The following is a 110,457-nucleotide window of genomic DNA, read 5'->3' as shown; positions in this document are numbered from 1 at the left end:
GCCGCCACATTCGCCCACTTCGTGTGGCTCGTTGCCCCCCGAGGGGGCGCGAGTCGCCTTGGGGTGGCCCGGCGGCGACTCAGCGACCTGAGCGGCTACCAAGCAGCCACAGCACCCGCGTGGCGCACAGCCACTGCACCCCGATCAGCGCGCTGCCCACGCCGTGCCACAGCGCCAGGCTGGCGCCCGTGCTGCGGGCGGTCAGGATCTTGTGGGACACGCCATACTCCTGCACCAGCATGCACAGCATGGCCAGCAGGATGAAGGGCAGGCCCCGCCCGATGGGGCCCTGCCGATCGCTGCGCCCCAGGAGCAGCAGCGCCAGCCCGCAAGCCACCACCAGCCAGGCAATGGCCGTGAACAGCTTGGCGGCCGCCGGCCCCGCCACCGCCGGGTTGCCGAAATGGGCAAACAGGGTGGGCACGGCAATGAAGGCCAACGCGGCCGAACCGCCCCACCACAGGGCGGCCACCAGCGTCAGCAGGGGGTGGCGCCAGGCGCTCACTCGTAGCGCACGCCGATGATTTCGTAGCTCTTGAGGCCACCGGGCGCCTGCACGTCGGCCACGTCGCCCTCTTCCTTTCCGATCAGCGCGCGCGCGATCGGGCTGCTGATGTTGATCAGGCCCAGCTTCAGGTCGGCCTCGTCCTCGCCCACGATCTGGTATTTCACCTGCTCGCCGGTGTTCTGCTCTTCCAGCTCCACGGTCGAGCCGAACACCACGCGACCACCCGCGTCCAGCCCGGACGGATCGATGATCTGGGCGATCGACAGCTTGCCCTCGATCTCCGCAATGCGACCCTCGATAAAGCCTTGACGCTCCTTGGCCGCGTCGTAGTCGGCGTTCTCGCTCAAGTCGCCTTGTGCACGCGCCTCGGCAATGGCCTGGATCACGCCAGGACGTTCGATGGTCTTGAGCTTGTGCAGCTCCGCCTTGAGCATTTCGGCACCGCGCTTGGTCACGGGAATGGTGGCCATGGTTCTGATCTCCGTTGTGTCAAAAGAGAAACCGCCGCCAGTCGCCTGGCGGCGGTCTCGATTTTTCTTGTTCGCAGCTAGTTTAATGCAACTGCGCGTGCAGCTCCTGCACCGAATAGACGTCCAGCTGCTCCATGTGCTTCATGCCCTCCACCGCGGCTTCGGCGCCGAAAATGGTGGTGAAAGTGGTCACACGGGCCAACAGGGCCGAGGTGCGGATCTGGCGCGAATCGGCGATGGCGTTGCGGCGCTCCTCCACCGTGTTGATGACCAGCACGATATCGCCATTCTTGATCATGTCCACGATGTGCGGGCGGCCTTCGGTCACCTTGTTCACGGTGCCGCAAGGCACACCGGCCGCCGTGATGGCCGCGGCCGTGCCCTTGGTCGCCACCAGCTCGAAGCCCATGGCCGCCAGCTCGCGCGCGATGGCCACGGCGCGTGGCTTGTCGCTGTTCTTCACCGTCAGGAACACCTTGCCCGAGGGCGTGCCGTCGGCCTTGTGCGGGCGTGGCAGGTGGGTGCCAGCGCCCAGCTGGCTCTTGACGAAGGCTTCGCCAAAGGTCTTGCCCACGCCCATCACCTCGCCGGTGGACTTCATCTCGGGGCCGAGGATGGTGTCCACGCCCGGGAACTTGACGAAGGGGAACACCGCCTCCTTGACGCTGAAGTACGGCGGCGTGACCTCGTGGGTGATGCCTTGCGAGGCCAGGGTCTGGCCGACCATGCAGCGCGCCGCCACCTTGGCCAGCTGGATGCCGGTGGCCTTGGACACGAAGGGCACGGTGCGCGAGGCACGCGGGTTCACTTCCAGCACGTAGATCACGTCCTTGCCGTCGATCTGCTGGATGGCGAACTGCACGTTCATCAGGCCCACCACGTTGAGCGATGCGGCCATGGCCGCGCTCTGGCGCTTGATCTCGTTGATGGTCTCGGCACTCAGGCTGTAGGGTGGCAGCGAGCAGGCGGAGTCGCCGCTGTGCACGCCGGCCTGCTCGATGTGCTCCATCACGCCGCCGATGAAGGTCTTGCCCTCGGGGTCGCGCAGGCAGTCCACGTCACACTCGATGGCGTCGTTCAGGAAGCGATCCAGCAGCACCGGCGAGTCGTTGCTCACCTTGACCGCTTCGCGCATGTAGCGCTCCAGGTCGCGCTGCTCGTGCACGATTTCCATCGCCCGGCCGCCCAGCACGTAGCTGGGACGCACCACCAGCGGGTAGCCCAGGGAACTGGCCTTTTCCAGCGCCTCGGCTTCGGTGCGGGCGGTGGCGTTGGGCGGCTGCTTGAGGTTGAGTTCGCGCAGCAAGGCCGAGAAACGCTCGCGGTCCTCGGCGGCGTCGATCATGTCGGGGCTGGTGCCGATGATGGGCACGCCGTTGGCCTCCAGGCCCAGTGCCAGCTTGAGTGGCGTCTGGCCGCCGTACTGCACGATCACGCCGGCCGGCTTTTCCTTGTCGACGATCTCCAGCACGTCTTCCAGTGTCAGCGGCTCGAAGTACAGGCGGTCCGAGGTGTCGTAGTCGGTCGACACGGTCTCGGGGTTGCAGTTGACCATGATGGTTTCATAGCCGTCCTCGCGCATCGCGAGCGCTGCGTGAACGCAGCAGTAGTCGAACTCGATGCCCTGGCCGATGCGGTTCGGACCACCGCCCAGCACCATGATCTTCTTGTTGCTGGTGGGCTCGGCCTCGCACTCGCTGAACTCGGCTTCGTAGCTGGAGTACAGGTAGGCGGTGTTGGTGGCGAACTCGGCCGCGCAGGTGTCCACCCGCTTGTAGACCGGGCGCACGTTCAAGGCCTTGCGCGCGTTGCGCACGGCGGTGTCGGTGGTCTTGAGCAGCTTGGCCAGGCGGCGGTCGGAGAAGCCTTTTTGCTTCAAGCTGCGCAGCGTGCCGGCGTCCAGCGAAGCCAGCGCGTTGTCGCCCTTGGCGGCAGCGATCTTGTCGAGTTCGAGTTCGATCTTCACGATCTCCTCGATCTGCACCAGGAACCACTTGTCGATCTTGGTGATGTCGTGCACCTCGTCCAGCGACCAGCCGGCCGCGAAGGCGTCACCCACGTACCAGATGCGGTCGGGACCGGGCTCGCCGAGTTCGCGCTCCAGGATCTCGCGGTCCTGGGTCTTCTCGTTCATGCCGTCCACGCCCACTTCCAGGCCGCGCAGGGCCTTCTGGAAGGATTCCTGGAAAGTGCGGCCCATGGCCATGACCTCGCCGACCGACTTCATCTGGGTCGTCAGGCGCGAATCGGCGGCGGGAAACTTCTCGAAGGCAAAACGCGGGATCTTGGTCACCACGTAGTCGATCGAGGGCTCGAAGGAAGCCGGCGTGGCGCCGCCCGTGATCTCGTTGCGCAGCTCGTCCAGCGTGTAGCCGATGGCCAGCTTGGCCGCCACCTTGGCGATCGGAAAACCCGTGGCCTTGGAGGCCAGTGCCGAGGACCGCGACACGCGCGGGTTCATCTCGATGACGATCATGCGACCGTCCTTGGGGTTGACCGAGAACTGCACGTTGGAGCCGCCGGTGTCCACGCCAATTTCACGCAGCACCGCCAGCGAGGCGTTGCGCATGATCTGGTATTCCTTGTCGGTCAGCGTCTGGGCCGGCGCCACGGTGATGGAGTCGCCGGTGTGCACGCCCATGGGGTCCAGGTTCTCGATCGAGCAGACGATGATGCAGTTGTCCGCCTTGTCGCGCACCACTTCCATCTCGTACTCTTTCCAGCCGAGCAGCGATTCCTCGATCAGCAGCTCGTTGGTGGGCGAGGCTTCCAGGCCGCGCTTGCAGATGGTCTCGAACTCTTCCGGGTTGTAGGCGATGCCGCCACCGGTGCCGCCCAGCGTGAAGCTGGGGCGGATGACGGTCGGGAAGCCGACGTTCTTCTGGACCGCCCAGGCCTCGTCCATGCTGTGGGCGATGCCCGAGCGCGCCGAGCCGAGACCGATCTTGGTCATCGCGTCCTTGAACTTCAGGCGGTCCTCGGCCTTGTCGATGGCCTCGGGCGTGGCGCCGATCAGCTCGACCTTGTACTTGTCCAGCACGCCGTGGTGCCACAGGTCCAGTGCGCAGTTCAGCGCGGTCTGTCCGCCCATGGTGGGCAGGATGGCGTCGGGCCGTTCCTTGGCGATGATCTTCTCGACCGTCTGCCAGGTGATGGGCTCGATGTAGGTGACGTCGGCCGTGGCCGGGTCGGTCATGATCGTCGCGGGATTGCTGTTGATCAGGATGACCTTGTAACCCTCTTCGCGCAGCGCCTTGCAGGCCTGCACGCCGGAGTAGTCGAACTCGCAGGCCTGGCCAATGATGATGGGGCCGGCGCCGATGATGAGAATGCTTTTGAGATCGGAACGCTTAGGCATTTTTGTGCTGCTCCATCAGTGCCGTGAAGCGGTCAAACAGGTACGAGATGTCGTGCGGGCCGGGCGAGGCTTCCGGGTGACCCTGGAAGCAGAAGGCCGGCTTGTCGGTGCGGGCCAGACCCTGCAGCGTGTTGTCGAACAGGCTGATGTGGGTGGCGCGCAGGTTAGCGGGCAACGTTGTTTCGTCCACCGCGAAGCCGTGGTTCTGGCTGGTGATGCTGACGCGGCCGGTGTCGAGGTCCTTCACCGGGTGGTTGGCGCCGTGGTGGCCGAACTTCATCTTGAAGGTCTTGGCACCCGAGGCCAGGGCCATGATCTGGTGGCCCAGGCAGATGCCGAAGGTGGGGATGCCGGTCTCGATCAGGGTCTTGGCGGCTTCGATGGCGTAGTCGCAGGGTTCCGGGTCGCCCGGGCCGTTGGACAGGAAGATGCCGTCGGGCTGGTGCTTGAGCACCTCGGCGGCCGAGGTTTGCGCGGGCACCACGGTCACCTTGCAGCCACGTTCGGCCAGCATGCGCAGGATGTTCTTCTTGACACCGAAGTCGTAGGCCACCACGTGGAAACGCGGCGAGCTCTGGTTGCCGTAGCCCGAGCCCAGTTTCCACTCGGTTTCGGTCCAGGGGTAGGCCGTCGTGGACGACACCACCTTGGCCAGGTCCAGGCCGGCCATGCTGGGCGCGCCCTGGGCGGCCGCCACGGCCTTGTCGATCACGGCCTGGGTGACGGCTTCACCGGCGGCCAGCGCCAGAATGCAGCCGTTCTGCGCGCCTTGGGTGCGCAACAGGCGGGTCAGTTTGCGGGTGTCGATGTCGGCGATGGCCACGGTGTTCTCGCGCACCAGGTAGTCCGACAGCGTCATCGACAGGCGGAAGTTGGACGCCAGCAGCGGCAGGTTCTTGATGATCAGGCCAGCGGCGTGGACCTTGTTGGCTTCGATGTCTTCCAGGTTGACGCCGTAGTTGCCGATGTGCGGGTACGTGAGGGTCACGATCTGCCGGCAGTAGCTGGGGTCGGTGAGGATTTCCTGGTAGCCGGTGAGGGCGGTGTTGAACACCACCTCGCCGACGGTGGAGCCGGTGGCTCCGATCGAATGACCAACAAAGACCGTGCCGTCTGCAAGCGCGAGGATGGCGGGGGGCAGGACGGGAAACACGGGTAACTCCTTGGGAGGCGCACCCTCATTTGAGCCGCTCTCAGCCAGACGCGAGCCGGCTGAACAGCCGGCGGCAGTGGAGGAGTGAGGACTTCGCGAAGGGGATTCGCTGCGGGTGCGCGCAGGTTGCGGGTAAACCTTCGAATTATAGCCGCTCGCCCTCGGCCAAACCCCACTGGGCGGACCGCAGCGCTCAGAAAGCCGGCCGCACCAGGCGCAGTGGCAAGGGGGTGCGTTTGGTCACATCGTTGCGGGCTTCGCCCGTCACCAGGTTGACCGCCCAGCCGTGCAGAAAACCCATGCGGTTCGCGTTTTCCGCCGTGCGGCCCTGCTGGACGTTGTCGTAGCTGTAGGGATTGACCTTGCCGCCGGTGTTGATGTTGGCGGTGCCCGACCAGTGCCACTGCCGTGGCGCCTGCGGAAACAGCGCCGGGTCCAGCCCTTGCCCGGGCAGGGACTTGTCCACCAGCCGTTGCAGTTCGGTGGTGTGGGGCAGGCGCCAGCGCGCGCCCTCGGCCTTCCAGCGCGCCAGGGCGTGGGCCGCCGCCTGCGTGTGATCGAACAGCTGAGGCTGGCCGGTGCAGGTCTTGCCATTCCAGACCATGCCTTCGACGCAGCGCGGCCAGGCAAGCCTGGCCTTGAGGTCGATGATGTAGTCGCCATCCTCCGACACCGCAAAACGCGGCTCGGCCGGCGCAGCGGCCATGCTGGCCAGCGCCAGGCAGGCGGTCACGGCACACAGGACGCGGCGCCAGGTTTTCATGGCTGGGCGATGCTGGCGTAGAGACAGATGGCGGCGGCGGCGGCCACGTTGAGCGACTCCTCGCCTCCCGGCTGCGGAATGCGCACCGCCAGCGCGGCGCGTGCCGCCAGGGCCGGGGAAACGCCCTGCCCTTCGTGCCCCATGACCCAGGCACAGGGCATGGGTACACGGCAACGGTGCAGGTCCCGCCCGAGGTGGGAACTGGTCACGACCAGCGGCACCTGCAGGGCCTCCAGTGCCGCCCCGTCGGCCGATTCGACCAGCCGCAGCCCGAAGTGGGCGCCCATGCCGGCCCGCAACACCTTGGGCGACCACAGGGCCGCCGAGCCCTTGAGCGCGATCACCTGGCGGAAACCGAAGGCGCCCGCGCTGCGCAGGATGGAGCCGACGTTGCCGGCGTCCTGCACCCGGTCCAACACCACCGTGGGCGCATCGGGCAAGACCTCGGGCGCGGCCGGCCAGTCCAGCACAAAGCCCATGGCAGCGGGCGATTCGAGCGCGCTGATGTCGGCAAACAGGGCATCGGCCAGCACCACGTTGCGCGGGGCCGCGCTGCGCCATTCGGCGGGCGCGGTCGGCCACAGGCTCTCGCTGAAGACCGCCAGCGCCGGCCGCACGCCGCGCTGCAGCGCGGCACGGCAGAGGTGATCGCCCTCCAGCCAGACGCGTCCCAGGCGGCGGTAGGCCGCGTTGTCGCCGGCCAGGCGCTTGAGCTCCTTGACCAGGGCGTTGTCGCGCGAGGCGATGTGGACGGCTTCGTTCATGTCGACATCTTGAAGGATTGGGCCACCGGCGCAAAGCTCCTGCGGTGCTGCGGGCAGGGCCCGTGCTGGCGCAAGGCGGCCAGGTGCTCGGCCGTGCCATAGCCCTTGTGGCCGTCGAAGCCGTAGGCCGGAAACTCGGTGTGGTAGCGGTCGCACCAGCGGTCGCGGGTGACCTTGGCCAGGATGGAGGCGGCGGAAATCGCGGCCACCTTGCTGTCGCCCTTGACGATGGCCTCGGCCAGCATGGGCAGCGGCGGCAGGCGGTTGCCGTCGACCAGCACCTTGGCCGGCGCCAGGCGCAGGCCCTCGACGGCGCGGCGCATGGCCAGCATCGTGGCCTGCAGGATGTTGAGGCGATCGATCTCCTCGACCGAGGCCTCGGCCACCGAGCAGCACAAGGCCTTGGCGCGGATTTCATCGAACAGGCGCTCGCGCCGGGCCGGGCTGAGCTTCTTGGAGTCCGCCAGGCCGACGATGGGATTGAGGTCGTCGAGGATGACCGCGGCGGCCACCACCGGGCCGGCCAGCGGACCCCGGCCCGCCTCGTCGACGCCCGCCACGAGGCCGGGCACGTCCCAGGGCAGTGGCGCCTGTTCAGCCTTCAAGAACTTGTTGGATCGCATCGGTGGCCAGTTGGGCGGTGTCGCGCTGCAGCGTGTGGTGCAAGGCCGTGAAACGTTGTTGCAGAGCCGTGATTTTCTCAGGTGCGGCCAGCCAGTCCAGCACGTCCTGCGCCAACCGCTCGGCGGTGGCGTCGGCCTGCAGGCGCTCGGGCACGACAAAGTCCCCGCACAGGATGTTGGGCAGGCCCACCCAAGGCTGCAGGCGCTTGCCCTTCATGATCTGCCAGCTGAGCCAGGGCATGTGGTAAGCGATCACCATGGGCCGCTTGAACAACGCGGCCTCCAGCGTGGCGGTGCCGCTGGCGATCAGGGTCACGTCACAGGCGGCCAGGACCGCATGCGACTGGCCGTCGATGATGCTGAGCACGCCGCCGGCCGCGGGGTCAAAACCCTCGGCGCGGGCCGCGGCCTCGACCTCGGATCGCAGCGCGGGCAAGGTGGGCAGCACCAGCCGCAGGCCGGGCACACGGGCCACCATCAAGCGCGCGGCGGCAAAAAAGCGCCGGGCCAGGTGGCGGATTTCGGACGCGCGGCTGCCGGGCAGCAAGGCGACCACCGGCGCGTCCAGGGGCAGGCCCAGCCGCACGCGCGCGGCGGCCTGGTCGGGCACCAGCGGCACCATGTTGGCGATGGGGTGGCCCACGTAGGTGGCGGGCACGCCGTGGGCGGCCAGCAGCTCGGGCTCGAAAGGGAAGATGCACAAGACGTGATCGGCCGCGCGCCGCAGTTTGTCGACCTTCTTGGCCCGCCAGGCCCAGAAGGAGGGGCTGACGAAATGCACGGTCTTGATGCCGGCCTCGCGCAGGCGCAGCTCCAGATCAAAATTGAAATCAGGGGCATCGACCCCGATGAACACGTCGGGCCGCCGGGTCAGCAGGCGGTCGCCCAGCTCGCGGCGCATGGCCAGCAGCTCGCGCAGGTGGGGCAGGACCTCGACGTACCCACGCACGGCGAGTTTGTGTTGCGGCCACCAGGCCTCGAAGCCGCGCTGCGCCATGGCCGGGCCACCGATACCCTGCGCCAACAGGCCGGGCCAGCGCCGGTGCAGGCCATCCAGCAGCAGGCCCGCCAGCAGGTCGCCCGAGCTTTCGCCCGCCACCATGGCAAAACGCCGCGCCGGGTCCGCGGGCACGGGCGCCGCTGGTGGGATGGGAGGCACGGTCAGCGCACGATGCCGCGTTGCGGCGTCGTGGCGGCCAGGAAATCCAGCATCAGGGCCACGTCGGCCGTGGCTTCGGGATGGCTGGCCGCAAGCTCACCGATGCGGCCACGGGCCTGTTCGAGCGTGAGGCCTTCGCGGTAGAGCGCCTTGTGCATGGCCTTGACGGCGGCGATGCGGTCGGGCGAAAAACCGCGCCGGCGCAGTCCCTCGAAATTCATCGAGCGCGCACCGGCCGGATGCCCTTCGCTCATCACAAAGGGCGGCTGATCGGCCAGCAGCACCGAGCCCATGCCGGTCATGCCGTGGGCGCCGATGCGCACGAACTGGTGCACGCAGGTGTAGGCGCCCAGGATCACCCAGTCGTCCACCACCACGTGGCCGGCGATCTGCGCGTTGTTGGCAAAGATGGTGTGGCTGCCCACCACGCAGTCGTGCGCCAGGTGGGTGTAGGCCATCATCCAGTTGTCGTCACCCAGACGCGTGACACCGCCGCCCTGCACCGTGCCGATGTGGTAGGTGCTGAACTCGCGGATGGTGTTGCGGTCACCGATGATGAGCTCGCAGGGCTCGTCCTTGTACTTCTTGTCCTGGTTCACCGCGCCCAGCGAGGTGAACTGGAAAATGCGATTGTCCTTGCCGATGGTGGTGTGACCCTCGATCACCGCATGTGGGCCGATGCGGGTGCCAGCGCCCACCTTCACGTGGGGGCCGATCACCGTGTAGGGGCCAACCGAGACCGAGCTGTCGAGTTCGGCGCCAGGGTCGACGATCGCGGTGGGATGGATCAGCGCAGCCGTGCCGGTCATGGCCACGCCCTCAGGCAATGGTGCGCATGGTGCACATCAGCTCGGCCTCGCAGGCCACGTCGGCGCCCACGCGGGTGACGCCCTTGAACTTGAAGATGCCGGCCTTCATGCGTTCCAGGCTGACGTCCATGATGAGCTGGTCACCTGGTTCGACCGGGCGCTTGAAGCGCGCGCCGTCGATGCCGGCGAAGTAGTAGACGGTCTTGTCGTCGGGCGTGACACCCAGGGTATCGAAGGCCAGCAGGGCCGCGGTCTGGGCCATGGCCTCCAGCATCAGCACGCCCGGCATCACCGGACGGTGCGGAAAGTGGCCGGTGAAGAACGGTTCGTTGATGGTGACGTTCTTGAGCGCCTGGATGGTCTTGCCCTTCTCGATGGACAACACGCGGTCGACCAGGAGGATGGGGTAGCGGTGGGGCAGTTGCTTGAGGATCTGGTGGATGTCCATCATGGTCGTTCTGATTTTTCGAGTGTCTTGATGCGTTCGCGCAGGCGGTGCAGTTGCCTGAGCGTGGCGGCGTTCTTTTCCCAGGACGCATTGTCGTCCAAGGGAAACACGCCGCTGTACTGGCCCGGCTGGTGGATGGAGCGCATCACCACCGAGGCGGCCGAAATGTGCACGTGGTCGGCCAGGCTCAGGTGGCCCAGCACGACAGCACCGCCGCCCACGGTGCAGTGGCGGCCGATGCGGGCGCTGCCGGCCACGCCGGCACAGCCGGCCATCGCCGTGTGGGCGCCGATGTGGACGTTGTGGCCGATCTGGACCAGGTTGTCGAGCTTGACGCCGTCCTCGATCACGGTGTCGTCCAGCGCACCACGGTCGACACAACTGTTGGCCCCGATTTCCACGTCATCGCCGATGAGCACCGCGCCCAGCTGCTCGATCTTGATCCACTGGCCTTCATGCTGGGCGAAGCCAAAACCGTCGGCGCCGATGACCACGCCGGGATGCAGGATGCAGCGGCGGCCGATGACACAGCCACGGCCGACCGTGACATGGGCACCGATGCGGGTGCCCTCGCCGATGCGCGCGCCCGCCTCCACCACCACAAAAGGTCCGATGGCGACGTTGGCACCCAGCACAGCCGTGGGGTCTATCCAGGCGCTGGGATGCACGGCCGCCACGGGCAGCGGGTCCTGGGTGGCCCGCCACCACTGGGTCAGTCGGGCGAAATACAGGTAAGGGTTGTCGCTGACGATGCAGGGTCCGCGCGCGGACGCCCGTTCGGCGAGGGCGGGCGACACGATCAGCGCGCCGGCCTGGGTGGTCTCGATCTGGCTGGCGTAACGCACATGGGCCACAAAGGCAATGGCGTGGCCTGCCGCGGTGTCGAGCGGGGCGAGGCGTTCGATGAACGTCTCGCCCGAGCCGATGAGTTCACCTCCGAGCGCCGCGACGATGGCGTCGAGTCGGGCGCCGAGGGTCATGACGGCGTCACTTGGTGGCGTTGTTCAACCCGGTGATCACTTTTTCGGTGATGTCGTGTTTGGGGTTGATGTAGACCGCTTCCTGGATCACGAGGTCGTATTTTTCGGCTTCGGCCACCTGCTTGATCACGCGGTTGGCGCGCTCCAGCACGGCTTGCAGCTCTTCGTTCTTGCGCACGTTGAGGTCTTCCTGGAATTCGCGGCGCTTGCGCTGGAATTCGCGGTCCTGGTCGACCAGTTGGCGCTGGCGGGTCCCACGCTGGGCTTCAGACAAGGTCGGCGCATCGCGCTCGAAGCGCTCGGACGCGGTCTTGAGCTGGGTGCCCATGCCCTCGATTTCCTTCTCGCGCTTGGAGAACTCGGCCTCCAGCTTGACCTGGGCGGCCTTGGCGATGGTGGCCTCGCGGAAGATGCGGTCGGTGTTGACGAAGCCGATGCGGAAATCCTGCGCCAGCGCCGACAGCGCCACCAGGCCGGAAGCCGCGGCAAAACCAACTGCGCGCAGCAGGGAGCGGGAGGAGTGTTTCATCAAAACGAGGTACCGATCTGGAACTGAATGGCCTGCATTTTATCGCCAGCCTTCTTGCGAATGGGCTTGGCCAGGGCGAAGCGCAGGGGACCAATGGGTGAAATCCAGCTCACGCCGATGCCGGCCGAGGCCCGCAGATCGCTCAGCGAGAGCTTCTGGTCGTCGGTGTAGACGTTGCCCACGTCGACAAAACCGAACAGGCGCAGGGTGCGGTCGTTGCCAGCCCCCGGGAAGGGCATCAGCAGCTCGGTGTTGAGCACGACGCTCTTGGAGCCGCCGATGTAGACCGTCTTGGAAGCGTCGTCCACCAAAGTGCTGGTGCCGCCCAGGGTGCCCTGGTCGAAGCCGCGCACGGAGCCGAGGCCGCCGCCGTAGAAGTTCTTGAAGAGCGGGAAAGGCCGTCCGCCCAGACCCTTGCCCCAGCCCACTTCGCCGTTCACCGCCAGGGTGAACTGGCGGTTCAGCGGCCAGTATTGCTGGATCTGGTAGTTGGCCTTGACGTAGCGGGTGTCGCCCGCCAGGCCCAGCTCGGAGTTGAAACGCTGGTAGCGGCCATCGGTGGGCACCAGCGCGCTGTCGCGCTTGTCGCGGGTCCAGCCGATGGTGAAAGGCACCGAGGTGCTGCTGGTGCCGAACACGTCGGCGTATTCCTGGTAGGCCACGGGCAGTTGGGTGCCGGCCTTGATGCGGGTGGACTCGACACCGACACCGAAGTAGACCGTGTCGGTCTCGGTGAAGGGCACGCCGAAACGCACGCTGGCGCCGGGCGTGACCAGGCTGTAATCACCGCCCTGGGCCAGCAAGGGCCGGGTGGTCTTGTAGTAGATGTCCAGGCTGCGCGAGACCCCGTCCTGCGTGAAGTAGGGATCGACGCTGCTCAGCACGATCTGGCGGTTGTAGCTGCTGGTGTTGACGTTCAGGCCCAAGTAGTTGCCGGAACCGAACACGTTTTCCTGCTGGATGCCGGCCAGCAGGGCCAGCTTCTCGGACTGCGAGTAGCCAAAACCCACGGACACGTTGCCGGTCGGCTTCTCGACCACCTTGATGTTGAGGTCGACCTGGTCCGGCGCGTTGGGCACCTCCTGGGTGTCGATGCGCACCTCGGTGAAGAAGCCCAGGCGGTCGACGCGGTCACGCGAGAGCTTGATGCGGTCGCTGTCGTACCAGGCCGATTCGAACTGGCGGAACTCGCGCCGGATCACCTCGTCGCGGGTGCGCAGGTTGCCTTCGATGTTGATGCGGCGCACATAGGCGCGGCGCGACGGATCGGCTTGCAGCACGAAGGCCACGCGGCCGTTGTCGCGGTCGATGTCGGGCACGGCGTCGACACGGGCGAAGGCGTAGCCGAATTCACCGAAATGGTCGGTGAAGGCCTTGATGGTGTCGGCGACGTGCACCGAGTTGTAGGGCTCGCCCGCATCGAAGCGGATCAGCTTGCGGAACTCGTCTTCCCGGCCCAGGTAGTCGCCGGCCAGCCGCAGCGAGGACACGACAAATCGCTTGCCTTCGCTGACGTTGATGGTGATGGTGATCTCGCTCTTGTCGGGCGAGATGGCCACCTGGGTGGAGTCGATGCGGAACTCGAGGTAGCCGCGCGACAGGTAGTAGGAGCGCAGCGACTCGATGTCGGCGTTGAGCTTGGCGCGGGTGTAGCGGTCGGACTTGGTGTACCAGCTCATCCAGCCGCCGGTGTCGAGGTCGAACAGGCCGCGCAGGGTCGACTCGCTGTAGGCCTGGTTGCCCACGATGCGGATGTCCTTGATCTTGGCGATGTCGCCCTCGACCACGCTGAAGTTGACGTTGACGCGGTTGCGCTCCATCGGCGTGACGGTGGTCACCACCTGCACGGCATAGAGGCTCTTGTTGATGTACTGGCGCTTGAGCTCCTGCTCGGCGCGGTCGGCCAGGCCACGGTCAAACGGTCGGCCCTCGGACAGGCCCACCTCGCGCATGGCCTTGCGCAGGGTCTCGTTGTCGAACTCACTGATGCCGCTGAAGGAAACGTCGGCCACCGACGGGCGCTCCTCGACGATCACCACCAGCTCGTCACCGCTGACCTGCAGGCGCACGTCGGAGAACAGGCCCAGGCCAAACAGGGCCCGGATGGCGCTGGCACCCTTGTCGTCGTTGTAGGTCTCGCCGATGCGAAAGGGCAAGGAACCGAACACCGTACCGGGTTCGACCCGCTGCAGGCCTTCGACACGGATGTCACGCAGCACAAAGGGGTCGACCGCCCAGGCCGGCAAGACCGCCAGCAAAGAGGACACGAGCGCACCGTGCGCGAGGCCGCGCAGGCCCTGTTTGAGTTGTTTCATGTATTGACTGGCATCAGCCCAGTATTCGGGCCACATCATTGAACAAGGCAAGCGACATGAGCATGATCAGCACCGCCACGCCGCCACGCTGCAAGCGTTCCATCCAGGCGTCGGAGACGGCGCGCCCGGACACCCCCTCCCAAAGATAATACATCAGGTGCCCACCGTCCAAGACGGGCAGCGGCAGCAGGTTCAGCACGCCGAGACTGACACTGATCAGGGCCATGAAGGTCAGGTAGGCGGTGAGGCCCATGCTGGCGGACTTGCCGGCGTAGTCGGCGATGGTGATGGGGCCGCTGATGTGGCGCAGCGAGGCCTCGCCGATCAGCATGCGCCCCATCATCTTGAGAGTCAGCCAGGACACCTCACCGGTGCGGACAAAGGCGTGCGTGATGCCATCCCAGGGGCCTTCGCTGACCTCGACCATGGCCGGCGGCGCGCCCACCAGGGCACCGATGCGGCCAATCCAGGCGCCGTCCACCTGCTCGGGGCGTGGCGCGACCACCAGATCGATGCGCCCGCCGTCACGCTCAACCACCCAGCGTTGTGCCGATGCCCGGCCACTGCCGTCCACCGCGGCGCGGATGCGGGCCCGCAGCGTCTGAGCATCGACGATGGGCTGGCCATCCACCGACGACACCCGGTCGCCTTCGCGCAGGCCGGCCTGCCGCGCGGCGCCGTCGGGCAAGACGCCGCCGATCACCGGCGCCGACCAGGGCGAGACGATGCCGATGCGCTGGAACATGGCCGCATCGGCTTCGCGCTGCGGCAGTTGGGCCAGGGGCAGCACGACGCGGCGCAGGGAACCGTTCTCGCCCTCGCCGACCCACAAGGCCATGTCCTCGCCGTCCAGCGCGGCCTGGGTCAGCTGCCAGCGCAGCTCGTCGAACGAACGCACGTCCGCGGGCTCGCCATCGGCCACCGCGGCCTGTCGCACCCATTCGCCGGCGCGCAGGCCCGCCGCCTCGGCCAGCGAGGCCGGGGGCGGGGTGGACAGGATGGGGCGCGGCGCCTCCACCCCCATCCAGGCCACCAGGGCGTACAGCAGCACGGCCAGGCCCAGGTTGGCCAGCGGGCCGGCGGCCACGATGGCGGCGCGCGAACGCAGCGGCTGGGTGTTGAAGGCCAGGTGGCGTTCGGCCGCGTCGACCGGCGCCTCGCGCTCGTCGAGCATGCGCACGTAACCGCCCAGCGGCACGGCACACAAGACAAATTCGGTGTCCTGCCCCGGCCGCTGGCGACGCGGGCGCCAGCGCAGCAGCGGTTTGCCGAAGCCGACCGAAAACCGCAGCACCTTGACGCCACAGGCCACCGCCACGCGGTAGTGCCCGTACTCGTGCACCGCGATCAGCAGCGCGAGGGCAAGCACAAAGGCCAGCACCGTGAGAATCATGGGGTCTCCGAAAAGGACATCAGGCCGGCAGGCGCGAGGCCACCTGCTCGGCGACGGCACGTGCCTGTTGGTCCAAGGCCAGCAGATCGGCCAGGGACTGGGGTTCAGAGAAGCTCAGGGCCGACAAAGTTTCCAGGTTGACCGCATGGATCTGGTCAAAACGCACCCGCCGGTCCAGAAAGGCGGCCACGGCGACCTCGTTGGCGGCGTTGAGCACCGCCGTGGTGCCCGGCGCGGCCCGCAGGCTGTCCCAGGCCAGGGCCAGGCCGGGAAACCGGGCGGCGTCCGGGGCCTCGAAGGTCATGGCGGCCAGGCGCCGGAAATCCAGCCGCTCGGCGCCGCTCTCGATGCGCTCCGGCCACGACAGGCCGTAGGCGATGGGCACCCGCATGTCGGGCGTGCCGAGCTGGGCCACCACCGAGGCGTCGCGGTACTGCACCATGGAATGCACCACGCTTTGCGGGTGGATCACCACCTCGATCTGCTCGGGTGCGACATTGAACAGGTAGCGTGCCTCGATCACCTCGAGGGCCTTGTTCATCATGGTGGCCGAGTCGACCGAAATCTTGCGCCCCATCACCCAGTTGGGGTGGGCCACGGCTTGTTCCGGCGTGACCGCGTGCAGCGTGGCCGGGTCGCGGGTGCGGAAGGGCCCGCCCGACGCGGTCAGGATGATGCGGTCGATGCGCTGGGCCCAGGTGGCGGGGTCGTCGGGCAGGGACTGGAAGATGGCCGAGTGTTCGCTGTCGATGGGCAGCAGCGTGGCCCCGCCCTCGCGCACCGCGGCCATGAAGGCCTCACCGCCGACAACCAGCGCTTCCTTGTTGGCCAGCAGCAGGCGCTTGCCGGCACGCGCGGCGGCCAGGCAGGGCGCCAGGCCCGCCGCACCGACGATGGCGGCCATCACCGCATCGACCTCGTCGTGGGCGGACACCCATTCGAGGTCGGCCGGCGTGGACAGCACGCGGGTGGCCGAGCCATGGGTCTTGAGGCGCTGGGCCAGATCGGCCGCGCGGGCGCCCTCCACCATCACCGCGTAGCGGGGCTGGAAACGCAGGCATTGCTGCAGCAGTTCCTCCACGCGCGAAGCGGCGGTGAGGGCAAAGATCTCGAACCGCTCGGGATGGCGGGCCACCACGTCGAGCGTGCTGGTGCCGATGGAGCCGGTGGAACCAAGAATGGCCAGGCGCTGTTTCATCAGGTCAATAGGGTGTAGAACATCATGGCCAGGGGCAAGGTGGGCAGCAGGGCATCGACGCGGTCGAGCACGCCGCCGTGGCCGGGCAGCAGCCCGCTGCTGTCCTTGGCGCCCACGCTGCGCTTGATCAGCGACTCGACCAGGTCGCCGACCACGCTCATGGCCGCCATGCCCAGCGCCACCAGCACCAGCAGGAGCGTGCCGCCGTTGGCCAGGTGGCTGTAGAAGCTGCGCACCGGTGCCGCCCAGTGGCCATCGGCCCAGGCCCAGACCAGCGCCAGGATGAGCACACCGGCCATGCCGCCCATCACGCCCTCCCAGCTCTTGCCGGGGCTGATGGCCGGCGCCAGCTTGCGCGCCACCAGCCGGGTGCCGAAGGCGCGGCCGGCGAAGTAGGCAAAGATGTCGGCCACCCACACCAGCACCAGCACCGACAACAGGAAGTTGATGCCGATCACACGCGCCTGGGCCACGGCCAGCCAGGTCAGCCACAGGGCCAGCACGCCACCGGCCAGGCGCAGTGGCGCGGGCACCTGCGGCCAGCCCGCGACACCGGCGCGCAGCAGCCAGGCGCCCACGACCACCCAGGCCACTCCGGCGGGCAGCCACACGCGCAGGGACGGCTGGTCCAGCAGGCCGCCCAGCCAGCTGGCCACACACAGCAGCAGTGTGAACGCGCCCAGCGCGAGCGAAGCGGTCATGCCCAGGCGGTTGAGCCGACCCCATTCCCAGCCGCCGGCGGCGATGAACGCCAGCATGAGGGCGTTGAAGGCCCAGGCCTCGCGGTAGAACAGGGCCGGCAGCAGAAAGGCCAGCAGCACCAGGGCGGTGATGACGCGTTGCTTGAGCATGGAGGCGCGTCCCGCGGGGAACGTCAGGTGGAGGTGGCGACGGAGGCGCCAGGGTCTGCGGACACACCGCCGACCTGGGCCGAGGTTTTGCCGAAGCGGCGCTCGCGGCCGGCAAAGGCGGTGATGGCTTCGTCCAGGTGGGGAGCGTCGAAGTCCGGCCACAGGACGTCGCTGAAATGCAGTTCCGAATAGGCCAACTGCCAGAGCAGGAAGTTGCTCACCCGCAGTTCGCCGCCGGTACGGATCAGCAGGTCGGGATCGGGCACGTGGGCCAGCGACAGTTCGGCGGCCAGGCCCTCGGGCGTGATCGGCAGGCCCTTGGCCGCCGCCCGGTCGGCCGCCTGGGCGATGTCCCAGCGGCCGCCGTAGTTGAAGCAGACGTTGAGCACCAGCCGGCGGTTGTCCGCGGTCTGCGCCTCGGCCTGATCGAAGCCCTGGCAGACCTTGTCGGACAGGCCGCGCCGGTCGCCGACGAAGTGCAATTGAACGCCGTTCTGCTTGAGGGTCGGCACCTCGCGGCCCATGGCGCCGGCCATGAGGTCCATCAGGCCCGACACCTCGTCGGCCGGGCGTGCCCAGTTCTCGGACGAGAAGGCAAACACGGTCAGCACCGCCACGCCCCGGTCCATGCACAGGCGTATGCAGCGGCGCAAGGCCTCCAGGCCCTGGCGGTGACCGGCCACACGCGGCATGAAACGCTTGTTAGCCCAACGGCCGTTGCCATCCATGACGATGGCGATGTGGTGAGGCACCATGGAGAAAGGGTCGGCGTTCGGACGGAGGGTCACACGGCCAGGATGTCCTGCTCCTTGCCCGCGACCAGGTGGTCGATTTCGACAATGCGCTTGTCGGTCGCCTTCTGGATGTCGGCTTCGGCGCGTTTCTGGTCGTCTTCCGAAGCCAGCTTGTCCTTGACCAGCTTCTTGACGGCTTCGTTGGCGTCACGGCGCAGGTTGCGCACCGCGATCTTGGCGTTTTCGCCTTCGCTGCGCACCACCTTGGTGAGTTCCTTGCGGCGCTCCTCGCTCATGGGCGGCATGGGCACGCGGATCAGGTCGCCCTGGCTGGACGGGTTCAGGCCCAGGTCCGACTCGCGGATGGCCTTTTCGATCTTGGCGCCCATGCCTTTTTCCCACGGCGCCACGCCGATGGTGCGGGCATCGATCAGGGTCAGGTTGGCCACCTGCGAGAGCGGCACCATGGAGCCGTAGTAGTCCACGTGCACGGTGTCGAGCAACTGCGGGTTGGCACGCCCGGTGCGCACGCGGCTCAAGGCGTTCTTGAACGCCTCGATGGACTGTTGCATCTTGTGGTCGGTGTTTTTCTTGATCTCGTCAATCGTCATGGCTGGTCCTCAACGGTTTCTTCTCAACCCGCAATTCTCACACGTGCACCAGGGTGCCCTCGTCTTCACCCAACACCACCCGGCGCAGCGCGCCGTGCTTGAAGATGCTGAACACCTTGACCGGCAGCTTCTGGTCTCGGCACAGCGCGAAGGCGGTGGCGTCCATCACCTGCAGGTTCTTGCCCATGGCCTCGTCGAAGCTGATGGAGGTGTAGCGGGTGGCCGACGGGTCCTTGTTGGGGTCGGCGGAATACACACCATCCACCTTGGTCGCCTTGAGCACGATCTCGGCCCCGATCTCGGCGCCACGCAGGGCGGCCGCGGTATCGGTGGTGAAAAACGGGTTGCCGGTGCCGGCGGCAAAAATCACGACCTTGCCCTCTTCCAGGTACTGCAGCGCCTTGGGCCGCACATAGGGCTCCACCACCTGCTCGATGGAAATGGCGGACATCACACGCGCCACCAGACCCGCCTTGTCCATGGTATCGGCCAGGGCCAGCGAATTCATCACCGTGGCCAGCATGCCCATGTAGTCGGCCGTCGCGCGGTCCATGCCGACCGAGCCCCCCGCGACACCGCGGAAGATGTTGCCGCCGCCGATCACGACCGCGACTTCCACCCCCAGGCGGGTCACCTCAGCGATCTCTTCGACCATGCGCACGATGGTGGCCCGGTTGATGCCGAAGGCATCGTCGCCCATCAGGGCTTCACCCGACAATTTCAAGAGAATTCGCTTGTATGCTGGCATGTACGACCTTTGGCTTTCAAGAATATTGGAATCCGGCGGTGTCTTGGGAGTGTATCGCCGCCGCCTGCCGGCAGCTTGGGCGAACACCCCTTTGAGCACGCGAAAAAAAGGCGGGCCCCGTCAGCGACGGTCCCGCCTTTTCGGGGCGTGGATCAGGCGCCCTTGGCAGCCGCCACCTGGGCAGCCACTTCGGCCGCGAAGTCGTCGACCTTCTTCTCGATGCCCTCACCCACCACGTACAGGGTGAAGCCCTTGACGGTGGTGTTGGTGGACTTGAGGTACTGGCCCACGGTCTGCTTGCCGTCGGCGGCCTTCACGAAGACCTGGTCCAGCAGCGAGACTTCCTTGAGGTACTTCTGCACCGAACCTTCGATCATCTTGGCGGCGATGTCGGCCGGCTTGCCGGACTCGGCCGCCTTGGCGGTGGCCACCGAACGCTCTTTTTCGATCAGGTCGGTCGGCACGTCGGCGCTGGACAGCGAGACCGGCTTCATGGCGGCGATGTGCATGGCGGTGTCCTTGGCGGCGGTTTCATCGCCGTCGAACTCCACCACCACGCCGATGCGGGTGCCGTGCAGGTAGCTGGCCAGCTTGGCGCCACCGTTGTACTGCTTGAAGCGGCGGAAGCTCATGTTCTCGCCGATCTTGCCGATCAGGCCCTTGCGCACGTCTTCCAGCGTGGGACCGAAGCTGTCCTGCGCGTAAGGCAGGGCGCCCAGGGCCTCGACGGAAGCGGGGTTGTGCTCGGCCACCAGCTTGGCGGCGGCATTGGCCAGGGCCAGGAAGCTGTCGTTCTTGGTGACGAAGTCGGTTTCGCAGTTGACTTCGATCAGCGCGCCGGTGTTGCCATTGATGAAGCTGGCGACCACGCCTTCGGCGGTCACGCGGCTGGCGGCCTTGCCGGCCTTGGTGCCCAGCTTGACGCGCAGCAGCTCTTCGGCCTTGACCAGGTCGCCTTCGGCTTCGGTCAGGGCTTTCTTGCACTCCATCATGGGAGCGTCGGTCTTGGCGCGCAGTTCAGCGACCATGCTTGCGGTAATTGCCATCTTGTTTTCTCCAGCGGCCACACGGGCCTTGACATGTTCAGGGGATATGGATGCGGCGAGGGGCTACGAAAAAGGGGCCACAAGAGCCCCTTTTCAGCCGGCTTGCGCAGCTCAGGCGGAAGCTTCTTCCTTGACTTCCACGAACTCGTCGCCGCCAGTGGCCACGGCCTTGACAACGTCGTTCACCGCGTTGGCGCGGCCTTCGAGGATGGCGTCAGCGATGCCGCGGGCGTACAGCGCCACGGCCTTGGCCGAGTCGTCGTTGCCAGGGATCACGTAGTCGATGCCGACCGGCGAGTGGTTGGTGTCGACCACGCCCACCAGCGGAATGCCCAGCTTCTGTGCTTCCTGGATGGCGATCTTGTGGAAACCGACGTCGATCACGAAGATCGCGTCCGGCAGGGCGTTCATGTCCTGGATGCCGCCGATGTCTTTTTCCAGCTTTTCCATTTCGCGGGCGAACATGAGCTGTTCTTTCTTGCTCATGTTGTCCAGGCCGGCTTCCTTCTGGGCCTGCATTTCCTTCAGGCGCTTGATGGAGGTCTTGACCGTCTTGAAGTTGGTCAGCATGCCGCCCAGCCAACGCTGGTCGACGAAGGGCACGCCGGCGCGGCGGGCTTCCTGGGCCACGATGTCACGCGACTGGCGCTTGGTGCCCACCATCAGGATGGTGCCGCGGTTGGCGGACAGCTGACGCACGAACTTGGCGGCCTCCTCGAACAGGGGCAGCGTCTTTTCGAGGTTGACAATGTGAATCTTGTTGCGGTGACCGAAGATGTACGGAGCCATCTTGGGGTTCCAGAAGCGGGTTTGGTGACCGAAGTGGACACCGGCTTCCAGCATTTCGCGCATAGAAATGGACATGGGATACTTTCTTTCCAAAGGTTGGGACTGAAGCCGCCCCCGATCTCCGTCCCGCACGCAGGAAGCGAAGACACCCGGTTGGAGCGGCTTGCGATTGTTTTGACCATCTGGGCAAAAAATGCCTCGACGGAGAACCTGCCCCCTGGCAGCAAAACCCAAGGATTGTAGCAGCATCGGGCGCCCCATTGCTGCAACGCAACACTTCCCTCCCCAGCGCCGAAACCGGCCCTGGCCTCGCACACAATCGGCGCATGAGCGACACCCGGTTACCCCACGACATCATCGCCGCCCGCCTGGCCATGGCCACCGGCACCCACACCGCCCGGTCGCTGCTGGACGCCTCGCTGGCGGTCGCCCACAACCCGGCGTGCCAGCACGCCTGGGTGCTGGCACCCGACGCTGCCAACACCCACGCCCAGTTGCAGGAACTGGCCCGCCAGCACGGCCCCACCCTGTCCCACACCCCGCTGGCCGGCCTGGCGGTGTCGGTCAAGGACCTGTTCGACGTGCGCGGCCAGGTCACCACCGCCGGCTCCCGCCTGTTCGGGCCGGACGGCATCGCCCGGCCCGCCGCCAGCGAGGACGCCACGGCCGTGGCCCGGCTGCGGGCGGCCGGCGCGGTGCTGGCCGGGCGCACCACCATGAGCGAGTTCGCGTTTTCCGGCGTGGGCGTCAACCCCCACCACGGCACGCCCGCCAACCCCTGCGACACCACCACGCCGCGCATCCCAGGCGGCTCATCCTCGGGGGGCGCCGTCAGCGTGGCCACAGGCGCCGCCTGGGCCGCGCTGGGCAGCGACACCGGCGGCTCCATCCGCATCCCCGCCGCGCTGTGTGGCATCGTCGGCTTCAAGAGCACGGCGCGCCTGGTGCCCACCGATGGTGCCTTTCCGCTGTCCACCACCCTGGACACCGTGTCGGCCATGACACGCAGCGTGCGCGATGCCGTGCTGCTGCACGAGGTGCTGGCGGCGCGCCGCGTGACACGCGGCGGTGGCGACCTGCGGGCCTGCCGCCTGGCCGTGCCGCGCGACCTGGTGCTGGACGGCCTGGACGCCACGGTCGCGCGGGCCTTCGAGCGCAGCGTGAGCCACCTGTCGGCCGCCGGTGCACGCATCGACACCATCTCCCTGCCCGAACTGACCGAGGCGGCCCAGATGCAGGCCCGTGGCAGTTTTTCGGCCGCCGAAGCCCACGCCCTGCACCGCCCCTGGCTGGAAGACCACGCCGCGCTCTACGATCCGCGCGTGCTGTTGCGCATACGGGGCGGCGGCCAGATGCAGGCAGCCGACTACATCGACCTGCTGCGCGCGCGGCAGGACTGGATCGCCCGGGTCGAACGCCGCATCGCCCCGTTTGACGCACTGCTCTCGCCCACCGTGCCCCTGGTGGCGCCAACCATCGCCACGGTGGCACCGGGTGCGGAACGCGACGCGGCGTTTTTTGCCCTCAACGGCCAGTTGCTTCGCAACCCGGCCCTGGTCAACCTGCTGGACGGCTGCGCCCTGTCCCTGCCCTGCCACGATGCCGACGAACTGCCGGTCGGGCTGATGCTCTGGCACGGCGCCGGGCGCGACGACGGCGTCCTGCACGTGGCGCAGCTGGTGGAAGCGGTCCTTTCGAGAACCTCATGAAAATTGCCGTCATCGGCGCCGGCATCATCGGCGTCACCACCGCTTACGAACTCAGCGCCGACGGCCACGAGGTGACCGTGTTCGAACGGCGCTCGGCGGCGGCCGAGGAAACCAGCTTCGCCAACGCCGGCATCGTCGCCCCGGGTTACGTCACACCCTGGGCCGCGCCCGGCATGCCGGCCAAGGTGATGCGCCACCTGTTCAGCGCCCACGGCCCGGTCAAGCTGGCCTGGCCGCTGTCGGCGCGCGACATCGCCTGGATGTGGCGCTGGTGGCGCGCCTGCACACCCGACACCTACCTCGCCACCCGTCAGCAGCTGCAACAGCTGGCCTTCTACAGCCGCGAGCGCCTGCACCAACTGACCCACGACCTGCAACTGCAGTACGACCGCAGCGACGGCTTCCTGGTGCTGCTGCGCGACGCTCAGGACAACGCCATGGTGCAACCGGGCCTGCAGCTGCTGCGTGAACTCGGCGTGCCCTTCAACGAGGTGCCGGCCCACGTGGCCCGCGCGGTGGAGCCGGCGCTCAACAACGACACCGCGCTGTTTGGCGCGGTGCATGTGCCCGGCGACGAGGTCGGCAACTGCCGGCAATTCGCGCTGCAGCTCAAGGACGAGGCCCAGCGCCTGGGTTGCCGCTTCGAGTTCAACACCGAGGTCGCCCGGCTGGAGATGGCGCCAACCCGGGTGTGGACGCGCACGCGTGACGGCTCGCCCCCCCAGGCGCAGGCATTCGATGCCGTGGTCCTGTGCGCCGGCGTGCACAGCGCCGAGCTGGCGCGCCCGCTGGGCGTGTCGATCCCGCTCACCGCTGTCTACGGCCACTCAGTCAGCGTGGCGGTGCGCGAAGACATGGACGCACCGGTCTCGGGCGTGATGGACGAACGCTACAAGGTCGCCATCTCGCGCCTGGGCCAGCGCGTGCGTGTGGCCGGTGGCGCCGAGATCGGTGGCCGGGTGGACCGCCACGGCAAACACGCCTTCAGCACCCTGCACAAGGTGCTCAACGACTGGTTTCCCGGTGCCGCGCGCTACAGCCGCACCGGCGGCCAGATGCAGACCTGGAAAGGCGCGCGCCCCATGCTGCCCGAAGGCCCGCCCTTGGTGGGCGCCAGCCTCGTGCCCGGCCTGTGGCTCAACCTGGGCCACGGCTCCAGCGGCTGGGCCCTCAGCGGTGGCAGCGCCCGCGCGCTGGCCGACACGCTGGCCGGCCGCAGCCCGGCCATCGACGTGGCCGCCCTGTCGCCACAGCGCCTGGCCCGCTGACATCGGCCAACCCGCCATGCTCCAACGCATCACCCCCGACCGCCACTGGCCGCTGCACAACGCGGCGCTGACCCGCCAGATCGAACACGCCGGCCTGGCCACGCTGCCCGCCCACACGCTGATGGCGCGGGCCGGCGTGGCGGTGGCCCGCCTGGCACGTGCGTTGTACCCCCACGCCCACCACGTCTGGATCGCGTGTGGACCGGGCAACAACGGCGGCGACGGTCTGGTGGCGGCCCGCGAGTTGGCCCCGTGGGCCGCGGCCAGTGGTGCCCGGGTCGCGGTGAGTTGGCAGGGCGACCTCGCCAGGCTTCCGCCGGATGCCGCCTGGGCGCTGCAGGCAGCACGCGATGCGGGCGTGTGTTTTGTGGACGGTCCGCCACCCGACACCGACCTGGCCATCGATGCCCTGTTCGGCCTGGGCGGCCAGACGCGCGACACCACCGAAGCCACACCGCTGGACGGCTGGCTGCGCTGGCTGAGGCACACGCCCCAGCCGGTGCTGTGTGTGGACCTGCCCAGCGGCCTGGCGCCCGACAGCGGCGCCTGGCCCGGGCACACGGTCCTGCCCGCCGGCCCGCGCCACACCCTGAGCCTGTTGACCCTCAAGCCTGGCCTGTTCACCGCATCGGGCCGGGACGCCGCGGGCGAGGTGTGGCTGGACGATCTGGGCTGTGGCGCCACGGTGGCGCCCAGCGCCTGGCTGGGCGGCAGGGCGCCATCGGCACCGCGCCTGCCCCATGGCAGCCACAAAGGCAGCCGCGGCGACGTGGTCGTTGTCGGCGGCCAGGACATGGCACACAACGGTGCAGGCATGACCGGGGCCGCGGTGCTGGCCGCGCGCGCCAGCCTGCTGGGGGGAGCCGGCCGGGTCTACCTCGTGCCGCTGGGGGCCGGCGGCCCCGACTCGCTGCGCTGGGACCCTCAAACACCCGAACTGATGCTGCGCCGCCCGGCGCTGCTCACCCCCGAGACGCTCTCGGCCGCCAGCGTGGTCTGTGGCTGTGGCGGTGGCCAGTTGGTGGCCGAGGTGCTGCCGCTGGTCATCGCCCACAGCCGCAGCCTGGTGCTGGACGCCGACGCCCTCAACCACCTGGCGCTGTCCGGTACGCTGCGCGAGGCCGTGCGCGTACGCGCGGCAACGGGCCGGGTCACGGTGATCACGCCCCACCCGCTGGAAGCCGCCCGGCTGCTGGGCAGCACCACCGCCCAGGTGCAGGCGCAGCGGCTGCGGGCCGCGCAGACCCTGGCCGATGAACTGCAGTGCGTCTGTGTCTTGAAGGGCTCGGGCAGCGTCATCGCCGCACCGGGCCAGGTGCCGGTGATCAACCCCACCGGCAACGCCCGCCTGGCGACCGCGGGCACCGGCGACGTGCTCGCCGGCTTGCTCGGCGCCGCCCTGGCCGCAGCGACCGATACAGCCGAGATCCCAGACCGGGTGCGCGCGGCGGTGCACCAACACGGCCACCTGGCCGACCACTGGGACGAAGCACGCGATGGCAGTCTGACGGCCGACCGGCTGGCCAGCCGCCTGCACCGTCTTTGATGGCGGGCCCGCGCCGTCCGGCGCCCAACATGCGTCACACGGGGCGGAGCGGCCCATCCGGGGACGCCGCCACAGGCCGCACGGGGATGTTCCCGTTCAGCCTATCCAGATCAGGCCGATCTGCATCAGCACGATCAGCACCAGCAAGGACAGGTCGACCCCACCGATGGTGGGCAGGACGCGCCGTATCGGCGCCACCAGCGGATCGATGAGCCGCGCCAGCAAATACTGCACCGATGCCTGGGGCTGCACCCAGGACAGGATGGCGTAGACAAAGGCCAGCAGCATGATCAGCTGGAAACCGCAGCGCAGCAACATCTTGCCCGCCAGCAGGGGCAGCCACACCAGCCAGGTGGCACCACCGAAGGCGCCCAAGCCCTGCGCGACGAGTGCATAACACAAGGCGTACAGCGCCACCAGGACCAGGGCGGCCAGCAAGCTGCCAAAGTCGAGGTTGTGCTGGGCCCAGCGGCGCGGCAACACACGGCGCAGCGGCATGACCAGCCAGTTGGTCAGGGCCATCACAAAGGGGCCGGGTTGCTGCGTCATGCGCACACGCTGGGTGTTCATCCACGCGCGCAGCAGCGCGGCCGCCACCAGTGCAAAAAACACCGTGTCGAGCAGAAAGAACAGGACCGTCATGTCAGCGTGGGCCTTTGCGCGAGGAGGGTGCGCCGCCACGGCCGCCGCGGGCGGCCTTCTTGCCCGGTACGCGCGCCGTACCCTTGGGCGCGTGGGCCCGTGTCTGTGCGCCACCCCCGCCCAACTGGGGCGGTTTGCGCGGCTCGCCCGATTTGCCGCCCTTGCCGCCTTTGCGGGCACCGCCACCTGCCGCCGGGCCATCGCCGCCGGTCTTGTCGCGCATGGCACGCAACAGCAGGTCGTCGTCCTCGCTCACCAGGCGGAAATCGATGCGGCGGCCGTCCAGGTCGACCCGGCTGACCTGCACCCGCACACGAGAACCCAGGTGGTAGCGGATGCCGGTGCGCTCGCCGCGCAGTTCCTGCCGCGCCTCGTCGAAACGGAAGTACTCGCCGCCCAGTTCGGTGATGTGGACCAGCCCCTCGACGTACATCGCGTCCAGCGTGACGAACAGGCCAAAGCCGGTGACGGCCGAGACCACGCCGCTGAACTCCTCGCCGAGGTGCTCGCGCATGTACTTGCACTTGAGCCAGGCCTCGACGTCGCGGCTGGCCTCGTCGGCACGGCGTTCGTTGGCGCTGCAGTGCAGGCCGGCGGCCTGCCAGGCCAGCGTGTCGGCCGAGGGCTTGGCGCGTGGCTTGTCGGTGGGCGGCGCGGCACGCGCGGCCAGGCGCTTGCTGAGCTTGGCGTGGGCTTCGCCCGGCGTGGGCAGCGCCGGCAACTGGTAGCGCTTGCCGCCCAGGATGGCCTTGATCACGCGATGCACCAGCAGATCGGGGTAGCGGCGGATGGGACTGGTGAAGTGGGTGTAGGCCTCGAAGGCCAGACCGAAGTGCCCACTGTTGCTGGGCGTGTAGATGGCCTGCTGCATGGAACGCAGCAGCATGGTGTGGATCTGCTGCGCCTCGGGCCGCTCCTTGGTGGCGTTCGCGATGTGCTGGAACTCGCCCGGCGACGGGTTGTCGCTCAGCGTGTGGGGCACACCCATGGCCTTGAGGTAGTTGCGCAGGGTTTCCTGCTTTTCAGGCGTGGGGCCTTCGTGCACACGGAACAGCCCGGGTTGTTTGCCCTGGGCGATGAACTCGGCGGAGCAGACGTTGGCGGCCAGCATGGCCTCCTCGATCAGCTTGTGGGCGTCGTTGCGGGTGCGGGGCACGATCTTCTCGATGCGGCCCGACTCGTCGCAGACGATCTGGGTTTCGGTGGTCTCGAAGTCCACCGCGCCACGCGCGTTGCGGGCCTGCAGCAGCGCACGATAGACATCGTGCAGGTGCACCAGTTGCGGCACCAGCGCCTTGCGTGCCTGCGCCTCGGGGCCTCGGGTGTTCTGCAGGATGGCGGCCACCTCGGTGTAGGTGAAGCGCGCGTGGCTGTGCATCACCGCCGGGAAGAACTGGTAGGCATGGATCTCGCCCTTGGCGTTGATCAGCATGTCGCAGACCATGCACAGGCGGTCGACGTCGGGGTTGAGCGAGCACAGGCCGTTGGACAGCTTCTCGGGCAACATGGGAATGACCCGGCGCGGGAAGTAGACGCTCGTGGCGCGGTCGTAGGCATCGACGTCGATGGCACCGCCGGTCTGAACGTAGTGGCTCACATCGGCGATGGCCACCAGCAGGCGCCAGCCCTTGCCGCGGCCGACCTTGGCCGGCTCGCAATAGACCGCGTCATCAAAGTCCCGCGCGTCCTCGCCATCGATGGTGACCAAGGGCACATCGGTCAGGTCGATGCGGTCCTTCTTGTCGCTGGCGCGCACCTTGTCGGGCAGCGCCCGGGCCGCCGCCATGGCGGCGTCCGAGAACTGGTGCGGCACGCCGTATTTGCGCACCGCGATCTCGATTTCCATGCCGGGGTCGTCGATCTCGCCCAGCACCTCCTTGACGCGACCCACGGGCTGGCCATACAGGGCCGGCGGCTCGGTCAGCTCGACCACCACCACCTGCCCGGGCTTGGCCGACCCGGTCGCGCCCTTGGGGATCAGCACGTCCTGGCCGTAACGCTTGTCCTCGGGAGCCACCAGCCAGATGCCGCTTTCCTGCAGCAGGCGCCCGATCAGGGGTGAGGGCGAACGTTCGATGATTTCGGTGACACGGCCCTCGGGGCGGCCCTTGCGGTCGTAGCGCACGACTCGCACCTTGACGCGGTCCTTGTGCAGCACCGCGCGCATTTCGTTGGAGGGGAGATAGATGTCGGGCTGCCCGTCGTCACGGGCCACGAAGCCGTGGCCGTCGCGGTGGCCCGATACGGTGCCTTCGATTTCGGCGAGCAAATGGTTTTGATTTTTTTCGTTCACGTATTTGGAGACTCGTTTTTATTGGTGTTATACTAGTCGTTTCCTGAGATGCCCAGGTGGCGGAATTGGTAGACGCACTAGTTTCAGGTACTAGCGCCGAGAGGCGTGGAGGTTCGAGTCCTCTCTTGGGCACCATCATAAAGTTGAAAGGTCTGCAAACTTCGGGTTGCAGGCCTTTTTTCTTTTTGGGCCGTCCAACACGCCCGCCCAGAGCCAAACCAGGCACAGACATCCCCCTGTCGGCCCATCAAATTCAACGCATCCAATCCGAAACCACTCAAAAGCCGGTGTATACTGCTGGCTTCCTGAGATGCCCAGGTGGCGGAATTGGTAGACGCACTAGTTTCAGGTACTAGCGCTGCGAGGCGTGGAGGTTCGAGTCCTCTCTTGGGCACCAAAAATACAAAAGGCCTGCGATGTCACCATCGCAGGCCTTTTTCATGGGCCTTGCGGTCCATGCCTCATACGGCTTCGCATTCAAGCGCAGAACGAGGCGGGAAGCCAAAGACAGTGCTGTAGCACGGCGAGGCGAACCAACAAAGTTATGCGCTTGAAGGCGACACCGTATCAAATGGGCAAGGCGATCAGGTCGTGCCCTTCGGCCGCCACGATACGCGCCTTGGTGAACTCACCCACCTTCAGCGTCTTGCTGATCTTCTCGGGCGGCAGCAGGCGCACCGTGCCATCGATCTCGGGTGCGTCGGCGTAGCTGCGGCCCACACCACCCTTTTTGCCCAGGCCAGGCGCGGCATCCACCAGCACCTGCATGGTGGCCCCCACACGGCGCTGCAGGCGCTGCGTCGACACGGTTTCGGCCACCGCCATGAAACGCGCCCGACGCTCTTCACGCAAGGCGTCGGGCACGGGGTGGGCCAGCTCGTTGGCGGCGGCACCGGTCACCGGCGAATAGGCAAAACAGCCCGCGCGGTCGATCTGGGCCTCGCGCACAAAGTCCAGCAGGTGGGCAAATTCTTCTTCGGTCTCGCCGGGGAAGCCGGCGATGAAGGTGCTGCGCACCACCAGTTCGGGACAGACGTCGCGCCAGGCCTGGATACGCTCGAGGTTGCGCTCGCCGCTGGCGGGTCGCTTCATGCGGCGCAGCACGTCGGGGTGGCTGTGCTGCAAGGGCACGTCCAGGTAAGGCAGCACCAGGCCCTCGGCCATCAGCGGCAACACCTCGTCCACATGGGGATAGGGATAGACGTAATGCAGGCGCACCCAGGCGCCAAAGCCCTTGGCCAGTTCGCCCAGTTCGCGCACCAGATCGAACATGCGGGTCTTGACCGGCTTGCCATCCCAGAAACCGGTGCGGTATTTCACGTCGACGCCGTAGGCCGAGGTGTCCTGGCTCACCACCAGCAATTCCTTCACGCCGGCCTCGAACAGCTTGCGGGCTTCGGTCAGCACATCGCCGATGGGCCGGCTCACCAGGTCGCCGCGCATGGACGGGATGATGCAGAAGGTGCAGCGGTGGTTGCAGCCCTCGCTGATCTTGAGGTAGGCGTAGTGGCGTGGCGTGAGCTTGATGCCCTGGGCCGGCACGAGGTCGACAAAGGGATCGTGCGGCTTGGGCAGGTGCTTGTGCACCGCCTCCATCACCTCGTGGGTGGCGTGTGGACCGGTGACGGCCAGCACCGACGGGTGGATGTTCTGCACCATGTTGCCGCCGCCCTCGCCCTGGCGCGCGCCCAGGCAGCCGGTGACGATGACCCGGCCGTTCTCGGCCAGGGCTTCGCCGATGGTGTCCAGGCTTTCCTTGACCGCATCGTCAATGAAGCCGCAGGTGTTGACGATCACCAGATCGGCGCCGTCAAAGGTCTTGCTGGTCTGGTAGCCCTCGGCGCTGAGCTGGGTGAGGATGAGTTCGGAATCGGTCAGGGCCTTGGGACAACCCAGGGACACAAAACCCACCTTGGGGGCGGCCGCCACGGGCGGGGAAACGGAGATTGGGGCATTCATGCCCCAATTGTCTCAGGTTGCCCGATCAGACAGAAAGAGAAAGCCCCCGCTCAGCGCTTGAGCCCCATGGCCGCCAGCATCTGCTCGCTGTTGCGCTGCAACTGCTCCTGCATCTGCACGAAGGCGTTCTTGGACTGCTCCATGTAGGTGCCCATCATGCCCTGCATCATGGGCGACTGCACGTTGACGAACTGCTGCAGCAGTTCGGGCGTCAGCACCTTGGACTGCTCGGTCATCTTCTTCTGCAGGTCCATGAATATCTGGACGTTCTTCTCCAGGTAGGAGCCCATGAAGTCCTGCATCGCGTGGCCATAGAAGCGGATGATGTTGGCGAGCACCTGCTCGGTGAAGATGGGCACGCCCGCCGTCTCTTCCTCCAGAATGACCTGCAGCAGGATGCTGCGGGTGAGGTCCTCGTTGGTCTTGGCGTCGCGCACCACGAAGCGCTCGTCGTCCATCACCAGCTGCTTGATCTCGGCCAGCGTGATGTAGGAGGAGGTGTCGGTGTCGTAGAGGCGCCGGTTGGGGTACTTCTTGATCACCCGAACACCGTTCGGGCGGGCGGCCTGGGGTTCGGCCTTGGATTTCTGCACTGAGTCGGCTCCTGGTTGGGACATGGCATCACCGGAGGGCCCGCGAAGTCCGGCCGGGCTGGGAAACGCCATTGTTGGCATGCATTCTAAAAACCGCATCTGGCACGCACGCCATGGGTTTACCCTGAAGACGCCACGGGCACAAGGCCCACGCCGCCATTTCACGCCCGCCGGGGCCCCTTCAAGGCAAAACGGGACGAAAAAAAACCCCGGACATGCCGAGGTTGTTTTCCGAAAGGTTTGGTAGGCGCGATTGGATTCGAACCAACGACCCCCACCATGTCAAGGTGGTGCTCTAACCAACTGAGCTACGCGCCTGCAAACGATTCGCAGCCTCGCAGTATAGCAGCTTTATTCTGCTTTCTTCAAGACCCCGTCATTTTCTACGCACCACACGCACACCCGCCACATCGCCGACCGCCGCCATCACGCGCGACACGCGCAACGCGTCGGTGACCTCCACCGTGAAGGTCATCCACGCCACGCCCTTGACCGACTGGGTCTGCACGCCGATCACGTTCATCTTCTCGCGGGCGAACACGTCCGAAATGTCGCGCAGCAGGCCCTGGCGGTCCAGCGCTTCCACGGCCACGTCCACCGGGTAGACCGCCGGCTCGCCGCCGGGCGCCCCGCCCCACTGCACGTCGATCACGCGGTCGGGGTGCTTGCGCACCAGGTGCGCGAAGTCGGCACAGTCGGCACGGTGAATGCTGACCCCCTTGCCGCGCGTGACAAAGCCGCCGATGTCGTCGGGCGGTGCGGGCTTGCAACACTTGGCGAGCTGCGTCATCAACGAGTCCACCCCCACCACCAGCACACCGCCGCTGTGCGACTTCTGGGCCCGGCGGTTCTTGCGGAACAGCAGCAGTTCATCGGGCTCGGGCTGGGGCTCGGGCGGCTTGAGCTGCATCTCCACCGCCCGCAGCGACAGCTCGTCCTTGCCCACCTGCTCGAACAGGTGGGCCGCCGAATCCAGCCCCATGGCCGCGGCGAGATCGTCGAACTTGAGCGCGGTCTTGCCTTCGCGCTGCAGCAGCTTCTCGACCGCCTCGCGACCCCGCGCCACGGTCTCCTCCATGGCGAGCGCGTTGAACCAGGCCCGCACCTTGCTCTTGGCCCGGTGGCTGACCAGGTAGCCCAGCTCGGCATTGAGCCAGTCGCGCGACGGCCCGCCCTCCTTGGCGGCCACGATCTCGACGGTCTGGCCGCTCTGCAGCTGGGTATTGAGCGTGACCATGGCACCGTCGACCCGCGCGCCCCGGCAGCGGTGGCCCAGGTTGGTGTGCACGGTGTAGGCGAAGTCCACCGGCGTGGCGCCACGTGGCAGCTCGACGATGGCGGCGTCGGGCGTGAGCACGTAGATGCGGTCGTCGAACAGCCCTTCGGCGGCGCCGCTGAGGTCGCGCTCCCAGGCCAGCAGCTGGCGCAGCACGGCGATCTTGGCGTCGTACTCCGAGCTGGCCGACACGCCCGCGTAGCCCTTGGCCCCGGCCTCCTTGTAGGCCCAGTGGGCGGCCACGCCGTGCTCGGCGTGGTCGTGCATGGCCTGGGTGCGGATCTGGATTTCAAAGGCCTTGCCATGGCTGTCGCGCACCACCGTGTGCAGCGACTGGTAGCCGTTGGGCTTGGGCTTGCCGATGTAGTCGTCGAATTCCTCGGGCACCGGGCTGAAGTGCGCATGCACATAGGCCAGCGCGGTGTAGCAGTCGCTCACCGTCGGCACCACCACGCGCAAGGCACGGATGTCGAACACCTGCTCGAAATCCAGCGACTTGCCACGCATCTTCTTGACGATGCTGTAGATGTGCTTGGGTCGGCCCTGCACCGAGGCGTGGATGCCCTGCGCCAGCAGATCGTCCTGCAGCATCTGACGCACGCGTTCCACATGGCCTTCGCGCTCGGTGCGTTTTTCGTCCAGCAGCTTGGCGATGGCCTTGTAGGTGTGGGGCTCCAGGAAACGGAAGGCCAGGTCTTCCAGCTCCCACTTGATCTGCCAGATGCCCAGCCGGTTGGCCAGCGGCGCGAACACGTGCAGGGCCTCGGACGCGATGGCCGGCTCAGGCACCTGTTTGCACAAGGCGAAGTGGCGCAGCGTCTGCAGCCGCGAAGCCAGGCGCAGCATCACCACCCGCAGGTCGCGCGAAAAGGCCAGCAGCATCTTGCGCACGTTTTCGGTCTGGCTGGCGGCCAGTTCGGACACCGGCGCCTTGCCCGACACCCCAGGCTGTGCCGCCTGCGCCACACGTGCCTGGCGCTGCAGCTGCACCAGCTTGGTGGTTTCCATGGCCAGCGCGGCGTGGCTCTCGCCAAAGGCCTTGGCGATGACTTCCTGCGGGCGGTTCAGGTAGGGGCTGGCATAGACCAGGTAGACCGCCGCGCGCATGGCTTCGGAACCTCCGATGCCGGCCAGCACGTCGGACACCGCGTCCGCGTGGGCGAGGATGTTCTCGCCCGTGTCAAGCTGCTCGAAGGCGATCAGCGGCTCGGCAAAGGCGCGCGCGCGCTGCAGCGTGTGCGCTTCGTCGGGCAGGCTGCCGGCGGTCGCCGCAACGATGGCCGAGGGCAAGGGCAGGTCACTGCCCAGGGAAGTCTTCATGGCATGTCGAGCAAAAAGCGGCGCACCGTCTCCACTTGATCGGGTGCCACCAGCGTGGGCGCGTGGCCCACGCCGTCAAAGGTCACGAGCCGCGCGCAGGGACCGCGCATGCCCATGTCGCGGGCGGTCTCGGCGCTCAACAGGTCCGAGGTGGCGCCCCGCAGCAGCAGGGTGGGCAGGCGCAGGTTGTCGTACAGTCCCCACAGCGCCGCTTCACCGGCCGCTGCAGCGGCGCGCCCCTGCGCCTCGTCCAGCCCCATCAAGGCCCGGTAGGGCACGGCGATCGCTGGATCGTAGTGCAGCCGCCAACGGTCGCCATCGCAGCGCAGCATGGGCAGGTTCAGGGCCCGCCATTGCTCGGGCGTGTGGGGTCCGAAGCCCAGGGAAATGCTGCCCAGGTAGTCGATGGCCGCCTCGGCGCTGTCGAACACCGGGTCCAGCCCCAGGTAGGTGCCGATGCGCTGCAGGGCCTCCCAGCGCACGGCCGGGCCGACGTCATTGAGCACCAGGCGCCGCAAGCCCATGGCGGCTTGCGCGGCCAGGCCCAGACCGATCAGGCCGCCCATGCTGGTGCCCACCCAGTCGATGGTGGACACGCCCTCCTGCGCACGCACATGCTGCAGCAGCGTGGCGATGTCCGCCCCGTATTGGGGAATCTGGTAGCCCATGGGGTCGGCCAGCCAGTCGCTGTGTCCCCGGCCTGCCACGTCCACGCTCAGCACCCTCACCCGCCCGGCCAGCGCGCGCGCCAGGGTGTCGAAATCGCGGCCCTGGCGGCTCAGTCCGTGCACACACACCACGGCATGGCTGGCATCCAACGTGCTTGCCCCCGCCCAGTCCCAATAGGCCAGGCGTCGTGCCCCGCCGCCTGCCGCGGCCAGCGTCGGCATTTCAAGATATTTCAACGTCGGTTCGGACATGGCGGCAAAGTGCGGCGGAGATAATCAAGTTGGTGCAACGCAGCACCCGCCAAATCCGCGGACCTGCGCTTGTGTTGTGATTCGATCGTAATGGAATTGGAGAACCCGAATGATTGCCAACAAGACCGCCCTCGTCACCGGCTCCACCAGCGGCATCGGCCTGGGCATGGCCAAGGCCCTGGCGCGCCAAGGCGCCAACATCGTGCTCAACGGATTTGGTGACGTGGAGGCCGCGCAACGCGAGGTGGCCGCGCTGGGCGTGCGGGTGTCCTACCATGGCGCCGACATGAGCAAGCCGACCGAGATCGAGGCCATGATGGCCGCCGCCGCGGCCGAGTTCGGCCAGGTCGACATCCTGGTCAACAACGCCGGCATCCAACACGTGGCACCCATCCAGAACTTCCCGGTCGAACGATGGGACGCCGTCATCGCGATCAATCTGACCAGTGCCTTTCACACCACCCGCCTGGCCCTGCCCGCGATGCAGAAGGCCAATTGGGGCCGCATCATCAACGTGGCCTCGGTGCACGGACTGGTGGGGTCGGCCGAAAAATCGGCCTACGTCGCGGCCAAACATGGCATCGTGGGCCTGACCAAGGTCACGGCGCTGGAGAACGCCACAACCGGCGTTACCTGCAACGCGATCTGCCCCGGCTGGGTGCTCACCCCGCTGGTGCAGAAGCAGGTGGACGCCAAGGCCGCCGCACAAGGCATCTCCAACGAAGCCGCCACCCGGCAGCTGCTGGGCGAGAAGGAGCCGTCGCTGCAGTTCACGACGCCCGAGGAACTGGGCGAACTGGCGGTGTTCTTCTGCTCGCCCGCGGCCAACAACGTGCGCGGCGTCGCCTGGAACATGGACGGCGGCTGGACGGCGCAGTAACCAAGTCCCCCCGCGCCGCGCCCTGGGGCGCGTCACCCCCCAAGGGGCGGCACTGGCCGTCCGGCAGAGCCGGCCCGGCGGTGCCCCCGGCTCGTCCCTTGCCCGGCCAGGTCACTTCAACTGAATGGACCCTGACACCGTCACGCTGACGGTGGCCTTGCCGGCCTCCACCGGCACCGCCATGTCGGCCGAGGCCGACTTGGCCTCCATCGCCATCATCCGCGGCTGGGGCACCATGGGCGGCTGGCCACCGTCGCTCACGCTCACCTCGCGCAGCGTGTAGCCCGAAAATCCGAAACCGCGCGCGACCTCGTCGGCCTTGCGCTTGAAGGCGTCGATGCCCAACGCCTGGGCATCGGCCTCCAGCTTGCGCTGCGCCTCGCGACTCAGGCCCATCGCCACCTGGGCCACCACCATCGTCTGCACCTTGCCCGCCGTGGCCGTGATGCGCGCGAAATCCGTGCCCTCCAGCACCAGCTCGGCACTGCCCTGCCAGCCATTGACCTGTCCGTCCCGGCCATAACGCGGTGACAGGCCCATGTGGCCGGTGCGCACGTCCAGCGCGCCGGAACGCGCCTGTGCGCGGGCCACGGCCAGGGCCTGGTCCAGCGCCACCTTCAGTTGGGTCTGAACGGTGTTCGCGTCCGCCGCTTCGCGCCGGGTGCTCAGGCGCAGGGTCAACAAATCCTGCGCGGCCTCGACGCTGCCGCTGGCACTGAGTTGCACCACGTTGGCCGGCGCCGCCCGCGGCTCTTGCGCTTGTGCAGGCACCACGGCGCAGGCCAGGTACATCAGGGCACAAGGCCCCAGGGATTGAAATTTTTTCATTGGCACGGACTCTCGAATGGATGAACAGCAAGGTCGCCGGAGCATACGCTGCTGGCGCCGGATGGCAGACCGATAGAGGCGGCGAACAGACCCGGGTTGTGCCACTTGACGCAACATCTGTAACCACAAGTGACAAAAATAAAAAATGTTAGGGAACAAGCACTTAGCGCTGTCAGAATCGGGTTTGTTACAAATGAAGGAGGCCCAAATGAGCCAGCAAACCCCTCACCGGCCCAACAAGATCGTGGTCGTCGACGACGACGCACGCATCCGCGATCTGCTGCGCCGCTACCTGACCCAGGAAGGCTTTGAAGTCACCGTCGCCGAAGACGGCCGCACGCTGAGCCGTCTGCTGTTGCGCGATTCGGTGGACCTGATCGTGCTCGACCTGATGATGCCCGGCGAGGACGGCCTGAGCATCTGCCGTCGCCTGCGCGCCGCCAACGACCGCACGCCCATCATCATGCTCACCGCCAAGAGCGAGGACGTGGACCGCATCGTCGGTCTGGAAGTGGGCGCCGACGACTACCTGGGCAAGCCATTCAACCCACGCGAACTGCTGGCCCGCATCCACGCCGTGCTGCGCCGCCGCCCGCCGACCGAAGTCCCTGGCGCGCCCTCGCTGGAACAACAGCTGGTCAAATTTGGCCCCTTCGAGTTCGACCTCGGCCAGCGCACGCTGCGCAAGAACGGCGAGGACGTGCCGCTGACCACCGGCGAATTCGCCATGCTGAAGGCCCTGGTGCGCCACCCACGCCAGCCGCTGTCGCGCGAAAAGCTGGCCCAGCTGGCGCGCGGCCGCGAATTCGAGCCCTTCGACCGCAGCCTGGACGTGCAGATGTCGCGCCTGCGCAAGCTGATCGAAACCGACGCCACCGCCCCCCGCTACCTGCAGACGGTGTGGGGCGTGGGCTACGTGTTCGTGCCCGACGACCAGAGCTGAACACCTGCGCACCCCCCTTTCCGGAGGCGTCATGAACCTGTCGATCGATCGCAAGCGCAAAGGCCCCGACACCGCGGCCGCGCCCCTGGAACTGCCACGCCCCCGGGGCGTCAGCCTGTTCTGGCGCACCTTCTTTTTCCTCGCACTGCTGCTGCTGGGCTGCATCCTGGCCTGGCTGCAGACCTTCCGGGCCCTGGAGTTCGAGCCGCGCACCCTGCAGAGCGCGCAGCAGCTCGGCTCGCTGGTCAACCTCAGCCGCGCAGCGCTGAAAAATGCGGACGCCATCGGCCGGGTGGCGCTGGTCAAGACCCTGGCCGATGAAGAAGGCGTGCGTGTGCTGCCGCGCGAGCCCAACGACCAGTTCAAACCCTACGACCAGGACGCGCTGGCCAAACGCGTGAGCGAGGAACTGACCCACCGCATGGGCAAGGGCACGCTGGTGGCGCGCGAGGTCAACAGCACCGAGGGCCTGTGGGTGGGCTTCAACATCGACGCCGACCGCTACTGGCTGCAAGCCGATCCGGCGCGCATCAGCGTCGTGGCCGGCACCACCTGGCTGGTGTGGCTGTCCATCGCGGTGCTGCTCTCGCTGGCCGGTGCGGCGCTGATCGCGCGCCTGATCAACCGCCCGCTGAAAAACCTCTCCTTCGCCGCTGGCCGGGTGCGCGAGGGCGATTTTGCCGCCAGCCACCTCGACGAAGGCGTGGCCACCAGCGAGATCCGCGAGGTCAACATCGGCTTCAACCGCATGGCGCAGCGGCTCAGCAAGGTGGAGCAGGAACGCGCCCTGATGCTGGCCGGCATCTCGCACGACCTGCGCACGCCGCTGGCCCGGCTGCGGCTGGAAACCGAGATGAGCGTGTCCGACGAACAGGCCAAGACCCACATGGCGGCCGATATCGAACAGGTCAACGCCATCATCGACAAATTCCTCGACTACGCCCGCGCCGACCACCTGAGCACCAGCCGCATCAGCCTGAACGCGGCCATCGACGCCGCCGTGTTTTCGCTGGAGCACGACGAGCGCCTGACGATCAAGCTCGACGTGCCCGACGACGTGATGGTGATCGGCGACGCGGTCGAACTGCAGCGCGTGTTTTCCAACCTGCTGGAGAACGCCATCCGCTACGGCCGCACGCCGGGCACGGACAAGGCCCAGGTCGAGATCGGTGCCCGCGTGAAGGACAAGGCGGTGCTGATCAAGTTCCGCGACCGCGGCCCGGGCGTGGCACCGGACCAGTTGGCCCGGCTGACCCAGCCCTTCTTCCGTGGCGACACGGCGCGCACCTCGGCCTCGGGCGCCGGCCTGGGCCTGGCCATCGTCGAAAAGACCATCGCCCGCATGGGCGGCGAGTTCGTGCTCGCCAGCACCGGCACCGGTGGCCTGGCCGCGCACATCAAGCTGCAGCGCGCCTGAAAAAAGGCCCCCACGCTCCGCCGCTGCGCGGGTCGCTGCCCCCCGAGGAGGAGCGGGCCTTGCCTTGGGGCGGCCCGGCGGCTGGCCACGGCCCCCACGCTCCGCCGCTGCGCGGGTCGCTGCCCCCCCGAGGAGGAGCGGGCCTTGCCTTGGGGCGGCCCGGCGGCTGGCCACGGCCCCCACGCTCCGCCGCTGCGCGGGTCGCTGCCCCCCCGAGGTGGAGCGGGCCTTGCCTTGGGGCGGCCCGGCGGCTGGCCCCGGCCCCCACGCTCCGCCGCTGCGCGGGTCGCTGCCCCCCCAAGGTGGAGCGGGCCTTGCCTTGGGGCGGCCCCTAGGCTTGAAGCAGCACCACCGCGCGCGCCTCGATCGCCAGGCCCTGCCCCACCGGGCCCAGTTTCTCGGCCGTCTTGGCCTTGATGTTGACGCAGTCGGGCGCCAGGCCCAGCACCTGCGCCACCCGTTCGCGCATGGCGGCGCGGTGGGGTGCCAGGCGCGGGGCCTGGGCGATCACGGTGCTGTCCACGTTGACCACCTGCCAACCCGCGGCTTGCACGGCCCGCAGTGCCTCGGCCAGCAGCACGGCCGAATCGGCACCCTTGAAACGCGGATCGGTGTCGGGAAAGTGGGAACCGATGTCGCCCAGACCGGCCGCACCCAGCAAGGCGTCGGTGATGGCGTGCAAGAGCGCATCGGCGTCCGAATGGCCCAACAGCCCGGCACTGTGCGGAATCTCCACACCGCCCAGCACCAGGCGACGGCCGGGCACCAGCGCATGCACGTCCCAGCCTTCGCCCACACGCAGCTTCATGACAGCGACTTTCTGTGTTGCAGCAGCACCTCGGCCAGCGCGAAATCGGCCGGGTAGGTGAGCTTGAAATTCATGGGGTTGCCCGGCACCAGCCGGGGCCGCCGGCCCAGGGCCTCGATCGCGCTGGCCTCGTCGGTGATGTGTTCGAAGCCCTGGCCACGTGCCGCGTGCAGCGCGTCGGACAACAAGCCCAGGCGGAACATCTGCGGCGTCTGCGCCAGCCACTTGCCGCCGCGCGTCAGGGTGTTGTGGCAACGTGCCACACCCGTCGCATCGGTGTCGGCGGCCTTCAGCGTGTCGGCCAGCGGCAAGGCCAGCAGGCCACCCACCGTGTCGTGCTCGCAGGTGCGGATCAGGCGCAACACATCGGCGGGGTCCACCAGGCAGCGCGCGGCGTCGTGCACCAGCACCCAGTCATGGGCGCTGGCGCCGGCCAGGGCCAGGGCCTCCAGGCCATTGAGAACACTGTCGGCGCGGGTGGCGCCGCCACAGTCCTGCTGAAAGAAACCGGACGGCAAGTCGACCCCCACGCCGGTGTCGCCGGGCGCCAGCACCAGCAGGGCGGCGTCAAAGCCGACCTGGGCCAAGGCCCACAGCGTGTGCCCCACCATGGGCTGGCCCGCCAGCGGGTGGTATTGCTTGGGGCCTTGGGTGCCGGCACGGCTGCCCAGGCCGGCGCAGGGCAGCAGCGCCAGCACGCGGGCTTGGCCGGGTGCGGCGGTGGGCAATTGAAATGGTGGGGGGCTCATAGGGGTCCGCCATTCTAGAATCCACCACGCACACCCCACTCCCGTCGGTTTGGGGTGTTTTGTATTGGTGTTTCTGACCGCGCCCCATGGACCTGCCCAAACTCAGCCCCGGCAAACGTTTCACGCTGCCCCGCCCGGTCGGCTCGGCCGATGCACTGTTGCTCGCACGACTGGGCGCCCGCGAAAAAGCCCAGGGCCGCCCCATGGCCGTGGTCACGGCGGACGCCACCGACGCCCAGCGGCTGATGGAGGAGTTGACCTTTTTCGAGCCCGGCCTGCGCTGCGCGCTGTTTCCCGACTGGGAAACGCTGCCCTACGACAGCTTTTCCCCTCACCAGGACCTGATCAGCGAGCGCCTGGCCACGCTGTGGCGCATCCAGCAGCGCAACAAGGACACCGGGGCCGACGTGGTCATCGTGCCAGCCACCACCGCGCTGTACCGGCTGGCGCCACCGTCTTTTCTGGCCGGCTACACCTTCGAGTTCAAGGTCAAGCAGAAGCTGGATGAGGCGCGGCTCAAGGGCCAACTGACCCTGGCCGGCTACAACCACGTGACCCAGGTGGTGAGCCCGGGCGAGTACGCGGTGCGCGGCGGCCTGATCGACCTCTTTCCCATGGGTTCGCCCGTGCCCTACCGGGTGGACCTGTTCGACGACGAGATCGACTCGATCCGCACCTTCGACCCGGACAGCCAGCGCAGCCTCTACCCCGTGCCCGAGGTGCGCCTGCTGCCTGGGCGCGAGTTCCCCATGGACGACGCGGCGCGCGCGCGGTTTCGCAGCCGCTGGCGCGAGCTGCTGGAGGGCGACCCGACCAAGAGCCGCATCTACAAGGACATGGGCAACGGCGTCGCCACGGCGGGCATCGAGTACTACCTGCCGTTGTTCTTCGAGGACACCGCCACTGTCTTCGATTACCTGGGCGAACAGGCCACGGTGGTGCTGCACGGCGACCTGGAACCGGCCTTCCAGCATTTCTGGCAGGACACGCGCGAACGCTTCCGCCTGGTGCAGGGCGACCCCGAGCGCCCGGCCCTGCCGCCCGAAGCGTTGTTCCTGAGCAGCGAGCAGTTCTACGCCGGCGCCAACACCCACGCCCAACTGTCGCTGCGCCCGGGCGTGGCCGACATCGCCGACAGCGCCCACTTCCAGAAACTGGGCGAGCTGGCCGTGGTGCGGGGCGCCGAGGAGCCCCTGGCCCGCCTGCAAGCCCACATCCGCAACACCCAGCAGCGCGTGCTGCTGCTGGCCGAAAGCGACGGCCGGCGCGAGAGCCTGCTGGACTTCCTGCGCGCCGGCGGCGTCAGTCCGCCGGCCTTCGATTCGCTGGACGAGTTCCAGCACAGCGACGAGAAAGTGGGCATCGCCACCGCCGCGCTCGCGGCCGGTTTTTCGTGGCTGGAAGAAGGCATCGACTTCGTCACCGAAACCGAGCTGTTCGCCGCCGGCCCCACCACCCGCCGGCGCAAGAAACAGGAACAGGTCAGCGACGTCGAGGCGCTGATCAAGGACCTGAGCGAGCTCAACCTGGGCGACCCGGTGGTGCACAGCGCCCACGGCATCGGACGCTACAAGGGCCTGATCAACATGGACCTTGGGGCCGGCAACACCGAGTTCCTGCACCTGGAATACGCCGACCAGGCCACGCTGTACGTGCCGGTGTCGCAACTGCACCAGATCAGCCGCTACACCGGCGTCAGCGCCGACGAGGCTCCCCTGCACAAGCTGGGCAGCGGCCAGTGGGACAAGGCCAAGCGCCGCGCCGCCGAACAGGTGCGCGACGCCGCCGCCGAGCTGCTCAACATCTACGCACGCCGCGCCGCGCGCCAGGGCCACGCCTTCCGCTACAGCCCGCAGGATTACGAGCAGTTCGCCAACGACTTCGGCTTCGAGGAAACAGCCGACCAGCGCGCCGCCATCCACGCCGTCATCCAGGACATGATCAGCCCGCAGCCCATGGACCGCCTGGTCTGTGGCGATGTGGGTTTCGGCAAGACCGAGGTGGCCCTGCGTGCGGCCTTCGTGGCCGTCACGGGTGGCAAGCAGGTGGCCTTTCTGGCGCCCACCACGCTGCTGGCCGAGCAGCATTACCAGACCCTGGTGGACCGCTTCAGCAAGTGGCCGGTCAAGGTGGCCGAGATGAGCCGCTTCCGCTCGACCAAGGAAATCAACGCCGCCATCAAAGGCCTGGCCGATGGCAGCGTGGACATCGTCGTGGGCACCCACAAGCTGCTGTCGGAACAGGTGAAGTGGCACAACCTGGGCCTGCTCATCATCGACGAGGAACACCGCTTCGGTGTGCGCCACAAGGAGGCCATGAAGGCCATGCGCGCCGAGGTCGACGTGCTGACCCTCACCGCCACGCCCATCCCGCGCACCCTGGGCATGGCGCTGGAAGGCCTGCGCGACCTCAGCGTGATCGCCACCGCGCCACAGCGCCGCCTGGCCATCAAGACCTTTGTCCGCAACGAGGGCAACGGCGTGATCCGCGAGGCCGTGCTGCGCGAATTGAAGCGCGGCGGCCAGGTCTACTTCCTGCACAACGAGGTCGAGACCATCGAAAACCGGCGCCAGAAGCTGGAGGAAATCCTGCCCGAGGCGCGCATCGCCATCGCCCACGGCCAGATGCCCGAACGCGAGCTGGAGCGCGTGATGCGCGACTTCGTGGCGCAGCGCTTCAACGTGCTGCTGTGCTCCACCATCATCGAGACCGGCATCGACGTGCCCTCGGCCAATACCATCATCATGGCGCGGGCCGACAAGTTCGGCCTGGCGCAGCTGCACCAGCTGCGTGGGCGCGTCGGCCGCAGCCACCACCAGGCCTACGCCTACCTCATGGTGCCCGACACCGAGGACCTGACCAAACAGGCCGCCCAGCGCCTGGACGCCATCCAGCAGATGGAGGAACTGGGCAGCGGCTTCTACCTGGCCATGCACGACCTGGAGATCCGCGGCGCTGGCGAGGTGCTGGGCGAGAACCAGAGCGGCAACATGCTGGAGGTGGGCTTCCAGCTCTACAACGAGATGCTCAGCGAAGCCGTGGCCTCGCTCAAGGCCGGCCGCGAGCCCGACCTGCTGGCCCCCTTGAGCGTGACCACCGACATCAACCTGCACGCCCCCGCCCTGCTGCCCGACGACTATTGCGGCGACGTGCACCTTCGCCTGAGCTTCTACAAGAAACTGGCGACCGCCAAGACCACCGAGCAGATCGACGCCCTGCTGGAGGAAATCGTGGACCGCTTCGGCAAGCCCCCGGCACAGACCCAAACTCTCATCGACGTGCACCGCCTGCGCGTGATCAGCCAGCCCTACGGCGTGGTCAAGGTCGACGCCGCGCCAGGCGTGATCAGCATCCACTTCCGGCCCAACCCGCCGGTGGAGCCCATGCGCATCATCGAGTTGATCCAGAAGAACAAGCACATCAAGCTGGCCGGCAACGACAAGCTGCGCATCGAACGCGGGCTGAAAGACCCCAAGGACCGCGCGCAGATGGTGCGCGACGTGCTGCGCAGCCTGGGCAAACCGATCCTCCCCGAACCTGGAAAGAACGCATGAACCTGGATGAAGCCCAGCGCCTGGTCGCCGCGGTGCCCCACTGGCACCACACCTTCGAGATCCTTCCAGGACTGGTCACGCCGGGCTCCTACGATCCCCGCTTCCTGCTCGACGCGCTGGGTCTGCCCGCCGACCTCAGCGGCCAGCGCGTGCTGGACATCGGCCCCTCGGACGGCTTCTTCTCCCTGGCCGCCCAGCGCCGCGGCGCCAGTGTGGTGGCCGTTGACTACCGCTCCAAGGAGGCACACGGCTTCGGCGCCATGGAGAAGATCACCGGCGCGACGTTCGACTACCACTGCGCCAACGTCTACGACCTGAGCGCCGCAACGCTCGGCACCTTCGATCACGTGCTGTTTCTCGGTGTGCTCTACCACCTGCCGGACATGATGAAGGCGCTCGCCATCGTCCGCTCGCTGTGCCACGGGACCATGTACCTCGAGAGCCACGCGGCCAACGACCTGCCATCCGAACACGCCCTGGCGCGCTACCACCGGCACGATGCGCTCGCGGGCGACATCACGAACTTCTGGTCGCCCAACGCCGCCTGCATCCGGGACATGGCGGGAGACTGCGCTTTCGACCTGATCACCGACAAGACCTGGGGCGATCGCTACTTTGGCCGTTTTGCCGTGAGCAATGAGCCGGCGCGCAAACGCAAGCTTCAGCTGGGCTACGGTCTGTGCCCGTGACAACGGACCGCGCGGCCTAGGGAAACCCCTGTGAGGTGTGCGCTGTATTCGGCGCAAACTGTATACACCACTGTCTACAAAGATGGTGCCACCTCCCCCCTCCCAGGAGTTCCACCATGCACATCCGACGCACCGCACTGCTCTTCGCCGCCGCCATGGGCACGCTGACCATGGCCACCCCCGCGCTGGCCCAGGGCCAGTACCCGGACCGCCCGATCAAGCTCATCCTCGGACTGCCGGCCGGCGGCAGCGTGGACATGATCGCCCGCATGCTGGGCCAAAAGCTCAGCACGCAGTTGGGCCAGCCCTTCGTGGTGGACAACCGCGCCGGCGGCTCGGGCCAGATCGGCATGCCGGCCGTCGCCAAATCCCCGGCCGACGGCTACACGCTGACGGTGTCGCCAGCCTCCTTCCTGACCACCAACAAGAGCATCTTCAAGACCCTGCCCTACGACCCCGAGGCCGACTTCATGCCGGTGTCGCGCCTGGTGAACCAGCCCATGGTGCTGGTGGTGAAGGACAGGCAGAAGTACCCGACCGTGGCCGCCTTCCTGGCCGCCGCCAAGGCCGCGCCCGGCCAGATCACCTTCGCGTCGTCCGGCGACGGCAGCCCGCAGCACCTGGGCGGGCTGATGTTCGAGACCCGCACCCAGGCCCGCATGCTGCACGTGCCCTACAAGGGCGGTGCGCTGGCCGTCAACGACACGCTGGCCGGCAACGTGGACGCCATGTTCGCCGTGCTGCCCGAAGCCCTGCCCCACATCCAGGCGGGCAAGCTGCACGCACTGGGCCTGCTGAGCCCGCAGCGCTCGCCCGTCTTGCCCAACGTGGCCACCATGGCCGAAAACGGCATTGCCGACCTCAACCTGTCGGCCTGGATCGCCATGCTGGCACCGGCCAAGACCCCCCGCGCCATCATCGACCAGCTCAACCGCGCCGTGCGGGTGGCCATGGACGCCGAGATGAAGGCCAAGTTGGCCGAAAGTGGCATCGAGGTCGCGCCAAGCACACCCGAGGACGTGCAGCGCACGATCACGGCCGACATCAAGCTGCACGCGGAACTGGTCAAGGCTGCCGGGCTCACGCCGCAGTGAACCGGGCCGGGACGCCCCGGTCATGGGCGGCGGTGTCGGCGCAGCCCCGATAATCCTCGCCCATGACGCACGCGCCCACCTCCCCCACCGAACACGCGCCCGGCCTCGTCGTCCAGGGCTTCACCCCGCCGCTGCGGCTCAGCGACTACAAGCTGATCGCCTTCGACATGGACTCCACGCTGATCAACATCGAGTGTGTGGACGAGATCGCCGACGCGGTGGGCCGCAAGGCCGAGGTGGCGGCCATCACCGAGGCCGCCATGCGCGGCGAGATCACCGACTTCAAGGACAGCCTGCGCCGCCGCGTGGCCCTGCTCAGGGGCGTGACCCTGGCCGACATGGAGCGCGTCTACACCGAGCGCCTGCGCATCAACCCCGGCGCGGCCGAGCTGATCCGCGCCTGCCAGGGCGTGGGCATGAAGGTGCTGCTGGTCTCGGGCGGCTTCACCTTCTTCGCCCACCGCGTCTGCGAGCGCCTGGGCATCGATTTCAGCCGCTCCAACCTGCTGGACATTCAGGACGGCGCCCTCACCGGCGGGCTGGTCACCCAGAACTGGGGCGACATCTGCGATGGCGCCGAAAAACGCCGCACCCTGCTGGAAGTGGCGTCGCTGCTGAACATCATGCCGGGCCAGTGCATCGCCATGGGCGACGGCGCCAACGACCTGCCCATGATGGGCGCGGCCGGCCTGTCGGTGGCCTACCACGCCAAGCCCAAGGTGCGCGAGCAGGCCATGGTGGCCATCAACGAAGGTGGCCTGGACCGGCTGCTGGAGCTGATGGCCTGAATCAGCCGCCGGCGCGCTTGACCTTGTGGCCGTCGGCGGCCAGCAGGGCCATCACGCGCTCGACGTGGTCGCCCTGGATTTCGAGCACGCCGTCCTTGGCCGTGCCACCCGAGCCGCAGGCGGTGCGCAGGCGCTTGCCCAGGGCGGCCAGGGGCTCGGGCAGCAGGCCCAGGCCACGCACGACGGTGACGGCCTTGCCGCCACGGCCCTTGGTCTCGCGCAACACACGCACCACGCCATCGGTGGCGGGCGCCGCCTTGGGCCGACCACACACGCACTGGGCCTTGGGTTGGCCACAATCGGGGCACACGCGGCCGGTATCTGTGGAGTAGACAAGACGACTGTTGGAAAGGGCACCCATGGCGGCGAAGCAAAACAGAGAAGGAAAAAACTGTCGCGCATGGTAACGCCAGCCCACGGGCCGTACCCGACAATGCCGCTCAAGGAGACACCGCCGTGCCCAACACCGCCCACTTCGCCCACTGGCCGCCCGGCCTGCCACAGCACCTGACGCTGCCGCAGACCAGCCTGTTCCACAACGTCGAGGTGTCGGCCGCGCGCTACCCCGACAAGCCCTTCATCGTCTTCTACGACACCCAGATCGGTTTCGCCCGCTTCAAGGACGAGGCCGAGCGCCTGGCCGGCCACCTGCAGCAGGTCTGCGGCGTACAGGCCGGCGACCGCGTGCTGGTCTACATGCAGAACAGCCCGCAGTGGGCCTTGGCCTTCTATGCCATCGTGCGCGCCAACGCGGTGGCCGTGCCGGTCAACCCCATGAACCGCAGCGACGAACTGCGGCACGCGGTGCAAGACAGCGGCGCGCGGGCCGCCTTCGTGGCGCAGGAACTGCTGCCCCACCTGCTGCCGGTGCTGGACGAGGCCGGCACGCCCCTGCGGCACGCCGTGGTGGCGGCCTACAGCGACTACCTGCAAACGCCCACCGACCTGCCGGTGCCCGACTTCGTGCGCGCCCCGGCCGCGCCCCTGGCCCACCCGCGCACCCACGCCTGGAGCGATGTGCTGGCCGCGCGGCACACGCCCGGCCCGCTCACGGCGGGGCCGGACGACCTGTGTGTGATGCCCTACACCTCGGGCACCACCGGCCGGCCCAAGGGCTGCGCGCACACCCACCGCAGCGTCATGAGCACGCTGGTGGGCGGCGTGCACTGGTTCGGGCGCACGCAGGACGCGGTCTACCTCTCGGTGCTGCCCTTCTTCCACGTGACGGGGCTGTCGGGCAGCCTCAACGGCCCCATGTTCATCGGTGCGACCATCGTGATCCTGCCGCGCTGGGACCGCGACACCGCCGCGACCTGCATGCAGCGCTACCGCGTCACGGTGTGGCAGTGCATCACCACCATGGCGGTGGACTTCCTCGCCAACCCGCAGCTCGACCGCTACGACCTCTCCAGCCTCAGCGGCATACGCGGCGGCGGCGCGGCCATGCCCGAGGCGGTGGCGCAACGCCTGAAGCAGCTCACCGGGCTGGACTACGTGGAAGGCTACGGCATGTCCGAAACCATGGCCGCCACCCACATCAACCCGCCGCACCGGCCCAAGCCGCAGTGCCTGGGCATCCCGGTCTACGACGTCGACGCGCGGGTGGTGGACCCGGTCACGCTGGCCGAGCTGCCTCAGGGCGGGTCGGGCGAGATCGTGGTGCACGGCCCCCAAGTGATGCAGGGCTACTGGAACGACGCCGCAGGCACGGCGGCGGCCTTTATCGAGCTGAACGGCAAACGCTTCCTGCGCACCGGCGACATGGGTCGTGTCGACGAGGACGGCTATTTCTTCATGACCGACCGCCTCAAGCGCATGATCAACGCCTCGGGCTACAAGGTCTGGCCGGCCGAGGTGGAGGCCCTGCTCTATCACCACCCGGCCATCCAGGAAGCCTGCGTGATCGGTGCCCCAGACGGCAAACGCGGCGAGACCGTCAAGGCCCTGGTGGTGCTGCGCCCGGGGCATGCCTTGAGCGCCGAGGACCTGATGGCCTGGGCCCACGGCCACATGGCGGCCTACAAGGCGCCGCGCCTGGTGGCGTTCGTGGACGCCCTGCCCAAGAGCGGCAGCGGCAAGGTGATGTGGCGCGAGCTGCAGGCGCAGGAGGCGGCGGCGGCCGCCCCGCCCTGAGCATTGGGAGACCTCAGGCCGCCGCGGTCTCCAGCACCGGCAGGCGGATCAGGTGGTCGAAGGCGCTCAGCGCGGCCTTGGCGCCTTCACCGGCGGCGATCACGATCTGCTTGTAGGGCACGGTGGTGCAGTCGCCGGCGGCGAACACCCCGTCCACGCTGGTGTGGCCCTTGGCATCGACCACGATCTCGCCAAACCGGCTGAGTTCCACCGTGCCCTTGAGGAACTCGGTGTTGGGCACCAGGCCGATCTGCACGAACACGCCTTCCAGCGCCACCAACTGCTCCTGGCCGCTCACGCGGTCCTTGTACTTCAGGCCGTTGACCTTGCCGTCGGCACCGGTGATCTCGGTGGTCTGCGCGTTCACATGGACGCTCACATTGGGCAGGCTCTTGAGCTTGCTCACCAGCACGGCGTCGGCCTTGAGCTGGTCGGCGAACTCCACCAGGGTCACGTGCTGCACGATGCCGGCCAGGTCGATCGCGGCCTCGACCCCCGAATTGCCGCCACCGATCACCGCCACGCGCTTGCCCTTGAACAGCGGGCCATCGCAGTGCGGGCAATAGGCCACGCCCTTGTTCTTGTATTCCTGCTCGCCGGGCACGTTGACGTTGCGCCAGCGCGCGCCGGTGGACAGGATGACGCTGCGCGCCTGCAGCGTGGCGCCATTGGCCAGCTGCACGCCCACCAGGCCGCCCGGCTGCGCGGCGGGAATGAGCTTCTCGGCGCGCTGCAGGTTCATGATGTCCACCTCGTAGTGGCGCACCTGGGCTTCGAGCGCGGCGGCGAACTTCGGACCATCGGTCTCCAGCACCGAGATGTAGTTCTCGATCGCCAGCGTGTCGTTGACCTGGCCGCCAAAACGCTCGGCCGCCACGCCCACACGGATGCCTTTGCGGGCCGCGTACACCGCGGCTGCAGCACCGGCCGGGCCACCGCCGACGATCAGCACGTCGAAGGGGTCCTTGGCCGAGAGCTTGGCCGCGTCGCGGGCGTCGGCGTTGACGTCGAGCTTGGCCACAATTTCCTCCACCGTCATGCGGCCCGAGCCGAACACCTGGCCGTTGAGGAAGACCATGGGCACGGCCATGATCTCGCGGTCGGTCACTTCCTGCTGGAAGGCGCCGCCCTCGATCACCACGGTCTTGACCCTGGGGTTGAAGATGGCCATCAGCGAGAGCGCCTGCACCACGTCCGGGCAGTTGTGGCAGGTCAGGGACATGTAGACCTCGAAGCTGAAGTCGCCGTCCAGGGCGCGGATGCTGTCCAGCACGTCCGGCTCGACCTTGGGGGGGTGGCCACCGGTCCACAGCAGGGCCAGCACCAGCGAGGTGAACTCGTGGCCCAGCGGCAGGCCGGCAAAACGCACGCCCTGGGTTTCACCGGCGCGGGCCACCACGAAAGACGGTTTGCGCGCGTCGTTGCCCGAGGTGTCCAGCGTGACCTTGTCCGACAGGCCCACGATGTCGTCCAGCAGGCCGCGCATCTCGGTGGCCGTGGCGCTGTCGTCCAGCGAGGCGATCAGCTGGATGGGCTGGCGCAACATGCCGAGGTAGGTCTGGAGCTGCGATTGGAGGGTGGCGTCAAGCACGGTGGACTCCTTGAAAATCAAAAAATGGGCGCACGGAACCAATGCCGCTGGTGCATGAGCCAGTTGAGCCCATGAGGCAGCGGTACTGCCAAATAACGAACGGGCGGAGGGGGAGCCCCTCCGGGAACGCCGCGGAGCCGGCTTTGCCGGTCCGCTGGCGTTGTCCCCCTTGGGGGAAGACGCGCCCCTAGGCGCGGCGCAGGGGGGAGCTCAATCAGATCTTGCCGACCAATTCCAGCGAAGGCGCGATGGTCTTGGCGCCTTCGTTCCACTTGGCGGGGCAGACCTGGCCGGGGTTGTTGGCCACGTACTGGGCGGCCTTCAGCTTGCGCAGGGTTTCCTTGACGTCGCGGGCGATGGCGTTGTCGTGCACTTCCATGGTCTTGATCTCGCCTTCGGGGTTGATCACGAAGGTGCCGCGCAGGGCCAGGCCTTCTTCTTCGATGTGCACGCCGAAGCCGCGGGTCAGCTGGTGCGTCGGGTCGCCAACCAGCGGGAACTGTGCCTTGCCCACGGCGGGCGAGGTTTCATGCCACACCTTGTGCGAGAAGTGGGTGTCGGTGGTCACGATGTAGACCTCGGCACCGGCCTTCTGGAACTCGGCGTAATTGTCGGCGGCGTCTTCCACTTCGGTCGGGCAGTTGAAGGTGAAGGCGGCCGGCATGAAGATCAGCACGGACCACTTGCCCTGCAGGTCCTTCTCGGTCACTTCGATGAACTTGCCTTGACGGAAAGCCTGGGCCTTGAAGGGCTGGACCTTGGTGTTGATCAGGGACAGGGCGTTGATGATGGACATGAGTTAGCTCCTATGGGTTGATGGAAATCGATAGGCGTTTTCGCCATGGCTTGAAGTATAGAACCGTTCAATGGCACAGCTCTATTGATAGTAGGTATCAACCCGATAGCCTTCTTTGTGCGTCGCAGCAACGATGTTCATCATGATATTACGAATCGTTCGCATTTGCTTTATACTGCCGTGACCAGCCAGCCACGCGCCATGCCCATCGCCAGGCCGCAGCCAGCCGACAACCTCTGCCGATTGACTCGCATGTCCCGTAAACGCACCCCTGGCCGCATGTCCTCCAAGCGCAGCGCCGCCCCCGTCTCCACCTCCGTCCACAGCCCCGCGACCCTGTTGCCGCTGGGCGCCATGTTGCTGGCCGGCTCCCTGGGCGCCGCCGCCCAGACCACCGGCACCCCCACCAGCGCGGCCACGCTGTCCACCGTGACCGTCAAGGAACAGGCCGAAGGCTCGAACGCCAAGACCACGCTGCGTGCCACCGACACCCAGATCGGCAAGGGCACGCAGGCGTTGCGCGACATTCCCCAGACCGTCACGGTGATGACCGAGCGGCTGATCGACGATCGCAACCTCGACGATTTCCGCGACGTGCTGCGCACCACCGCGGGTGTGACCTTCCAGGCCGGCGAGACCGGTGAGGAAGACGTCCGTCTGCGTGGCTTCTCGCTCGGCCTGGCCGGCGACATCTACGTGGACGGCATGCGCGACGGCGTGCTGTATTCGCGCGACACCTTCAACCACGACCGCGTCGAAGTGCTCAAGGGGTCGGCCTCCATGCTGTTTGGCAAGGGCTCGACCGGCGGTGTCGTCAACCAGGTCAACAAGCAGCCCTTCCTGATGGACCAGCACGAGGTGAACTACACCCTGGGCACGGGCAACCAGCACCGCCTGAGCGGCGACTTCAACATCAAGACCGGCGAGGACTCGGCGGTGCGGCTGAACGCGCTGCTGGAAAACCACTACAACAACGGCGCCAGCACCCGCAAGAACGGCATCGCACCGACCTACCGCTGGGGCATCGGCTCGCGCGACGAGTTCTCGATCGGCTTCTACCACCTGGAAGTCGATGGGCGCCCCAGCTACAACCACCCGTGGTTCACCAGCAACGGCGTGATCCAGCCCACGCTGCCGGCCAAGAACTACTACGGCCTGGCCAGCGACTACCAGGACAGCTCGGCCGACTATGTGACCTTCACCCACAAGCACCGCTTCGACAAGGACACGGAGCTGAGCACCAAGGTGCGCAAGGGCCGCTACGAACGTGACCTGTGGGCCAGCGTCATCCGCTTCGGCCAGACCAACGGCGAAGCCACCACGGCCGCCAACCTCGGCCCCGACACCGCCATCACCCGCACCCCCAAGGGCCGCAAGGGCGTGAGCGACATCACCCAGTTCCAGAGCGACCTGACGCACAAGTTCGAGGCGCTGGGCAAGAAGCACGACCTGATCGCGGGCGTGGACCTCTATGACGAAGACGCCAAGCGCAACAACAACTTCGCCGGCACGGCCAGCAACCTCGGCTCCACGGTGGGCACGCCCAACGACGGGGACTGGCGCCCCGACACCCGTGGCACCCCGAGCTACAACACCTTCCAGGCCCGCAGCATCGGTTTGTACGCGCAGGACACCGTGGCCCTCACCGACACGGTCAAGCTGGTCGGTGGCCTGCGCTTCGACCGCTTCGACGCCTCCTACCAAGTGCCGGCCAGCACGGCCGCCAACGGCACCGTGACACCGGCGCGCAACTTCGACCGCAGCGACAACCTGTGGAGCCCCCGCCTGGGCGCCATCTACCAGCCGGACGCCAGCACCTCCTACTACGCGTCCATCGGCACCTCCTACAACACCTCGGGTGACGCCTACCAGTTCACCCCGACCGGGCCAGCGGCCCGCACGGCCAACACCGGCCCGGAAAAGAGCCGCAACTTCGAGGTCGGCGGCAAGTTCGAGATGTTCGAGCAACGCGCGACGCTGGGCGTGGCCCTGTTCCGTTCGGAAAAGTACAACGAGCGCAACCCCGACCCCGACACCGCCGCGGCGCAGGAACTGCTCTCGGGCAAGCGCCACGCCACCGGCATGGAGTTCAACCTGGCCGGCCGCATCACGTCCGCCTGGGACGTTTTCTACAACCACACCTGGATCCCCAGCGCCAAGATCGACAGCAGCAACGTGGCCCTGGCCGCCAACGGCGCCGGCGCGCAGGTGCAGGGCGACCGCCCCGCGCTCACGCCCAAGCACAGCGCCAGCCTGTGGTCGACCTACCGCATCAGCCCGAAACTGCGTGTCGGCGCCGGCCTGAACTACCGCGGCAAACAAAGCCCGGAAGGCGCGCGCCAGTTGGTGGCCAAGGCCTTCACCACCATCGACGCCATGGCCGAATACAACCTGAGCGACACGACCCTGGTCCGGCTGAACATCAACAACCTGACCGACAAGCTCTACGCCGACGCGCTGTACCGTGGCTTCTACACGCCTGGTGCGCCCCGCTCCATCCAGGTCACGCTCAAGACGCTGTTCTGAGCCCCTGGAGAACCCTGCGCCAACCTGCCCGCCCCTGCTCCGTGCCCATGCTGCTGCATTTGAAAAACCTCCTCTCCAAGGATGAACTGCAGGTCGCCCGCGCCCACCTGGGCGAGGACGCGCCCTGGCTGGACGGGCGCAACAGCGCGGGCGGGCAGGCCCTGGCGCAAAAGAACAACCAGCAACTGGCCCAGGACAGCGAGGCCTCGCGCACCCTGCAGGCCCTGATCCTGCGGGCCCTGCAGCGCGACCCGCTGTTCTTCTCGGCCGCCCTGCCCAAGAAGATCTTCAACCCGCTGTTCAACCGCTACGGCGGCCAGCAGAACCACTACGGCGACCACGTGGACGGCGCCGTGCTCCATTCCCGCGCCACCAGCCAATGGGTGCGCACCGACATCTCCTGCACCGTCTTCCTGGCCGACCCCGACAGCTACGACGGCGGCGCCCTGGCGGTGCAGGACAGCTTTGGCAGCCAGCGCATCAAGCTGCCGGCGGGCGACGCCGTGATCTACCCCGGCACCAGCGTGCACCAGGTCGAGCCGGTCACGCGCGGCTGGCGGCTGGCCAGCTTCTTCTGGATTGAAAGCATGGTGCGCAGTGACGAGCAGCGCCGCCTGCTGCACGACATGGACATGCACCTGCTGCGCCTGCGCGCGCAACACGGCGAAACACCCGAGGCCACCGGCCTCACGGGCACCTACCACAACCTGCTGCGCATGTGGGCCGACACATGACGGCCGCGCGGCAGACGCTGCCCGCCGACCTGGTGAGCCTGTCCGACCACGAGGCTCGCGCCCGCCAGGCGCTCGATGCCGGCGTCTGGGCCTACGTGCAAGGTGGCGCCGCCGACGAACTCACGCTGCGCGCCAACCACCAGGCCTGGCAGGCCCTGTCCCTCGCGCCGCGCGTGCTGCGGCCACTGGCCCACGGCCACACCCGCCTGCGCCTGCTGGGCCGGGAACTGGCCCATCCGCTGATCGTGGCGCCCATGGCCCACCAGCGCCTGCTGCACCCCCATGGCGAAGCGGCCACCGCCGTGGCCGCCTCCGCACAGGGTGCCGGCTTCGTGTTGAGCACCCAGTCCAACACCCCCATGGAAGACATCTGCCGCCTGGTGCGCGACGAGGCCGAGCGCGGCCCGCTCTGGTTCCAGCTCTATTGGCAAGCCAGCGCCGACGCGACGCTGCAACTGGTGCGCCGGGCCGAGGCCGCCGGCTTCGAGGCGCTGGTGTTGAGCGTGGACGCCCCCGTCAGCGGCGTGCGCGACGCCGAACGCCGCCACCCGCTCCAGTTCCCGCCCGACGTGCACGCGGTGCACCTCCAGGGCATGCCGGTGCCACCCCTGCCCGACCTGCTACCGGGCCAGAGCCGGCTGTTCGATCAGCTGCTGTTGCAGGCGCCCGGCTGGGACGATGTGGCCTGGCTGCGCGCGCAGACGCGGCTGCCGCTGCTGCTCAAGGGCGTCACCCACCCGGCGGACGCCACCCAGGCCATCGCCCTGGGCGTCGACGGCCTGATCCTGTCCAACCACGGTGGCCGCACGCTCGACACCGTGCCCGCCACCGCACAGCTGCTGCCCGCCATGGCCCGCGCCATCCATGGCGCCGTGCCCCTGATCGTGGACGGCGGCCTGCGCCGTGGCACCGACGTGCTCAAGGCCATCGCGCTGGGTGCCAGCGCGGTGATGGTCGGGCGCCCGGTGCTGCACGGACTGGCCAACGCCGGCGCCCTGGGCGTGGCCCACGTGTTGCGGCTGCTGCGCGACGAACTGGACGTCGCCATGGCGCTCTGCGGCTGCCGCACGCTGGCCGATGTGGGCCCCGGCGTGTTGTGGCCTGGCGCCTGATTTTCAACAATCAACGCAAATGCGATCAATTCGCATTTATAATTTTCACATGACACGCCGACCTGTCCATTTGTCCCTCACGGCCATCCGCCCCGGGACGGTGGCCGTCGACCTGACCCATGGCGGACACCCATGACCCTGTTGCTCGGAGGGCTCGTGCTGGTGCTGGCATTGGGCTGGTGGGTGCTGAGGCGCTGAACGCGCCGGTCTTTTCTACACTATGAACCCGCTGACGACTTCCTTCACGCCCGCCGCGGCACCTGCCGGCGCGGTGGCACCCAGCCCCATGACCCGCTCACCCCTGCTGCCGCGCAACACCGCCATCGCCCTGGGCGTGGTGGCCCTGCACGTTGGTGGCCTGTGGGCCTTGCAGAGCGGCCTGCTGCGGCGCGCCGTTGAACTGGTGGTGCCGGCCGAGGTGCTGGTGGAGTTCATCGAACCGGCCAAGCCCATCATCACCCCCCCACCACCGGCGCCGCGCGTCAAGCCACAACCGGTGCAGCAGGCACCACGCCAGCCCGCGCCCCTGCCCCCGTTGCCCGTGGCGACGCCCGATCCGACGCCGGCGCCCGATGCGCCCACCGGCACCAGCCAGCCGCAGCCGCCCGCCCCACCCATCACCGCCCCGGTCGCCACGGCGCCGCCCGCCCCCGCCCCGGCGGATCCCCCTGCCCCGCCGCGCATCGAGTTGCCCTCGAGCAACGCCGACTACCTGAACAACCCCCGGCCCGCCTATCCCCCGCTGAGCAAGCGCCTGGGCGAACAGGGCAAGGTGGTGGTGCGGGTGTTCATCGAAACCAATGGCAGCGCCTCGAAAGCCGAAATCGCGCAATCCAGCGGCTTTGACCGCCTGGACCAGACCGCGCTGGACACCGTGCGCCGCTGGCGCTACGTGCCAGGCAAGCGCGCCGGCACACCCGAGGCGATGTGGTTCAACGTACCGATCAACTTTGTACTGGAGTAAGTGTTCATGGAAACCTCTTTTGGCCTGGCCCACGTGTGGAACGAGGGCGACTGGATCACCCGCAGCGTCGCGCTGCTGCTGCTGGGCATGTCCCTGGCCAGCTGGATGGTGATGATCGTCAAGGCGCTGGACCTGCGCCGCCACCGTGCGCAGGCGCAGCAGGTGGAGGGCTTCTGGCACAGCAACGACTTCGCCGAGGGCCTGGACAAGCTGGGCGCCGAGGAAGGCAACCCATTTCGCCAGTTGGCCCTGCAAGGCCGGGACGCCACCCGCCACGTGCTGCACCAGGACGGCCAGAGCAAGCCCCAGCTGCACGACACGCTGGACGTGAGCGATTGGGTGACCCGTGCCCTGCGCAACACCACCGACGACTTCACGGCCCGCCTGCAGGGTGGTCTGGCGGTGCTGGCCTCGGTCGGCTCCACCGCCCCCTTCGTGGGCCTGTTCGGCACCGTGTGGGGCATCTACCATGCGCTGCTGGGCATTGGCGCGGCCGGCCAGGCCACCATCGACAAGGTGGCCGGTCCCATCGGTGAGGCCCTGATCATGACCGCCCTGGGTCTGGCCGTGGCCATTCCGGCGGTGCTGGGCTACAACGCCCTGGTGCGGGGCAACAAGGGCGTGCTGCACAAGCTCAACCGCTTCGCCCACGACCTGCACGCCTACTTCGTCACCGGCGCCCGCGTGGGCGCGGGCGGCGAGGGCAAGGTCGTGCCCATGAAAAAAGCCTGAACGGGCTCCCCCCGCGCCGCTTCGCGTCACCCCCCAGGGGGCGACACCAGCCGTCTGGCAGAGCCAGCCCGGCGGTGTCCCCGGTCAGACACGCGCACCGACACCGACACGAGGAACAAAGATGGCCTTTTCTTCTATTGACAACGACAACGACGAGATGCTCAGCGAGATCAACATGATCCCGCTGATCGACGTGATGCTGGTGCTGTTGATCGTCTTCATCATCACCGTGCCGGTGATGAAACACGCGGTCAACGTCGACCTGCCGCGCGCCAGCAACGAACGCAGCCAGGACAAGCCCGAAACCATCCGCCTGAGCGTGGATGCCAGCGGCAGCTACTTCTGGAACGCCGAACGCGTCGAGGACACCGAGCTCTTCAACCGCCTGGCCCTGGCCGGCGCCCAGACGCCCCAGCCGGAGCTGCACATCCGTGGCGACAAGGCCGTGCGCTACGAGCGCGTGGCGCAGGCCATGGCGGCGGCGCAACGCTCCGGCGTGCGCAAGATCGGCTTCATCACCGAACCCAGCCCATGAATCCCGCGCCCGCCTCGGACCCCAAGCCCCCCCGGGCCGACGGCGCGGGCACGCCAGCGCCGCCGCCGGCACGTATCAGCAGCGCCGACCTGCTGCGCGGCCAGCGGGTGGTCGAGATCGAACACGAAGGCCAGCGCTACCGCCTGCAGGCCACGCGCCAGGGCAAGCTGATCCTGACCAAATAGGCACCGAGGACACAAAAAAAAGCCGCTCCAAGGAGCGGCTTTTTCATGGGCGCCAGGCCTCACAGACCGATGGCGGCGATGCCAGCGCGCGCGATCTGCGCGTCTTCGCTGGACTTGACGCCGCTGACACCCACGGCGCCGATGCACTGGCCGTCCTTCATCACGGGCACACCACCTTCGAGCATGCCGGCCACGGTGGGCGCGCTCAGGAAGGAGGTGCGGCCCTGGTTGATCACGTCTTCGTAGACCTTGCTTTCGCGGCGGCCCAGCGCGGCGGTGTGTGCCTTGGCGGGCGCGATGTGCGAGGAAATGGCGGGTGCGCCGTCCAGGCGCTGCAGCCACAGCAGGTGGCCACCATCGTCGACGATGGCGATGGTGACGGCCCAGCTGTTCTTCAGGGCTTCGGCTTCGGCGGCGGCGGCGATGGCCTTGACGTCGGCCAGTTCGAGCACGGATTTGGTTTTCATGAACGTTTCCTGCAGGGAAGGATCTAGGGAAGGCGGCAAGCTTAACCGCAGCGCTGGTCGAATCCGTGTGTCATTCCGCCGATTGAGGTCAATTCACCCTTGACCTCACGGCGCCCTAGAATGCGCCACGGTCGCCACCGTGTGGCGGTACAACTTGTTTTTCCGGGCAGCCGCCCCATTTGACCTTCAGGAGCGACACCATGAACCTCAATCCCCAGACCTACGACGGCTTTGGCAGCGCGGCCAGCGTCGAGCAGCGCAACCGCGTGATGCGCAACACCTACTGGCTGTTGGCCCTGTCCATGGTGCCCACGGTGCTGGGCGCCTGGGTGGGCGTGGCCACCGGCATCACCGCCTCGCTGACCGGCTTCATGGGCCTGGTCGTGTTCCTGGGTGGTGCCTTCGGCTTCATGTACGCGATCGAGAAGACCAAGAACTCGGCCGCCGGCGTGCCGGTGCTGCTGGCCTTCACCTTCTTCATGGGCCTGATGCTGGCCCGCCTGCTGGCGCAGGTGCTGGGCTTCAAGAACGGCAGCGAACTCATCATGACGGCCTTCGGTGGCACCGGCGGCATCTTCCTGGTCATGGCCAGCCTGTCCACCGTCATCAAGCGTGACCTGACCGGCATGGGCAAGTGGCTGTTCATCGGCGCCATCGGCATCCTGATCGGCGGCATCATCAACGTGTTTGTGGGCAGCCCCGTGGGCATGGCCGTCCTGAGCGTGATGGCCATCATCGTCTTCAGCGGCTTCCTGCTGTACGACCTCAAGCGCATCGTCGACGGTGGCGAAACCAACTACATCAGCGCCACCCTGGGCCTGTACCTGAGCGTGTTCAACATCTTCCAGAGCCTGCTCGCCCTGCTGGGCATCTTCGGCGGCGAACGGGATTGATCTGGCGCAGACCGGTGATGGAAAAAGGGACCTTCGGGTCCCTTTTGTGTTTCAAATCCCTTCAAGTTGGCCCCCGGTCGGCCGACAATAGACCCATGAGGTCCGTCGTCTGCCGTCCCGCCTGCCCGCGCCATGTCCGCTGGTCCGCCCTGTCCGTGGCCCTGCTCCTGGGCGGTTGCGACCTGCTGGGCATCGAAACGGCCCCGCAGATCGCCGCGCAGAAAGAGGCAGAGGGCAAGGCCATCGGCAGCGCCTGCCGGCACGCCGAGCGCAGCATCGAGGAGTGCTACCAGAACAACACCAAGGCCGGCAAGGCCGCGGTGTTCACCGGCTGGCGCGAGATGGACGAGTACATGCGCGAGAACAAGGTCGCCGGCATGCCCCCCAAGCCCAAGCCGGCCATGATCGAAGAAACCGCCGACGGCGAACCGGTCGGCAAGGCCGGCACCAGCCACAGCGCCAGCGCCCCCGCCAAGGGTGGTCAGGCGCCGGGCTCGGCCGTGCGGCCCACGGCGGCCGGCGCACCGCCCATTCCGTCCATCAAGCCCATCCTGCCCGCCGCCAACGGTGGTGCGCCCAGCACCACCACCCCGCCACGTCCGGCCGGGGCCTCGGGCACGGGCACCGGCGGCACGCCGCAGCGCCCGGCAACCAACCAGCGCAGCGGCTGACACACGTCCGGCACACCACGACCATCGCATGAAGCCGGCCCGCCAGGGATGCCGCAGGGTCGGCTTTGCCGGACGGCTGGCATACCCTGGGGGGTGACGCCGAAGGCGGCGCGGGGGAGTGAATCAGTCCGCCCGCTCGAACACCGCCACGCTTTCCACGTGGGCCGTGTGCGGGAACATGTTGACCGCGCCCGCCGCCGTGCAGCGGTAGCCCGCCTGGTGCACCAGCAGGCCGGCGTCACGTGCCAGCGTGGCGGGGTTGCAGCTCACGTAGACGATGCGCCGGGGCGGCGTCCAGCCGTCGAGCGCCACCTCGGTGCCGGGCTCGGCCACGCCCAGCGACTGCTGGTGCAGGTCGGCCAGGGCCTTGGCCAGGGCAAAGGCGCCTTCGCGCGGGGGATCGACCAGCCATTTGTCGGCCGCGCCGTCCGCCACCAGCATGGCGGGCGTCATCTCGAACAGGTTGCGGGCCACGAAGCGCGTGGGCGCCCAGTGCTGCTTCGGCGAGGCGGCGCGGTTGCGCAGGGCGTTGTCGGTCGCGCGGGTCACCAGGGTGTCGCTGCCTTCGATGCCCAGCACCTCGCCGGCCTGGGTGGCCAGCGGCAGGGTGAAGTTGCCCAGACCGCAGAACCAGTCGATCACCCGCTCCTGCCGCTGCACATCCAGCAGGCGCAGCGCGCGGCCCACCAGCACGCGGTTGATGTGGGGATTGACCTGGGTGAAGTCGGTCGGCTTGAAGGGCATGACCACGTCGAACTCGGGCAAGGCGTAGGACAGCTGCCGGCCTTCGGGCACCGGGTCGAGCAGGTGCACCGTGTCCGGCCCCTTGGGCTGCAGCCACCACTGCAGGCCGTGTTCGGCGTGGCGGGTGGCGAAGTCGCGCAACTGCTGCAGATCACCATCGCTCAGCGGTTCCAGGTGGCGCAGCACCAGGGCCGTGGTGTGGTCGCCACAAGCCAGCTCGATCTGCGGGCAGGTGTCGCGCGCGGCCATGCCGCCGATCAGTTCGCGCAGGCGCGGCAGCATGGCGCTCACATGGGGCGGCAGCACGTGGCATTCGCCCATGTCGGCCACGTAGCGGCTCTTGCGCTCATGGAAACCCACCAGCACGGTGCCCTTTTTGGCCACGTGGCGCACCGACAGCCGGGCGCGCCAGCGGTAGCCCCAGGCCGGGCCTTCGATGGGGCGCAGCACTATCTCCGCCTTGACCTTGGCCAGGTGCCAGAGGTTGTCCTCCAGCACCCGCTGTTTGATGGCGACCTGGGCGCCCACGTGCAGGTGCTGCATCTTGCAGCCGCCGCAGGCGCCGGCGTGCAGGCCGAAGTGGGGGCAGCCCGGTGTCACGCGCTGCGACGAGGTGGTGTGCAAGGCCGTCAGCGTGGCCTGCTCCCAGTTGTTCTTCTTGCGGTGGGTGCTGGCGCTGACCAGCTCGCCGGGCAGCGCGCCTTCGACGAAGATGACCTTGCCATCGTCGCGGCGTGCCACGCCCTGGGCCTCGATGTCCAGGGCGTCGATGCGCAGCCAGCCGGCGGGCAGGCCGCTGGCGGCGGGCGCCGCGTCAAGAGGGGTTTCGGATTCGGAAAGGGGCAATTGACTCATGCCCCCGATTGTCTCAGGCCGGCGCCCCCTGCCGGCCTGGGCCTTGTTCAGCGCGCGGGCAGGTGCTTGAGCGGATCGACCGGCTTGCCCTGGCGGCGCACCTCGAAGTGCAGCTTCACGCGGTCGGCGTCGCTGCTGCCCATCTCGGCGATCTTCTGGCCCTGCTTGACGGCCTGGTCCTCGCGCACCAGCAGGTTCTGGTTGTGGGCGTAGGCCGTCAGGTAGGTGTTGTTGTGCTTGAGGATGATCAGGTTGCCGTAACCCCGCAGGCCGGCACCGGCGTAGACCACCCGGCCATCGGCCGCGGCCAGCACCGGGTCGCCCATCTTGCCGGCGATGTCCACACCCTTGTTCTTGACCTCGTCGAAGGTTTCGAGCACCCCGCCGGGCACGGGCCACACAAAGGCGACATCGTCGCCAGCGGGAATGGCCGCTGGCGCGGGCGCGGGCGGCGCCACAGGCGCCGGTACCGGCAAGGGGCGCGCGGCCACGGAGCTGGACGCCACCGGCGCGGCGGCCGGCTGCGACGGATCGGCGAGCGGTGGCACCACGCGCAGCACCTGCCCGACCTCGATCAGGTTGGGATTGGCAAGTGCGTTCCAGTTCTGGATGTCACGCCAGTTCTGGCCAGTCTCCAGGCCGATACGGATCAGCGTGTCGCCGGGGCGCACGGTGTAGTAGCCCGGTTTGCCAGCGTTTTCGGCGCCAGGCAGGGCCGGCGCGACCGGCCCCAGCGGCACCGGCGTGGCGGATGAACCGCTGCCATCGGAGGCCGAGGGCGTGCGGGCGGTGCTGCGGTCCACCACCGGCGCCTTCTGACCCAGCCGCTGCGTGGTGCAGCCGGCCAGCACCAGCGCGGCGGTCAGTACCAGCAGCGCACGCCCCGCGCCCGATCGCGGCGCCATGGCCCGCGGTTTCAAACCTGTTGTCATGGATATTCCTCACCTAGGCCGCGCAGCCCACGGGGCCACACGGCGGTCTTCAAACAACCCCGGATTTTAGAGGCACGAAGTGCACGGGCTCGAGCACCGTGTGTTGCAAACCGTTCGCGGTGCGGTCGATCACCACCAGGTGCTGGCGCCCCGGCGTCAGCGCGGCGGGCGCCACCAGCCGGCCACCGACCGCGAGCTGGTCGGTCCACGCAGTGGGAATGGCCTCGCCGCCGGCCGCCGCCAGGATGCCGGCATAGGGTGCGCCGGCCGCATAGCCGAGCATGCCGTCGCCGAGCAGCAGGTGCAGGTTGGGCAGGCGCAGCGGGCGCAGGTTCTCGCGCGCCTTGTCGTGCAGGCCCCTCAGGCGCTCGATGCTGTAGACCTCCTTGGCCAGCAGGCTCATCACCGCCGCCTGGTAGCCACAGCCGGTGCCCACCTCCAGCACCCGGCCCAGCGGCAGGCTCCGCCCATGGCACAGCAGCTCCAGCATGCGGGCGACCACGTTGGGCTTGGAGATGGTCTGCCCCAGGCCGATGGGCAGGCTGGTGTCCTCGTAGGCCTGGTTGACCAGGGCCGAGTCGACAAAACGGTGCCGCTCCACCGTGCCCATGGCCGCCAGCACCTCGGCGTGGGTGATGCCCTGGCCGCTGAGCTTGCGCACCATGGCCTGGCGCACGGCGTGGGAGTCCAGGCCCAGCCCGCTGCTGGCGGGCAGCGTTGGCTTCTGGGGTTGCCTGGCGCGGGCCGGCACGGGCGTTGGCGCGCCCGCGGGCAGGCGCGCAGGAAAGCCCGGGCGCGGCTTCGGTGCGTTCATGTCAGGGCTTGCGCGACAGCGCGGCGGCCGTCTGCGCCCAGTAGGGCAGGCGCTGGTGGTCGGTCAGGTCCACATGCAGCGGCGTGATGGTGGCGTAGCCCTGGGCCGTGGCATGGAAATCTGTGCCTTCAGCGTCGTCCTTGGCGGCACCCGCGCCACCTATCCAGTACATCGTTTCGCCGCGTGGGCTGGTCTGGGCAATCACCGGCTCGGCCGCATGACGCCGACCCAGGCGGGCGACCTTGAAACCCCTCATGTCCTGCGCTGGCACGCAAGGCATGTTGACATTGAGCAGCCACGGGTCGGCGTGTGCCGTGCCGCTCGGCGGCAGCGAGGCGATCAGGTGCTGCACCAGTTCACGGGCCTTGGCGGCGGCGGCGTCCAGGTGTTTCCAGCCTTTTTCGGTCTGGGAGAAAGCCACCGCCGGAATGCCGAACAGGTAGCCCTCCATGGCCGCGCCCACCGTGCCCGAATAAATCGTGTCGTCGCCCATGTTGGCGCCATTGTTGATGCCCGAGACCACCAGGTCGGGCTTGTACCCCAGCAGGCCAGTCAGCGCGATGTGCACACAGTCGGCCGGCGTGCCGTTGACATAGCGAAAGCCGTTCGCCGCCCGGTTCACGTAGAGCGGCGAATGCAGGGTCAGGGCGTTGGATTTGGCGCTGTTGTTGTGTTCGGGTGCCACCACCTCGACCTCGCCCAGGGTCTTGAGCGCGTCGAACAGGGCGACGATGCCCGGGGCCTGGTAGCCGTCGTCGTTGGACAGGAGGATTTTCATTTCTCGGGATTCTAGAGGTCACACCTGGGACAAGGCGCGCCGCCGTCGCAGAGCCCTCATGCCTATGATGGACCACTTCTGTGACACCGATGGAGAGACCCATGCACGCCTGGCTTTGCGAAACCCCCGTGGGCGTTGACGCCCTGAGCTGGAAGGAACTGCCCACGCCCGTGCCCAAGCCCGGCGAGGTGCTGATCGCCATCAAGGCGGCCAGCCTGAACTTCCCGGATCTGCTGATCGTGCAGAACAAGTACCAGTTCAAGCCGCCCCTGCCCTTCGTGCCGGGCTCGGAGTACGCGGGAGTGGTCGAGGCCGTGGGCGACGGCGTGACCCACCTGAAGCCGGGTCAGAACGTGGCCTGCCTCAGCGGCACGGGTGGCTTCGGCACCCACACGCTGGCGCCGGCGGCGCTGTGTTTTCCGCTGCCCGAGGGCTTTGGCCACGTGGACGCGGCGGCCTTCATCATGATCTACGCCACCTCCTACCACGCGCTGCTGGACCGCGCCGCGCTCAAGGCCGGCGAGACGGTGCTGATCCTGGGCGCCGCGGGCGGCGTGGGCACGGCGGCCATACAGATCGCCAAGGCGGTGGGCGCCCGGGTGATCGCCGCCGCCTCCAGCGACGAGAAATGTGCCCTGTGCCGGGCCGAGGGCGCCGACGAAACCCTCAACTACAGCGTGCACACGCCCTCGGGCAGCTTCCGCGACGAGATCAAGCGCCTGACCGGGGGCAAGGGCCCGGACGTGGTCTACGACCCGGTGGGCGGTGAGTTCGCCGAGCCGGCCTTCCGCTCCATCGCCTGGCGCGGGCGCTACCTGGTGGTGGGCTTCGCCAGCGGCCCCATCCCCAACCTGCCGCTCAACCTGGCCCTGCTCAAGGGCGCGTCCATCGTCGGCGTGTTCTGGGGCGACTACGCCAAGCGCGAGCCCCGGGCCAACGCCGCCGACATGGCCACCCTGGCGCAGTGGTACGCCCAGGGCAAGGTGAAACCGGTGATCGACCGCACCCTGCCCATGGCCGAGCTCAAGCAGGCCTATGCGGTGATGGGTTCGCGCTCCGTCAAGGGCAAACTGGTGATGGTCAACTGAAGACGGGGAATAACCCCCAATAGGCAGGCGGCCGCCAGGCGGGCTAAATTGACATTTCCATCACAAGGAGACCGCCGATGACCCGCCTGACCGCCTCCGACTTCGACCAGGAACTGCTCATTCTGTTTGACGCCTACGTGCACGGCGACATCGACCGCCGCACCTTTCTGGACCGCGCCCGCAAGTTCGCGGTGGGCGGGCTGACGGCGGCAGGCCTGCTGGCCTCGCTGAGCCCCAAGTTCGCCGAGGCGCAGGTGGTCAAGCCCGACGACGCCCGGCTGGCCACCAGCCACATCACTTACGCGTCGCCCAAGGGCCACGGCACGGTCAAGGGCTACCTGGCCCGGCCCGCCAACGCCGGCGGCAAACTGCCCGCCGTGCTGGTGGTGCACGAAAACCGGGGCCTGAACCCCCACATCGAAGACATCGCGCGCCGCCTGGCCCTCGACGGTTTCCTGGCCTTCGCGCCCGACATGCTGACCTCGCTGGGCGGCTACCCGGGCGACGAGGACAAGGCCCGCAACCTGTTCGCCCAGCTCGACCAGGCCAAGTGCCGCGAGGACTTCATCGCCGCCTGCGCTGCGCTCAAGGTGCGCCCCGAGAGCACCGGCAAGGTCGGCGTGGTCGGCTTCTGCTACGGCGGCGGCATCGCCCACATGCTGTCCACCCGCTTGCCCGACCTCACCGCCGCCGTGTCCTTCTACGGCAACCACCCACCGGTGGAGGACGCCGCCTGGGTCAAGTCGCCGCTGCTGATCCACTTCGCGGGCGTCGACGAGCGCATCAACGCCGCCTGGCCGGCCTATGAGAAGGAGCTCAAGGCCGCCCACGTGCGCTACACGGCCCACAGCTATCCGGGCACGCAGCACGGCTTCAACAACGACACCACGCCCCGTTTCGACGCCGCCGCCGCCCAACTGGCATGGGGCCGCACGCTGGACTTCTTCAAGACCCACCTGATGGGCTGATGCGCGGTCACGGCGGCAACAGGCTCACGTCCTCCAGGGGATGGGCCACGCAGGGCAGCACACAGCCCTCGGCCTTCTCCTCCGCGCTCAGCCCGGGCCATTCGACGCTGTAGCGCACCCGGCCCTGCCCCAGCCGGCCCAGGCAGGTGCGGCAGGTGCCGTTGCGGCAGGAGCGCGGCCATTCCACGCCTTGGGCCAGCGCCGCCTGCAACAGGGTCTGTCCAGGCAACACCGGCACCTGCACGGGAGCATCGCCGGGCCACAGCACCACCCGCAGCTGGTGGACGGCGTGGCTGGCGGGCAAGGGGGTGGGCAAGGACATGGACGGGCACAAAAGCACTACAGGACTGGCGCCATGTTAGCCAGCCCCGCGCCCCATGCCCGCACTTGACCGGGACGTTTGCGCCAGGGCTGGGCAGCCGGGGCGCCCACGTGGTATGTTCGTCGCCCTTTTCAGCGATTTTCCCTAGAACGACATGAACACCAGAGGCGGGATGGACAGCCCGGCCATGCTGCCGGCCGACAGGCTGCGCGGCATACGCCGCGGCATCGAGAAAGAGAGCCTGCGCGCGCTGCCCGGCGGCGGGCTGGCGCTCACGCCGCACCCGGCGGCCCTGGGCTCGGCCCTCACCCATCCGCACATCACCACCGACTACAGCGAATCGCAGCTGGAGCTGATCACCGGGGTGCACGCCGGGGTGAACGACTGCCTGGACGAACTGACCCAGGTCCACCAGTTCACCTACCGCGTCATGCGCGAACTGGGCCACGAGATGTTGTGGGTCTCCAGCATGCCCTGTGGCCTGCCCACCGACGAGACCATCCCGCTGGGGCGCTACGGCTCGTCCAACGTCGGCCGCGCCAAGAGCGTCTACCGCATGGGCCTGGGCCACCGCTACGGCCGGCGCATGCAGACCATCTCGGGCATCCACTACAACTGGTCGCTACCCGGCGTGGACAGCGACGGCTACTTCGCGCTGATCCGCAATTTCCGCCGCCACGCCTTTTTGCTGCTCTACCTCTTCGGTGCCTCGCCAGCGCTGTGCAAGACCTTCGTCGAAGGCCGCCAGCACGAGCTGCAGCCGCTGGGCGAAGGCAGCATGTACATGCCATATGGCACCTCGCTGCGCATGGGCCGCCTGGGCTACCAGAGCGATGCCCAGGCCACGCTGGCCGTGAGCTACAACGGGCTGGAAGGTTATGCCGCCTCGCTGCACGAGGCCCTGACCCGGCCCTACCCGGCCTACGAACAGGTGGGCATACGCAACCCCGGCGGCGACTACAACCAGCTTGCCACCACCCTGCTGCAGATCGAGAACGAGTTCTACGGCACCATCCGCCCCAAGCGGGTGATCTTCCCTGGCGAGCGGCCCCTGCATGCCCTGCGCGAGCGCGGCGTCGAGTACGTCGAGGTGCGACTGATGGACCTCGACCCCTTCGAGCCGGTGGGCATCAACGCCCAGACCCTGCGTTTTCTCGACGTTTTCCTGCTGCACTGTCTGCAAAGCGAGAGTCCGCCCGACACCCCGCGGGAGATCGACGACCTCAAGCACAACCAGCACCTGACCGCCGCTCGCGGGCGCGAGCCGGGCCTGACCCTGCGCCGCGATGGCGCCGAGGTCCCGCTGGTCGAATGGGGCGCGGCGCTGCTGGCCGAATGTGCGCCGATCGCCGCCGCCCTGGACGCCGCCCACGGCACCGAGGACTACAGCCGCGCCGTGTCAGACGCCCAGGGCAGCCTGACCGCCCCCGACACCCTGCCCTCGGCCCGCGTGCTACAGGCCATGCACGAGCGCCACGGCAACTCCTTCGTGTCCTTCGTGCGCGAGCGTTCGCGCCGGACACAGGACCACCTGCTGTCCCTGCCCTGGAGCGCCGAACAGCAGGCGAACTTCGACGCGATGGCGGCGGCCTCGGTCGAGGAACAGAAGCACATCGAGGCCAACGACAGCCTGCCTTTCGACATCTACCTGCAGCGCTACACCTCGCCCGAGCGGCTGGGCAAGCCGCGCGCGGTGGCCTGATTCCGGAAGGTACCGCCATGACCATCCAGTGGTTTCCGGGCCACATGCACCTCACGCGCAAGGCCATCACCGAGCGCCTGGACGACACCGATGTGGTGATCGAGCTGTTGGACGCCCGCCTGCCCGGCTCCAGCGCCAACCCGCTGCTGGCCTCGCTGATCGGTGCCAAGCCCACGCTCAAGGTGCTCAACAAGCAGGACCTGGCCGACCCCGAGCGCAACGCCCTCTGGCTGGCCCACTACAACGCCCAGCCTCGGACCCGCGCGGTGCTGCTCGACGCCAGCGAGATCGCGCCGGCGCAAAAGCTCATCCAGGCCTGCTTCGAGCTGGACCCCGGGCGCGGCGGCATGGTCAAGCCCATGCGGGTGCTGATCTGCGGCATCCCCAACGTGGGCAAGTCCACCCTGATCAACAGCCTGGTCAAAAAACGCGCCGCCCACACCGGCGACGAGGCCGGCATCACCCGGCGCGAGCAGCGCGTGGTGCTGGCCGACGACTTCTACCTGTACGACACGCCAGGCATGTTGTGGCCCCGCATCGGCGTGCCCGAAAGTGGCTACCGCCTCGCCGCCAGTGGCGCCGTGGGCCGCAACGCCTACGACGAGCAGGACGTGGCCATGGCCTTGCTGGGCTACCTGCGCGGGCACTACGCCGCCGGTTTGCTGGCCCGCTACAAGCTGCCCAGTCTGGACGTGGGCAACGACGAGGCGCTGCTGAGCGCCATCGGCAGCCGGCGCGGCTGCCTGCAGGGCAAGGGCCGGGTCGACCTGCAAAAGGCCGCCGAGATCGTGCTGACCGAATACCGCGGCGGCCTGCTGGGCCGCGCCACGCTGGAAACGCCGGACGAGTTCCTGGGCTGGGTGGCCGTGGCACAGGCGGCAGAGGCCCAGCGCGCGGCCGAGAAAGCCGCCAAGGAAGCGGCACGCAAGGGCCGTTTCAAGGCACCGTGACTCACTCGGATTCCAGCAGCAGGCGCATGCCCACCAGGGTGTAGCGGGTGCCGGGCGCGTTCCAGTTGCGGTAGCCGCAGCGCGCGTACAGGCCCCAGCTGTGCCACGAACCGCCGCGTCGCACGCGCACATCGCCGGTGTCGGGCCCGCGCGGATCGTTCACCGGCGAGCGGGCGTAGTAATCGTCCTCGTGCCAGTCGGACACCCATTCCCAGGCGTTGCCCAGCATGTCGTGCAGGCCCCAGGCGTTGGGCGCGAATCGGCCCACCGGCGCCGTGAAGGCATAGCCATCGCTGCCGCGCAGGGCAAAGCTGGACCAGCGCGACCAGTTCACGGCCGAGTCGGCGTCGAAGGTGTTGGCGATCTCGGTCAGGCGCTGCGGGTCGTTGCCGTTGGGGTAGCGGCTGTCGGTGCCGGCGCGGCAGGCGTATTCCCATTCGGCCTCGGTGGGCAGGCGGTAGCGCCGTCCCTCCTGGCGGCTGAGCCATTCGGCCATGGCCACGGCGTCGAACCAGGTGACGTTGAGCACCGGGTGGTCGTCGGTCTGGGCAAAGCCGGGGTTGGCCCAGGAATAGCGCGGGAGCCGGCCTTCAAAGGCATCGCCCCGCGCCGAGGTGGCCGGGTCGTAGGCCGGGTTGTAGCCGTAGCCACCCGTGCCGTCGCGCACCGACTCGGGCACGTGGCCGGAGCGCGCCAGAAAGCGTCTGAACTGGCCCACCGTCACCTCGTGCTGGCCCAGGTAGAACGCACGCGTGATGCGCACCGTGTGCACCGGCGCCTCGTCGAACAGCTGGGCAAAACGGTCGGGGGGGTACTGCGGGAAGTCGGCCGCCCAGCGCTCGGCCGGCTCCTGGTGGCCCATCCGGAAGCTGCCTGCCGGCACGCGCACGAAACGCATGCCCAGGCTGTTCTCCAGCACGGGCGGCGTTTCGGCCCGTGCCGGGGCCGGCAGCACCATCGGCACCAGGGCCCACCAGCCCAACCAGCACGCAGCGGAAATCGGGGTCCATGTCATGGGATGTCTCCGGCAACAGCGGCCCCATCATGCCTCAGGCGGCCAGTCCACGCGCCAGCGCTGGCGCGGCGCCCGCAGGCTGTGGCGCTGGCGGTAGACCGTGGGCGTGAGGCCGGTGTGGCGCGCGAAGATGCGCCGGAAGGCGGCCGGGTCGGCGTAGCCGCAGGCCTGGGCGATGCTGGGCACACTCTCCAGCGTGATCTCCAGCATGACCCGCGCGCGGGCGCAGCGCAGCAGGTGCAGGTGGTCCAGCGGCGAATGCCCCAGCGCCTGCCGGAAATGCCGCAACAGGGTGCGCGGGCTGACCGCGGCCGCCGCGGCCACCTGCTCCAACGCGTAGGGCTGCTCCAGGCGGGCCTCAAGGTGTGCGATGGCCCGTGCCAGGCAGCTGTCGCGGGTTGTGGGAATCTGCTGCGCCTGCAGCGCCCCCAGCGCCGTGCGCTCGCGCACCGGATCGGGCAGCAGGGCCAGGGCCAGCGCGTCGGCGGGCTCGGACCCCAGGCCATGGCGCAGCAACGCGATCGCCAGCGGGCCAATGTCCTGCGACAGGCCGGCGCTGAGCCAGGGGCCGTCCTGGCACACGGCCTCGCCCGCCGCCACCGTGATGCCCGGGAAGTCGTGGCCAAAACCCGCGATGCAGTACCAGGGCAGGGCCACGCGCCGACCGCCCAGGCGCTGGCTGTGGGCGGCCAGCCAGGCGGCGTTGCCCAGGGTCACGATCTGCTGCCCCTGGTCGACGGCCACCCCGATGCGGCGCGACAACCCGGCGTGCGCCTGCGCCGCCTGCCGGAGGCTGGGGATGTCGGGACAGTGCAACGGCGCGATGAACACGGCCGTGGCGGGTCCGTCGAACGCGCCCTCGCGCAGGCAGGCGGCCAGCGGGCCGGTTTCGGTGCGCAGCGGGCGGCCCTGGGCATCGAGGCAGCGCCAGCCGATGCGGGGTGCCGCCGCGCCCTGGCGCAGGCGGGCCACCAGCTGGGCTGCACGCAGCAGCTCCACCAGGTGCAGGGCATAGCCCAGGGCCGTCTCGGGCAAGACCGGGATGTCCAGGCTCAGGGCGGGGGCAGTCATGGCGATATTGGCTCGTGTGATGGCCATTTTGCCTCCCTTTACCCTGAGGTGGCGCTTTTAGCATGGCAGCTCCATCCACTGCCTCACCCCCTGCCATGCGCCCTGCCCTGTCCCGACTCTCCCTGGCCGCCACCCTTGCCCTGGGTACCGCTGCCGCACTGTTGTCCGCCCCCGCCCGTGCCCAGGCGTTGGACGCCGCCGGCCTCCAGGCCATCGACACCGCGATCCAGGGCGTGGCAGCCAAGATGGTGCGGTGGCGCCGCGACATCCATCAGCACCCGGAACTGTCGGGGCAGGAGGTGCGCACCGCCGCGCTGGTGGCCCAGCACCTGCGCCAGCTGGGCATGGAGGTCCAGACCGGCGTCGGCGGCACCGGCGTGGTGGGCACGCTGCGCGGCGGCCGCCCCGGCAAGGTGGTGGCGCTGCGCGCCGACATGGACGCCCTGCCCATGCCCGAGAACACCGGCCTGCCCTTCGCCTCGCAGGCCAAGGCCAGCTACCTGGGCAAGGACGTGCCCGTCACCCACGCCTGCGGGCACGACGCCCACGTGGCCATGCTCATGGGCGCGGCCGAGGCGCTGGCAGGCATGAAGGCCGCGCTGCCGGGCACCGTCAAGTTCATCTTCCAGCCGGCCGAGGAAGGCGCGCCAGTGGAGCCCGACGCCAGCGGCAAGGTGCCCAGCTTCGGCGCCAAGGCCATGGTCGAGGCCGGCGTGCTGAAGGACGTCCAGGCCATCTACGGTCTGCACATTTCGTCCAACCTGCCCTCGGGCGTGGCGGGCTACCGCAGCGGCCCGCTGATGGCGGGCTCGGACAACATCCACATCCACGTGGAGGGCCGGGGTGGCCATGGCTCCTCGCCCTGGGCCGCGGTCGACCCCATCGTCGCCGCCAGCCAGGTGGTGCTGGGCCTGCAGACGGTGGTGAGCCGCCAGCTCAACATCAGCCAGGAGCCGGCCGTCATCACCATCGGCCAGATCCAGGGCGGCACGCGCTACAACATCATCCCGGACTTCGTCGAGATGATGGGCACCCTGCGCACCTTCGACGAGGGCATGCGCCAGGACGCGCTCAAGCGCATCACCACCACGGCCGAGGCCATCGCGGCGTCCAGCGGTGCCAAGGCCCGGGTCCGCTTCGGCCCGGTGGCCTACCCGGTGACGACCAACCCGGCCGCGCTGACCGAGGCCTCGCTGCCGGCGCTGAAGCTGGCCATGGGCGGCAAGGCCGCGGTGATCCCCAAGGTCAGCGGCTCGGAGGACTTCTCCGAATTCCAGAAGGTGGTGCCGGGCTTCTTCTACTTCCTGGGTGCGCCGCCCAAGGGCAAGGATTACCGGACCGCGCCGCCCAACCATTCGCCGCTGTTCGACATCGACGAGGACCAATTGCCGGTGGGCGCGCGCAGCCTGGCCGCGCTGGCGGTGGATTTCCTGCAGCGCCCCTGATCGCAGCGCGGCATGTGCCTATGATCGGGCCATGCCCGACCCCCTGATCCCGCTGCGGGAAGACGAGATCACCTTCACCGCCATCCGCGCCCAGGGCGCGGGCGGGCAGAACGTGAACAAGGTGTCGAGCGCGGTACACCTGCGCTACGACATCCATGCCTCGTCCCTGCCCGACGAGGTGAAGGCGCGCCTGCTGGGTCTGCGCGACCAGCGCATCACCGACGAGGGCGTGGTGGTGATCAAGGCCCAGACCCAGCGCAGCCAGGAACAGAACCGGGCGGACGCCATCGCCCGGCTGCAGGCCCTGGTGGACAGCGTGGCCAAGGCCGCCACGCCGCGCAAGCCCACCCGCCCCACACGTGCCTCGCAGCGCCGGCGCCTGCAGGGCAAGGCCGCGCGCAGCGAGGTCAAGCAGTTGCGCGGGCGGGTCGCGGGCAACGATTGAAGGCGCCTCGGTGCGGGGGCGTGCCGGACTTCTTCACCAGCGCGGCCAGGTCGACCGGTAGAACATCTCGAAGCCGGACACACCGGCGTGGGCCCGCTGTGGACGCTGGTAGGCCGGCACCTCTCGGGCACCCTGTTCTTTTGTGGGCGAAATCGCCCAGAAGTACCCGGGCTGGACGGTCTGACGAAACTCAGCGCTTGGTGAGGTAGGCCGCCACCAGGGCCCGCCAGAACGCGGCGCCCGGCGCGATGATGTCGTCGTTGAAGTCGTAGCCCGGGTTGTGCACGTTGCAGGCCCCCGGCGTGCCCGGTCCGCCGTTGCCGACGAACAGGTAGCAGCCCGGCACCCGCTGCAGCATGAAGGCGAAGTCCTCGCTGGCGGTGAAGGCCGGGCCCGAGGGATCGACCCGTTGCGCTCCGAACAGCTGCGTCGCCACCGCCGTCGCCAGGGCGGTCTCCTCGGGCGTGTTGACCAGCACGGCGTAACCGTCGCGCCAGTCGATGTCGGCCGACACGCCGTAGCTCGCCGCCTGCAGCTGGACCAACTCACAAATGCGCGTCTTGAGCAAGGCCCGCACCTCGGTGTCGAGCGCGCGCACGCTGAGTTCCAGCCGGGCCTGCTCGGGGATGACGTTGTTGGCCTGGCCCGCGTGGAGCGCCCCCACCGTCACGACCGCGGACCGCAGCGGATCGACGTTGCGCGCCACGATGGTCTGCAGCGCCATGACGATGGATGCGGCGGCCACCACCGTGTCGACCGCCTCGTGGGGCAAGGCTCCATGGCCGCCACGCCCGGTCAGGGTGATGGTGACGTTGTCGCTGGACGCCATCGTGGGGCCGGTCCGGAAAACGAAGCGCCCGGCCTCGATGCCGGGCATGTTGTGCAGGGCAAAGACGGCGTCGCAGGGAAAACGCTCGAACAGGCCGTCGGCCATCATCTGCACCGCGCCGCCGGCGCCCTCCTCCGCCGGCTGGAAGATCAGGTGCAGCACGCCGTCGAAGTCCAGGTCCTCGGCCACCAGCCGGGCCGCCGCCAGCAGCGTGGCGGTGTGGCCGTCGTGGCCGCAGCCGTGCATCAGGCCAGGCGTCTGGCTTTTCCACGCCTGCGAGCCGGTTTCCAGGATGGGCAAGGCGTCCATGTCGGCGCGTATGCCCAGGGCGCGCTGGCCGTGGCCACGGCGCAGGCTGCCCACCACGCCGGTGCGGCCCAGGCCGGTGGTGACCTCGTAGCCCCACTCGCGCAGCTTGTGCGCCACCAGGGCCGCCGTGCGGTGTTCCTCGAAGGCCAGTTCGGGGTGGGCGTGGATGTCGCGGCGGATCTGGATGAACTCGCCCACGCGCTGCGCCAGCGAATGCCCGAGGTAGGCGGCGTCGATCATGGTCTGCGGCCCGTTCACTGCGGTTGCAGGTGCATGGACTTGGCGATCGCCTGGTACTTGGCGGTGTTCTCGGCGTACAGCTTGCCCACGGCCGCCAGCGGCTGGGGCCGGGGCACGATCATGGCCTGGGCCTCCAGCGCGCCGCGCACGGCCGCGTCGTTGGCCACCTCGCTCAGCGCCTTGTGCAGCGCCAACACCACCGCCTCGGGCGTGTCCTTGTGCACGAAGTAGCCGGCCCAGGTGTCGAACACGAAGCCCTTGAGCGCCGCGCTCTCGTTGAGCGTCGGCACCTTCTTGAACAGTTCCTGGCGCTCGGCCGACAGCACCGCCGGGGCCTTGAGCTTGCCGTCCTCGACCAGTTGCACCTGGCCTTTGCCGTAGGGCGTCATGAAGATATCAACCTGGCCTCCCATCAGGTCCTGCACGGCGGGCGCGCCGCCCTTGTAGGCGACGTGGATCATGGGCAGGCCGGTCACCTTGGCCATGTGTTCGCCCAGCAGGTGGTAGAGCGAACCGGGCCCCACGCTGGCGAAGGTCAGCGGCTTGCCTTCAGCGGCGGTCTTGCGGGCATAGGCCACCAGTTCGTCGCCGTTGCTGGCCGGCAGGTCCTTGCGGGCCAGCATCACCAGCGGGTTGATGGTGATCATCTGGACCAGCCGGAAATCCTCCGGCTTGTACTTGATGGCGGCGTTGGACAGCGGCGCCAGGATCAGCTCGTTGGGCGAGCCCTGGAAAATCATGTGGCCATCGGCCGGGCTGTTCAGCACCTTCTGCGCCGCGATGCCGCCGCCGGCACCGCCCAGGTTCTCGACCAGCACCGGCTGGCCGAGCTGCTTGGCCAGCACGTTGCTCAGGCTGCGGGCGATGACGTCCGAGACACCGCCGGCCGGGTACGGCACCATCAGCGTGACCGGTTTGGACGGGAAGGACTGTGTCCATGCCGCGCCACACACCAACAGGCCGCAGAGCGCGCCGGCCAAGGCCTTCAAAGGGGATTTCATGTCGTTCTCCTGTGCAAGATGGAATCGGAACGGGCCCATCTTAGGCAGCGAGATTGATGTGGTCCAATGCATTTTTATTCAGATAATCATGATCTGAAAATCATGGAAAAAGCATGACACTCGTGCAACTCCGCCACTTCATCGCGCTGGCCCGGGTCGGCTCCTTCGTGAAGGCATCCGACGTGCTGTGCATGACCCAGCCGGCGTTGAGCCGCAGCATCAAGTCGCTGGAGGACGAGCTGGGCCGCCTGCTGTTCGACCGCATCGGCAAACGCATCGAACTGACCTCCTTCGGCCAGGAGGTGCTGGCGCGCAGCCACGCGCTGGTGGAGGAGGCGGAACAGCTCAGGCACTGCGGGCGGCGCCTGAGCGCCGACGACAGCGGGCGCATCCGCCTGGGCCTGAGCTCGGGCCCGGGCGCCATGCTCAGCGCGCCGGTCATGGCCCACTTCGCGCAGCATTTTCCCAAGTTCCACGTCGACATCGTGCGCGCCAACACCGCCAGCCTGGCGCAGATGCTGCGGGACCGGCAACTGGACGCGCTGGTGGTCGACATCCGTTCGCTGCGCCCGGCACCCGACCTGCGCGTCTCGCAGATCGCCGAGATGGATGGCACCTTCATGTGCCGTCCCGGGCACCCGCTGGCGGACCTGCCCCGGGTGACGTTTGCGCGCCTGGCCGGCTACCCGGTGGCTTCCACGCCCCTGAGCGAGGAAATGGCCCGCATCCTGGTCGAACGTTATGGCGAAGAGGGGCACCCCGAGGTCCTGGTCAAGCTCACCAGCGACGAAATATCCCACATGGTCCAGGTGACCGAACAGACCGACACCGTGCTGCTCGCCATCCGCGCCTGCGCCCCCCACTTGGTCGAAATCGCGCTGCAGCCACCGCTGAAGGCCAAGGCGCGCTTCGGCCTGGTCACCATTGCCAACAAGGCCGAAGCGCTGTTCCTGCCAGAACTGCGCAAGCTGATGGACGCGGTGATGCGGTAGCGCCTCAGGCCAGGCATTCCGCCCGGTTGCGGCCGGCGGCCTTGGCCAGGTAGAGCGCCTGATCGGCCCGCTTGAGCACCTCATCCACGGCCGCGTCCGTCGGGCGCAGCACGGCCAGGCCGAGGCTGACGGTGACAAACAGGCGGTGCTCGCCATGGAACAGCGGCGTTTGCGCGACCTGCTGCCGAAGCCGCTCCGCGATCTCGCCCAGGCCACCCGCGTCGACCCCCGGCAGCACGAGCACAAACTCCTCGCCGCCCCAGCGGCCCACCAGGTCGAGCCCGCGGCGGCCTTCGCTCAGGCGCAGCGCCACCATGCGCAGGACCGCGTCGCCGGCGTCGTGGCCATGCTGGTCGTTGACCCGCTTGAAGTGATCGATGTCGAGCATGATCAGTCCCATGCCTTCGCCAAAACGCTGTTGGCGCTGACGCTGTTCGGTCAGGCGCTGCAACACCGCGCGCCGGTTGGCCAGGCCGGTGAGCGTGTCGGTGCTGGCCAGGTGCGCCAGGTGGTGGACCAGGGCCTGCGAGGACTGGAACCAGCGCTGGAACAGCTGGTAGATGAAAAAGCCCAGGAACAGCACGATGAGCGCGAAGACCCAGTAGAAAACCCAGCTGGTGGAGGCCAGCGTGGACGCCGCCTCGTCGATGGCGGCGGGCTGGGCGGCCTCGCGTGCCTGGTCCAGCCGCCCGGTGGCCAGCCAGATGGTCAGCAGACCATAGATCAACACGCCCATCACGCTGGTCGCGATCAGCAGCAGCACACGCTGGCGCACATCGCCCGCGTTCTCGCTCAGCACATCGGGATGGCGTTCGCGCCAGCGCGCCAGCGCCGGCCAGGTCAGCGCCATCAGCGGCCCGACCAGCAGGACACCCTGCACAAAGGAGCCCACCCACCAGCCCTGCCAGATCGGCAGCAGGGCCTGGCTGTCCAGGCGGCTGGTGTAAGACCACACCAGCGCGCCGGCCGAGCCGAACACGCTGCCCACGAACACCAACTGCACAAAAAACAGCAGCGACTGCAGCGAGCGCAGGTCGCGCTCGAAATGCACCGCGGCGCGGTATCCCAGCACCGGCACGGCAAAACCCAGCGGATTGGCGCAGGCGAACAACAGCGCCCAGCCCAGGGGCATGTGGGCGTACAGCGCCAGCGTGAACGTGGCCAGGTAGGCGGGAATCGCGCCCCACCACCAGCCAAAACACAAGGCCCACCACAGGCAGATGAGCAGCGGCGGGTAAAGCGTGATGTAGATCTGCGTGCCCCCGAAACGGATGGGCAGCCCCGACCACTCGAACACGACCGTGGCCAGGCCCAGGGCCACGCTGGCCAGCACCGACAGGCCCCAGCCCCCCAGGACCAGCCAGCGGTCACGTCGGCTGCCGTGGCGCCACAGCCGCCAGGGACCTACGGCGCGCGACGCCAGACCACTGGCGGCGTCCGGGGAATCGAGCGGCGTGTTCATGGGGCGGCGTTCAATGTAAAGCCCATGTTACACGTCCGCCCCCCCGGAAAGGGGCGTGAAGAGCGCAAGAATAAGCAATCACTGATATATTGACCAGCCTGCCACCCTGGTTTCGCCCCCCTCTTTCCAAGGCCCGTCCATGCCCTTCCTTCACCGGTTCATTGCCGCGCTGGCTGTCTTCCTCGCCTGTGGCGCCCACGCCACCGAGCCGCCGATGGCCCTGGCCCAGGTCGCGCCGAACACCTACTACGTGCAGGGCCTGTCGTCCCTGGGCAGCCGCGAGAACCAGAACTTCATCAGCAACGCCGGCTTCGTGGTGGGGCCACAGGGCGTGGTGGTGATCGACGCGCTGGGTTCGCCCAGGGCGGCCGAGCGCCTGACCAACCTGATCCGCGGCCTGACCCCCAAGCCCATCACCCACGTCATCGTCACCCACTACCACGCCGACCACATCTACGGGCTGCAGCATTTCAAGGCGCTGGGGGCGCGCATCGTGGCCCACCGCGCGGGGCTTGAATACCTGAACTCCGAAACCGCGCAGTTGCGCCTCCAAGCCTCGCGCCAGGACCTCGCGCCCTGGATCGACGGCGGCACGCGCCTGGTGCCCGCGGACCAGTGGATCACCGGCGCCACGACGCTGACCCTGGCCGGCCTGGAGCTGCGCCTGCTGCCCGTCGGCCCGGCCCACACGCCGGAAGACCTGACGGTGCTGGTGCCGTCCGAGAACGTGCTGTTTGCCGGCGACCTGGTGTTCAGCGGCCGCCTGCCCTATGTCGGCCGCGCCGACAGCAGCCACTGGATCGCGGCCCTCGACGCCCTGCGGCAACAACGGCTCGCGGCCATCGTGCCGGGCCATGGACCCGCCTCCACCCGCCCCGAGGCCGACCTGCTGATGACCCGCAACTACCTGGCCTATCTGCGGTCGAGCATGAAACAGGCCGTGGACAACATGCTGGCCTTCGACGAGGCCTACGCCCAGACCGACTGGCGTGCCTTCGAAGCCGTGCCCCTGTTCGGTCCCGCCAACCGCATGAACGCCTACAACACCTACCTGACGCTGGAGCAGGAGTTCATGGACGACATGAAAAAATGAGCCCGCCGGGCGCGGCTCAATCCGGCAGGGGCAGCGCGCTGGTGCACTTGAGTTCGTTCAGGCAGATGCTGGAGCGCACGCCGTTCACGCCCGGCAGCTGCGCCAGCGTACCCAGCAGGAAATTGGACAGGCTCTTGAGATCACTGGCCACCACCTTGCAGACGTAGTCGAAGTCGCCAGTCACGGCGTGGCATTCGAGGATCTCCGGCATGCGGTTGATGGTGCGCTGGAACTTCAACACCTCCTTGAACTGACCCCGCTCCATGGTCACGTGGACAAAGGCCGTCACGCCCAACCCCAGGCGGTCGGCGTCCAGCCGCGTTTCGTAGCGCTTCACATAGCCCAGCCGCTCCAGCCGCCGGTGGCGCCGGTTGCACTGGGCCGGTGACAGGTGCACCGCCGTGGCCAGCTCCTGGTTGGAAATCCGGCCGTTCTCCTGCAGAGCCTGCAGGATGCGGCGGTCCAGACGGTCGATAGGTCCAGCATGCAAGGAATCTTCAGTTTTATCTTCATTCATGAAAGAAATCCTTTTCTCTTGTGCCATGGCACGTTTCAAACGCAAACAAATTGTGCCCGATCCGTCGCAAACTGAGCAGCATCCACAGCAAGACTCGGAGACCACCACATGACACCCCTGGACCCCGCCATGGCGCGGGAACTGCTGGCCAGCCTGACCCACTGGACCTTTGACCGAAGCAAGCGCACGATCTCACGTGAGTTCCGCTTTCAAGACTTCGCGCAGGCCTTTGGCTTCATGGCCGAGATGGCCGCCGTCTCCGAGCGCATGGACCACCACCCCGAGTGGTTCAATGTCTACAACCGCGTGCAGGTCACGCTGACCACCCACGACGCGGGCGGCCTGTCGACACGGGACATCGACTGGGCCACACGCGCCGACAAGGCTTACGCCAGGACCACCCCCAACCCGACTTGTGCAGGGTGACCACGATGGATGCGAAAAAACACGGGCTGGCCGCGGGCGACGCGGGCCGGCCGGACAACGCCGACTGGACCATCCCCCAGGGCTGGGAGCACTACACGCCGCAGGACCACGCGACCTGGAAAACGCTGTTCGAGCGCCAGAGCCGCCTGCTGCCCGGGCGCGCCTGCGACGAGTTCGTGCAGGGCATGCGCGACCTGCCCATCGGCGCCGACGCGATCCCCGAATTCGACCGTCTCAACGAGGTGCTCATGCGACGCACCGGCTGGCAGATCGTGGCCGTGCCAGGCCTGGTGCCAGACGAGGTGTTTTTCGAGCACCTGGCGAACCGCCGTTTTCCCTCGGGCAACTTCATACGAGGCCCCCACGAGCTGGACTACCTCGAAGAACCCGACGTGTTCCACGACGTCTTCGGCCATGTGCCCATGCTGATGAACCCGGCCATTGCCGACTTCATCCAGGCCTACGGCCAGGGCGGCCTGCGCGCGCAGCAACTCGGCAACCTCACCCAGCTGGCACGGGTGTACTGGTACACCATCGAATTTGGCCTGCTGCAGCAAGGCGACGGGCTGCGCCTGTACGGCGCCGGCATCGCCTCGTCCTACACCGAGTCGCAGTTCTGCCTCGACAGCCCCTGCCCCAACCGCATACGCTTCAACCTGGAGCGGGTGATGCGCACCCACTACCGCATCGACGATTTCCAGGAAAGCTACTTCGTGATCCGCGACCTCGACGAACTGCTGGAGTTCACCCGCATCGACTTCGCGCCGCTCTACCAGCGGACACAGGCAGCGCCTGCCCTGCAGCCCGGCGACGTGTTGCCGCAGGATCAGGTGTTCACACGCGGCGATGGCCGCTACCACGCCGCACGGCGAAAGGGCCACTGACATGACACACCCTCACGACACCGTCTTGATCACCGGCGCGGCCGGCCACCTGGGGCGCGCCGTCGCCGCCGCCTTTGCCGCACGCGGCGCCCGCTGCACGCTGCTGGACCGCAACAGCGAGGCGCTGCGCCAGGCCTTTGGCGCCGACACCGACCGCCAGCTGTGCCTGGGCACCGATCTGCTGGACGACGCCAGCGTCGCCCAGGCCGTGCAGACCAGCCTGACCCGCTTCGGCGGCATCGGCATCCTGTGCCACCTGGCCGGCGGCTTTCGCATGGGCGAGCCGGTGCACGACACCAGCGAGCAGACGCTGGAGCTGCTGCTGGACCTCAACCTGCGTTCGCTTCTGCGCGTGTCCCACCACGTGGTGCCCCACATGCTGGAGGCTGGCCGTGGCCGCATCGTGACGGTGGGGGCCTTCGGCGCTCAGCGCGGCGGCGCCCAGATGGGTGCCTACGCGGCCTCCAAAAGCGCCCTCATGCGCATGACCGAATCCATGTCGGCCGAACTCAAGCCGCGCGGCATCAACGTCAACTGCGTGTTGCCCTCCATCATCGACACGGCCGACAACCGGGCCGCCATGCCCGACGCCGATCCGGGGCAATGGGTGACACCGGCGGCCCTGGCCGACGTGATCGTGTTCCTGGGTTCCGATGCGGCGCGTGCCGTGCATGGCGCGGCCATTCCGGTGACGGGACTGGTGTAGGGGCAGCGGGCGCGGCTCTGGCGGCCGCCCAAAGAAAAAAGCACCTGGGGCCGAGGCCGCCAAGTGCTTTTTCTTCTTAATGTTTGGTGGGTCCTGAGTGACTCGAACACTCGACCTACGGATTAAGAGTCCGCTGCTCTACCAACTGAGCTAAGAACCCGGGAATCTGTTGGGCACCCGCGCTGAAACCGCGCGCCAGCCTTCAACGTGGAAGGATGGTAGGACGTGAGGGATTCGAACCCACGACCAACGGATTAAAAGTCCGCTGCTCTACCAACTGAGCTAACGTCCCACTCACCACAGTTGCCTTCTTGCGTTGACGACTGCGAAGCCTCAGATTATAGCGTCATTTCCTGCACTTTTGGAATGACCCGAAGTTTTTGTGCGGGACCGGTGAGTCGCGCGCTTTTTACGTCCTTGGGCCAGGCGTTCGATCGCCCACCCCGCGGCACACAAACCAAAGGTGGCGGTGACGGCCACCGCGGAGCCATAGCCGTGGCAGTTCAGGGAACCATCACCATCGATGGCGCACGAGGGATCGGGCGGTGCCACCGCCTCGCGGCTGAACACGCAGTCCACGCCGATGTGGCCTTCGCGCGCGGCGCCAAACTGGCGGCGCAGGCGGTAGCGCAATTGCGCGAGCAAGGGATCGTGTGTGGTGGCGTGCAAATCGTCCACATCGACCTTGTGCGCCAGGCGTTTGCCGCCGGCCGCGCCCACGGCCACGAAGTGCCAGTCGGCCAGCAGGGCCGCGCTGGCCATGGCCACCTTGGCGGAGACCTGGTCGCAGGCATCGATCACGGCATCCACCGGTCCCTGCGCGGCGACGGCCATGTCGAGCAAACGCGGCCAGTTGTCGGGCTGGACAAAATCATCGATGCAGCACACCCGCACCGCCGGGTGGATCTGGGCCATGCGGGCCTGCATGGCCAGCACCTTGGCCTGTCCGAACGTGTCCTGCAAGGCATGGACCTGCCGGTTGACGTTGGATTCGGCGATGTGGTCCATGTCGACCAGGGTGATGCGTCCCACCCCGCTGCGGGCCAGCGCCTCGGCGGACCAGGAGCCCACGCCACCGATGCCGACCACCACCACGTGGGCGTCGAACACCCGCTGCGCGCCCGCCACGCCGTACAGGCGGCGCAGGCCGCCGAAGCGGCGCTCGAAATCGGTGCTGTCGTCCATCGTGACCTGTGTGCCGGACACTCAGTCCCGCTCCAGCAACCAGAGCTGGAAACGGAAACCCAGCACGGCGCCGAGAAGGATGCCCGCCACCGCGATGAAGCTGGTCAGGCTCAGGGTGGACAGGCCCGAGAGGCCCTGGCCCACGGTGCAGCCCATCGCGGTCACGCCCCCCACGCCCATGCACAAGGCGCCAACGAGGTGCAACGCGGTGTCGCGGGTGTCGCGAAACCCCTCCCAGCGGAAGGAGCGCGTCAACAGGCTGTACAGCAGAGAGCCCGCCACCACACCGGCCACCGACACCACGCTCAGGGTGAGCAACTTGCTGCGGTCGCTGTAGAAAATCAGCCAGTCCAATGCGTGGGCCATGGGCGCGGTGAAGGTCAGTGCCTCCATGCGCCCGCTGCTGGTGGCCAGGTAGACCGACTCCAGGGTTTCGGGGTGCTCGGTCACGAAGCCGACATGCCCGCTGACCCACCACATGGCGGCCACGCTGCCGCCGATGCCCAAGCCGGCGAGCAGGTTGTCCCAGGTGCGGAAACCAGGGCCCGTCAACGCCCACAGGATCAGCAGCCCGCCGACGGCCAAGCCCAGCCAGAGCGTGGTGGGCAAGGCGCCCCAGCCGGTGCCGGCCGCCAGCCATTGCGGCAAGGCGCCACCGGCCACCACATCGAACGCGACGGTGTCCACGGTTTCGGTGCGCAGCACGGCGGTGACACCACGCAGCGTGGCAAAGGATGCCAGCCCCATGACACAGAACACGACCAGCGCCTTGAGGCTGCCGCCGCCCAGGCGCACCAGCGTCTTGCTGCCGCAGCCCGACGCCAGCACCATGCCGAAGCCGAACAACAGCCCCCCCACCGTGGCCGACAGCCAGATGATGCGGCCGCTGGCGTAGATGGTCTTGGTGGGGTCGATCCCACCCAGGCCCGCCATCAGCGAAAAACCGGCCATCGCCACGCCCACCGCCATGCCCCACATGCGCATGCGCGTCCAATCGCCCATGTGGACGATGTCACTGACGGCCCCCATGGTGCAGAAGTGGGTACGCTGCGCGATGGCGCCGAACAGGCCGGAGACGGCAAACGCCGCCCACAGCACCTGAGCCCTCAGGCTGTCGACGTCAATCAGTTCCATGCGGCGGTTTCAGCGCAAGCGGGCCAGCCGGTCGCGCGCGGTGGCGGCGGCCTCGCTCTGCGGGTGCGCCTTCACCAGGTCTTCAAGGCTGCGCTTGGCGGCCTTGACGTCCTTGAGTTCGATCTGGCAGTTGGCGATGGCCAGCATGGCCTCGGGCACACGGGCGTTCGAAGGCGCGGAGCCGATCAGGCGCTGGTAGACGGTGATCGCGTCCTTGTACTCGCGCAGCGCGTAGTGGGTGTTGCCCAGCCAGTAATGCGCGGCCGGCGCGTAGCCGCTGTCGGGGTAGCGGCGCAGGAACTGCTGGTAGAGCTGCGCGGCGCGCGGAAACTCGGTCTTGCGCAACTCGGCCATGGCGGCCTCGAAGTCGCGCTTCTCCGCCGGCGATGCGGTGAACTCGGCGCCGTCGAGCTGCACCTTCATGGGCTCCAGCGTGCGCAGGCGCTCGTCAAGGGCAACCAGCACGTCCTTCTGCTGGCGCTGCAGTTCGGCCACGTCGCGCGCGAGCTGTTCGTTCTGGCCACGCAGGCGCGCCATCTCGGCACGCAGCGTTTCGATCTGGTTGGACAGTTCCAGCAGGCTGCGCCGCGTGGGCGCGGCGTTTTCCTCGGTGACCCGGCTCAGCTCGTTCTGCAGGCGCTGCTGCGCCGCGTCGGTGGCCTGGCGGTTGGCCTCGACCTTGTCACGCAGTTCGATGATGGCGCGGCGCGCCTCGTCGTCACCGAACAAGGCATGCGAAGGCGCTGCCGCCAACACCGCCGCCGCCAGCAGCGAGGTGCGCAGAAGGGCACGGGTCAGGGAAGACATGGCGGCCTGCTCAGCGGTAGGAGATCTCGACGCGGCGGTTCTGCGCGAAGGCGGCTTCGTCGCTGCCCGTGGCGGCCGGCTTTTCCTTGCCGAAACTCACCGCTTCCATCTGCGCGTCGCTCACGCCCAGCAGGGCCAGGGCACGGCGCACGGCCTCGGCGCGCTTCTGGCCCAGGGCCAGGTTGTATTCGCGGCCACCGCGCTCGTCGGTGTGGCCTTCCAGCGCGATGCGGCGGCGGTTGTCGGCCTTCAGGTGGCGGGCATGGGCTTCGAGCAAAGCGTTGAACTCTGCCTTGATGGCGAAGCTGTCGTAGTCGAAATAGACCACGCGGGCCACGCCGGCGGGCGGCTGGCCCGGCTGGTTCTGGCCCACCTGCACGCCCGTCACGCCGCGCGGGTCCACCGCGCCGGTGCTGCCCTGGCCGCTGCCGGCGCCGCCGGCCTGGCCGCCCACGGGCACGGCGTTGCGGTCTTCCACCGCCACGTCATCGAGCTTGACGCTGGAGCAGGCACCCAGCGCGGCCGCCAGCAGCAACGCACCCAGGCGGGGCATCCAGCGGACAAAGGCGTTGGCAGAAGCGGAGGAGGACAGTGCAGGGAGGTTCATGACAAAAGGACTTGAAGAGAAATCGTTGAAAAACAAGCGACGGTGACGAGGCGCTCAGCGCTGGAACGGCCCCCAGTCGGGCTCACGGATGTCACCCTGGGCGCTGGCCAGCCTGGTCTTGATGCGGCCGTCGACGGTGGTGGTCATCAGCGCTTCGCGCCCCTGGTGGCGGCTGGCGTAGACGATGAGCCGGCTGTTCGGCGCGAAGCTCGGGCTCTCGTCGGCGGTGGTGTCGGTCACGGGGTTGGCCTGACCCGACTGGAGGTCCTGCACATACAGCTTGAACGCACCCCCGACACGGGAGATGTAGGCCAGCCAGCGCCCATCGGGGCTGGGCGAAGGTGAAATATTGTAGTTTCCCGTGAAAGTGATGCGCTCGGCATTGCCGCCCGAGGCCGGCATGCGGTAGATCTGGGGCGAGCCGCCACGGTCGCTCACGAAGTAGATCACGCGGCCGTCGGGCGAGAACGCCGGCTCGGTGTCGATGCTGCTGGACTGCGTCAGGCGCCGGGGTTCGCCGCCGCTGGCGTCGAGCGCGTACAGCTGCGACTGCCCGCCCAGGGTCAGGGTGGCCACCACCTGGCGGCCGTCGGGCGACCACGCGGGCGCGCTGTTCGAGCCCCGGAAGTTGGCCAGCAGGCGCCGCCGCCCAGTGGACACGTCGTGGGCATAGATCACCGGCTTGCGGGCCTCGAAGGACACGTAGGCCAACTGCGCGCCATTGGGCGACCAGGCCGGCGAGATGATGGGCTCGGGGCTGGTGAGCGCGGCCTGCGCGCTCTCACCGTCGGCGTCGGCCACCCACAGGTTGTAGCGCGCGCCCTGCTTGGACACGTAGGCGATGCGGGTGGAGAACACGCCCTTGTCGCCGGTGAGTTTTTCGTACACGTGATCGGCCACGCGGTGGGCCGCCAGACGCAGGTCGCCCACCGGCACCGGGAAGCTCAGGCCGCCCAGGTCCTGGGCGCGCACCACGTCCCACAGGCGGAAACGCACGTCGTAGCGGCCGTCGGCCAGCCGGCTGACACTGCCCGTCAGCAACGCGTCGGCCTGGCGTTCGCGCCAGGGCGCGAGGTCGGGGCGCGAGGTCTCGTCCAGCGCGCCGGGCACCGGCGGCACGGCGCGCAGCAGGCCGCTGCGCTCCAGGTCGGCCTGCACGATGGCGGCCACGTTCTGCGGCGCCGCGTCACCGCCGCGAAAGGGCGCGATCGCGATGGGAATCTGCGTCAGTCCGACGCCGGACACCTCGACCCGGAACTGGGCCTGGGCCGGTGACAGGCCGGCCAGCGCCAGCGCAGGCACACCGGCCAACAAACGCCGCCGCGCCACACCGGGGCCCGAGGTCAAGGTACAAGTGAGATCAGGAAGGGTCATGGGTCGTGGATTGCGCAGGGTGCCAGACCGGGTGCCGGCGAAGGACCCGGAGATGGCGCCGATAATACTGGAGAGGCCCGCGTGCAAGCGTGACAAGATGTGGATGCGACCCGACGCGCGGCGCGAGGTTCCCCATAAGTTCGCCGCCGCGATCCGCCCACGCCCTGCCCGCCGCCCCCAACCGCCCCGCCATCGCCTTGAGCCACACCGCCGCCCCCACCCTGAAGCAGCGCCTTGCCCGCCTGTGGCCCTACTTCCGATCGGCCCGCCTGGGCATCGCGCTGGCCGCCGTGGGCACCCTGATCGGGGCCCTGACCGAACCGCTGATCCCCGCCTTCCTGCAGGCCCTGCTGGACAAGGGCTTCATCGACCGGGGCATTCCCCTGTGGGCGGTGCCGGCCGCGCTGCTGGGCCTGTTCGGCATACGCGGGCTGGCCGGCTTCGTGGCGCAGTACGCGCTGACCTACACCGCCAGCCTGGGCCTGCTCAACCTGCGCCGAGCCATGTTCGAACGCATGAACCAGGCCGAGCTGTCGCTGTTTGCCCAGCAGAACGCCAGCAAGCTGTCCAACACCCTGGTCTACGAGGTGCAGACCGGCTCCACCACCCTGGTCAACGCCTTCCTGAGCCTGACCAAGGACAGCCTGACGCTCATGGCGCTGATGGGCTACCTGCTCTACCTGAACTGGAAACTCACCCTCATCGTGCTGCTGCTGTTCCCCGGGCTGGTGTGGATCATGCGCGTGTTCTCGCGCCGGCTCTACCGGCTGACCCAGGCCAGCCAGCACGCCACCGACGACCTGGCCTACGTGGTCGAGGAAAACGTGCTCGCCCACCGCATGGTGCGCCTGCATGGCGCGCAGCAGCAGCAGGGGCGGCGCTTTGACGTGCTCAGCGTGGCCCTGCGCCGGCTGGCCATGAAGTCCACCGTGGCGCAGGCGGCCATGACGCCGCTGACGCAGATGCTGGCCGCCGCCGCGCTGTCGGCCGTGATCTCGGTGGCCTTGTGGCAGAGCAGCGGCAGTGGCGTCACGGTAGGCGGCTTCGTGTCCTTCGTCACCGCCATGCTGATGCTGGTCACGCCCATCCGGCACCTGGCCGAAATCGCCGGTCCCATCACGCGTGGCCTGGCGGCGCTGGAACGTGGCCTGGCCCTGATCGAGGACACCGCCGCCCAGAGCGGCGGTACGCTGGACCCCGGCCGTGCCCAGGGCCACCTGGCACTGAACGATGTGTGGGTGCGCTACGAAGGCGACGGGCCGGCCGCGCTGCAAGGCGTGTCGCTGGCCATCGAGCCGGGCCAGGTGGTGGCCCTGGTGGGCCCCTCGGGTTCAGGCAAGACCACGCTGGCCAACCTGCTGCCGCGTTTCGTCGAGCCCAGCAGCGGCCAGATCACCCTGGACCAGCATCCCCTGGCCAACTGGGACCTGCAGGCGCTGCGGCGCCAGTTCGCCATGGTGAGCCAGGACGTTGTCATGCTCAACGACAGCCTGGCCTTCAACGTCGCGCTGGGCCAGGAACTGGACCCTGTGCGGGTGGAACACGCCCTGCGCGCGGCCAACCTGGGCGAGCTGTTGGACCGTCTGCCGCAAGGCATACACAGCACCGTGGGCCACAACGCGACCGAACTCTCGGGCGGGCAGCGCCAGCGCCTGGCCATCGCCCGCGCCCTCTACAAGGACGCCCCCATCCTCATCCTCGACGAAGCCACCTCGGCGCTGGACAACGAATCGGAACGCCTGGTGCAAGACGCCATCGGCCGCCTCATGGCCGGCCGCACCACCATCGTCATCGCCCACCGCCTGTCCACCATCGAACACGCCGACCGCGTGGTGGTGCTGGCCGAAGGCCGCATCATCGAACAAGGCACCCACCGCGAACTGCTCCAGCTGGATGGGCTGTATGCGCGGCTGCATGCGCATGGGGGGTTAACGGACAACGGCGACGGGACGTGAGGCAGCGGCGGACCTGAGAAGTCGGGCACTTGCAGGCTGACTGGGAACGCGCGTTCCATCCGAGCTCAGCGCGTTGTTGACGACATGCCCCACCTCCGGGTCAGTGCGCGCGCCGGTAGTGCATGGCGACCGCGCCGCTGCGGAGCGGCTTCGCCGAGACCAGCTCGAGCCGTCGCGTGCTGGGCAGCCCGTTCTGGTACAGGGTCGGGCCGTGACCGGCGATCCTGGGGTGGACGAGGAACTGGTACTCGTCGATCAGATCCAGCCGGTCCAGCTCGGTCGCGAGCTTGCCGCTGCCGAGGAGCACGCCGGCCGGGGTCGCGTCCTTGAGCTTCTGCACGCCCATGCGCAGTTCGCCGCCGATGTGGTGGCTGTTGGTCCACGGGAAGTCCTTTCGCGTCGACGACACCACGTGTTTCGGCTTGGCCTCCAGCTTGACCGCCCATTCGCGCATCGCCGGCGGCGCCTCCGCATCGCCGCGGGCGACCGCCGGCCAGCAGCTCTCCATCATCTCGTAGGTGACGCGGCCCCACAGCATCGCCCCGCAATCGTCCATGAGGCGGGTGAAGAAGGCGTGTGTCTCGTCGTCGGTGATGCCTTCCTGGTGATCGACACAGCCGTCCAGGGTGACGTTGATGCTGAAGGTCAAAAGCCCCATGGTGTCCTCCAATCGATGACCGCTACCCGGAGCGAGGTGCGCTGTTGCTGCTGGACCGCCACCGGTCATTCGCAAGCGGCAGGCCGCCTGCAGCACCTCACAACAGCACGATGTCGTACTGCTCCTGCGTCATCGAGCTTTCGCTGGTCAGCGATATCGGCTTGCCGATGAAGTCCGACAGGCCCGCCAGGTGCGGGCTTTCCTCGTCGAGGAACAGCTCCACCACCTGGGGTGAGGCGACGACGCGGAACTCGCGGGGGCTGAAGGCGCGTGCCTCGCGCAGGATTTCGCGCAGGATGTCGTAGCACACGCTGCGCGCGGTCTTGACCACGCCCTTGCCCTCGCACGCGGGGCACGGCTCGCTGAGCATGTGGGCCAGCGATTCGCGGGTGCGCTTGCGCGTCATCTCCAGCAGGCCCAGCTGCGAGAAGTCGCCCAGCATGGTCTTGACGCGGTCGCGCGAGAGCTGCTTGCGGAACTCGCCCAGCACGGCGTTGCGGTGTTCGTCGCGCACCATGTCGATGAAGTCGACGATGACGATGCCGCCCAGGTTGCGCAGGCGCAGTTGCCTCGCGATGGCCTGCGCTGCCTCCAGGTTGGTCTTGAACACGGTGTCGTCGAAGTTGCGCGCGCCGACAAAACCGCCGGTGTTCACGTCCACCGTGGTCAGGGCCTCGGTCTGGTCGATCACCAGGTAGCCGCCGGACTTGAGGTCCACGCGCCGGCTCAGCGCGCGGGCGATCTCCTCATCCACGTTGTGCAGGTCGAAGATGGGACGTTCGCCGGTGTAGAGCTGCAGGCGCTTGAGCGTGGCCGGCATGAACTCGGTGGCGAACTGCTGCAACAGGCCAAACTGCTCGCGCGAGTCGATGCGAATGGACTGTGTCTGCGCACCCACCAGATCGCGCAAGACGCGCTGGATGAGGTTGAGGTCCTGGTGCAGCAGGCTGGCCGGCGGCTGGCGCGTGGCGGCATCGCGGATGCGGTCCCAGGTCTTGCGCAGGTAGGCGATGTCTTCCGCGAGCTCCTCGTCGGTCGAGTCCTCGGCGTTGGTGCGCAGGATGAAGCCACCGCTGGCCGCCCCACCCGGCAAGGCGGTCAGGCTGGTCAGGCGCTGGCGCAAGGCCTCGCGCTGCTCGGTGGGGATTTTTTGCGACACGCCGACGTGGTTGTCCTGCGGCAGGAACACCAGCAGGCGTCCGGCGATGCTGATCTGCGCGGTCAGGCGCGCGCCCTTGGTGCCGATGGGGTCCTTGAGCACCTGCACCATCAGGGCCTGGCCTTCGAACACCTGGCGCTCGATCGGCAGCACCGCATCGGGGCCGCCACTGCCAGCGGCGCTGGCGGTGGCATTGCGGTCCTTGGGGCCGTGTTTGGCGTTGATCTGGGGCATCAGGTCGGCCACGTGCAAAAAGGCCGCACGCTCCAGGCCAATGTCGATGAAGGCCGACTGCATGCCTGGCAGCACCCGCGACACCTTGCCCAGGTAGACGTTGCCCACCAGGCCGCGCTCCAGCGTGCGCTCCAGGTGCACCTCCTGCACCGCGCCCTGCTCCACCACGGCCACCCGGGTTTCCTGGGGCGACCAGTTGATCAAAATGTCCTGGCTCATCGATGTCCCTGGTGAAGAAAAAATTCAGAGGAGCCGCAGGCCCGCCGCCCGCAGCACCTGCGCGGTCTCGAAGGCCGGCAGGCCCATGATGCCGCTGTAGCTGCCCGAGATCTGCCGGGCCCACAAGGCGGCCCGGCCCTGGATGGCGTAGGCACCGGCCTTGCCCAAGGGCTCGCCGCTGGCCACGTAGCGGGCGATCTCGGCGGGCTTCATGTCGGCAAAGGCCACGCTGGAACGGCTGAGCGCGGCATACACCTGGCCCTTGTGCGCCACCGCCACCGCCGTCAGCACCTGGTGCGTGTGGCCCGACAGGCTGGCCAGCATGCGCCGCGCATGGGCCGCGGTCTCGGGTTTGCCCAGGATGGCCTTGCCCAGCGCCACGGTGGTGTCGGCGCACAGGATGGGCGCCGGTGGCAGGCCACGGCGCTTGAGCCGCTCGACCGCAGCGTCCAGCTTGAGCCGGGTGACGCGTTGCACATAACGTGCGGGTGCCTCGTTGGGTCTGACGACTTCCAGCGCCTCGCTGTCCTCATCGGCATCGGGCAGCAGCAGTTCGCAGCGCACGCCCCATTGCTCCAGCAGCTGTTTGCGGCGCGGGCTTTGCGAGGCGAGATAAATGAAATCACTCACGGTGGTAGGGGTGGTTCGCGTTGACGGACCAGGCGCGGTAGAGCTGCTCGATCAGCAGCACACGCGCCAGCGCATGCGGCAGGGTCATGTCGGACAGGCGGATGCGCTCGTGCGCGGCCTGGCGGAAGGCGGGCTCCAGGCCATCGGGACCGCCGATCACCAGGGCCACGTCGTCGCCTTCGAGTTGCCAGGCCTTCAGGCGCGCGGCCAGGGCCATGGTGGTGAGGTTGGTGCCGCGCTCGTCGAGCACCACGACGCGCGTGCCGCGCGGAATCTGGGCCTCGATGCGGGCGCGCTCGGCCGCCAGCAGCGTCTCCAGGGTCTTGGAGCCGCGTGGTTCGGTCTTGACGGTCCGGATCTCCACCCGCAGCTCGGGTGGAAAGCGCTTGGCGTAATCGTCGTAGGCGGTCTGGGCCCAGTCGGGCATGCGCTGCCCGACCGCGACGATGCCGAGCTTCATGCGGGCTTCTTGGTCGTCTTCCTGGCCGGTGCGGCTTTCTTGGCCGCCGGCTTCTTGGCCGTGGCGCTCTTGCCCGGTGCGTTGACCTTGACCACTTTCATCGGCGCGTTGCGCGGCTGGGTGCCACCGGTCTTGCCAGTCGGCGCCTTGGCCGCCGGGCTCTTGCGGGCGGAGGTCTTGGCGGCGGTTTTCACCGGCGCCTTGGTGGCCGGCTTGGCGCTGCCCTTGGCCGGGGCCTTGGCAGCGGGCTTGGCCGCCGTCTTGGTCGCAGCGGCGGCCTTGGCCACCTTGGCGGCGACCTTCTTGGCCGGCACAGCGGCCACCGGCGCCTTGGCCGCGGCTTTCTTCGCGGCGGCCTTCTTGGCCACCGGCTTTTCAGGCGCCACTGGCTTCTCCGCACCGTGTTTCACCCGCACCGGTTTCTCGCCCCAGATTTCTTCCAGGCGGTAGTACTGGCGGATGGCGGGCTGCATCACGTGCACCACGGCCGCGCCGCAATCGACGATGATCCATTCGCCGTTGTCCTCGCCCTCGGTGCGGGGCTTGGGAAAGCCGGCCTCACGCACCGCATCGCGCACGCTGGCGGCCAGCGCCTTGGTCTGCCGGTTGGAGGTGCCACTGGCCACCACCACCCGCTCGAACAGCGGGGAGAGATGCTCTGTGTTGAACACCACGATGTCCTGGGCCTTGACGTCCTCCAGCCCGTCCACGATGGCGCGCTGCAGTTTCTGGGTGTTTTTCTTGGCCGTGGTTTCGCTGGTCATGAATGGTGTTGGTAGAGGTGGTGGGTGGAAATATAGCGTGCAACCGATTCAGGCACCAGCACGTCGAGCGCGCCCCGCTGGTCGCCAGCTTCGCGCACCTGGGCGCGCACGGCGGTGGCGCTGATGTTGCGCAAGGGCATGTGCAGCAGGGTAAAGGGCACGTCGACTCCGGAGAGGTCCATCTCGACCTCCTGGTCCAGCCGGGCATCGGCACCGATGTTGATGGCGCGGTTGGCGACCGCCAGGGTGGCGTATTCAAGCACATCTTCCCAACGCACCCAGTTCTTGAACGACAGCAGCTGGTCGGCGCCCAGTACGAGAAAGAGTTCGGCGCCTGGGTATTCGTTGCGCAGCTCGCGCAAGGTGTCGGCCGTGTAGGACGGTCCTTCGCGCCGAATCTCGCGCTCGTCGAAGCGGACGTTGAGCAGCCCGGCAAAGGCCAGCTGGCACATGGCGACGCGGTGCTCGGCCGGCGAGAGCTGGCGCGGCTTGTGCCAAGCGTGGCCGGTGGGCAGGATGTGGAGGTGGTCCAGCCGCAGCTGGCCCAGGGCCGTCTCGGCCAGCGCGCGGTGCGCCCAGTGGGGCGGATCGAACGCGCCGCCGAACATGCCCACGCGCAACGGACGCTGCGTGCCGTGTCCCGCTCGCGGGTCAGAGGTGTCGTTCATGCGGTCAAACCCAATCGCGACGCACCAGGAAATGGCGCGTGAGCCGGTCTTCCGGCGAACCGGGTTCGGGCTGGTGGTTGTAGGCCCAGCGCGCCAGCGGCGGCATGGACATCAGGATGGACTCGCTGCGCCCGCCCGACTGCAGGCCGAAGTGGGTGCCCCGGTCCCAGACGAGGTTGAACTCGACGTAGCGGCCACGGCGGTAGAGCTGGAAGGCGCGCTCGCGTTCGCCCCAGGGCGTCTCGCGGCGGCGCTCGACGATGGGCAGGTAGGCCGACAGGAAGGCATCGCCCACGGCGCGTGTCATGGCGAAGCCGTTGTCGAAGCCACCTTCCGAAAAGTCGTCGAAGAAGACGCCGCCGACACCGCGCGCCTCGTTGCGGTGCTTGAGGAAGAAGTAGTCGTCGCACCAGGCCTTGAAGCGCGGGTACTTGTCGTCGCCGAAGGGTGCCAGCGCATCGCGGCAGCTGCGGTGAAAGTGCACCGCGTCCTCCTCGAAGGCGTAGTAAGGCGTGAGGTCCATGCCACCGCCGAACCAGCACACCGGTTCGCTGCCGTCCAACGGCGTGGCCGCGATCATGCGCACGTTCATGTGCACCGTCGGCACGTAGGGGTTGCGCGGATGGAAAACGAGCGAGACACCCATGGCTTCAAAGGGCGCGCCGGACAGCTCGGGCCGGTGCTGGGTGGCCGATGGCGGCAGGCGCGGCCCACGCACGTGCGAGAAACCACAGCCCGCGCGCTCGAACACCGCCCCTTCTTCCAGGATGCGGGTCACGCCCTGCCCCTGCAAGGTGTCGGAAGCGGGCTTGTCCCAGGCGTCGCTGAGGAAGGCGTGTCCGTCGAGATCGGACAGGGCGCCGGTGATGCGGTCCTGCAGCGACGTCAGGTAGTCACGCACCGCCGTGATGGAGGGCTGGTTCATGGGGCGATGTTATCGGTTCGGCCGGCACGGCCCGCAAATGCACGGCCAAGGGGCACGAGAGCAGTGCCCGCAGGCCGTGGCCGCGCCATCAGGATTTGAGCGCGCGGCTGCCGATGTCGCGTCGGAACTGCATGCCATCGAAATGGATGCCGCGGGTGACGTCGTAGGCGCGCTGCTGCCCGACCTTGACCGAGTCGGCCAGCACCGTGACACACAGGACACGCCCACCGCTGACCTTGACGGCATCACCATCGAGCTGGGTGCCAGCGTGGAACACCATGGCGTCGTCGGCATCGGCCGGCAGCCCGGTGATGGTGTCGCCCTTGCGCGGGTTCATCGGGTAGCCGTGGGCGGCCAGCACCACGCCCAAGGCGGTGCGGCGGTCCCAGTCGAGTTCGGTCTTGTCCAGTTCGAGCGAGGTGGCGGCCAGCATCACGTCCACCAGATCCGACTTGAGCCGCATCATGATGGGCTGGGTCTCGGGGTCGCCCATGCGGCAGTTGAACTCCAGCGTCTTGACCGCGCCATCGGGCGAGATCATGAGGCCGGCGTACAGGAAGCCGGTGTAGGGAATGCCGTCCTTTTCCATGCCACGGATGGTGGGCAGGATGATCTCGCGCATGGCGCGGGCGTGCACGTCGGGCGTGACCACCGGCGCCGGCGAATAGGCGCCCATGCCCCCGGTGTTGGGGCCCTGGTCACCGTCCTGCAGGCGCTTGTGGTCCTGCGAGGTGGCCAGCGCCAGCACGTTCTTGCCGTCGCACAGGACGATGAAGCTGGCTTCCTCGCCCTGGAGGAATTCCTCGATCACCACCCGCGCGCCGCCGGCGTTGTGGCTCACGCCCAGGGTGTTGTCCAGCAGCATGAAGTCCACCGCCTCGTGCGCCTCGGCGGCGGTCATGGCCACCACCACGCCCTTGCCGGCGGCCAGGCCGTCGGCCTTGACCACGATGGGCGCGCCCATGCGGTCGATGTAGGCGTGGGCCTGGGCCGCGTCGGTGAAGCTGTCGTAGGCCGCCGTGGGAATGCCGTGGCGCAGCATGAAGGCCTTGGAGAAGGCCTTGGAGCTTTCCAGCTGCGCCGCCGCCTTGGTCGGGCCGAACACGCGCAGCCCATGGGCGCGGAACTCGTCCACCACACCGGCGGCCAGCGGCGCCTCGGGGCCGACCACGGTGAGCGCGATGGCATTGGCCTGCGCCCACTCGCGCAGGGCCACCACGTCGGTGATGGGCACGTTCTTCAGGCCGCTGTCGCGCGCGGTGCCGGCATTGCCCGGCGCCACAAACACCTGGCTGGCCTTGGGCGACTGCTTGAGTTTCCAGGCCAGTGCGTGTTCGCGGCCACCGCCGCCAATGACGAGAATCTTCATGGGTGCTTTCAGAGTGCCGCGTTGTGGGAAACCTCCTGGACATCGTCCAGGTCTTCCAGCACATCCAGCAGCTTTTGCATGCGGGCGGCGTCGTCGCCCGACAGCTCGATGGTGTTTTCCGGTCGCATGACGACCTCGGCCACCTCGGGGGTGAGGCCGGCGGCCTCCAGCGCGTTCTTGACGGCCTCGAATTCGAAGGGCGCGGTCAGCACCTCGATGGCGCCGTCCTCGTCGGTCAGTACGTCCTCGGCACCGGCCTCCAGCGCCACTTCCATGACCTTGTCCTCGGAGGTGCCGGGCGCGAACACCAGTTGGCCGCAGTGCTTGAACTGGAAGGCCACCGAACCTTCGGTGCCCAGGTTGCCGCCGTATTTGCTGAAGGCGTGGCGCACCTCGGCCACGGTGCGCACGCGGTTGTCGGTCATGGTGTCGACGATGATGGCCGCGCCGCCGATGCCGTAGCCCTCGTAGCGGATTTCCTCGTAGTTCACGCCTTCGAGGTTGCCCGAGGCCTTGTCGATGTTGTACTTGATGCGGTCGGCCGGCATGTTGGCGGCCTTGGCCTTGTCCACCGCCAGGCGCAGACGCGGGTTGGCGCTCAGGTCGCCACCGCCGGTGCGCGCGGCCACCGTGATCTCACGGATGATGCGGGTCCAGATCTTGCCGCGCTTTTCGTCCTGCCGGCCCTTGCGGTGCTGGATATTGGCCCACTTGGAATGTCCTGCCATGAAAACCTCGTCTGTTCCGGCACGGCTGGCCGGGGTGATGGCGGCCCACCGGGCCACTCGAAGATAACCTGATATTCTACTTTTTGGCCGCAGCCCCCGGCGCGGCATACAGGAGAGGTTCCCATGTCCGTCGCCCCGCTACACATCGCCCAGAACGCCCACACCGCCTGCGAACTGCTGCCCGGCCTGGCCAACCGCCACGGGCTGATCACCGGCGCCACCGGCACCGGGAAGACAGTCACGCTGCAGACACTGGCCGAACAGTTCTCGCGCATTGGGGTGCCGGTCTTCATGGCCGACGTCAAGGGCGACCTGACCGGCATCAGCCAGCCGGGCAAGATCGGCGACAAGCTGGCCGCCGTGCTCAAGGACCGCGGCATCGCCCTGCCCGAGCCCCTGGCCTGCCCGACCACGCTGTGGGATGTGTTCGGCGAACAGGGCCACCCGGTGCGCGCCACCGTGAGCGACATGGGCCCGCTGCTGCTGGCGCGCATGCTCAACCTCAACGACACGCAGGCCGGCGTGCTCAACCTGGTGTTCAAGATCGCCGACGACAACGGCCTGCTGCTGCTGGACCTCAAGGACCTGCGCTCCATGCTGCAGCACGTGGGCGACAACGCCAAGCAGTTCACCACCGAGTACGGCAACATCAGCGCCGCCAGCGTGGGCGCCATCCAGCGCGGCCTGCTGCAGATCGAGCAGCAGGGCGGCGACAAGTTCTTTGGCGAGCCCATGCTCGACATCAACGACTTCATGCAGACGGTGGACGGCCAGGGCGTGGTCAACGTGCTGGCGGCGGACAAGCTGATGAACTCGCCCCGCCTGTACGCCACCTTCCTGCTGTGGATGCTGTCGGAACTGTTCGAACAGCTGCCCGAGATCGGCGACCCCGAAAAGCCCAAGCTGGTGTTCTTCTTCGACGAGGCCCACCTGCTGTTCAACGAAGCGCCCAAGGTGCTGGTCGAGCGCATCGAGCTGGTGGTGCGCCTGGTGCGCTCCAAGGGCGTGGGCGTGTACTTCGTGACCCAGAACCCGCTGGACATCCCCGACACCGTGCTGGGCCAGCTGGGCAACCGCGTGCAACACGCCCTGCGCGCCTTCACGCCACGCGACCAGAAGGCCGTCAAGGCCACGGCAGAAACCATGCGCCCCAAGGCCGGGCTGGACATCGAGGCCGCCATCACCGAACTGGCCGTGGGCGAGGCCCTGGTCAGCCTGCTCGACCCCAAGGGCCGCCCGACCGAAACCGAACGCGTGTTCGTGCTGCCCCCGGGCAGCCAGCTGGGCCCGATCTCACCGGCGCAGCGGCAGGCGCTGCTGCAGGGCTCGCTGGTGGCCGGCGTCTATGAAAAGACGGTGGACCGCGAATCGGCCTACGAGGCCCTGCGCGCCCATGCGGGCGCGCGTGGAGAAGAAACCCCCCAGGCCGAGGAAGGCGCCGTCAAGACGCCGCGCATTCCCGGCGCCAGCGGCGGCCAGAACACCCCGGCCGCCGGTGGCGGCATCGGTGGCATGGTGAACGAAGCCTTGTTCGGCCGCACCGGCCCGCGCGGTGGCCAGTACGACGGCCTGGTGCAGACCATGGCCAAGACGGCGGCGCGCAGCGTGGCCAGCGGTCTGGGCCGCCAGATCGTGCGCGGCATCCTGGGCGGACTGCTCGGCGGAAAGCGGTGAGCACAGGCTACTGGCTCATGAAAGCCGAGCCGGCCGAGGTGTCGGTGGACGACGCCCTGGCCGCCCCCAACGCCACCGTGCCGTGGACCGGGGTGCGCAACTACCAAGCGCGCAACTTCATGCGCGACGCCATGCGCGTGGGCGACGGCGTGTTGTTCTACCACGCCAGCTGCGCCGAGCCGGGCATCGTGGGCATCGCGCAAGTGGCTTCGGCGGCCTACGCCGACCCGACGCAGTTCGATCCCGCGTCACCCTACTTCGACCCCAAGGTGACGCCGGGCACACCGCGCTGGCTGCTGGTGGACGTGCAGGTGCTGAAAAAGACCCGCAACCTCACCCTGCCCGCGCTGCGCGCCGACCCCGCACTGGCCGACCTGGTGGTGCTCCAGCGCGGCAACCGCCTCTCCATCACGCCGGTCGAGCCGGCGCACTGGCGGCACATCACGGCCTTGCTGGCGGACTGAGCGGCACGGCCCCGCGCCCGAACAGGCGCCGCAGGCCCAACCATTGCTGGGCCCAGAAGCCCTCGCCGTAATCGCGCACCCGGCCCTGGGCGTCCGGCTCCACCTGGTCGCGCACACCCGTGGGCCCGACCTCGCTGTCGAGGTCGGCGGTGCCCAGCAGCATGTCCCACCAGGGCAGCAGCACACCGAAGTTGTGCCCGCCCAGGGTGCCGCGCCCGGTCGACTCGTGCCCGATGCCGATGCCGTGGTGCACGCGGTGAAACCGCGGGCTGATCCACAGGCGTTCACCCCAGCGGCCGAAGGACAGCCGCAGGTTGGCGTGCTGCAGGCTTTCGCTGAGCTGGCCCAGAGCCACCAGCGCCACGAACTGTCCCGGCCCGACACCGATCAGCAACGCCACCAACACCCACACCATGTCCACCAGCACGTCGTCCAGCAGGTGGTTGCGGTTGTCGCTCCACATCGTCATCTGCCGCTGCGAGTGGTGCAAGGCGTGCAACGACCACCACCAGTGAAAATGGTGCTGTGCGCGGTGGATTGCGTAATTGAGGAAGTCGAACGCCACCAGGTAGATCAGGAAACTGACCCAGGCCACGTCGGTCACGCCCGGCCACCATTGGTCCAGGTGCAGCGTGGGCCAGCCCAGCACGCGCAACTCGCTCAAGCCCAGTTCCACCCAGTTCTCGAAGGTGAAGAACATGAACAGCCGGAACAACCCCAGCCGGTGGACCAGGGTGTAGATCACGTCGACCCGCACCGCGCGCGGGTCGGTGACGGCCTCCACCGGCCGCCAGCGCTGCAGCGGTGCAATCAGCACCAGCAGCACCAGCAACTGCAGCAGACCCACCAGCAGCCAGCCGGTGGCGTCATAGGCCTGCTCCAGCAGGTCGCCAGCGCCCAGGGCAAAGCTCAGTGGCTGCACCACCGCTTCGAACAACGCCAGCTGGGCGACTGCAAACAGTTCGATCAAGAAGTCCATGGTCAGACAGGCTGGCAAGACGCCGCGCTCACCGGGCGTGGGCGCTGTTCCATCGGATGTGGTCAGGGTGTTCGCGCAGGGTGCGGAAACAGAAACCCTTGGCCTTGAGGCCCTCGATCAGAGGTTCGAGCACCGTCGGCGCCCAAGGGTCGCGGCGCGACCAGATGCCCAGGTGCGCCACCAGGATGTCGCCGCTGCGCAGCTTGCGCAAGGCGTTGTCGAGCAGTTGGGCGTTGCTCACGCGTTCGCTGGGCAACTCGTCGCCCAGAAAGCCGGCCGGCGCCCAGCCCACGTGCTGGAAACCGCAAGCCTTGGCCGCCGCCAGCAGCGCTGGCGAGGTGCGGCCCCCGGGCGCACGAAACAGCGGCAGCGCCTTCACGCCGGTCAGGGTCTCGAGCCGCTGCGCACCCTGCTCGATGGCTCGACAATACCGCGCTGCGTCCCACAGCTGGACGTCGCCCTGGTTCGGCCCCGCCGAGGCCCGGACTCGGAAACGCGGCGGATCGCCGGGCACGTCGGCCTGCCAGTACACGTGGTCGAGCGTGTGCGAGGCGAAGGCATGGCCTTCGGCCGCGCGCGCGCGCCACCAGGGCGCCCAATGCCGCCCCAGGCTGCCGTCGCCGGCCTGGGTGCGCTCGTCGGCACCAAAAAACGTGACCAGCACCTGCTGGCGTGCCAGCACCTCGGCGATCAGCGGGGCCACGCCCATGTGGCCGGTGTCGAAGGTGAGGTACAGCGGCTTCGCGCAACCCGCCTCCGCAGCGTGGCTGGCCGGCACGCAGGCCAGCGCCAGCAGCCCGGCCAGCAAGCGCCTGCGGACGCCGTCAGCGGCGAGCCGCATGGTCCAGTGTCCAGACCCCGTGGGGCGACTTGCCCACCTTCACCTGGCGCACCACGCTGCCGGTGGCGAGATCGATCACGGTCAGCTTCTTGGCCCAGCGCGAGGCCACCATCAGGGTCTTGCCGTCGGCGGACACGTCCATGCAGTCCGGGCCGGACGGCGCCTCAAAGCTGTTGACCGCCTGCATGGTCGTGAAATCGATGCGGGTGATGGTGTTGGCGACCCGGTTGCTCACGAACACGTGGCGGCCGTCGCCGGCGGCGCGAAATGCATGCGCCCCCTTGCCGGTGGCAATGGTCTTGAGCAGGCGCGGCTGGGCACCGCTGACGTCGTAGACCTCCACCCCGGCGGCGCCGGTCAGGCCCACCAGCAAGGTCTTGCCGTCGGGCGTGCCGAAGACGTCGGCCGGCATGGGGCCGGTCTTGACCCGCGAACGCAGGGTCTGTGTGGCCAGATCGATGGTCACGAGTTCGTCGTCGCCCTGGATGCTGGCCCACAACGTGGTGCTGCGCGGGTCAATCCACAGGTGGCTGGGGATCTTGCCGGTGGGGATGCGCTTGACCAGGGTCGGGTTCTGGCCGTCCCAGCGGTAGATGTCGATGTGGTTGAGGCGGTTGGCCGCCGTGACAAACCACTTCATGTCGGGCGAGAACTGCAGCTGGTAGGGGTCGAGGATGCCCCGGACCGTGCGCTGCACCTCGGCCGTGCGCGGATCGATGAAGGTCAGCGAGTCGCTGAGCGCGTTGGCCACGATGACCGATTTCTCGTCCGGCGTGAGGTAGAGGTGGTGGGGCTCCTTGCCGGTCGGGATGCGGCGCACCTCGGTCCAGGTGCGCGGGTCCACCACGCTCACGTCGGCATCCAGCGAATTGAGCACGAACACCGGCGCGGCGGCCTGGCTGACGCCGCCCCACACCATCCCCAGGGCCAGCACCAGGCGGCCCCACATCACACTTCGCATCAGACGTCTCCCACATCCCGCCAAACCACACCCGTGCGGCGGGCGAACCGGCCGTCAGGCGTCTGGCGCCACGGCATCGGCGTAATCATAGAGCGCGCCGAGGATGGCCTCGGCACGTTCGTCACCTTTTTCGCTGGCCAGCTCCGCCAGCTCGTCGATGCGGGCACACAGGGCCTCGATGGTGGTGGCGCCGGCCGCCCCGTGCAGCAGCCGGTCGGCGCAATGAGCGGCCCAGCGCTGCGCCTCCTCCGGCCGCAGCGCATCGGGCCAGTTGCGGGCGCGCCAGCGGAACACCAGCTCTGCCAGGCGTTCGTCGTCGAAACCGGTCTTGTCCAGGGCCAATTCCGCCGGGGTGAGCGTGCGCAGGGCCTGGAGACGGCGACGGTCGCCGTTGCCGATGAAGCCACCATAGAGGTCGTGCTCCACGTCCACGGCCTCGGTCGACGGCACGCGTTGGAACACCTGGGCCCAGATGGCGCTCATGTCGGGCAGGTCGCGCGCCACCGCCGCGTGCCGCAGCGCCTGCTCCAGGTCCAGGCCCCAGCGCTGCGCCAGCTCGGGCCGCAGCGTTTTCAGGTTGCCCACCACCATGGGGGATTTGTTGAGGTGCACGGTCTTGATGGGCAGCCGGGCCACGCCCTCGGGCAGGTCGGCGCTGCGGGTGTAGAGCCGCAGCCGGATCTCGTCGGCGTTCAGGCGCGCGAGTTCGGCCGGGTCGGCGCCCAGGTCCCAGGCGATCAGCTCGTTCTTGTTGACAGGGTGGCTGGCCAGCGGCCACATCACGGCCAGGCACCCCCGCTCGGGCGGGAACATGCCCGAGACATGCAGGAAAGGTCGGGCCGATTCGCGCGAGGCCGGCAGGCCCAGTTCGGCGGCCACGCGGTCCTTCTTGTGCAGGCCCAGGCAGAAGTCGAACAGCTTGGGGTTCTTGTCGCGGATCAGGCGCGCCAGCGCGATGGTGGCGCGCACGTCGGACAAGGCATCGTGCGCCGCCTCGTGCACCAGACCATTGGCGCGCGCCAGGTCTTCGAGCTTGAAGCTGGGTTTGCCATCGGGCTTGGTGGGCCACGCAATGCCTTCGGGCCGCAGCGCGTAGGCCATGCGCACCACATCGAGCAGGTCCCAGCGGCCGCAGCCGTTCTGCCACTCGCGTGCGTACGGGTCGATCAGGTTGCGCCAGAACAGGTAGCGGGTGAACTCGTCGTCGAAGCGGATGGTGTTGTAACCCACGCCTATGGTGCCCGGCTGGCCCAGCGCCGCCTCGATGCGGCTGGCGAAATCGTTTTCGATCAGACCGTGTTCGGCGCAGTGCTGCGGCGTGATGCCGGTGATCAGGCAGGACTCGGGATCGGGCAACACGTCCACCGCCGGCTGGCAGTAGAACATCATGGGCTCGCCGATCTCGTTGAGCTCGGCGTCGGTGCGTATGCCGGCGAACTGCGCCGGGCGGTCGCGCCGGGGGTTGGCACCAAAGGTTTCGTAGTCGTGCCAGAGGAAGGTGTGCGTCATGCGGCTCATGAAAAAAGGCCGGTGCGCCATGCACCGGCCTTTTGATCGTAACCGCCGACAGCCCAAGTCCGCCACGCCGGGCCGCCCCAAGCAAGGACGCCCCCCCTTGGGGGGCAGCGACCCACGTCAGCGGCGGAGCGTGGGGGCCGTCATTCCGTCCGCCACGCCGGGCCGCCCCAAGCAAGGACGCGCCCCCTTGGGGGGCAGCGACCCGCGTCAGCGGCGGAGCGTGGGGGCCATGTGCTTTCAGTCGGCCGCCGCGGCCTCTTCCGGCTCGGTCGGCTCGGCCTTGGCGCGGCCCTTGGGCGGCAGCGGCTGAATGTCGAGCAAGACCTCGGGTGCGGCGTCGCTGCCCTCGGCCACGTCGCCGATGTCCACCGTCAGGCGGCCACCTTCGGTCAGGCGACCGAACAGCAGCTCGTCGGCCAGGGCCCGGCGGATCGTGTCCTGGATCAGGCGCTGCATCGGGCGCGCGCCCATCAGCGGATCGAAACCCTTCTTGGCCAGGTGCTTGCGCAGCTTGTCGGTGAAGGTGACGTCGACCTTCTTCTCGGCCAGCTGGGTTTCGAGCTGCAGCAGGAACTTGTCGACCACGCGCAGGATGATGTTCTCGTCCAGCGCCTTGAAACTCACGATCGCATCGAGGCGGTTGCGGAACTCGGGCGTGAACAGGCGCTTGATGTCGCCCATCTCGTCGCCGGCCTGGCGCGGGTTGGTGAAACCGATGGTCGCCTTGTTCATGGTCTCGGCGCCCGCGTTGGTCGTCATGATGATGATGACGTTGCGGAAGTCGGCCTTGCGTCCGTTGTTGTCGGTCAGGGTGCCGTGGTCCATGACCTGAAGCAGCACGTTGAAGATGTCCGGGTGCGCCTTCTCGATTTCGTCAAGCAGCAGCACCGCGTGGGGCTTCTTGGTGATGGCCTCGGTCAGCAGGCCGCCCTGGTCAAAACCCACGTAGCCCGGAGGCGCGCCGATCAGGCGGCTGACCGCGTGGCGCTCCATGTACTCCGACATGTCGAAGCGGATCAGGTCGATGCCCATGATGTAGGCCAGCTGCTTGGCGGCTTCGGTCTTGCCGACGCCGGTGGGGCCGCTGAACAGGAAGGAGCCGATGGGCTTGTCGCCCTTGCCCAGGCCCGAGCGCGCCATCTTGACGGCACCGGCGAGCACCTCCAGCGCCTTGTCCTGGCCAAACACCACGCTGCGCAGGTCGCGCTCCAGCGTCTGCAGCTTGCCGCGGTCGTCGTTGGACACGTTGGCCGGCGGGATGCGGGCGATCTTGGCGACGATCTCCTCGATCTCGGTCTTGCTGATGGTCTTCTTGCGCTTGGAGGGCGCCAGGATGCGCTGGGCCGCACCGGCCTCGTCGATGACGTCGATCGCCTTGTCGGGCAGGTGGCGGTCGTTGATGTACTTGGCGCTGAGCTCGGCCGCGGCCTGCAGGGCGGCGGCGGCGTACTTCACGCTGTGGTGTTCCTCGAAGCGGGACTTGAGGCCCTTGAGGATTTCCACCGTCTGCTCCACCGTCGGCTCGACCACGTCGACCTTCTGGAAACGGCGGCTCAGGGCCGCGTCTTTTTCGAAGATGCCGCGGTACTCGGTGAAGGTGGTGGCACCGATGCACTTGAGGTTGCCGCTGGACAGCGCCGGCTTGAGCAGGTTGGACGCGTCCAGCGTGCCACCCGAGGCCGCGCCGGCCCCGATCAGGGTGTGGATTTCGTCGATGAACAGGATGGCGTGCGGCTTGTCCTTGAGCGACTTGAGCACGCCTTTCAGGCGCTGCTCGAAATCACCACGGTACTTGGTGCCGGCCAGCAGCGCGCCCATGTCCAGCGAGTAGACGGTGGACTCGGCCAGGATCTCGGGCACGTCCTTCTGGGTGATGCGCCAGGCCAGGCCCTCGGCGATGGCGGTCTTGCCCACGCCGGCCTCGCCCACCAGCAGCGGGTTGTTCTTGCGGCGGCGGCACAGGATCTGGATCACGCGCTCGACCTCGTACTCACGGCCGATCAGCGGGTCGATCTTGCCGTCCTTGGCCGCCTGGTTGAGGTTGAGCGTGAACTGCTCCAGCGGCGAAGCCTTCTCGTTGCCCTTGCTTTCGCCGCTCTCCTCGTTCTCGGGCGCCGCCTCGTTGGACTTGGTGGGCTCGGGCGGGTCGCTCTTGCGGATGCCGTGGGCGATGAAGTTGACCACGTCCAGGCGCGTCACGCCCTGCTGATGCAGGTAGTAGACGGCGTGCGAGTCCTTCTCGCCGAAGATCGCCACCAGCACGTTGGCGCCGGTGACTTCCTTCTTGCCGTTGCCCGTGCTCTGCACGTGCATGATGGCGCGCTGGATCACGCGCTGGAAACCCAGCGTGGGCTGCGTGTCCACCTCGTCGGTGCCGGCCACCTGGGGCGTGTTGTCTTTGATGAAATTGGTCAGCGACTTGCGCAGATCATCGATGTTGGCCGAGCAGGCCTTGAGCACCTCGGACGCGCTGGGGTTGTCCAGCAGCGCGAGCAGCAGGTGCTCCACCGTGATGAATTCGTGCCGCTGTTGCCGGGCCTCGACAAAGGCCATGTGCAAGCTGACTTCAAGTTCCTGGGCAATCATGGGGCACTTCCTTTACAAAAATCCAATCGTTGGGCAGCTTGGGGCGAACCCGGTTTATTCAACCGGCTCGCTCACACACTGCAGCGGATGCCCCGCCTGGCGGGCCGCGTCCAGCACCTGATCGACCTTGGTCGCAGCGACGTCACGCGAAAACACGCCGCAGACGCCTTTGCCTTGCAGGTGTATTTTGAGCATGATCTGGGTCGCCGTCTCGCGGTCCTTGTTGAAAAATTCCTGGATGACCAGCACCACGAACTCCATCGGGGTGAAGTCGTCGTTGAGCAGGACCACCTGGTACATGTGCGGCGGCTGGGTGCGCTGGGCGATGCGTTCGAGCACGACCGAGTCATCCCCTCCGGCTGGGGGCGTGACGGGTTCGGGTTTCACGGGTTTGGTGACCATGAATCCATTCTAGCCAGCGCGGCCGGGCGTGATGGCGCCGGGGCTATTGCGCGGGCACAACATCCGATGCCCGGTGGGGTGATGGCCGCCGTGCTCAGACCCGGTTGCGGGCCGCCACCATGGCACTGACGGAACGCAGGCGCGCCGCGATGTCGACGGCGATGTTGGCCAGCAGCCGCTGCACGATGCGCGGGTGGTCCGCCCCCATCTGATCAAACTGCGCCCGGTCCAGGCAGGCCAGCACCAGATCGGTCGTGGCCACCACCTCCGCGGAGCGTGGCGCCCGGTCCAGGAAACCGATCTCCCCCAGCGTGGCGCCGGGCAACACCGTGGACAGGCGGATGTCCGCGCCCTGGGGGCCCCGCACCACCACGCTGGCAGAGCCTTCCAGCACCAGCATCAGTTCGTCGCTTGGGTCGCCCTCGCGCAACACGGTCTGGCCGGCGCGGTAGCGCACCGTGCGCATGGCGGCCACCAGCCGCTGCCGGTCGGCCTCGTCCAGCCCGCGCAGGAAACCGACCGTGGCCTCCGGCGCTCCACCGTCCGGCGACTGGGCGCGGCCCGCCGTGCCCACCAGCAAGGCGTTTTCAGCCACCTCCAGCGCGCGGTCCAGGTCGGCGTGGGTGGCGCCAGGGGGCACCGCGTCGGCCATGGCTTCGGCCAGCGGCCCGCTGGCCCGCACGCCGGCATGCAGCAAGACGACGTGGCGGCGCGGCAAGACGCTGTGCAGGCGCGCCACCACCTGCACCACGCTGGTGTCCACATGGCGGGTGCGGCTCCAGTCGAGCACCACCCACTGGCCGTCCTGGACCTGAGCCTCCACCGTTTCCTGCAAGGCCCCGGCCGAGGCGAAAAACAGATCGCCTTCCAGTTCGAACACTTTGATGTGGTGGGCCACGGCGTCCAGCGCCAGCAGCTCGGCGCGCGGGCGCGCGCAGTTGGACCGCACCTGGTGCCCGCTCCACACGTGGCGCACCGGCTTGCGGGCGTTGCGCATGGCGAACAGCAGCAGCCCCAGCACGATGCCCACCACCACCGCCACCACCATGTTGACCGCCACGGCAGTGAAGGTGACGGCCACCACCAGGGCGAGGTCCTCCCGCGCGTTGGCCGACAGCGGCTTGCGCGTGAGCCAGCGGCCCAGCTGGCGGGCCGACCCCCGGTCGACAAAAAACCAGGCATCGGCCAGCATCACGCCACACACGGCGGCCACGGGCATCCACAGCACCAGGCCCGAGGCATAGGCCAGGGCAAACAGCAGCGCGGTCCAGAACACCGTCACCGGCCGCAGCCGGACGGTGCGCTGCGCCGCCAGCGATGCCTGCTGGGACACCGTCAGCACCGGCGAGCCCAGCAGCGAGGCGAGCGAGACGCCCAGGGACTGCAGCAGGCGCGGACCGACACCCACAAAACGCTGGCCGTCCCGCAGGCTGACGGCTTCGAGCGTGACCGTGGTGTTGATGAAGGCCATGACCCCCAGGATGAAGGCCTGCACCAGCACGTGGCCCAGCACGGCCAAGTGCCGTACCGCCGCATCGGACAGGGCGTGGAAGTCGGCCAGCATCAGGGGCACGGTGGTGGGCAGCGCCCCGCCGGCCAGGGTCAGCGACGGGTGACCAAGCGCGCCCAGCGCCTGCGCCAGCAAGGCACCCACGCCCAGGCCCACGGCGGCGGCGGGCAGCGTCGGCAGCCGCAGGCGCGAGCCCAGCATGCAGGTCGCCGCGGTGACAGCCAGGACCGCCAGCAGCCAGGCCGACTCCCCACCCTGCCACAGGCGCAGCAGCGTGCCCAGCTGGGACATCAGCAGCAAGGCGGCGATGCTGTTGGAAAAACCGCTGAAGACCGGCGCCGGGATGTAGCGCGTCAGGCGGTCGGCCCGCAACAGGTAGAGCACGCCGGTCACCAGGCCGGCACCGGCGGCGATCAGGCACAGGAAGGCCATGCGCACTTCCGGCGTGTCCTGCAGGCCCCAGCCCGGCAGCTGCAGGCGCAACTGTCCCAGGATCGCCGCTAGCGTGGTGGCCTCGAACAGGCGGGCGGCAAACATCGCCGGCCGGGTGGAGCTGAGGCTGAGCAAGTGCAGCAACACCAGTCCCAGCATGGCCGCCAGGATGCCGCTGGCCAGATACGCCGTGCCCACCTGGGCAAACACGAGCATCACGCCCCCCAGTGTGGTGGGCAGGGCCAGGGCCACCGCCTCCAGCGCGGCCAGCAGGTGCAAGGGCCGCCAGCGCACCGCGGCCGCCCCCTCCAGCCGGGAGGCGCTCTTGTCCAAGCTCTGCTTCATTCGTTGAGGGCCTCAGATCTGCGACCGGCCATCCGGCAGGCCACTCGGCGTGAACGGACAGCCGTTCGCTTCGTTTTTTGTCATTTAATGTTAGCCGGTGGCGTCGGCATGCCGGCATGCCGTAAACCCGCGCTCAACCGACACGCCCCATCACGATGCGAAAAATCCTGCGCAAGATCCGACACCTGAACGTGCTGGCACCCCTGCTGGCCGTGGCGCTGATGACGGCCGTGTTGCTGGCCGACCCGCCGCTGGTGCGTACGCTGCGTCACGCCCTGTGGGACGAGTACCAGCGGCTGCAGCCCCGGGTGTACCAGGACACCGCCGTGCGCATCGTCGACATCGACGAGGACAGCCTGGCCAAGCTCGGCCAATGGCCCTGGCCACGCTACCGCATCGCCGAGCTGGTGGCGCGGCTGCAGGCCCACCAGGCGGCGGCCATCGGCTTCGACATCGTGTTCGCCGAACCCGACCGCACCTCGCCGGCCGCGGTCAGCGCCGACTGGCCGGTGCCGCCCGGTGTGCGCAAGCTGCTGTCCGGTCTGCCCGACAACGACACGGTGCTGGCCCGGCAACTGAGCCAGGGCGGCGTGGTGCTGGGTTTTTCGCTCGAACGCCGCGGCGACGGCAGCCTGCCGGCCCACATGCCGGTGCCCAGCCCCGTGACCATGGGCGACTCGCCCCTGCCCTACCTGCACCGCTTCGGCAGCGTGGTGGCGCCGCTGTCCGTGCTGGGCGAGCACACCAGCGCCGTCGGCGCGCTGACCTTCGTGCCCGACGACGACGGCGTGGTGCGGCGCGTGCCGCTGGTGCTGCGCGTGGGCGACCGGATCCTGCCCACCCTGGTCACCGAGATGCTGCGCGTGGGCCAGGGCGCGCCCAACTACCTGATCCGCATGGCGCCCTCGACCAACCCGGGCATCGCGGAAATCCGCATCGGCAACGTGGTGGTGCCCACCACCCGCAACGGCGAGGCCTGGGTGCACTACGCGCCGCTGCGCCGCGAGCGGATCATCCCGGCCTGGAAGCTGCTCAGCGGCGAGGTGGCGCCGGGCGAGATCGAAGGCCGGCTCATCCTCTTCGGCAGCTCGGCCCAGGGCCTGATGGACCTGCGCTTCTCGCCGCTGGGCGGTGTGATCCCCGGCGTGGAGGCCCACGCCCAGCTGCTGGAGCAGGCGCTCACCGACAGCTTCCTCTACCGCCCCAGCTGGGCCATGGCGGTCGAGGCCCTGACGCTGGTCGTCGGCGGACTGGTCGTGGGCCTGCTCGCCATGTACGGCGGCGCCCTGTACTCGGCACTGCTGCTGGCAACCTCGCTGGCAGGCAGCCTGTGGGGCGGCTGGTACGCGTTTTCGACCCACCACCTGCTGGTCGACGCCGTCGTGCCCTCGCTGGGCATCTTTGCCGCCTTCCTGGTGGCCAGCACGGTGCACCACTTCACCAGCGAACGGCGCCAGCGCTGGGTGCGCGAGGCCTTCTCGCGCTACGTCTCGCCCAACCTGGTCCGCCACATCGTCGACAACCCCGACGCGCTGGAACTGGGCGGGCGCCGCCAGACGTGCAGCTTTGTCTTCACCGACCTGGCCGGCTTCACCACCCTGATGGAGAAGATCGACCCGGGCGAGGCGGTGGCCCTGCTCAACCGCTACCTGGACGAAATGATCCACATCGCCTTTGCCCACGAGGGCACGCTGGACCGCATCGTGGGCGACGCGGTGGCCATCATGTTTTCGGCGCCGGTGCGCCAGCCTGACCACCAGCAGCGCGCACACGACTGCGCGCTGGCCATGCAGCGCTACGCCACCCAATACGCGCTGGACCTGCAGGCGCGTGGCATCCCCTTTGGCCACACCCGGGTGGGCGTGCACTGCGGCGAGGTGATCGTGGGCAACTTCGGCGGCAGCACCATCTTCGACTACCGCGCGCTGGGCGACCCGGTGAACACCGCCGCGCGTCTGGAAAGCGTCAACAAGCATCTGGGCACCCGGGTCTGCATGTCCGAGGACGTGATCGCCGGCGTGCCCGGCGCCCAGGTGCGCCGCGTGGGCCGGCTCACGCTCAAGGGCAAGAGCCGCTCGCTGCTGGTCTACCAGCCGCTCAACAACGGCCTGCCGTTCGAGCCCGCCGAGGCGGCGGCGGTGCCCGCCTACGAAGCCGCCTACGGTCTGATGGCCCAGTCCGACCCCGGCGCGCTGGGCGCCTTCGAGGCCCTGGCCCGCCAACGCCCGGACGACCCGCTGGTGGCGCTGCACCTGCAGCGACTGCGGCAGGGCGAAAGCGGTGAAGTGATCGTCATGAACGAAAAATAAGAAGGGCGGTCCACTGCCGCCCTTTCCCACCCTGTGCCACCCCCTGTCACGTCGACCGACCTGATGTGACAGCAAGAAACATGGTCAGCGCACCGTCAACTCCACCCG

Annotated in this window: 102 protein-coding genes and 5 tRNA genes (1 of these 107 running past the window's edge); 37 read left to right on the top strand and 70 right to left on the bottom strand. The window is 68.2% G+C overall.

Annotation, left to right across the window (positions count from 1 at the left end):
• Window positions 1–79 precede the first annotated feature (79 nt).
• The 21 genes from AAHB17_RS05090 to rpsB form a co-directional block, all read right to left on the bottom strand.
• Window positions 80–505, bottom strand: a complete 426-nt coding sequence (locus AAHB17_RS05090) for a DUF4149 domain-containing protein (RefSeq protein ID WP_342129405.1) — start codon at window positions 503–505, stop codon at window positions 80–82.
• Window positions 502–978, bottom strand: a complete 477-nt coding sequence (greA, locus tag AAHB17_RS05085; protein ID WP_342129404.1) for a transcription elongation factor GreA — start codon at window positions 976–978, stop codon at window positions 502–504. The genes AAHB17_RS05090 and greA overlap by 4 nt, the downstream gene beginning before the upstream one ends.
• An 82-nt stretch (window positions 979–1,060) precedes the next feature.
• Window positions 1,061–4,336, bottom strand: a complete 3,276-nt coding sequence (gene carB / locus AAHB17_RS05080) for a carbamoyl-phosphate synthase large subunit (protein ID WP_342129403.1) — start codon at window positions 4,334–4,336, stop codon at window positions 1,061–1,063.
• Window positions 4,329–5,489, bottom strand: a complete 1,161-nt coding sequence (gene carA / locus AAHB17_RS05075) for a glutamine-hydrolyzing carbamoyl-phosphate synthase small subunit (protein ID WP_342129402.1) — start codon at window positions 5,487–5,489, stop codon at window positions 4,329–4,331. Before carA ends, carB begins: the two co-directional genes overlap by 8 nt.
• A 193-nt stretch (window positions 5,490–5,682) precedes the next feature.
• Window positions 5,683–6,252 (bottom strand): Lcl C-terminal domain-containing protein, encoded by a 570-nt coding sequence (locus tag AAHB17_RS05070; protein ID WP_342129401.1) that lies wholly within the window; start codon window positions 6,250–6,252, stop codon window positions 5,683–5,685.
• A complete protein-coding gene (locus tag AAHB17_RS05065; protein WP_342129400.1) occupies window positions 6,249–7,016 on the bottom strand; it encodes a TrmH family RNA methyltransferase in 768 nt (255 codons plus the stop codon). The genes AAHB17_RS05070 and AAHB17_RS05065 overlap by 4 nt, the downstream gene beginning before the upstream one ends.
• On the bottom strand, window positions 7,013–7,639 hold the full coding sequence (gene rnhB, locus AAHB17_RS05060; protein WP_342129399.1) for a ribonuclease HII: 627 nt from the start codon (window positions 7,637–7,639) through the stop codon (window positions 7,013–7,015). The genes AAHB17_RS05065 and rnhB overlap by 4 nt, the downstream gene beginning before the upstream one ends.
• Window positions 7,611–8,741 carry a lipid-A-disaccharide synthase gene (gene lpxB / locus AAHB17_RS05055; protein ID WP_342129420.1) on the bottom strand — a complete coding sequence of 377 codons (1,131 nt, stop codon included), beginning with the start codon at window positions 8,739–8,741 and terminating at the stop codon, window positions 7,611–7,613. The genes rnhB and lpxB overlap by 29 nt, the downstream gene beginning before the upstream one ends.
• 59 nt (window positions 8,742–8,800) lie before the next feature.
• Window positions 8,801–9,607: an acyl-ACP--UDP-N-acetylglucosamine O-acyltransferase gene (lpxA, locus tag AAHB17_RS05050; protein WP_342129398.1), complete on the bottom strand. Its 807-nt coding sequence runs from the start codon at window positions 9,605–9,607 to the stop codon at window positions 8,801–8,803.
• Window positions 9,608–9,617: 10 nt separating this feature from the next.
• Entirely contained in the window at window positions 9,618–10,058 is a 441-nt protein-coding gene (fabZ, locus tag AAHB17_RS05045; protein WP_342129397.1) for a 3-hydroxyacyl-ACP dehydratase FabZ, read from the bottom strand.
• A complete protein-coding gene (gene lpxD / locus AAHB17_RS05040; protein ID WP_342129396.1) occupies window positions 10,055–11,035 on the bottom strand; it encodes a UDP-3-O-(3-hydroxymyristoyl)glucosamine N-acyltransferase in 981 nt (326 codons plus the stop codon). The genes fabZ and lpxD overlap by 4 nt, the downstream gene beginning before the upstream one ends.
• Before the next feature lie 7 nt (window positions 11,036–11,042).
• Window positions 11,043–11,564, bottom strand: coding sequence for an OmpH family outer membrane protein (locus tag AAHB17_RS05035; protein ID WP_342129395.1), 522 nt, complete (start codon window positions 11,562–11,564; stop codon window positions 11,043–11,045).
• Complete coding sequence (gene bamA, locus AAHB17_RS05030) at window positions 11,564–13,879, bottom strand: outer membrane protein assembly factor BamA (protein ID WP_342129394.1); 2,316 nt, start codon at window positions 13,877–13,879, stop codon at window positions 11,564–11,566. The genes AAHB17_RS05035 and bamA overlap by 1 nt, the downstream gene beginning before the upstream one ends.
• Window positions 13,880–13,892: 13 nt before the next feature.
• Window positions 13,893–15,272: an RIP metalloprotease RseP gene (gene rseP, locus AAHB17_RS05025; RefSeq protein WP_342129393.1), complete on the bottom strand. Its 1,380-nt coding sequence runs from the start codon at window positions 15,270–15,272 to the stop codon at window positions 13,893–13,895.
• Between the two features lie 19 nt (window positions 15,273–15,291).
• Complete coding sequence (gene ispC / locus AAHB17_RS05020; protein ID WP_342129392.1) at window positions 15,292–16,470, bottom strand: 1-deoxy-D-xylulose-5-phosphate reductoisomerase; 1,179 nt, start codon at window positions 16,468–16,470, stop codon at window positions 15,292–15,294.
• Window positions 16,470–17,321: a phosphatidate cytidylyltransferase gene (locus tag AAHB17_RS05015; protein ID WP_342129391.1), complete on the bottom strand. Its 852-nt coding sequence runs from the start codon at window positions 17,319–17,321 to the stop codon at window positions 16,470–16,472. The genes ispC and AAHB17_RS05015 overlap by 1 nt, the downstream gene beginning before the upstream one ends.
• Before the next feature lie 23 nt (window positions 17,322–17,344).
• Window positions 17,345–18,076 (bottom strand): polyprenyl diphosphate synthase, encoded by a 732-nt coding sequence (gene uppS, locus AAHB17_RS05010; RefSeq protein WP_342129419.1) that lies wholly within the window; start codon window positions 18,074–18,076, stop codon window positions 17,345–17,347.
• A 29-nt stretch (window positions 18,077–18,105) separates the two neighbouring features.
• Window positions 18,106–18,666: a ribosome recycling factor gene (gene frr, locus AAHB17_RS05005; protein WP_342129390.1), complete on the bottom strand. Its 561-nt coding sequence runs from the start codon at window positions 18,664–18,666 to the stop codon at window positions 18,106–18,108.
• A 37-nt stretch (window positions 18,667–18,703) separates the two neighbouring features.
• On the bottom strand, window positions 18,704–19,414 hold the full coding sequence (gene pyrH, locus AAHB17_RS05000) for a UMP kinase (protein WP_342129389.1): 711 nt from the start codon (window positions 19,412–19,414) through the stop codon (window positions 18,704–18,706).
• A 152-nt stretch (window positions 19,415–19,566) separates the two neighbouring features.
• Window positions 19,567–20,460 (bottom strand): translation elongation factor Ts, encoded by an 894-nt coding sequence (tsf, locus tag AAHB17_RS04995; RefSeq protein ID WP_342129388.1) that lies wholly within the window; start codon window positions 20,458–20,460, stop codon window positions 19,567–19,569.
• Window positions 20,461–20,571: 111 nt separating this feature from the next.
• Window positions 20,572–21,324 (bottom strand): 30S ribosomal protein S2, encoded by a 753-nt coding sequence (rpsB, locus tag AAHB17_RS04990; protein ID WP_342129387.1) that lies wholly within the window; start codon window positions 21,322–21,324, stop codon window positions 20,572–20,574.
• 251 nt (window positions 21,325–21,575) lie between these two features.
• Here rpsB and AAHB17_RS04985 point away from each other — a divergent pair, with 251 nt between their 5' ends.
• From AAHB17_RS04985 to AAHB17_RS04975, 3 genes are read left to right on the top strand one after another with little or no spacing between them, the layout of a single operon-like run.
• A complete protein-coding gene (locus tag AAHB17_RS04985) occupies window positions 21,576–22,958 on the top strand; it encodes an amidase (protein WP_342129386.1) in 1,383 nt (460 codons plus the stop codon).
• On the top strand, window positions 22,955–24,226 hold the full coding sequence (locus AAHB17_RS04980; protein ID WP_342129385.1) for a D-amino acid dehydrogenase: 1,272 nt from the start codon (window positions 22,955–22,957) through the stop codon (window positions 24,224–24,226). The genes AAHB17_RS04985 and AAHB17_RS04980 overlap by 4 nt, the downstream gene beginning before the upstream one ends.
• Window positions 24,227–24,242: 16 nt before the next feature.
• Window positions 24,243–25,772, top strand: coding sequence for an NAD(P)H-hydrate dehydratase (locus tag AAHB17_RS04975; RefSeq protein ID WP_342129384.1), 1,530 nt, complete (start codon window positions 24,243–24,245; stop codon window positions 25,770–25,772).
• Between the two features lie 96 nt (window positions 25,773–25,868).
• Here the strand turns inward: AAHB17_RS04975 and AAHB17_RS04970 are convergent, their stop codons facing one another.
• Both AAHB17_RS04970 and rnr read right to left on the bottom strand, forming a co-directional pair.
• Window positions 25,869–26,414, bottom strand: a complete 546-nt coding sequence (locus AAHB17_RS04970; RefSeq protein WP_342129383.1) for a YggT family protein — start codon at window positions 26,412–26,414, stop codon at window positions 25,869–25,871.
• A 1-nt stretch (window position 26,415) separates the two neighbouring features.
• Entirely contained in the window at window positions 26,416–28,683 is a 2,268-nt protein-coding gene (gene rnr / locus AAHB17_RS04965; protein WP_342129382.1) for a ribonuclease R, read from the bottom strand.
• 74 nt (window positions 28,684–28,757) lie between these two features.
• Between rnr and AAHB17_RS04960 the strand changes: the two genes are divergently transcribed.
• Together AAHB17_RS04960 and AAHB17_RS04955 are read left to right on the top strand one after the other, a co-directional pair.
• Window positions 28,758–28,842: transfer RNA gene (locus tag AAHB17_RS04960), tRNA-Leu, on the top strand.
• 177 nt (window positions 28,843–29,019) lie between these two features.
• Window positions 29,020–29,104, top strand: a tRNA-Leu gene (locus tag AAHB17_RS04955).
• Window positions 29,105–29,274: 170 nt separating this feature from the next.
• Here the strand turns inward: AAHB17_RS04955 and rimO are convergent.
• The 5 genes from rimO to AAHB17_RS04930 form a co-directional block, all read right to left on the bottom strand.
• Window positions 29,275–30,666 (bottom strand): 30S ribosomal protein S12 methylthiotransferase RimO, encoded by a 1,392-nt coding sequence (rimO, locus tag AAHB17_RS04950; RefSeq protein ID WP_342129381.1) that lies wholly within the window; start codon window positions 30,664–30,666, stop codon window positions 29,275–29,277.
• 50 nt (window positions 30,667–30,716) lie between these two features.
• Window positions 30,717–31,283, bottom strand: coding sequence for a polyhydroxyalkanoate synthesis repressor PhaR (gene phaR, locus AAHB17_RS04945; RefSeq protein WP_342129380.1), 567 nt, complete (start codon window positions 31,281–31,283; stop codon window positions 30,717–30,719).
• A gap of 217 nt (window positions 31,284–31,500) precedes the next feature.
• Window positions 31,501–31,577: transfer RNA gene (locus tag AAHB17_RS04940), tRNA-Val, on the bottom strand.
• Between the two features lie 58 nt (window positions 31,578–31,635).
• Complete coding sequence (locus AAHB17_RS04935; protein WP_342129379.1) at window positions 31,636–33,855, bottom strand: RelA/SpoT family protein; 2,220 nt, start codon at window positions 33,853–33,855, stop codon at window positions 31,636–31,638.
• Complete coding sequence (locus AAHB17_RS04930; protein ID WP_342129378.1) at window positions 33,852–34,775, bottom strand: alpha/beta fold hydrolase; 924 nt, start codon at window positions 34,773–34,775, stop codon at window positions 33,852–33,854. The genes AAHB17_RS04935 and AAHB17_RS04930 overlap by 4 nt, the downstream gene beginning before the upstream one ends.
• A 109-nt stretch (window positions 34,776–34,884) precedes the next feature.
• Here AAHB17_RS04930 and AAHB17_RS04925 point away from each other — a divergent pair, with 109 nt between their 5' ends.
• Complete coding sequence (locus AAHB17_RS04925; RefSeq protein WP_342129377.1) at window positions 34,885–35,655, top strand: 3-hydroxybutyrate dehydrogenase; 771 nt, start codon at window positions 34,885–34,887, stop codon at window positions 35,653–35,655.
• Window positions 35,656–35,766: 111 nt separating this feature from the next.
• Here AAHB17_RS04925 and AAHB17_RS04920 read toward each other — a convergent pair whose 3' ends face one another.
• The gene (locus AAHB17_RS04920) at window positions 35,767–36,483 is read right to left on the bottom strand and encodes an SIMPL domain-containing protein (RefSeq protein ID WP_446719554.1); all 717 of its coding nucleotides are present in this window, start codon (window positions 36,481–36,483) and stop codon (window positions 35,767–35,769) included.
• A 208-nt stretch (window positions 36,484–36,691) separates the two neighbouring features.
• Between AAHB17_RS04920 and ompR the strand changes: the two genes are divergently transcribed.
• Both ompR and AAHB17_RS04910 read left to right on the top strand, forming a co-directional pair.
• Window positions 36,692–37,426, top strand: coding sequence for an osmolarity response regulator transcription factor OmpR (ompR, locus tag AAHB17_RS04915; protein ID WP_342129376.1), 735 nt, complete (start codon window positions 36,692–36,694; stop codon window positions 37,424–37,426).
• A 31-nt stretch (window positions 37,427–37,457) separates the two neighbouring features.
• Window positions 37,458–38,843 carry a sensor histidine kinase gene (locus AAHB17_RS04910; RefSeq protein WP_342129375.1) on the top strand — a complete coding sequence of 462 codons (1,386 nt, stop codon included), beginning with the start codon at window positions 37,458–37,460 and terminating at the stop codon, window positions 38,841–38,843.
• Window positions 38,844–39,174: 331 nt separating this feature from the next.
• Here the strand turns inward: AAHB17_RS04910 and ispF are convergent, their stop codons facing one another.
• Window positions 39,175–39,651 carry a 2-C-methyl-D-erythritol 2,4-cyclodiphosphate synthase gene (gene ispF, locus AAHB17_RS04905; RefSeq protein ID WP_342129374.1) on the bottom strand — a complete coding sequence of 159 codons (477 nt, stop codon included), beginning with the start codon at window positions 39,649–39,651 and terminating at the stop codon, window positions 39,175–39,177.
• On the bottom strand, window positions 39,648–40,400 hold the full coding sequence (ispD, locus tag AAHB17_RS04900) for a 2-C-methyl-D-erythritol 4-phosphate cytidylyltransferase (protein WP_342129373.1): 753 nt from the start codon (window positions 40,398–40,400) through the stop codon (window positions 39,648–39,650). The genes ispF and ispD overlap by 4 nt, the downstream gene beginning before the upstream one ends.
• 86 nt (window positions 40,401–40,486) lie before the next feature.
• Between ispD and mfd the strand changes: the two genes are divergently transcribed.
• The 4 genes from mfd to serB all read left to right on the top strand — a co-directional run bounded on the left by mfd (window position 40,487) and on the right by serB (window position 46,525).
• The gene (gene mfd, locus AAHB17_RS04895) at window positions 40,487–43,954 is read left to right on the top strand and encodes a transcription-repair coupling factor (RefSeq protein WP_342129372.1); all 3,468 of its coding nucleotides are present in this window, start codon (window positions 40,487–40,489) and stop codon (window positions 43,952–43,954) included.
• Window positions 43,951–44,643 carry a class I SAM-dependent methyltransferase gene (locus tag AAHB17_RS04890; protein WP_342129371.1) on the top strand — a complete coding sequence of 231 codons (693 nt, stop codon included), beginning with the start codon at window positions 43,951–43,953 and terminating at the stop codon, window positions 44,641–44,643. Before mfd ends, AAHB17_RS04890 begins: the two co-directional genes overlap by 4 nt.
• Window positions 44,644–44,759: 116 nt before the next feature.
• Window positions 44,760–45,737: a Bug family tripartite tricarboxylate transporter substrate binding protein gene (locus AAHB17_RS04885; protein WP_342129370.1), complete on the top strand. Its 978-nt coding sequence runs from the start codon at window positions 44,760–44,762 to the stop codon at window positions 45,735–45,737.
• A 62-nt stretch (window positions 45,738–45,799) separates the two neighbouring features.
• Window positions 45,800–46,525: a phosphoserine phosphatase SerB gene (gene serB / locus AAHB17_RS04880; RefSeq protein ID WP_342129369.1), complete on the top strand. Its 726-nt coding sequence runs from the start codon at window positions 45,800–45,802 to the stop codon at window positions 46,523–46,525.
• Window position 46,526: 1 nt separating this feature from the next.
• Here serB and AAHB17_RS04875 read toward each other — a convergent pair whose 3' ends face one another.
• The gene (locus AAHB17_RS04875; protein ID WP_342129368.1) at window positions 46,527–46,886 is read right to left on the bottom strand and encodes a translation initiation factor Sui1; all 360 of its coding nucleotides are present in this window, start codon (window positions 46,884–46,886) and stop codon (window positions 46,527–46,529) included.
• A 95-nt stretch (window positions 46,887–46,981) separates the two neighbouring features.
• On the opposite strand from AAHB17_RS04875, the gene AAHB17_RS04870 reads away from it, so the two are divergent.
• A complete protein-coding gene (locus AAHB17_RS04870; RefSeq protein WP_342129367.1) occupies window positions 46,982–48,658 on the top strand; it encodes a long-chain fatty acid--CoA ligase in 1,677 nt (558 codons plus the stop codon).
• A gap of 13 nt (window positions 48,659–48,671) precedes the next feature.
• On the opposite strand, the gene ahpF is transcribed toward AAHB17_RS04870, so the two are convergent.
• Together ahpF and ahpC are read right to left on the bottom strand one after the other, a co-directional pair.
• Window positions 48,672–50,249: an alkyl hydroperoxide reductase subunit F gene (gene ahpF, locus AAHB17_RS04865; RefSeq protein WP_342129366.1), complete on the bottom strand. Its 1,578-nt coding sequence runs from the start codon at window positions 50,247–50,249 to the stop codon at window positions 48,672–48,674.
• Between the two features lie 214 nt (window positions 50,250–50,463).
• Window positions 50,464–51,027: an alkyl hydroperoxide reductase subunit C gene (ahpC, locus tag AAHB17_RS04860; RefSeq protein ID WP_342129417.1), complete on the bottom strand. Its 564-nt coding sequence runs from the start codon at window positions 51,025–51,027 to the stop codon at window positions 50,464–50,466.
• Window positions 51,028–51,297: 270 nt separating this feature from the next.
• Here ahpC and AAHB17_RS04855 point away from each other — a divergent pair, with 270 nt between their 5' ends.
• The 7 genes from AAHB17_RS04855 (at window position 51,298) to hemP (ending at window position 57,833) form a co-directional block, all read left to right on the top strand.
• A complete protein-coding gene (locus tag AAHB17_RS04855; protein WP_342129365.1) occupies window positions 51,298–53,571 on the top strand; it encodes a TonB-dependent receptor in 2,274 nt (757 codons plus the stop codon).
• A 47-nt stretch (window positions 53,572–53,618) separates the two neighbouring features.
• Complete coding sequence (locus tag AAHB17_RS04850) at window positions 53,619–54,305, top strand: Fe2+-dependent dioxygenase (protein WP_342129416.1); 687 nt, start codon at window positions 53,619–53,621, stop codon at window positions 54,303–54,305.
• Complete coding sequence (locus tag AAHB17_RS04845; RefSeq protein WP_342129364.1) at window positions 54,302–55,417, top strand: alpha-hydroxy acid oxidase; 1,116 nt, start codon at window positions 54,302–54,304, stop codon at window positions 55,415–55,417. Before AAHB17_RS04850 ends, AAHB17_RS04845 begins: the two co-directional genes overlap by 4 nt.
• 286 nt (window positions 55,418–55,703) lie before the next feature.
• Window positions 55,704–56,381, top strand: coding sequence for an energy transducer TonB (locus tag AAHB17_RS04840; protein ID WP_342129363.1), 678 nt, complete (start codon window positions 55,704–55,706; stop codon window positions 56,379–56,381).
• Window positions 56,382–56,387: 6 nt separating this feature from the next.
• On the top strand, window positions 56,388–57,113 hold the full coding sequence (locus AAHB17_RS04835; protein WP_342129362.1) for a MotA/TolQ/ExbB proton channel family protein: 726 nt from the start codon (window positions 56,388–56,390) through the stop codon (window positions 57,111–57,113).
• A 121-nt stretch (window positions 57,114–57,234) separates the two neighbouring features.
• Window positions 57,235–57,648: an ExbD/TolR family protein gene (locus AAHB17_RS04830; RefSeq protein WP_342129361.1), complete on the top strand. Its 414-nt coding sequence runs from the start codon at window positions 57,235–57,237 to the stop codon at window positions 57,646–57,648.
• Entirely contained in the window at window positions 57,645–57,833 is a 189-nt protein-coding gene (gene hemP, locus AAHB17_RS04825; protein WP_342129360.1) for a hemin uptake protein HemP, read from the top strand. The genes AAHB17_RS04830 and hemP overlap by 4 nt, the downstream gene beginning before the upstream one ends.
• 59 nt (window positions 57,834–57,892) lie before the next feature.
• Here hemP and AAHB17_RS04820 read toward each other — a convergent pair whose 3' ends face one another.
• The gene (locus AAHB17_RS04820; protein WP_342129359.1) at window positions 57,893–58,300 is read right to left on the bottom strand and encodes a GlcG/HbpS family heme-binding protein; all 408 of its coding nucleotides are present in this window, start codon (window positions 58,298–58,300) and stop codon (window positions 57,893–57,895) included.
• Window positions 58,301–58,500: 200 nt separating this feature from the next.
• Here AAHB17_RS04820 and AAHB17_RS04815 point away from each other — a divergent pair, with 200 nt between their 5' ends.
• Complete coding sequence (locus tag AAHB17_RS04815; protein WP_342129358.1) at window positions 58,501–59,193, top strand: Bax inhibitor-1 family protein; 693 nt, start codon at window positions 58,501–58,503, stop codon at window positions 59,191–59,193.
• 95 nt (window positions 59,194–59,288) lie between these two features.
• Window positions 59,289–59,864 (top strand): hypothetical protein, encoded by a 576-nt coding sequence (locus AAHB17_RS04810; protein WP_342129357.1) that lies wholly within the window; start codon window positions 59,289–59,291, stop codon window positions 59,862–59,864.
• A 123-nt stretch (window positions 59,865–59,987) separates the two neighbouring features.
• Here the strand turns inward: AAHB17_RS04810 and rlmD are convergent, their stop codons facing one another.
• The 4 genes from rlmD to surE all read right to left on the bottom strand — a co-directional run bounded on the left by rlmD (window position 59,988) and on the right by surE (window position 63,987).
• Window positions 59,988–61,463 (bottom strand): 23S rRNA (uracil(1939)-C(5))-methyltransferase RlmD, encoded by a 1,476-nt coding sequence (gene rlmD, locus AAHB17_RS04805; RefSeq protein ID WP_342129356.1) that lies wholly within the window; start codon window positions 61,461–61,463, stop codon window positions 59,988–59,990.
• Between the two features lie 47 nt (window positions 61,464–61,510).
• Window positions 61,511–62,368 carry a peptidoglycan DD-metalloendopeptidase family protein gene (locus AAHB17_RS04800; protein ID WP_342129415.1) on the bottom strand — a complete coding sequence of 286 codons (858 nt, stop codon included), beginning with the start codon at window positions 62,366–62,368 and terminating at the stop codon, window positions 61,511–61,513.
• A 76-nt stretch (window positions 62,369–62,444) separates the two neighbouring features.
• Window positions 62,445–63,209, bottom strand: a complete 765-nt coding sequence (locus AAHB17_RS04795) for a protein-L-isoaspartate(D-aspartate) O-methyltransferase (protein ID WP_342129355.1) — start codon at window positions 63,207–63,209, stop codon at window positions 62,445–62,447.
• Window position 63,210: 1 nt separating this feature from the next.
• On the bottom strand, window positions 63,211–63,987 hold the full coding sequence (gene surE / locus AAHB17_RS04790) for a 5'/3'-nucleotidase SurE (RefSeq protein WP_342129354.1): 777 nt from the start codon (window positions 63,985–63,987) through the stop codon (window positions 63,211–63,213).
• Between the two features lie 101 nt (window positions 63,988–64,088).
• Here surE and AAHB17_RS04785 point away from each other — a divergent pair, with 101 nt between their 5' ends.
• Window positions 64,089–65,075, top strand: coding sequence for an NADPH:quinone oxidoreductase family protein (locus AAHB17_RS04785; RefSeq protein ID WP_342129353.1), 987 nt, complete (start codon window positions 64,089–64,091; stop codon window positions 65,073–65,075).
• A 77-nt stretch (window positions 65,076–65,152) separates the two neighbouring features.
• Window positions 65,153–66,043 (top strand): dienelactone hydrolase family protein, encoded by an 891-nt coding sequence (locus AAHB17_RS04780; protein ID WP_342129352.1) that lies wholly within the window; start codon window positions 65,153–65,155, stop codon window positions 66,041–66,043.
• Window positions 66,044–66,050: 7 nt separating this feature from the next.
• Here the strand turns inward: AAHB17_RS04780 and AAHB17_RS04775 are convergent, their stop codons facing one another.
• Entirely contained in the window at window positions 66,051–66,365 is a 315-nt protein-coding gene (locus tag AAHB17_RS04775) for a 2Fe-2S iron-sulfur cluster-binding protein (RefSeq protein ID WP_342129351.1), read from the bottom strand.
• Window positions 66,366–66,519: 154 nt separating this feature from the next.
• Between AAHB17_RS04775 and gshA the strand changes: the two genes are divergently transcribed.
• Complete coding sequence (gene gshA, locus AAHB17_RS04770; RefSeq protein ID WP_342129350.1) at window positions 66,520–68,067, top strand: glutamate--cysteine ligase; 1,548 nt, start codon at window positions 66,520–66,522, stop codon at window positions 68,065–68,067.
• 17 nt (window positions 68,068–68,084) lie between these two features.
• Entirely contained in the window at window positions 68,085–69,017 is a 933-nt protein-coding gene (gene ylqF / locus AAHB17_RS04765; protein ID WP_342129349.1) for a ribosome biogenesis GTPase YlqF, read from the top strand.
• Window position 69,018: 1 nt separating this feature from the next.
• Here ylqF and AAHB17_RS04760 read toward each other — a convergent pair whose 3' ends face one another.
• Together AAHB17_RS04760 and AAHB17_RS04755 are read right to left on the bottom strand one after the other, a co-directional pair.
• Window positions 69,019–69,975 (bottom strand): formylglycine-generating enzyme family protein, encoded by a 957-nt coding sequence (locus tag AAHB17_RS04760; RefSeq protein WP_342129414.1) that lies wholly within the window; start codon window positions 69,973–69,975, stop codon window positions 69,019–69,021.
• Between the two features lie 84 nt (window positions 69,976–70,059).
• Window positions 70,060–71,103, bottom strand: a complete 1,044-nt coding sequence (locus AAHB17_RS04755; protein WP_342129348.1) for a helix-turn-helix domain-containing protein — start codon at window positions 71,101–71,103, stop codon at window positions 70,060–70,062.
• Window positions 71,104–71,198: 95 nt separating this feature from the next.
• Here AAHB17_RS04755 and AAHB17_RS04750 point away from each other — a divergent pair, with 95 nt between their 5' ends.
• Both AAHB17_RS04750 and arfB read left to right on the top strand, forming a co-directional pair.
• The gene (locus AAHB17_RS04750) at window positions 71,199–72,548 is read left to right on the top strand and encodes an amidohydrolase (protein WP_342129347.1); all 1,350 of its coding nucleotides are present in this window, start codon (window positions 71,199–71,201) and stop codon (window positions 72,546–72,548) included.
• 31 nt (window positions 72,549–72,579) lie between these two features.
• Window positions 72,580–72,993, top strand: coding sequence for an alternative ribosome rescue aminoacyl-tRNA hydrolase ArfB (gene arfB / locus AAHB17_RS04745; RefSeq protein ID WP_342129346.1), 414 nt, complete (start codon window positions 72,580–72,582; stop codon window positions 72,991–72,993).
• Window positions 72,994–73,183: 190 nt separating this feature from the next.
• Here the strand turns inward: arfB and AAHB17_RS04740 are convergent, their stop codons facing one another.
• Together AAHB17_RS04740 and AAHB17_RS04735 are read right to left on the bottom strand one after the other, a co-directional pair.
• Complete coding sequence (locus AAHB17_RS04740; protein ID WP_342129345.1) at window positions 73,184–74,371, bottom strand: M20 aminoacylase family protein; 1,188 nt, start codon at window positions 74,369–74,371, stop codon at window positions 73,184–73,186.
• Between the two features lie 14 nt (window positions 74,372–74,385).
• Window positions 74,386–75,372 (bottom strand): tripartite tricarboxylate transporter substrate binding protein, encoded by a 987-nt coding sequence (locus AAHB17_RS04735; protein ID WP_342129344.1) that lies wholly within the window; start codon window positions 75,370–75,372, stop codon window positions 74,386–74,388.
• 113 nt (window positions 75,373–75,485) lie between these two features.
• On the opposite strand from AAHB17_RS04735, the gene AAHB17_RS04730 reads away from it, so the two are divergent.
• Window positions 75,486–76,364, top strand: a complete 879-nt coding sequence (locus AAHB17_RS04730; protein ID WP_342129343.1) for a LysR family transcriptional regulator — start codon at window positions 75,486–75,488, stop codon at window positions 76,362–76,364.
• A 4-nt stretch (window positions 76,365–76,368) separates the two neighbouring features.
• Here AAHB17_RS04730 and AAHB17_RS04725 read toward each other — a convergent pair whose 3' ends face one another.
• The gene (locus tag AAHB17_RS04725) at window positions 76,369–77,826 is read right to left on the bottom strand and encodes a GGDEF domain-containing protein (RefSeq protein WP_342129342.1); all 1,458 of its coding nucleotides are present in this window, start codon (window positions 77,824–77,826) and stop codon (window positions 76,369–76,371) included.
• 139 nt (window positions 77,827–77,965) lie between these two features.
• On the opposite strand from AAHB17_RS04725, the gene AAHB17_RS04720 reads away from it, so the two are divergent.
• A complete protein-coding gene (locus AAHB17_RS04720; protein ID WP_342129341.1) occupies window positions 77,966–78,919 on the top strand; it encodes an MBL fold metallo-hydrolase in 954 nt (317 codons plus the stop codon).
• A 16-nt stretch (window positions 78,920–78,935) separates the two neighbouring features.
• Here AAHB17_RS04720 and AAHB17_RS04715 read toward each other — a convergent pair whose 3' ends face one another.
• Entirely contained in the window at window positions 78,936–79,436 is a 501-nt protein-coding gene (locus tag AAHB17_RS04715) for an Lrp/AsnC family transcriptional regulator (protein WP_342129340.1), read from the bottom strand.
• A 108-nt stretch (window positions 79,437–79,544) separates the two neighbouring features.
• Here AAHB17_RS04715 and AAHB17_RS04710 point away from each other — a divergent pair, with 108 nt between their 5' ends.
• Genes AAHB17_RS04710 through AAHB17_RS04700 form a run of 3 tightly spaced genes read left to right on the top strand, consistent with a single transcriptional unit; the run spans window position 79,545 to window position 81,452 of the window.
• On the top strand, window positions 79,545–79,862 hold the full coding sequence (locus tag AAHB17_RS04710) for a 4a-hydroxytetrahydrobiopterin dehydratase (RefSeq protein WP_342129339.1): 318 nt from the start codon (window positions 79,545–79,547) through the stop codon (window positions 79,860–79,862).
• Window positions 79,863–79,867: 5 nt separating this feature from the next.
• The gene (phhA, locus tag AAHB17_RS04705; RefSeq protein WP_342129338.1) at window positions 79,868–80,746 is read left to right on the top strand and encodes a phenylalanine 4-monooxygenase; all 879 of its coding nucleotides are present in this window, start codon (window positions 79,868–79,870) and stop codon (window positions 80,744–80,746) included.
• A 1-nt stretch (window position 80,747) separates the two neighbouring features.
• Window positions 80,748–81,452 carry an SDR family NAD(P)-dependent oxidoreductase gene (locus AAHB17_RS04700; protein WP_342129337.1) on the top strand — a complete coding sequence of 235 codons (705 nt, stop codon included), beginning with the start codon at window positions 80,748–80,750 and terminating at the stop codon, window positions 81,450–81,452.
• An 84-nt stretch (window positions 81,453–81,536) separates the two neighbouring features.
• Here AAHB17_RS04700 and AAHB17_RS04695 read toward each other — a convergent pair.
• The 7 genes from AAHB17_RS04695 to tolB form a co-directional block, all read right to left on the bottom strand.
• Window positions 81,537–81,612 (bottom strand) — tRNA-Lys (locus AAHB17_RS04695).
• A gap of 56 nt (window positions 81,613–81,668) precedes the next feature.
• Window positions 81,669–81,744: transfer RNA gene (locus AAHB17_RS04690), tRNA-Lys, on the bottom strand.
• Window positions 81,745–81,785: 41 nt separating this feature from the next.
• Window positions 81,786–82,637, bottom strand: a complete 852-nt coding sequence (locus AAHB17_RS04685) for a tRNA threonylcarbamoyladenosine dehydratase (RefSeq protein WP_342129336.1) — start codon at window positions 82,635–82,637, stop codon at window positions 81,786–81,788.
• 21 nt (window positions 82,638–82,658) lie between these two features.
• Window positions 82,659–83,771: a YeeE/YedE family protein gene (locus AAHB17_RS04680; RefSeq protein WP_342129335.1), complete on the bottom strand. Its 1,113-nt coding sequence runs from the start codon at window positions 83,769–83,771 to the stop codon at window positions 82,659–82,661.
• 9 nt (window positions 83,772–83,780) lie between these two features.
• Complete coding sequence (gene ybgF / locus AAHB17_RS04675) at window positions 83,781–84,578, bottom strand: tol-pal system protein YbgF (RefSeq protein WP_342129334.1); 798 nt, start codon at window positions 84,576–84,578, stop codon at window positions 83,781–83,783.
• Window positions 84,579–84,588: 10 nt separating this feature from the next.
• Window positions 84,589–85,131 carry a peptidoglycan-associated lipoprotein Pal gene (gene pal, locus AAHB17_RS04670; RefSeq protein ID WP_342129413.1) on the bottom strand — a complete coding sequence of 181 codons (543 nt, stop codon included), beginning with the start codon at window positions 85,129–85,131 and terminating at the stop codon, window positions 84,589–84,591.
• A gap of 108 nt (window positions 85,132–85,239) precedes the next feature.
• Entirely contained in the window at window positions 85,240–86,559 is a 1,320-nt protein-coding gene (tolB, locus tag AAHB17_RS04665) for a Tol-Pal system beta propeller repeat protein TolB (protein ID WP_342129333.1), read from the bottom strand.
• Between the two features lie 191 nt (window positions 86,560–86,750).
• Here tolB and msbA point away from each other — a divergent pair, with 191 nt between their 5' ends.
• Window positions 86,751–88,514: a lipid A export permease/ATP-binding protein MsbA gene (msbA, locus tag AAHB17_RS04660; protein WP_446719555.1), complete on the top strand. Its 1,764-nt coding sequence runs from the start codon at window positions 86,751–86,753 to the stop codon at window positions 88,512–88,514.
• Window positions 88,515–88,614: 100 nt separating this feature from the next.
• Here msbA and AAHB17_RS04655 read toward each other — a convergent pair whose 3' ends face one another.
• The 9 genes from AAHB17_RS04655 to AAHB17_RS04615 form a co-directional block, all read right to left on the bottom strand.
• Window positions 88,615–89,172, bottom strand: a complete 558-nt coding sequence (locus AAHB17_RS04655) for a dihydrofolate reductase family protein (RefSeq protein WP_342129331.1) — start codon at window positions 89,170–89,172, stop codon at window positions 88,615–88,617.
• Window positions 89,173–89,269: 97 nt separating this feature from the next.
• Window positions 89,270–90,784, bottom strand: a complete 1,515-nt coding sequence (gene rng, locus AAHB17_RS04650; protein WP_342129330.1) for a ribonuclease G — start codon at window positions 90,782–90,784, stop codon at window positions 89,270–89,272.
• 24 nt (window positions 90,785–90,808) lie between these two features.
• Window positions 90,809–91,414 (bottom strand): Maf family protein, encoded by a 606-nt coding sequence (locus tag AAHB17_RS04645; RefSeq protein ID WP_342129329.1) that lies wholly within the window; start codon window positions 91,412–91,414, stop codon window positions 90,809–90,811.
• Window positions 91,407–91,874: a 23S rRNA (pseudouridine(1915)-N(3))-methyltransferase RlmH gene (gene rlmH / locus AAHB17_RS04640; protein ID WP_342129328.1), complete on the bottom strand. Its 468-nt coding sequence runs from the start codon at window positions 91,872–91,874 to the stop codon at window positions 91,407–91,409. Before rlmH ends, AAHB17_RS04645 begins: the two co-directional genes overlap by 8 nt.
• The gene (gene rsfS / locus AAHB17_RS04635) at window positions 91,871–92,638 is read right to left on the bottom strand and encodes a ribosome silencing factor (protein WP_342129327.1); all 768 of its coding nucleotides are present in this window, start codon (window positions 92,636–92,638) and stop codon (window positions 91,871–91,873) included. The genes rlmH and rsfS overlap by 4 nt, the downstream gene beginning before the upstream one ends.
• Window positions 92,635–93,306 carry a nicotinate (nicotinamide) nucleotide adenylyltransferase gene (gene nadD, locus AAHB17_RS04630; RefSeq protein ID WP_342129326.1) on the bottom strand — a complete coding sequence of 224 codons (672 nt, stop codon included), beginning with the start codon at window positions 93,304–93,306 and terminating at the stop codon, window positions 92,635–92,637. Before nadD ends, rsfS begins: the two co-directional genes overlap by 4 nt.
• Window positions 93,307–93,310: 4 nt before the next feature.
• Window positions 93,311–94,231, bottom strand: coding sequence for an oxygen-dependent coproporphyrinogen oxidase (hemF, locus tag AAHB17_RS04625; RefSeq protein WP_342129325.1), 921 nt, complete (start codon window positions 94,229–94,231; stop codon window positions 93,311–93,313).
• Window positions 94,232–94,319: 88 nt separating this feature from the next.
• A complete protein-coding gene (gene purD, locus AAHB17_RS04620) occupies window positions 94,320–95,600 on the bottom strand; it encodes a phosphoribosylamine--glycine ligase (RefSeq protein WP_342129324.1) in 1,281 nt (426 codons plus the stop codon).
• An 8-nt stretch (window positions 95,601–95,608) separates the two neighbouring features.
• The gene (locus tag AAHB17_RS04615) at window positions 95,609–96,328 is read right to left on the bottom strand and encodes a YebC/PmpR family DNA-binding transcriptional regulator (RefSeq protein ID WP_342129323.1); all 720 of its coding nucleotides are present in this window, start codon (window positions 96,326–96,328) and stop codon (window positions 95,609–95,611) included.
• Window positions 96,329–96,451: 123 nt separating this feature from the next.
• On the opposite strand from AAHB17_RS04615, the gene AAHB17_RS04610 reads away from it, so the two are divergent.
• Both AAHB17_RS04610 and AAHB17_RS04605 read left to right on the top strand, forming a co-directional pair.
• A complete protein-coding gene (locus AAHB17_RS04610; protein ID WP_342129322.1) occupies window positions 96,452–98,002 on the top strand; it encodes a helicase HerA-like domain-containing protein in 1,551 nt (516 codons plus the stop codon).
• Between the two features lie 17 nt (window positions 98,003–98,019).
• On the top strand, window positions 98,020–98,466 hold the full coding sequence (locus AAHB17_RS04605; protein WP_342129321.1) for an EVE domain-containing protein: 447 nt from the start codon (window positions 98,020–98,022) through the stop codon (window positions 98,464–98,466).
• Here the strand turns inward: AAHB17_RS04605 and AAHB17_RS04600 are convergent.
• From AAHB17_RS04600 to AAHB17_RS04570, 7 genes are all read right to left on the bottom strand, one after another.
• A complete protein-coding gene (locus tag AAHB17_RS04600) occupies window positions 98,444–99,445 on the bottom strand; it encodes a sterol desaturase family protein (RefSeq protein WP_342129320.1) in 1,002 nt (333 codons plus the stop codon). The genes AAHB17_RS04605 and AAHB17_RS04600 overlap by 23 nt on opposite strands.
• A 28-nt stretch (window positions 99,446–99,473) precedes the next feature.
• On the bottom strand, window positions 99,474–100,286 hold the full coding sequence (locus AAHB17_RS04595) for a polysaccharide deacetylase family protein (RefSeq protein ID WP_342129319.1): 813 nt from the start codon (window positions 100,284–100,286) through the stop codon (window positions 99,474–99,476).
• Window positions 100,270–101,247 carry a YVTN family beta-propeller repeat protein gene (locus tag AAHB17_RS04590; RefSeq protein ID WP_446719553.1) on the bottom strand — a complete coding sequence of 326 codons (978 nt, stop codon included), beginning with the start codon at window positions 101,245–101,247 and terminating at the stop codon, window positions 100,270–100,272. Before AAHB17_RS04590 ends, AAHB17_RS04595 begins: the two co-directional genes overlap by 17 nt.
• A 54-nt stretch (window positions 101,248–101,301) precedes the next feature.
• On the bottom strand, window positions 101,302–102,756 hold the full coding sequence (sbcB, locus tag AAHB17_RS04585) for an exodeoxyribonuclease I (protein WP_342129318.1): 1,455 nt from the start codon (window positions 102,754–102,756) through the stop codon (window positions 101,302–101,304).
• Window positions 102,757–103,002: 246 nt separating this feature from the next.
• Entirely contained in the window at window positions 103,003–105,351 is a 2,349-nt protein-coding gene (gene clpA, locus AAHB17_RS04580) for an ATP-dependent Clp protease ATP-binding subunit ClpA (RefSeq protein ID WP_342129317.1), read from the bottom strand.
• Window positions 105,352–105,405: 54 nt separating this feature from the next.
• On the bottom strand, window positions 105,406–105,753 hold the full coding sequence (clpS, locus tag AAHB17_RS04575) for an ATP-dependent Clp protease adapter ClpS (protein ID WP_342129316.1): 348 nt from the start codon (window positions 105,751–105,753) through the stop codon (window positions 105,406–105,408).
• Window positions 105,754–105,847: 94 nt separating this feature from the next.
• On the bottom strand, window positions 105,848–108,040 hold the full coding sequence (locus AAHB17_RS04570; RefSeq protein ID WP_342129315.1) for a cyclic nucleotide-binding domain-containing protein: 2,193 nt from the start codon (window positions 108,038–108,040) through the stop codon (window positions 105,848–105,850).
• Window positions 108,041–108,195: 155 nt separating this feature from the next.
• Between AAHB17_RS04570 and AAHB17_RS04565 the strand changes: the two genes are divergently transcribed.
• On the top strand, window positions 108,196–110,349 hold the full coding sequence (locus AAHB17_RS04565) for a CHASE2 domain-containing protein (protein ID WP_342129314.1): 2,154 nt from the start codon (window positions 108,196–108,198) through the stop codon (window positions 110,347–110,349).
• Between the two features lie 84 nt (window positions 110,350–110,433).
• On the opposite strand, the gene AAHB17_RS04560 is transcribed toward AAHB17_RS04565, so the two are convergent.
• Window positions 110,434–110,457: the 3' end of a TolC family outer membrane protein gene (locus AAHB17_RS04560; RefSeq protein WP_342129313.1), read on the bottom strand. It continues 1,941 nt past the right edge of the window; the window shows 24 of its 1,965 coding nt (coding positions 1,942–1,965); the start codon falls outside the window, past its right edge; it ends in the stop codon at window positions 110,434–110,436.

This window comes from Hydrogenophaga sp. OTU3427 (assembly GCF_038440225.1).
Classification (GTDB): Bacteria; Pseudomonadota; Gammaproteobacteria; order Burkholderiales; family Burkholderiaceae_C; genus Hydrogenophaga.
The sequence above is the reverse complement of the archived record's forward strand: the minus strand, read 5'-3'. Positions and strand labels throughout refer to the sequence as shown.

What these genes read in the sequence shown, in the direction of transcription:
- purD (WP_342129324.1), bottom strand. Translation starts at nt 95,600, where the DNA reads ATGAAGATTCTCGTCATTGGCGGCGGTGGCCGCGAACACGCACTGGCC.
- AAHB17_RS04605 (WP_342129321.1), top strand. Translation starts at nt 98,020, where the DNA reads ATGAAAGCCGAGCCGGCCGAGGTGTCGGTGGACGACGCCCTGGCCGCC.
- AAHB17_RS04975 (WP_342129384.1), top strand. Translation starts at nt 24,243, where the DNA reads ATGCTCCAACGCATCACCCCCGACCGCCACTGGCCGCTGCACAACGCG.
- sbcB (WP_342129318.1), bottom strand. Translation starts at nt 102,756, where the DNA reads ATGACGCACACCTTCCTCTGGCACGACTACGAAACCTTTGGTGCCAAC.
- rimO (WP_342129381.1), bottom strand. Translation starts at nt 30,666, where the DNA reads ATGAATGCCCCAATCTCCGTTTCCCCGCCCGTGGCGGCCGCCCCCAAG.
- AAHB17_RS04680 (WP_342129335.1), bottom strand. Translation starts at nt 83,771, where the DNA reads ATGGAACTGATTGACGTCGACAGCCTGAGGGCTCAGGTGCTGTGGGCG.
- ompR (WP_342129376.1), top strand. Translation starts at nt 36,692, where the DNA reads ATGAGCCAGCAAACCCCTCACCGGCCCAACAAGATCGTGGTCGTCGAC.
- rnhB (WP_342129399.1), bottom strand. Translation starts at nt 7,639, where the DNA reads ATGCGATCCAACAAGTTCTTGAAGGCTGAACAGGCGCCACTGCCCTGG.
- AAHB17_RS04810 (WP_342129357.1), top strand. Translation starts at nt 59,289, where the DNA reads ATGAGGTCCGTCGTCTGCCGTCCCGCCTGCCCGCGCCATGTCCGCTGG.
- AAHB17_RS04840 (WP_342129363.1), top strand. Translation starts at nt 55,704, where the DNA reads ATGACCCGCTCACCCCTGCTGCCGCGCAACACCGCCATCGCCCTGGGC.
- ispF (WP_342129374.1), bottom strand. Translation starts at nt 39,651, where the DNA reads ATGAAGCTGCGTGTGGGCGAAGGCTGGGACGTGCATGCGCTGGTGCCC.
- rseP (WP_342129393.1), bottom strand. Translation starts at nt 15,272, where the DNA reads ATGATTCTCACGGTGCTGGCCTTTGTGCTTGCCCTCGCGCTGCTGATC.
- AAHB17_RS04850 (WP_342129416.1), top strand. Translation starts at nt 53,619, where the DNA reads ATGCTGCTGCATTTGAAAAACCTCCTCTCCAAGGATGAACTGCAGGTC.
- AAHB17_RS04655 (WP_342129331.1), bottom strand. Translation starts at nt 89,172, where the DNA reads ATGGGGCTTTTGACCTTCAGCATCAACGTCACCCTGGACGGCTGTGTC.
- clpA (WP_342129317.1), bottom strand. Translation starts at nt 105,351, where the DNA reads ATGATTGCCCAGGAACTTGAAGTCAGCTTGCACATGGCCTTTGTCGAG.
- AAHB17_RS04615 (WP_342129323.1), bottom strand. Translation starts at nt 96,328, where the DNA reads ATGGCAGGACATTCCAAGTGGGCCAATATCCAGCACCGCAAGGGCCGG.
- AAHB17_RS04565 (WP_342129314.1), top strand. Translation starts at nt 108,196, where the DNA reads ATGCGAAAAATCCTGCGCAAGATCCGACACCTGAACGTGCTGGCACCC.
- AAHB17_RS04710 (WP_342129339.1), top strand. Translation starts at nt 79,545, where the DNA reads ATGACACCCCTGGACCCCGCCATGGCGCGGGAACTGCTGGCCAGCCTG.
- AAHB17_RS04920 (WP_446719554.1), bottom strand. Translation starts at nt 36,483, where the DNA reads ATGAAAAAATTTCAATCCCTGGGGCCTTGTGCCCTGATGTACCTGGCC.
- AAHB17_RS04800 (WP_342129415.1), bottom strand. Translation starts at nt 62,368, where the DNA reads ATGGCGCCGCGATCGGGCGCGGGGCGTGCGCTGCTGGTACTGACCGCC.
- AAHB17_RS04815 (WP_342129358.1), top strand. Translation starts at nt 58,501, where the DNA reads ATGAACCTCAATCCCCAGACCTACGACGGCTTTGGCAGCGCGGCCAGC.
- AAHB17_RS04820 (WP_342129359.1), bottom strand. Translation starts at nt 58,300, where the DNA reads ATGAAAACCAAATCCGTGCTCGAACTGGCCGACGTCAAGGCCATCGCC.
- phaR (WP_342129380.1), bottom strand. Translation starts at nt 31,283, where the DNA reads ATGTCCCAACCAGGAGCCGACTCAGTGCAGAAATCCAAGGCCGAACCC.
- rpsB (WP_342129387.1), bottom strand. Translation starts at nt 21,324, where the DNA reads ATGTCCATTTCTATGCGCGAAATGCTGGAAGCCGGTGTCCACTTCGGT.
- pal (WP_342129413.1), bottom strand. Translation starts at nt 85,131, where the DNA reads ATGCCCCGCCTGGGTGCGTTGCTGCTGGCGGCCGCGCTGGGTGCCTGC.
- AAHB17_RS04980 (WP_342129385.1), top strand. Translation starts at nt 22,955, where the DNA reads ATGAAAATTGCCGTCATCGGCGCCGGCATCATCGGCGTCACCACCGCT.
- lpxD (WP_342129396.1), bottom strand. Translation starts at nt 11,035, where the DNA reads ATGACCCTCGGCGCCCGACTCGACGCCATCGTCGCGGCGCTCGGAGGT.
- carB (WP_342129403.1), bottom strand. Translation starts at nt 4,336, where the DNA reads ATGCCTAAGCGTTCCGATCTCAAAAGCATTCTCATCATCGGCGCCGGC.
- rsfS (WP_342129327.1), bottom strand. Translation starts at nt 92,638, where the DNA reads ATGACCAGCGAAACCACGGCCAAGAAAAACACCCAGAAACTGCAGCGC.
- AAHB17_RS04985 (WP_342129386.1), top strand. Translation starts at nt 21,576, where the DNA reads ATGAGCGACACCCGGTTACCCCACGACATCATCGCCGCCCGCCTGGCC.
- AAHB17_RS04590 (WP_446719553.1), bottom strand. Translation starts at nt 101,247, where the DNA reads ATGCGAAGTGTGATGTGGGGCCGCCTGGTGCTGGCCCTGGGGATGGTG.
- AAHB17_RS04700 (WP_342129337.1), top strand. Translation starts at nt 80,748, where the DNA reads ATGACACACCCTCACGACACCGTCTTGATCACCGGCGCGGCCGGCCAC.
- AAHB17_RS04885 (WP_342129370.1), top strand. Translation starts at nt 44,760, where the DNA reads ATGCACATCCGACGCACCGCACTGCTCTTCGCCGCCGCCATGGGCACG.
- AAHB17_RS04780 (WP_342129352.1), top strand. Translation starts at nt 65,153, where the DNA reads ATGACCCGCCTGACCGCCTCCGACTTCGACCAGGAACTGCTCATTCTG.
- AAHB17_RS04600 (WP_342129320.1), bottom strand. Translation starts at nt 99,445, where the DNA reads ATGGACTTCTTGATCGAACTGTTTGCAGTCGCCCAGCTGGCGTTGTTC.
- serB (WP_342129369.1), top strand. Translation starts at nt 45,800, where the DNA reads ATGACGCACGCGCCCACCTCCCCCACCGAACACGCGCCCGGCCTCGTC.
- AAHB17_RS04730 (WP_342129343.1), top strand. Translation starts at nt 75,486, where the DNA reads ATGACACTCGTGCAACTCCGCCACTTCATCGCGCTGGCCCGGGTCGGC.
- frr (WP_342129390.1), bottom strand. Translation starts at nt 18,666, where the DNA reads ATGACGATTGACGAGATCAAGAAAAACACCGACCACAAGATGCAACAG.
- AAHB17_RS04685 (WP_342129336.1), bottom strand. Translation starts at nt 82,637, where the DNA reads ATGGACGACAGCACCGATTTCGAGCGCCGCTTCGGCGGCCTGCGCCGC.
- pyrH (WP_342129389.1), bottom strand. Translation starts at nt 19,414, where the DNA reads ATGCCAGCATACAAGCGAATTCTCTTGAAATTGTCGGGTGAAGCCCTG.
- hemF (WP_342129325.1), bottom strand. Translation starts at nt 94,231, where the DNA reads ATGAACCAGCCCTCCATCACGGCGGTGCGTGACTACCTGACGTCGCTG.
- AAHB17_RS05070 (WP_342129401.1), bottom strand. Translation starts at nt 6,252, where the DNA reads ATGAAAACCTGGCGCCGCGTCCTGTGTGCCGTGACCGCCTGCCTGGCG.
- AAHB17_RS04855 (WP_342129365.1), top strand. Translation starts at nt 51,298, where the DNA reads ATGTCCCGTAAACGCACCCCTGGCCGCATGTCCTCCAAGCGCAGCGCC.
- ybgF (WP_342129334.1), bottom strand. Translation starts at nt 84,578, where the DNA reads ATGTCTTCCCTGACCCGTGCCCTTCTGCGCACCTCGCTGCTGGCGGCG.
- AAHB17_RS04720 (WP_342129341.1), top strand. Translation starts at nt 77,966, where the DNA reads ATGCCCTTCCTTCACCGGTTCATTGCCGCGCTGGCTGTCTTCCTCGCC.
- AAHB17_RS04570 (WP_342129315.1), bottom strand. Translation starts at nt 108,040, where the DNA reads ATGAAGCAGAGCTTGGACAAGAGCGCCTCCCGGCTGGAGGGGGCGGCC.
- AAHB17_RS04795 (WP_342129355.1), bottom strand. Translation starts at nt 63,209, where the DNA reads ATGAACGCACCGAAGCCGCGCCCGGGCTTTCCTGCGCGCCTGCCCGCG.
- mfd (WP_342129372.1), top strand. Translation starts at nt 40,487, where the DNA reads ATGGACCTGCCCAAACTCAGCCCCGGCAAACGTTTCACGCTGCCCCGC.
- AAHB17_RS05035 (WP_342129395.1), bottom strand. Translation starts at nt 11,564, where the DNA reads ATGAAACACTCCTCCCGCTCCCTGCTGCGCGCAGTTGGTTTTGCCGCG.
- hemP (WP_342129360.1), top strand. Translation starts at nt 57,645, where the DNA reads ATGAATCCCGCGCCCGCCTCGGACCCCAAGCCCCCCCGGGCCGACGGC.
- lpxA (WP_342129398.1), bottom strand. Translation starts at nt 9,607, where the DNA reads ATGACCGGCACGGCTGCGCTGATCCATCCCACCGCGATCGTCGACCCT.
- greA (WP_342129404.1), bottom strand. Translation starts at nt 978, where the DNA reads ATGGCCACCATTCCCGTGACCAAGCGCGGTGCCGAAATGCTCAAGGCG.
- nadD (WP_342129326.1), bottom strand. Translation starts at nt 93,306, where the DNA reads ATGAACGACACCTCTGACCCGCGAGCGGGACACGGCACGCAGCGTCCG.
- AAHB17_RS04845 (WP_342129364.1), top strand. Translation starts at nt 54,302, where the DNA reads ATGACGGCCGCGCGGCAGACGCTGCCCGCCGACCTGGTGAGCCTGTCC.
- AAHB17_RS04785 (WP_342129353.1), top strand. Translation starts at nt 64,089, where the DNA reads ATGCACGCCTGGCTTTGCGAAACCCCCGTGGGCGTTGACGCCCTGAGC.
- AAHB17_RS04925 (WP_342129377.1), top strand. Translation starts at nt 34,885, where the DNA reads ATGATTGCCAACAAGACCGCCCTCGTCACCGGCTCCACCAGCGGCATC.
- AAHB17_RS04750 (WP_342129347.1), top strand. Translation starts at nt 71,199, where the DNA reads ATGCGCCCTGCCCTGTCCCGACTCTCCCTGGCCGCCACCCTTGCCCTG.
- ispC (WP_342129392.1), bottom strand. Translation starts at nt 16,470, where the DNA reads ATGAAACAGCGCCTGGCCATTCTTGGTTCCACCGGCTCCATCGGCACC.
- AAHB17_RS04910 (WP_342129375.1), top strand. Translation starts at nt 37,458, where the DNA reads ATGAACCTGTCGATCGATCGCAAGCGCAAAGGCCCCGACACCGCGGCC.
- fabZ (WP_342129397.1), bottom strand. Translation starts at nt 10,058, where the DNA reads ATGATGGACATCCACCAGATCCTCAAGCAACTGCCCCACCGCTACCCC.
- AAHB17_RS04935 (WP_342129379.1), bottom strand. Translation starts at nt 33,855, where the DNA reads ATGAAGACTTCCCTGGGCAGTGACCTGCCCTTGCCCTCGGCCATCGTT.
- arfB (WP_342129346.1), top strand. Translation starts at nt 72,580, where the DNA reads ATGCCCGACCCCCTGATCCCGCTGCGGGAAGACGAGATCACCTTCACC.
- AAHB17_RS04830 (WP_342129361.1), top strand. Translation starts at nt 57,235, where the DNA reads ATGGCCTTTTCTTCTATTGACAACGACAACGACGAGATGCTCAGCGAG.
- AAHB17_RS04875 (WP_342129368.1), bottom strand. Translation starts at nt 46,886, where the DNA reads ATGGGTGCCCTTTCCAACAGTCGTCTTGTCTACTCCACAGATACCGGC.
- rlmH (WP_342129328.1), bottom strand. Translation starts at nt 91,874, where the DNA reads ATGAAGCTCGGCATCGTCGCGGTCGGGCAGCGCATGCCCGACTGGGCC.
- AAHB17_RS04930 (WP_342129378.1), bottom strand. Translation starts at nt 34,775, where the DNA reads ATGTCCGAACCGACGTTGAAATATCTTGAAATGCCGACGCTGGCCGCG.
- ispD (WP_342129373.1), bottom strand. Translation starts at nt 40,400, where the DNA reads ATGAGCCCCCCACCATTTCAATTGCCCACCGCCGCACCCGGCCAAGCC.
- AAHB17_RS04775 (WP_342129351.1), bottom strand. Translation starts at nt 66,365, where the DNA reads ATGTCCTTGCCCACCCCCTTGCCCGCCAGCCACGCCGTCCACCAGCTG.
- AAHB17_RS04610 (WP_342129322.1), top strand. Translation starts at nt 96,452, where the DNA reads ATGTCCGTCGCCCCGCTACACATCGCCCAGAACGCCCACACCGCCTGC.
- AAHB17_RS04595 (WP_342129319.1), bottom strand. Translation starts at nt 100,286, where the DNA reads ATGCGGCTCGCCGCTGACGGCGTCCGCAGGCGCTTGCTGGCCGGGCTG.
- gshA (WP_342129350.1), top strand. Translation starts at nt 66,520, where the DNA reads ATGAACACCAGAGGCGGGATGGACAGCCCGGCCATGCTGCCGGCCGAC.
- surE (WP_342129354.1), bottom strand. Translation starts at nt 63,987, where the DNA reads ATGAAAATCCTCCTGTCCAACGACGACGGCTACCAGGCCCCGGGCATC.
- AAHB17_RS04740 (WP_342129345.1), bottom strand. Translation starts at nt 74,371, where the DNA reads ATGATCGACGCCGCCTACCTCGGGCATTCGCTGGCGCAGCGCGTGGGC.
- AAHB17_RS04755 (WP_342129348.1), bottom strand. Translation starts at nt 71,103, where the DNA reads ATGACTGCCCCCGCCCTGAGCCTGGACATCCCGGTCTTGCCCGAGACG.
- AAHB17_RS04760 (WP_342129414.1), bottom strand. Translation starts at nt 69,975, where the DNA reads ATGGTGCTGCCGGCCCCGGCACGGGCCGAAACGCCGCCCGTGCTGGAG.
- AAHB17_RS04835 (WP_342129362.1), top strand. Translation starts at nt 56,388, where the DNA reads ATGGAAACCTCTTTTGGCCTGGCCCACGTGTGGAACGAGGGCGACTGG.
- AAHB17_RS04735 (WP_342129344.1), bottom strand. Translation starts at nt 75,372, where the DNA reads ATGAAATCCCCTTTGAAGGCCTTGGCCGGCGCGCTCTGCGGCCTGTTG.
- AAHB17_RS05065 (WP_342129400.1), bottom strand. Translation starts at nt 7,016, where the DNA reads ATGAACGAAGCCGTCCACATCGCCTCGCGCGACAACGCCCTGGTCAAG.
- bamA (WP_342129394.1), bottom strand. Translation starts at nt 13,879, where the DNA reads ATGAAACAACTCAAACAGGGCCTGCGCGGCCTCGCGCACGGTGCGCTC.
- ylqF (WP_342129349.1), top strand. Translation starts at nt 68,085, where the DNA reads ATGACCATCCAGTGGTTTCCGGGCCACATGCACCTCACGCGCAAGGCC.
- tsf (WP_342129388.1), bottom strand. Translation starts at nt 20,460, where the DNA reads ATGGCAATTACCGCAAGCATGGTCGCTGAACTGCGCGCCAAGACCGAC.
- AAHB17_RS04970 (WP_342129383.1), bottom strand. Translation starts at nt 26,414, where the DNA reads ATGACGGTCCTGTTCTTTCTGCTCGACACGGTGTTTTTTGCACTGGTG.
- AAHB17_RS04890 (WP_342129371.1), top strand. Translation starts at nt 43,951, where the DNA reads ATGAACCTGGATGAAGCCCAGCGCCTGGTCGCCGCGGTGCCCCACTGG.
- AAHB17_RS04725 (WP_342129342.1), bottom strand. Translation starts at nt 77,826, where the DNA reads ATGAACACGCCGCTCGATTCCCCGGACGCCGCCAGTGGTCTGGCGTCG.
- clpS (WP_342129316.1), bottom strand. Translation starts at nt 105,753, where the DNA reads ATGGTCACCAAACCCGTGAAACCCGAACCCGTCACGCCCCCAGCCGGA.
- rlmD (WP_342129356.1), bottom strand. Translation starts at nt 61,463, where the DNA reads ATGAGTCAATTGCCCCTTTCCGAATCCGAAACCCCTCTTGACGCGGCG.
- tolB (WP_342129333.1), bottom strand. Translation starts at nt 86,559, where the DNA reads ATGACCCTTCCTGATCTCACTTGTACCTTGACCTCGGGCCCCGGTGTG.
- uppS (WP_342129419.1), bottom strand. Translation starts at nt 18,076, where the DNA reads ATGGTGCCTCACCACATCGCCATCGTCATGGATGGCAACGGCCGTTGG.
- phhA (WP_342129338.1), top strand. Translation starts at nt 79,868, where the DNA reads ATGGATGCGAAAAAACACGGGCTGGCCGCGGGCGACGCGGGCCGGCCG.
- AAHB17_RS05015 (WP_342129391.1), bottom strand. Translation starts at nt 17,321, where the DNA reads ATGCTCAAGCAACGCGTCATCACCGCCCTGGTGCTGCTGGCCTTTCTG.
- rng (WP_342129330.1), bottom strand. Translation starts at nt 90,784, where the DNA reads ATGAGCCAGGACATTTTGATCAACTGGTCGCCCCAGGAAACCCGGGTG.
- AAHB17_RS04715 (WP_342129340.1), bottom strand. Translation starts at nt 79,436, where the DNA reads ATGAATGAAGATAAAACTGAAGATTCCTTGCATGCTGGACCTATCGAC.
- lpxB (WP_342129420.1), bottom strand. Translation starts at nt 8,741, where the DNA reads ATGGTGGCGGGCGAAAGCTCGGGCGACCTGCTGGCGGGCCTGCTGCTG.